Origin of the sequence: Streptantibioticus parmotrematis, assembly GCF_019890615.1 — a bacterium.
In the GTDB taxonomy this organism is placed as follows: domain Bacteria; phylum Actinomycetota; class Actinomycetes; order Streptomycetales; family Streptomycetaceae; genus Streptantibioticus_D; species Streptantibioticus_D parmotrematis.
The window spans coordinates 114011-229353 of record NZ_JAINVZ010000005.1; the positions used below are offsets into that span (position 1 = coordinate 114011).

Consider the following 115343-nt stretch of genomic DNA (forward strand, 5'->3'; position numbering starts at 1 on the left):
GAGGCCGCGCCGCTGGCCTGCGCGGGCGTGACCGTCTACAACGCCCTGCGCCGCAGCTCGGCCCGGCCGGGCGACACCGTGGCCGTGCTGGGGCTCGGCGGCCTCGGCCACCTCGGCGTGCAGTTCGCGGCGGCGATGGGCTTCGACACCGTCGCCATCGCCCGGGGCGCGGACAAGGCGCCGCTCGCCGAGAAGCTCGGCGCCCGGCACTACATCGACAGCACCGCCGAGGACCCGGCGCGGGCCCTGACCGCGCTGGGCGGCGCCTCGGTCGTCCTGGCCACGGTGACCAACGGCGACGCGATGGCCGCGACCGTGGACGGACTGCGCCCGCGCGGCGAGCTGCTCGTCCTCGGCGCGGCACCGGAGGAGCTGCGGGTCAGCCCGCTGCAACTGGTCAGCGCCGCCCGGCGCATCCACGGCCACGCCTCGGGCGTCGCCGTCGACACGCAGGACACGATGCGGTTCGCCGCCCAGAGCGGCGTGCGGCCGTGGATCGAGGAAGTGCCGCTGGAACGCGCCGCCGACGCCTTCGACCGCATGATGTCCGGCGCCGCCCGCTTCCGCATGGTGCTCACCACCGGCTGACCGCGGGCGCCGGCCGCGCTCACCACACCGGGCGCAGCGGCACCGGCTGGTCGCCGTAGACGTGACGGATGTACGCGCGCAGGTCGCGGCCGAGCGCGGTCACGCGGTCGGCGCCGACGACGTCGGCGAGGTCCCGTTCCACCTCGGACCACAGCCGGTCGGCCAGGCGCAGGTAGTCGTGGCCGCGCTCGGTGAGGGCGAGCACCTGGGCGCGCCGGTCCGTGGGATGCGGCTCGCGCCGCAGGTACCCCCAGTCGGCGAGTTCGGCGACCGTCTTGGACGCCGCCTGCTTCGTGACGCCGAGGTGGGCGGCCAGGTCCACGGTGGTGGCCCGGGGGTGGTCGGCGAGATAGCGGAAGGTGTACCCGTGCGCGGGCCGCAGCGGCTCGCGGCCGAGTTCCGCCAGGCGGGCGTGGAAGTGGTCGGTCATCGCCCGGTACGCGATGGCCAGCAGCAGGGGGACCTGCGGGGTCGGGTCGGTGTCGTGCCGGTCGGCGGCCATGGTGGTGTCCCGGACCTCTCCTGTCGAATGCCTGCGGTGCCTGCGGTGCCTGCGTGTCCGTGATGCCTGCGAATGCCTGTCGGATGGTCAACGTGGTTGACCGGTTCGCCGTGGCGGGCGTAGCGTGAAGTGGTCAACCGGTTTGACTATATCGTTCGTCCCGCTGCCCGGAGGAATCGCCATGCCTTTGTCCACCCTTGCCGACGCCCCTGTCTTCGACCGTGACGGCTTCACCTTCCGTCCGCTCGCCGTGCCCTCCCGGGGCAGTGCCGAACTGGCCATCTGGGCACTGGAGTTGTCCCCGGGCGCGTGCAGCGAGACCCATCACATGGACCGCGAGGAGGTCTTCGTCGTGGTGAGCGGCGGGATCTCGGCCACCGTCGCCGGGCAGGAGGTGACCGCCGGGCCCGGTGACGCCGTCGTCGTCCCGGCCAACGCCGTCCTGCGGATCCGCAACGCCTCCGACGATGCCCCGGCCTCCCTCACCGCGGTCACCTCGGTCGGCATGAAGGCCACCGTCGGCGGCGCGACCTTCCTGCCGCCGTGGGCGCAGTGACGACTCCATAGCTCCGCACCTCGCTTCACCGAAAGGTTCGCCATGAGCTCCACCACCGACGACGTCACCGAGCTGACCCAGCTGGTCCTGCGCGAGCGCCGGGCGCGTGATCGCGGCTGGTGGCGGGCGATGGGGGAGTGCCTGGCGCCGGACGCGGCCGTGCGGTTGAGCTGGTTCCGCGGCACGGGCGCCGAATTCGTCGCGGCGTCACGGGAGATGGCCGCGCGCGGCGACACCGCCCTGCACAGCCTGCACCCGCCGGTCGTGGACGTCCACGGTCCGCGCGCGGTCATCGAGATGCTCGCCGGGATCCACCTGCGCGCGGACCTGAACGGCGTCGAGGTGGACCTCACCTCCCGGGCCCGCCTGCTGTACCGCGCGGAACGGCGGGCGGGCCGCTGGGTGCTCGTCTCGCTCGACCCGGTCTACGAGTACGACGTCCTGCTGCCCGCGGTCCCGGGCGCCCGGCCGGCCGTCGACCCGCAGACGCTCGCCGCGGCCCGCCCCTCGTACCGCATGCTCACCTGCCTGCTGCATGCGCGGGGTTACGCGGTCGGCGCCGACCTGTACGGCGACGACCGTCCGGAGGAGGTCCGGGCGCTCTACGCCTCCCTCTTCGAGTGGCTGACCCCGGGAGGCGCCTCGGTGTACGCCGACTGAGCGGCGCCGAAAGACAGGCCAACGCCCGCGTCAGGAAAGCCCGTTGGCCTTGAGCCAGGCGCGTGCCCGGGTCGGCGAGGCGCGGGAGAGCCAGGCGTCCTGCACGACCTCGGACAGCTCGCCGTACGACAACTCACCGGTCCGTGAACCGCGCAGCAGGACCGACGGGTGGCCGTCGAAGTGCGGTGTGGTGAAGAACGGTGTGGACGCGTCGGCGATCAGGGACTTCTTGTCCTCCTCCGACGCCACCCACATCACGATGACGTCCGTGTACCGCTCGCCGGTCTCCGGATCGAAGGCGTCCGGCCGGGCGGTGCGGAAGAAGACGAAGGACTTGCCGCCCACCGCGTAGACGGCGTTGCCCTGCCGCCCGTGCTCCACGGTCACGTGCGGCATCGCCAGCGCCAGGTCGTGGACGTCCTCGACCCGGGCGCGGCGGCTCTTCCTCGGTGCGGGCACCCTCTCAAGCTACGCGCGGCGTGCCCGGCACTCCAGCGGAAGGAGCCTCAGCGCCCGCGCGGGCGAGGACGCGGGAAGGGTAGCAGCGCGGGCACCCGCGCCCGGTACGTCTCGTACTGCGCGCCGAACTCGCGGCGCATCAGCCCGTCCTCGACGCGCACCCGGTGCAGCAGCCAGGGCACGGCGAACGCGAACACCACGATCCAGCCGCCGAACCCGCACGCGAGCGTGGCCCCGCCGACCAGCCCCAGCAGCCCGGTGTAGATCGGGTGCCGCACGACGGCGTACGGGCCGCCGGTGCGCAGTTCCTGGTTCTCCCGCACCACCGGCACCGGTGCCCACATCGCGCCCAGCACCCAGCGCGCCCACACCAGCAACGCCGTGGACGACACCATCACCACGGCCCCCACCACCGCGATCACGGGCTGCCAGTAGAAGAAGTGGTGCCAGAACGCGCCGGGGGTGTGCCGCACCAGTTGGACGAACGCGATCACACCGACCGCCAGCGCCAGGCGGTAGACCAGCGTCTGCCGGGTGCCCGGGGCCCAGTCGGCGACGCGGGAGCCGCTGCGCACCCCGAAGTACACCGCGCCGATGATCCACGTCACCGCGAAGACGGCCACGCAGACCGCGGTGAGACCGACCATCACCGAGTGCAGTGCTCCCATGGGGAGATCGTCCTCCCGGCGCGCCCCGGCCGCCAGGCGCGGGAACACCTCTTGGAGATCACGGGTGGATAACGGGTCTAGTCCAACCGTCTCGGCCTGTTCACCATCCCGTCACCCCTCGGCCGTGAACGGTCAACGCCCCGCCCACAGGCTCCAGGCATGCCAGTCGTCAACCACGCGGCCGACCGGATCCCGGCGGCTCGCTCCCTCACCGCGACGAGGTGGTCGTGATGTCCGTCCGCTTCGACCGCGTCTCCGTGAGCTACGGAAGCCAGACCGTCCTGGACGCCTTCGACCTCGCCGTCGAACCCGGTGAGGTCATGGCCCTGCTCGGCCCGTCGGGGTCGGGCAAGACCACCGCGCTGCGCGCCGTCGCCGGATTCGTCACCCCGGCGAGCGGGCGGGTGCTCATCGGCGGCCGGGACGTCACCGCCCTGCCCCCGCACAAGCGCGGCATCGGCATGGTCGTGCAGAGCTACGCGCTCTTCCCGCACCTGCGGGTCGACGCCAACGTCGCCTTCGGCCTGAAGGCTCGCCGCACCCCGCGCCACGAGACCGTCGAACGCGTCGCGCGAGCCCTGGAGATGACGGGCATGGCGGCCTACGCCCGCCGCTATCCGCGCGAGCTGTCCGGCGGCCAACAGCAACGCGTCGCCATCGCACGGGCGTTGGCCATCCGCCCCGAGGTACTGCTCCTCGACGAGCCGCTCTCGGCGCTCGACGCGGCCCTGCGCTCCGCCATGCTCACCGAACTGGCCCGGCTGCACCGGGAGTTGCCGGACCTGACAATCCTCTACGTCACCCACGACCAGATCGAGGCGCTCACCCTCGCGGACCGGGTGGCGGTCATGGACTCCGCCCGGCTGAAGGAGTGCGGCACGCCGCTGGACCTCCACCGCAGCCCGGGCAGCGAGTTCACCGCCTCGTTCGTCGGCGGTGCCAACCTGCTGCCGGTCAGTGTGAGCGGCGGCACCGTCCGGTTCGCCGACGCCGAACTCCAGCTCGTGGCACCCGGGTTGACCGACGCGGACACCGCGACCCTGTGCGTACGGCCGCACCGCGTCGGCCTCGGCGACGGCCCGAACGCGCTGCGCGGAACCCTCGCCGAGGTGCAGTGGCGGGGTGCGACCCACCGCCTGGTCGTGGACGTCGCGGGCCACCGTGTCGCCGCCGACGTCACGGAACTGCGCGACCCGCCCGCTCCCGGGACCCCCGTGACGGTGCACTTCGCCCCGCAGGACGCCGTGCTGCTGACGTCCGGCCCGGTACGGGAGGTGGCCCGTGGCTAGCGCGACCGCCGGGGCCGTGCCCACCGGCCGACAGCTCTCGGTGCCGCGCTGGGCGTGGACCCTGCCGCCCCTCGCCGCGCTGGGACTGGCCTTCCTCTACCCGCTGGCCCTCGTCGTGTGGCAGTCGGTCTCCCCGGACTCCGGCGGCCACGACCTGTCCGCGTACGGGCAGGTGCTCGGCTCGACGGTGTTCCGCGAGGCGCTGCTCAACACGGTGGTGATCGCCGCCTCGGCCACCGCCGGGTGCCTGGTGCTGGGCTTCACGCTGGCGCTGGTCATCGCGTTCGTGCCGTTCCCCGGCGGCAGGGCGCTCAGCCGCGTGGTCGACGTCTTCCTCGCCTTCCCCTCGTTCCTGATCACCCTCGCCCTGCTCTTCCTCTACGGGACGACCGGCATCGTCAACGGCCTGTGGACGCAGGCGACCGGTGCCGCGAACGGGCCGCTGGACTTCCTCCAGACCCCGTGGGGTGTCGTCCTCGCCGAGATCACCTACTTCACGCCCTTCGTGATGCGCCCACTGCTGGCCGCGTTCGAACGGCTCGACACCGCGCAGATCGAGGCCGCCTCCTCACTGGGAGCCCGCGCGCCCCGCGTCGTCGGCCGCGTCATCCTCCCCGAGGCGCTGCCCGCGCTGGCCGCCGGCGGCTCGCTGGTACTGGTGATGTGCCTCAACGAGTTCGGCATCGTGCTGTTCACCGGGGCCAAGGGCGTCACGACGCTGCCCATGCTGGTGTACGGCAAGGCGATCCTCGACGGCGACTACCCGGGCGCCTGCGTGGTCGCGGTGGTCAGCGTCGTCGTCTCGGTGGCGCTGCACACCCTCTACCGCGCCGTCGTCTCCCGCACCCTTCCCGCGTCCGGAGGCACACGTGCTGCTGCACGGTAAGGCCGCCAGGCTCATCGCCCAGGCCGTCTTCCTCGTCCTGTTCCTGCCGCTGTTCGCGCTGCCGTTCCTGGTGATCGTCGTCGCCTCGTTCGCCACCGACTGGAACGGCGCGCTCCCCTCGGGTCTCACGGTCCAGCACTACCGCGAGGCGCTCGGCGGCGACGCGGCGCACGCGCTGACCGTCAGCCTGCTGACCGCCGTGGCCGCGAGCCTCGTCGCCCTGCTCGTCGGTGCCTGGGCCGCCCTCGCGGCGCACCGGCTGCGGCGGGCGGGCCGCGGGGTGATGGACACGTTGTTCACCCTGCCGGTCGCGGTGCCCTCCGTGGTCGTCGGCCTGTCCCTGCTGGTCGCCTTCTCCAAGCCGCCCCTGCTGCTCAACGGCACACCCGGCATCGTCATCACCGCGCACGCCGTGCTGGTCACCGCGTTCGCCTACCAGTCGGTCTCCGCCGCGCTGGCCCGGCTCGACCCCGCCTGCGAACAGATCGCGGCGAGCCTCGGCGCGAGCCCCGCCCGCGTGCTGTGGCGGATACGGATTCCGCTGCTGCTGCCGTCGCTCACCGGCGCCGCCGGGCTCGGATTCGCCCTGTCGATGGGCGAGTTGAGCGCCACGATGATGCTGTACCCGCCGAGCTGGACCCCGTTGCCGGTCAGCATCTTCGGCGCCACCGACCGCGGATCGCTGTTCACCGGCGCCGCCCTCGCCGTCGTGCTGATGGCCACCACGCTGCTCGTGCTGCTCGCGGTCTCCCGGGTACGCAACCGCGCCTCCTACCGCTGACCGACACCGCCCCTCAACGCCCGTCACCACGCCAGGAGTTCATCCCGTCATGCCCAGGCACACCGTCACCGCCGTCACCGCCGTCCTCACCGCCCTCGTCCTCGGCTCCTCGCTCACCGCCTGCGCCGGACAATCCTCCGCCGACGCCAAGGAGATCACCGTCTACAGCGCCGACGGTCTCAAGTCCGAGACCGGCGACGGCTTCTACAACCAGGTCTTCAAGGACTTCCAGGCCCGCACCGGCATCAAGGTCGACTACGTGGAGGGCGGCTCGGGCGAGATGGTGCAGCGCCTGGCGCGCGAGCGGTCCAACACCCAGGCCGACGTCGTCGTCACGCTGCCCCCGTTCATCCAGGAGGCCGACAGCAAGGGACTGCTCGCCGCCTACCGGCCGCAGGGCTCGGCGCAGGTCCCCACCGCGGACAAGGCGGCGGACGGCACCTGGACCTCGGTCGTCGACAACTACCTGTGCTTCGTCTACGACAAGAAGCAGCTCCCGCAGCCGCCGAAGACCTGGAACGACCTGCTCGACCCGAAGTTCAAGGGCAAGCTCCAGTACTCCACCCCCGGCGTCGCGGGCGACGGGACGGCCGTGCTGGTCAAGGCGATGCACGACTTCGGCGGCGAGTCCCAGGCGATGGCGTTCCTCAAGAAGCTCCAGGCCGTCAACGTCGGCCCGTCCAGCTCCACCGGCGCCCTCGCCGCCAAGGTCGACAAGGGCGAACTGCTGGTCGCCAACGGCGACGTGCAGATGAACTACGCCGACACCGCCTCCATGCCCGACCAGGGCATCTTCTTCCCCGCCCCCAACGGCGGCGGAGCACCGACCACGCTCTCCCTGCCGTACGCGGCCGGCCTGGTGAAGAACGCGCCGCACGCGGCCGAGGCCCGCGCGTTCCTCGACTACCTGCTCTCCCCGGCCGTCCAGCAGGAGGTCTCCCGGCTCGGCGGCGGCTTCGCGTCCCGCACCGACGTCAAGGCCACCGACGCCAACGCCCGGGCGCTGGCGAAGATCATGTCCGGCGTCCAGGTCTTCCGTCCGGACTGGAACGCCATCGACGACAAGCTCACGGACTACGTCGACGCCTGGCAGTCCGCTACGGGCAGCTGAGCATCGGTGCGGGCATCGGTGCGGGCGGCGGCCGGGGAGCGGCCGGGAAAGCGGCGCGGTGCGGGCCTCTCGAAAAAGTGATATCACTCTGCTAGTGTCGTGCCATGCGGGCAGCGCATGGCACGACAGCAGAGCGGAGAGCGCCATGACCCACCAACCCACCGCGTCCCCGGCCGCCGCCCCCGGCGTCGCGCCCGACATGCCCGGGCCCTCCGTCACCGAGCGGCTCCTCGCCGGCGTGCCCGGCCTGCTCATGCTGGCGGTCGGCCTGCTGCTTCTCGCCGGCGGGATCGCGGTCCCCATCGCCGCCCACGGACTCGTCTGGCTCGGCGTGGTGCTCATCGTGGCCGCCTTCCTCACCTTCCGCGGCCTGACCGCCGTCTCGCCCGGTGAGGCCCGCGTCGTACAGCTGCTCGGCCGGTACCGCGGCACGCTGCGCACGCCCGGCCTGATCTGGGTCAACCCGTTCACCACCCGCCGCACGGTCTCCACCCGGATCCGCAACCTGGAGACCGAGGCCGCCAAGGTCAACGACGCCGACGGCAACCCGATCGAGATCGCCGCGGTCGTCGTCTGGCAGGTCGAGGACACCGCCGAGGCCGTCTTCGAGGTCGACGACTTCCGCAAGTTCGTCGCCATCCAGTCGGAGACCGCGGTCCGGCACATCGCCAACAGCTTCCCCTACGACGCCCGCGACGAGGACCGCCCCTCACTGCGCGACAGCGGCGAGGAGATCACCCGCCTGCTGTCGCGGGAGATCTCCGCCCGGGTCGCCGCGGCGGGCGTGCGCATCGTCGAGTCCCGCATCACGCGGCTGTCGTACGCGCCCGAGATCGCCCAGGTCATGCTGCAACGCCAGCAGGCGGGCGCGGTCGTCGCGGCACGCCGCCGGATCGTCGAAGGGGCCGTCGGCATGGTCGAGTTGGCGCTCGCGCGGCTCGCCGAGCAGAACGTGGTCGAACTGGACGAGGAGCGCAAGGCGGCCATGGTCAGCAACCTGCTGGTGGTGCTGTGCGGGGACCGGGGGGCACAGCCCATCGTCAACTCCGGTTCCCTCTACCAGTGAGGGAGACCCTTGCCCGCCGAACGCAAGAAGATCCTGCTGCGTCTCGACCCGGCCGTTCACGACGCCCTGGCACGCTGGGCGGGTGACGAACTGCGCAGCACCAACGCCCAGATCGAGTTCCTGCTGCGCCGCGCCCTGGCCGGGGCCGGGCGGATGCCGTCCGCCGCGGCCGGCATCCCCCGGCGCGGCCGCCCCACGAAGACAGCCGCGCCGTCCGAGGAACGTGCGGCAGCGGAGGGTGACACGGCACCGGAGGACGACACGCCACCGGACGTGCTCCCGTGACGGCCGTGGGATTCCGGTGAAGCGCCGGGTGACGGCCCCGACGTCCCGGACGCCTGGACACCTACGCGGCGTGTGACGGCAAGGAGGCCAGACCATGCGATTCCCCGACACCCTGCCCGAACGGCTCTACCTCCTGGCCATGCGCCCCGGCCACGCCGTCCCCGCGCAGGCGGCGGACCTCGGCGTGATCCTGCGCGCGGCCGCGCTCACCGACCTGCACCTGCGCGGCCTGCTCGTGGACGAGGGCGGCCGCCCCGCCGCCACGGGATCGGTTCCCGCGTCCCTCAGCCCGCTGCTGGCCGACCCGCTGGACGCGATCGCCAAGGCGGCGCCGCGTCCCTGGCGCCGCTGGGTGGAGACCGGCCATCACGGCCTGGCCGGCACGGTACGCGCCCGGCTCGTCGAGGACGGCCGGCTCGACCTGGCCGAACGCCGCGTGCTGGGCCTCTTCCCGCTCCGCGTCCCGACGCCCACCGACCCCGACCTGCCGGACGCCCTGCGGGCGGGGTTGCTGGCCGCGCTGGAGGGCACGGGCGGCGCGGTCGAGCCGGAGCAGGCGGCTGTGGTCGCGCTGGCCGCCGTCAGCAGGCTCCGCACGGTCCTGCCCTACCGCCTCCGGCGCGAACACCGCGCGCGACTCGAGGAACTGACCGCCGCCGCCGGCCCGGTCCCGCAAGCCCTGCGACGGGTCCTGCGAACCCGCCGAGCAGCCCGCAGCAGCTGACAACGCCCTCTGCATGTGGGCGAGTTGACGGCCTTCGAGTGAGGGGTGGACACCGGATCATGGGCATCCTCGCCGACGAGTTCGCCCGGTGTCATCCGCCGCGCGCACGCTGACGCCCCGCGGGGTCGGGTGGCTTCGCGGGGCGCCTTCGGCCGCTACTGCTCTCGCAGGCCCCACGGTGTGCCGTACTCGGTGAGCAGGTCGAGGAACGGCCTGGCGTCGAACGCCTCCGGGCCCAGCACGCCTGCGCCTCGCCACACGCCGGTCGCCAGCAGTTCCAGTGCCGCGACCGGGTTCACGGCCGTCTGCCACACCACGGCCTGGCAGCCGTACTCGCGCATCGACCACTGGTTGTCGACGACGTGGTACAGGTACACCTCCCGGTCACGGCCGTCCTTCGTGCCGCGCACCCACGTACCGGCGCAGGTCTTGCCGTGCATCCGCTCGCCGAGCGTCGCCGGGTCGGGCAGGCAGGCGGCCACCAGGTCGCGCGGAGAGACCCGCACCGGACCCGCGTCACTGCGCACCGTGACCGGTTCGGTGCGGTCGAGCCCCAACTGCCGCAGCACGCGCAGGGTGTTGATGAACTCCTCGCCCAGCCCGTACTTGAACGTCACCCGCCCCGCCGTCACCCAGCGCGGGATCAGCAGGACCTCCTCGTGCTCGACGTTGACGCACTCGACCGGCCCGATCCCCTCGGGGAAGTCGAAGACCTCCGGTTCGCTGAACGGTTCCGTGGTGAACCAGCCGCGGTCGCTCTCGTAGACGACCGGCGGGTTGAGGCACTCCTCGATCGTCGTCCAGATGCTGAACGACGGCGCGAAGTCGTACCCTTCCACCGTCAGGTCGGCGCCGTCGCGCACGCCGATCTCCTCGATGGTGTCGAAGAGTTCGTCCGCCGCGTAACGTGCGAAGACGTCCGAGAGACCGGGCTCCACGCCCATCCCCACGAGCGCCAGTCGCCCCGCCTCCTCCCATGCGGTCGCGCGCTCGAACTGCGCGTCGCCCAGCTTCACCCCGCACTCCGCGTACGGCGTGCCCGGATGCGGCGCGGACAGCGACATCGCCATGTCCAGGTAGTGCGCGCCGGCCGCCAGCGCGGCGCCGAACAGCGGCATGACGAAGCGCGGGTCCGTCGCGTTGAGCAGCACGTCACACCGCTGCTCGCGCAGCAGCGTCGCGATCGCCGCCTCGTCGGACGCGTCCGCGAAGGCCGCGGAGAAGCGCTCCGGCGTCCTGCCGGCCGCGGCCACCGCCGCCTGGGCGCGCGAGAGGTCGTAGTCCGCGACGACCATGTGCTCGAAGAACGGACGGCGGGCCGCGATCCGGGTGACGGCGGTGCCGACCCCACCTGCCCCGACAAGCAGAACACGCATGGCAATGGTCTCCCGTACTGGTCAGAAGGGCTTTCCCACCACGATCACAACGCCAGGTCCGCACCGCCGTCAACGCTGTTGGCATAAGCCTCCACGACCGCCCGCGCACAAGCCTGAACAGGCATTCCCGAGCGTGCGGACGCGATGGCAACGGTGTTGGCGTAAGGCTTAGGGTGAGGGCCGGGGCGCGATCGAGGGGACGGCGATGGGCAAGCGTGTGGTGACGGAGGCGAAGCGGCAGCGGAGGCGGCCGACCAGGCAAGGGCAGGTGCTGTCGGAGCAGCTGTTCGTGGACACCGCGCTGCGTCTGCTGGCCCAGGAGGACGGCCAGGGGCTGAGCGTGCGCCGCCTCGCCGCGGCGCTGGGGACCGACCCCAGCACGTTGTACCGGTACTTCCGCGGCATGGACGACCTGACGCTCGCCATCGGCGACGAGCTGATGCGCAGGGCCGTCGCGGGCTGGCGGGCCACCGGTCGATGGCGGTCCGACCTGCGTGAGCTCGGCCTGCGCGTGCATGCCTCCTACCTGGCCCATCCGCAGGCCGCCGTCCTCACCGCGAGTCGTGTCTCCGGCCGCATCCACGAGGTGGCCGCCGACGAGGTGATCCTCGGCATCCTGCGCACCGCGGGGTTCGGCGACCGCGACGCGGTGCGCATCTACCACGCGTTCGTCGACCAGAGCCTCGCCTTCGCCGTCCTCGACGCGGCCTCCCTCGCCCTGCCGCGGACGGCACGCGAGGCGGACGAGGCCATGTGGCAGACCACGTACGCCCGACTGCCCGCCGCCACCCATCCCCACATCGCGGCGACCTCACGCCATCTGATCGCCCACATGAACACCAGCGCCTACCCGTCGGCGCTCGACATGCTCCTGGACAGCGCCCAGGCCCAACTGGCCGACGTCCAGGGCGCCGTGGGCGATCAGTGAGACCCCGGCCGACGCCTCGTCGCGCGAACCGGCCGGTAGCCTTGTGCCCCCTCGAAGCGGCCCACTAGGGTGATCACGTACCGCGCCCGTCGGCGCGTACCCGACACCGGCCGAGGAAGGGGAGTGGGCATGCGCACGCAGCACCGTGCCACCTCGCTTCCCGGAAGCCGCCCCCACGTGGGTGTGACCCGACGCCACGTGGATCTGCTGAGGGTGAGCAGCGCCCTGTGTCGCCGGGCCGTCTGAGCACCGGCGCCCGTATCCCCGTGTGACCCGCGTCCGATGACGCCGTGACACGTCCCGGCCGAGCCGGTCCGCGCCATCCCGTCGCATCCCATGCCTTTCCACCCTGGCGCCACTTCGCCGTGTCCACGGCCAAGTGCGCTGTCGACGTGCGCGGTTGACGCCGCACGTCGGTCCGCGGCGGGCGTCACACCTGACGGCCTGTTCCCACGAACGTCCACGAACTCCCCATAACTTCCCACGAATTCCTACGACTTCCCACGAAGGCGGATCATCCATGCGCTACGCGCTGACCAGAGCGGCCAAGATCCTGGCCCTGTCGGCCACTCTGGCCCTCACCCTCCCCTCGGCCGTGGCGGCGGCCGCCGAGCCCACCGAACCCCAGGTGCCGCCGCTGTCCGTCGTGAGCGGCACCGCCCCGCGCGGCGCGGGCGACCTGTTCGTGGCGCCGTACGAGAACACCCCGTCCGGCGGCTACGCCTCCGGTGTCGAGATCCTCAGCCCCGACGGCCGCCACGTGGTGTGGTCCCACGCCGTCCCCGCGGGCCAGGAGGCGTCCGACTTCCGCAAGCAGACCTACCACGGCAAGCCGGTGCTGACCTGGTGGCAGGGGACCGGCTTCGGCGGCGCCGCACAGGGCGTGGACTACGTCTACGACGACCACTACCGCAGGATCGCCACCGTCCACGCGGGCAACGGCTACACCGCCGACGGCCACGAGTTCCTGATCACCCCGTGGAACACCGCGCTCCTGCTCGCGTACAAGCAGCGCACCGCCGACCTCACCTCCATCGGCGGCTCCTCCCACCAGAAGGTGCTGGACGGCGTGGTGCAGGAGGTCGACATCCGCACCGGCAAGGTGCTGTTCCAGTGGGACGCCGCCGACCACGTGCCGTACGCCCAGAGCGAGCAGCCGCTGCCGTCCTCCCCGGACAGCGCCTGGGACTGGTTCCACATCAACGCCGTCAAACTCGACACCGGCGGCGACCTGCTCGTCGACGCCCGCAACACCTGGACCACCTACGAGGTCTCGCGGCGCACCGGCCGGGTCACGTGGCAACTCGGCGGCAAGGCAAGCTCGTTCAGCCTGAAGGCAGCACCGGGCCAGCGGCTCGACGACTCCGGCACGATCTTCGCCTGGCAGCACGACCCCCAGCCGCTCGGGAACGGTGTGTACACCCTCTTCGACAACGAGTCCGCCGGGGCGGGCAACACCGGTTCCGGTGCCGTCGCGTCGCTTCCCTACAGCCGGGTGGTGACCGTGCGGCTCGACACCCGCCACCACGTGGCGACCCTGGTGCGCAGCGTCGACCAGCCCGAAGGCCTCAGCGCGCCCTCGCAGGGCAACGCCCAGACCACGGCCGACGGCGACCTCGTGGTCGGCTGGGGCTCGCTGCCGTACGTCTCCGAGTTCGACCGCTCCGGAAAGCTGCTGTTCAACGCGGAGTTCCCGGCCGGTGTGAACACCTATCGCGCGTACCGGTTCGCCTGGGGCGGGTGACCCCGCACGCGCGGACGTCGTCGCCGACTGCGGGGCCGGCTCACGCCGTTGAGCCGACCCCGCAGTCCGGGCACAGGCCGCGGTAGACGATGTCGGCCGTGGCGACCGTGAAGCCGAGGCGCCGGTCGGCCGGGAGGCGGGTGAGGGGGTCGCCGGTGGGATGGACGTCGCGGATGGTTCCGCAGCGGGTGCAGACCAGGTGGTGGTGCGGGCGGCGGGTGTTGGGGTCGTAGCGCTTCGCGCGGCCGTCGACGGTGACCTCCGCGACCTCGCCCAGGACGACCAGTTCGCCCAGGGTGTTGTAGACGGTCGCGCGGGAGATCTCGGGGAGCAGGCGCGCGGCGCGGGTGTGGACCTCGTCGGCGGTCAGGTGCACGTGATCGCCGTCGAGGATCTGCGCGATGACCCGGCGTTGCGCGGTCATCCGCCATCCCCGGCGGCGCAGTCGCTCCAGCAGGTCGCTCATGCCGGTTCACCTCTTCGGGTAGGGCGAGCGGGCCCCGGTGGCCAAATGGAGCGGCCTCGGCCGGTCGCAGGTCTGATGCGCTTCTTGACTTGGACTGTGTCCATCGTAGGATCGGTTCCAGCACGGGCCAAGGGACGGGAGATCCTTCTTGTGACAGGAGGTGTTGACGTGACGAGATCATCACGCTCGGTGCGGCCGGACCGCCGCCCGCGGGAGACCTCGTGGTCACACCGCCTGGGTCCGGCGCCCGTCCGCGCTACTGAGCTCCTTCACCAGCACCCGCGATCAGCACCGGCGATCCGCGTCCCGGTCCGGAAGGAATCCCCATGACTGAAAACCACGACGCCATTGTCACCGACCCCAAGATGGAGACCGAGGGCGGCTGCCCGGTCGTCCACACCGCCCGAGCCCCGCACCCGGCACAGGGCGGCAGCAACCGGCAGTGGTGGCCGGAGCGGCTGAACCTGAAGATCCTCGCCAAGAACCCGCCCGCGGCGAACCCGCTCGGGGAGGAGTTCGACTACGCCGAGGCGTTCGCCGCGCTCGACCTCGCGGCCGTCAAGCGTGACATCGCCGAGACGCTCACCACCTCGCGGGACTGGTGGCCCGCCGACTTCGGCAACTACGGCCCGTTCCTCATCCGCATGGCCTGGCACAGCGCCGGCACGTACCGCATCAGCGACGGCCGCGGTGGCGCCGGTGCCGGCCAGCAGCGCTTCGCACCGCTCAACAGCTGGCCGGACAACGTCAACCTGGACAAGGCCCGCCGCCTGCTGTGGCCGGTGAAGAAGAAGTACGGCCAGAACCTCTCGTGGGCCGACCTGCTCGTCCTCGCGGGCAACGTCGCCCTGGAGACCATGGGTCTGAAGACCTTCGGCTTCGGCGGCGGCCGCGCGGACGTGTGGGAGCCGGAGGACGACGTCTACTGGGGCCCGGAGACCACCTGGCTCGGTGACGAGCGCTACACCGGTGACCGCGAGCTCGAAGAGCCGCTCGGCGCCGTGCAGATGGGCCTGATCTACGTCAACCCCGAAGGCCCCAACGGCAACCCGGACCCGCTCGCCGCCGCCCGCGACATCCGCGAGACCTTCCGCCGGATGGCGATGAACGACGAGGAGACCGTCGCCCTCATCGCCGGCGGCCACACCTTCGGCAAGACCCACGGCGCCGGTCCCGCCGACAACGTGGGCCCGGACCCGGAGGCGGCCGGCCTGGAGGAGCAGGGCCTCGGCTGGCGCAACAGCTTCGGCACCGGCAAGGGCGCCGACGCCATCACCTCCGGCCTGGAGGTGACCTGGACCTCCACCCCGACCCAGTGGAGCAACGGGTTCTTCGACAACCTCTTCGGCTACGAGTGGGAGCTGACCCAGAGCCCGGCCGGCGCCAACCAGTGGAAGCCGAAGGACGGCGCGGGCGAGGGCACCGTCCCGCACGCCCACGACGCCTCGAAGAAGATCGCCCCGTCGATGCTCACCACCGACCTGGCCCTGCGCTTCGACCCGGTCTACGAGCCGATCTCGCGCCGCTTCCACGAGCACCCCGAGGAGTTCGCGGACGCCTTCGCCCGTGCCTGGTACAAGCTGACCCACCGCGACCTGGGCCCCAAGTCGCTCTACCTGGGCCCGGAGGTCCCGGCGGAGACCCTGCTGTGGCAGGACCCGCTGCCGCAGGCCGAGGGCGAGCCGCTGACCGCCGAGGACGTCACGACGCTCAAGGCGAAGCTGCTCGACTCCGGTCTGTCCGTCTCCGACCTGGTCTTCACCGCCTGGGCGTCCGCCTCGACGTACCGTGGCAGCGACAAGCGCGGCGGTGCCAACGGCGCCCGTATCCGCCTGGCGCCGCAGTCCGCGTGGGAGGCCAACGACCCCGAGCGCCTCGCCTCGGTCCTGGGCGTGCTGGAGAGCGTGCAGCGGGAGTTCAACACCGGTGCCCGCAAGGTCTCGCTGGCCGACCTGATCGTGCTGGGCGGCACCGCCGCGGTCGAGAAGGCCGCCCGCGACGCCGGTCACGCCGTGGAGGTGCCGTTCACCCCGGGCCGCGTCGACGCGACCGAGGAGCACACCGACGCCGAGTCGTTCGCCGCGCTGGAGCCGACCGCCGACGGCTTCCGCAACTACCTGGGCAAGGGCAGCCGCCTGCCGGCCGAGTACCTGCTCATCGACCGGGCCAACCTGCTCACGCTGTCCGCTCCCGAGACGACCGTCCTCGTCGGCGGCCTGCGTGTCCTGGGCGCGAACGCCGGGCAGTCCAAGGCCGGTGTGCTCACCACCACGCCGGGGGTCCTGACGAACGACTTCTTCGTCAACCTCCTCGACCTGGACACCACGTGGCGTCCGGTCGCGGGCGACGCGAACGCCTTCGAGGCCGTCGACTCCTCGGGCGCGGTCGTGTGGACCGGTACCCGCGCCGACCTGGTCTTCGGCTCCAACTCCGAACTGCGGGCGCTCGCCGAGGTGTACGCGAGCGACGACGCCAAGGAGAAGTTCGTGCGCGACTTCGTCGCCGCGTGGACCAAGGTCATGGACCTCGACCGGTTCGACGTCGCCTGATCCCCGCGCCTCCCCGCGCCGACGACCACCGGCCCGCTCCTCCCGCCCACCGAGGCGGGGGAGCGGGCCGGTGGCGTCCGCGTCAGTCTTCGGTGCGGCGTCCCCAACAGGTGATCAGGGGCGCCGTGGTGACGTCGAGGTCCTCACCGGCCAGCGCGGCCAGATGCTCGTCGACCTCCGCGTCCGTGGCCGCCCCGGCACCGACCAACTGCCCGCGCACCTGCCGTACGGTGGCCGCCTCCAGCTCCCGGCAGGCCGCCGAGGTGAGCGGGAAGTAGCCCTCGGCCGCCACGTCCCGCAGCCCTGCCGCGCGCAGCAGGCGCGGCAGGGACCGGCCGAACGCCAGGTCCGCGCCCCGCTCGGCGAGCAACGCGCGAAAGCCCCGGCGGATGCGTTCGGCCCGCTCCTCGGCGAGGGAGCCGCCCGCCGGGCAGGCCAGCGGCTGAAGCGCCGGATCGGCGTCCTCCACGACCAGCCAGCCGCCCGGCCGCAGTGCCGAGGCGAGCCGCCGCAGGACCTCGGCCCGGTCCGGCAGGTGCACCAGCACGAGCCGCGCGTGCACCAGGTCGAGGCCGGTGGCCGGGGGATCGTCCCGGGTCACGTCGTGCCGCAGCACCTCAGTGGTGTCCGACGCGAGACCGGTCAGCCACGAGGTGTCGAGGTCCGTCGCCCAGACCCGCCCGGCCGGCCCGACACGCTCCGCCAGCCCGGCGGGCACCGACGAGCCACCCGCGCCCACCTCCCAGCAGCGCCAGCCGGATCCGAGCCCGAGACGGTCGAGGTGGACGAACGTCCACGGGTCGAACAGCTCGGCGAACGCGTCGAAACGCCGCCCCGCCTCCCGCTGCCGGTTGTCGAGCAGGTAGCCGTCCTGTGATCCCATGGGGCCATCCTCGCACCCGTGCCCCACCGTCCCTGGTCAGGGGCGTTCGGCCGTCCGCGGCCAGAGGCGGGCCGACCGGACTCGGCCGGGCGGCCCGCGATCCGTGCCGTCAGCGGACCTGCTCCGTCGGTCGCAGCAGGATCTCGTTGACGGCCGCGTGCCGGGGCTGGGTCACCATGAAGACGACGGCGGTGGCCACGTCCTCGGGCCGCAACAGCCCGTATCCGGTGGGGTTCCGGGCGTCCGGCGCGTACTCCTGGCCGCTGGTCGTCAGCTCGGTCACCACGACGCCGGGCTCCACCAGGCCCGCGCGCACGTGGCGTTCGGCGAGCTCCTGCCGAAGGGCCTCGGTGAACGCGCTCACGGCGTGCTTCGTGGCCGCGTAGACGTTGCTCTGCGGGGTGGGGATCCTGCGCCCGGCCACCGAACTGATGGTGACGAGGTCGGCCACACCTCGTTCACCGGAGGCGGCCCGCGTCAGGTGCGGCAGCGCGGCATGCGTGGTGTTGAGGACGCCGTTCACGTTGACCTCGACCGTGCTGTGCCAGTCGGTGAGGTCGGCTTCGAGGGCCGGTGACCAGGTGCCGCTGCCCGCGTTGTTGACCAGGATGTCGATGCCGCCGTGGTCCCCGGCGGCCGACTCGATCGCGGCGCGCACGGCGTCGGCGTCGGTGACGTCCACCGCGTACGGGTGCGCACGGCCGCCGTCCCGCGCGTTGATCGCCTCGGCCAGTTCGGTGAGCCGGTCGCGGCGGCGGGCGAAGAGGGCGACGGTGGCGCCCTGCGCGGCCAGCGCCTCGGCGACCGCGGTGCCGATGCCGCTGGAGGCTCCGGTGACGACGGCTGTGGTGTTCTTCAGCACGGGTGCGGGTGTCCAATCCTCGGGGTCCTCGGGGTTCACTCGGATGTTCTCGGGAGCGGTTGGTTCCGTTCCCGCGGGCACCCCGGGCCATGCGCTCGCCGCCGCGTTCGATCCATAGCTCGATCGAGTGAATCCGCGAGCGGTGGTCCGACCGTGGCAGGGCCTCGGGGGTGCGGTCGGATGGGTCCGATCCGGCTGAAGCGCCCTCCTGGAGCCGAGACGGTCTGCCGGAGTTTGACAACGTTTGCCTTACTCTCATAGGAAACGCACAGACCGGGACGGGGCCTGCCGCGGGGGTGACGGCACACCGGTCAGCGACCGAGGGGGAACGGGATGGGACTGCGCATCCGCCTGTCCGACGCCGACGTGCGGAGGGTCGGGCTGGCGGGGGAGCCGGACGTGCTCTGGGAAGCCCTGCTCGCCGCACACATGACGCAGTGCCAGGACGGCGTCCCGGTCTTCGGACGATGGCGCCGGCAGGCCCGCCGGAGGCTGCGGGCCCCCATGCGCCGATTACTGGACCTCGCGCCCCCGCGCGGCTACTCGCCCGACTTCCTGACCCCCTCCGGCACGGGAGCCGACCTGTCGGCCGGGCTCGAGGCGGTCCGCCGGGTCCCGCACGACCGGCTGCGCGACGAACTGGCAGTGCTCGCCGCGGCACGGCCCGCCTCGCCGTGGACCGTGGAACTCGCCACCGGGTCGAGCGCCGCCGTCACACGGCTCGCCGAGGGCATGGAGGCCCTGTACCGCGAACTCGTCGCACCCCACGAAGCGCACGTCCGCGCCCAGTTGGCGGCCGACCGGGCCGTACGGGTCGAAGCGGTGCTGCGCGGAGGCGTGGACCGCCTGCTGTCCACCCTGCACCCTTCCGTGGAGTGGCGGCCACCGGTCCTCGAGGTCCACGGCCTGCCGTCAGGGCCGGAACGCCGACTCGACGGGCGGGGGTTGCTCCTCGTCCCGGCCTTCTTCTGCTGGCAACGGGCCACGCTGCTCCAGGACGCGCGGCTGCCACCGGTGCTCGTCTACCCGATCCGGCACGATCCGCGGTGGCAACTCGCCTGTGGGGAGGAGGACACGGCGACGCACTCCAGGTTGTCGGCGCTCATGGGCCGCACCCGGGCGGCGGTCCTCGAGGCAACGGCGGACGGGATGGTGACGACCGGTCAGGTGGCGCGGCGGGTCGGATCCTCGGAACCGAACGTCAGCGAGCACCTGCGCACCCTGCGCGAGGCCGAACTCGTGGTCAGCTTCCGGGACGGCGGCACGGTCCGCCACTCGTTGAGCAGGCTGGGATGCGCATTGCTGGACGGCAGGCCCGCCGGGCTGTGATCGGGCGCGCTCGGGTCAGCCGTCAACCACCGTGCTCAGCTGGCGACTTCGGTCACCGCCGAATTCCTTGTGGGGCCGGTGCGGCGCGCGAGAGCCTGTTTCCGACCACACCGGCCGGGACCGGCCGGGACCGATGCGGACCGGGCTGGACCGGTCGGCGTGGTCCGCGGTCGCGTACCGCGTCGTACGGCGGTCGCACGTCGCGGCCGCCACCACCACACGGGGGATTCATGCGACACCACACCTTGCGACGACACGTGAGCCCGGATCGGCTCGTGAGGCCGGATCGGGTCGTGAGCGCGCGTCGGCTCGCGACCGGAACGGCGGCCGCGCTGTCCGCGTTCACCTTGGCCCTGGCGGTGCCGTCCGCCGCGCACGCCGTATCGCGCGGTACGGTGCCCGAACGCGCCGCGGACAGCGGCTGCGGAGTGCTGGCGCCCGGCGCGTCGGCCGCCGCGCAGGCCGCCGTGCGGGCCGTCTGCTCGCAGATCGGCGTCTGGTACACCTGGGGTGGCGGCCACGGCGCGACGCCCGGACCGACCTACGGCTACTACGACGGCAGCGACCCGGCGAGCAAGGACGACGGCAGCCGCTACGGGTTCGACTGCTCCGGGCTCACCCGGTACGCGTACTACCAGGCGACCGGCCGCGACATCCTGGACGGCACCGCGAGCGACCAGTACCACAGTTCGCTGGCGGCGCAGCGGTTCAGCGCCGCGCAGGGCGACGGGCCGCTGCTCCCCGGCGACCTGATGTTCTGGGGCAGCGGCTACATCCACCACGTCGCGATGTACATCGGCGCCGGGCAGATGGTCGAGGCCTACGAGTCCGGTACGCACATCCGCCGAACGGCGGTCCGCACCGGCGGCGACTACGCGGGAGCGATCCGGCTGGCCGCCACCCCGGGCAACCCCACCCCGCCCCCGGCGGGCGGCGGCAGCGTCTTCCAGACCTGGGGCACGGACGTGCGCACCCACAGCTCCCCGTCGACGACCTCCGGCGTGGTGAACACCTTCAGCGGTCCCACCCAGGTCGGTGTGGTCTGCCAGGAACACGCCCAGTCGGTCACGGCCGAGGGCTACACGAACGACGCGTGGTCCAAGCTCACCAACGGCTCGTGGATGACGAACATCTACATCAAGGGCCCGGCCTGGCTGCCCGGTGTGGCCGACTGCGGCGGCTCCCCGGCACCTGGAGGCGGCATCTCCGAGTCCACCTGGGGCACCGACGTGCGCACCCACACCGCGCCGAGCCTCGACGCCTCGGTCGCCGACCTGTTCCCGCAGCCCACCCGGATCGGCGTGGTGTGCCAGAAGCACGCGCAGTCCGTGTCGGCGGAGGGCTACACGAACGACGCGTGGTCCAAGCTCACGGACGGTTCCTGGATGACCAACATCTACATCAAGGGCGCTGCGTGGCTGGCGGGCGTTCCCACCTGCTGAGCGGCTCGGGACGGCCGGGTTCCTCCGGGGTGACCGAGGCTGTCCTCTCCGCTCTTGGCACCAACTCGCTTACGGAGAAGGAGAAGTGTCATGTCCCTCCCCTTTCGGGGGCGCCGGGCGGGCCGCCGGGCGTCCGCCGCTCTGGCCGCCTGTATGACAGCCGGTCTCGTCGTGGCGGCGGCCCCGGCGCCGTCGAGCGCCGCGGCTGCTTTGGCCCCGTCCAACGCGGTGGCCGCTTCGGGCGCGGCGGGCGCGGCCCGGCCGGTCGCCGCGGCGTACCGGTCGCCGTCCGCCGCACGCCCGGCGGACGGCCACGGCCCCGGAACGTACGAGGTGTGGGCGACCGACGTCAACGTCCGCGACCCCGTAGACGAAGCACATGAACTGGCCTGCGACTCCTCGCCTTCGACCACCAACTGCGGTGCCGTGGTCGCCACGCTGAGCAGCCCCGAGACCGTCTACGTCGCCTGCCAGCAGCCCGGCGAGACGATCGGCGGCAACCCGTACTGGCTCAGCGTCAGGGTCGGCGCCGAACTGTGGGGCTGGATGGCCGGTTACTACGTCAAGAACCACACCGACTCGATCGACGGCCTGCCGCGGTGCTCCTGATCCGGGCCGACCGGACCGCTTCCGCCCGCCGTGCGTTCGACCATGACTCATCTCTGCCGACACTCGAAGAAAGGCCAGCTCCATGACGATCCGCAAGAGCAGGAAGTCCCTCGGCGCCGCTTTCGCCGCGACCGTCCTCGCGGCCTCCCTCGGTGTGGCCGCGGCCCCCTCCGCGCAGGCCGCCGTCGCGGCCCGGCCGCAGGCGCTGAGCGGTGACTTCACGGCCACCGGAGTGCGCATTCACACCGACTCGTACAGCGGAGCCCCGGCCCTCGGCGAGGGCAACCCGGGCGACGGACTCACCTTCTGGCAGGCGACCGAGGGCGAGTACAACCCGGCGTGCGGCAACGACCAGTGGGCCCAGATCACCGACCACCGCACGCACGTGAAGGGGTGGGTCTCCGTCTGCTACATCCACGTCAACGGCTGACCCGCCTTCTCCGCGCCACCCTCGACCCGCTGGCGTGGCCGTCGCCGGATGCCGCACCCCCACGCGGCATCCGGCGACACGACTCGTCAGCGGTGAGCGGTCAGCGGTCAGCTTGCGCCGTCGGCCGTCGGCCGTCGGCCGTCAGCGGTCAGTGCCGTGCGGGTCGCGCCTTCTTGGCCGACTGGACGGTCCACACCATCAGCAGTCCGTAGACGACGAGCATGAGCGTCTGGGAGGCGTTGGCCGCAGCCCCGATCGGCAGCAGATAGATGGCCGCGATGCGCGCAGCCGCGTCGACCAGCAGGCCGACACCCCACACCAGCGAGGTGCGGTACCAGCGAGCACGCATCGTGCCGGTGTTCGCGGCGGCCTGGAACTGCTCGTAGCGAGCCCCACCCGCGGAACGGGCCACGCGTTGCGCGGCGTAGTAGGCGAGCGGGCGGCCGATGACGCAACTGCCCACCAGCACGAGGCCCGCCGCGCACGACATCGCGGAGTCCTTGGCGAGGACGAACCGGGGGTCCCCGGTAATGAAGCTCAGCGCCAGCCCGGCCCCGAAGACGGCGAGCAGGAAGACCGCGAACGGATCGAGCCTCCGCTGCCGCACCGCCACCCACACCACACGCAGGCCGGAGACGACGGTGCCCGTGAGCAGGGCGGCGTAGCTGCTCGCCCCGAGCAGTTCGGCGACGAAGTAGGCGATCACCGGGAGACCGATGTCGTAGAGGAACATGGTGATCAGGGCGCGCGGGACCGGGCCGCCGCGTTCTTCGTCCAACGGCTTTCCGGGCACGGGCCCCGAACCGGCCGAATTCCTGGGACCGAAAGAGTGCGATGGCATGGCGGGAACTCCCCATCAGTGAATGGCAGGTACGCGGCAGGTGATCCAAGTGCGGGCCCGGAAAGGTGAATTTGGCCTCCCCCAGGCGGCGGTCCGGAATGCCGGAGTGGATTCCCCGTCGCGATTCGCCTTTCACGCTAGGGCGGTAGTCGAACGCGGTCATGCGGCGGCTGCCGTAGATCCGGGTGGAGAAGCGTCTCCACCCTGACGCGGCGACGGTCGATGAGCTGAGCACCGGTCCGGACTTCCCGCGGAGCCTCCGCCTGGGCCAACTCGGCTCTCCACCCCGTCCGTAGACGCTCAACTCGGGCCGCCGACCGAGTGTCTCCGCAGGTCACAGCTGTCCTCACACGGTCGGGCTACACCCACGGGTGGAGAGCGATCTCCACCCGGAATACGTTCCTGGGTGCACGACTCCGGCGCCAATTCCCCGTAATTTCCATGGTGTCGAGACGACGCATCGAGTGGAGGCGACGGAGATGAGCGGGCCGGTGGAAATCGTACTGGTCGTGGCGGGGATCGGCTATGTGCTGGCGCGGCGACTGATGGGGGAGCCCGCGCAGGCCAAGCGCATGCTGATCCTGCCCGCGGTGCTGACCGTGATAGGGCTGTCCGACCTGAGCGGGCAGGTGAAGACGCCGCTTTCCCTGCTCTTCCTCGTGGCCACCGCGGGAGTGAGCCTCGCGCTCGGAGCGCTGCGGGGATGGAGCGTGCGCATATCCCAGCAGGACGGGCTCGCCTTCATCCGTTACACGGGGACGACGGTGGCGCTGTGGGTCCTCAATCTGGTGGTCAAGTTCGGCGCGAACCTCGTCCTCGGCGCGGTCGACTCCAAGGACGCCGGCGCGGTCGGCAACAGCCTGCTCTTCACTCTCGGGCTGGGCATACTCGCCGAGGGCGCGGTCGCGCTCTACCGGGCCCTGAGCGCCGATCACCGGGTCATGTGGACCCAGGGCCAGGACGGGGCGCCGCACCGGATGTCCCCGTTCCTCGACACCCTCCAGCACAGTCTGAACGGCCGCGCCGACGTCCCGGAAGGAGAGAGCTGGTCCGGCGAGTGGAACACTCGGTCCCGCACGCTCCGCCGCCAGCGTCGTCGATGAGGATCGGAAACCTAGCGCCATGGCCACGACGGAACAGCGGCCGGATGCCGGCCCGCGCCACTTCCACGACGAGTTGATCCGGCCGTTCCTGGTGGCCGTCGCGGTCGCCGTCACCGCCGTGCAGTGGCCGCACGGGCACATCCTGTACCCGGCGGTGGCGCTGCCGCTCTTCGTCCTCACCACGGTCGCGGCGATCGGAGCGCTGCTGCCGACGGGTTGGATGACGGAGCGTCAGCGAGTGGCCGTGATGGCCGCGTACATGCTGTTCGGTTCGTTGCTGCTGCCGCTCGCCCACCAGACCGCGATGGCCGCGATGTTCCCGTACGTCGCCGCGGCGTCGGCGGGCGGGGTGCTCGCCTCGCGAAAGGCGGCGATCGGCGTGGCGGTCGCGGGCGCCCTCGCCGCCACCGGTGCCACCCAGCTCGTTCTGAGGCTGGCACCCGACGCCCCGCAGTGGTCGTGGTGGGTGACGCTGACCGTGGCACTGCCCGTCTACATCGGGATGTCCAACAGGGACCGCCGGGACGCCCTGCGCAACGCCCAACTCGCCGCGGAGGAGGCGAGGCGCGCCACCGCCTCCGAGGCGCGGGAGGCGGCACTGATCGAACGGGGTCGTATCGCCCGGGAGATCCACGACGTGCTCGGCCACTCGCTGTCCGGTATCGCGCTGCAACTGGACATGGCCGACGCACTGCGCGACAGCGGGCGCGGACAGGACGCCGTCGCGGCCGTCCGCAGGGCCAGGGCGCTGGCCGTCGACAGCATCAACGAGACCCGTCGCGCGGTGCACGCCCTGCGGGAGGACACCCTGCCGCTGCCCGACACCCTGCGTCTGCTCGCCGAGCACGGCGCCGTCGAGTTCACCGTGACCGGTGACCCCGTCGCCGTCGCCGCCGACCAGGCGCACACGATGGTCCGCACGGCGCAGGAGGCGCTCACCAACGCGGCCAAGTACGCCCCGGGCGCACGGCGGGAGATGCGTCTGGCCTTCACCGCCGATCACGTTACGCTGACCGTGCGCAACGGCCCGCCGCCCGAGGAACCGCGCGCCGACCTGGCAGGCGGCACCGGGGTGGGGCTTGTCGGCCTGCGTGAGCGCGCCGCCCTGCTGGGCGGCACCCTCCGGGCGGAGCCGACCCGGGAGGGTGGCTGGACCGTGGAACTGGAGCTGCCCCGATGACCGAGGACCGCACGATCACGCTCGCCGTCGCCGACGACCAAGCCACTGTCCGCGAGGCGCTCGCGGTCATGCTCGGACTGGCCGACGACGTCACCGTGGTGGCCACCGCGAGCGATGGCGCCGAAGCGGTGGAGGCCGTGGAACGTCACCGTCCCGACGTGATCCTGATGGACCTCAACATGCCGGTCATGGGCGGGGTGGAGGCGACCGAACGCATTCACCGCGCGGCCCCCGGCACCACCGTCCTCGTGCTGACCACCTTCGACGACGACGAGTCGATCCTGGCCGCGCTGCGCGCGGGCGCCAGCGGCTACCTGACCAAGGACGCCGACCGGGGCACGATCCTCCAGGCGGTGCGCACCGCCGCCGAAGGGCAGACCGTGCTGGCCCCCGAGGTCCAGCGGCGGCTCCTCGCCCTGGCGACCCGGCCCGCCCCGGCGGCGCCCCGCGAGGAGGAGCGCGTCGCCCTGACCGCGAGGGAACGCGAGATCCTCGGCCTGATCGGTGAGGGGCTGCGCAATCCGGAGATCGCGCGGAGGCTGGTGATCAGCGAGGCGACGGTGAAGACCCACATCAACAACCTGTTCGCCAAGGCCGACCTGCACTCCCGCGCCGACGCGGTCCGGTACGCCCTGCGCCGCCAGGGTTCCTGAGCGCCGTCCTCACCGGGCCACGTCGGCCGGGCACGCCACCGCGACCCGCCGCGGCTGATTGCCGCCACCCGGCCGGCGTCTGAGACGGTGGAGCGATGCACGAGATCGATCAGGCCGCTGCCCGCGAAGCCGAGCACGGCGCCGACCCCGAGCCCGCGCGTGTCCTCGTGGTGGACGACGACCCGGACGTGCGCGCGGCGGTGGAGGACGGGCTGACCATCGAGGGGTACGAGGTCCGGGGCGCCGCCGACGGGCACGCCGCGCTCGCCGAACTGGCCGCGTGGCCGCCGGACGCCATCGTTTTGGACGTGCTCATGCCGGTCCTGGACGGGCTGGCGGTCTGCCGGCGTCTGCGCGCGCTGGGCGACCGGACGCCGGTGCTGGTGCTCACCGCGCTCGACTCGGTGCGGGAGCGGGTGGACGGCCTGGACGCCGGAGCGGACGACTACCTGGTCAAGCCCTTCGCGCTGGACGAACTGCTGGCCCGGGTGCGGGCGCTGCTGCGCAGGTCGTCGGACCGGCCGGACGGGGCCCGGGAGGAACTGGTCTTCGCGGACCTGCGGATGGACCCCCTGACCCGCACCGGCGACCGGGGCGGGCGTGCGCTGGAGTTCACCCGTACCGAGGCCGCCCTGCTGGAGTTGCTGATGCGGCACCCGGGGCGGGTGCTGACCCGTGAGGTGATGGTGGACCGGGTGTGGGGCGGTGACGTCGGGGCGTCGTCCAACTCCCTCGCGGTGTACGTCGGTTACCTGCGCAGGAAGCTGGAGGCCGAGGGCGAACCGCGATTGCTGCACACCGTGCACGGCGTCGGCTACCGTCTGGACCTGCCCCGATGATTCGTACGCGCGGAGCGGGAGCGGACCGGGCCGGGCGCGCCCGGTTCCGCATGCCCCTGCGCACCCGGCTGGCGTGGATCACGTCGGCGACCGTGGCCCTCGTGCTGGTCGGCGCGTGCGCGGCCGCGTTCCTCGTCGTGCGCTACGAACTCACCCGGCAGCTCGACCTGCAACTCACCCGTCAGGCGCACCAGATCATCCGGCAGGGCGGTGACCTGGCTCCGCAGGTGGTGGAGGGCGAGTGCGACTGGCTCGCGGCTCCGGCCTGCGCCCAGGTGGTGCCGGCCGATCCGTCGCGCGACCCGTCGAAGCCGTATCTGCTGCCGGTGACCGGCGAGACCCGCGCCGTGGCGGCGGGCCGTTCACCGGCGGGCTGGACGAACATCACGTTGAGCGGCAGACCCGCCCGCATGCTCACCACCCCCGCCGGACACCGCACCGCCCTCCAGGTCGCCGTGCGGTCCGACGGCGTGCGGGACGCGACACGGCAGGCCGGGGAGCTGATGGTGGCGATCGGCGGCGTGGGCGTGGTGCTCGCGGGCGTGCTCGGATACGGCGCCGCGCGCGCCGGACTGTCGCCGGTGGCGGCCCTGACCGCCGTCGTGGAGCGCATCGCCGCCACCCGGGACGCCCGCCATCGCGTCGAACTGCCGCCGGGGAACGCGGGACGGCGGGACGAGGTGACCCGGCTGGGTGCCGCCTTCACCACCATGCTGGCCGAGTTGGACGCGTCGGTCACGGCCCAGCGCCGCCTGGTCGCCGACGCCTCGCACGAACTGCGCACCCCTCTGACCGCGTTGCGCACCAACGCCGAACTGCTCGCCAGGGCCGACCGCCTCACCTCGGCCCAACGGGACCGCGCGTCGGCCGCGTTGGACCGGCAGGTGCGTGAGGTGGGTCAACTGGTCTCCGACCTGGTCGAGTTGGCCCGGGACGAGGAGCCTCGGCCGTTGGTGGAACGAGTCGTCCCGGCCGCGTTGGCAGGCGAGTGCGTGGCCGTCGCACGCGATCACTGGCCCGGTGTCGAATTCCGGCTCGCCGTCGCCGCCGACGCGGCGGACACGACCGTGCTCGGTGTACCGGCGCGCCTGGTCAGGCTGCTGGGCAATCTGCTCGACAACGCGGCCAAGTTCAGCCCGCCCGGTGGTCGTGTGGAGGTGGCGGTGCGGGTGCCGTCGGAGGCGCCCGACAGCCTCGACGTGGTGGTGCGCGACCACGGGCCGGGGATCGCGCCCGCCGACCTGCCGTACGTCTTCGACCGCTTCTACCGGGCGAGCGCCGCGCGCGCCCTGCCGGGTTCGGGCCTGGGCCTGGCGATGGCCCGCCAGATCGCCCGTGCGCACGGCGCGGACCTCACCGCCGAGACGCCCCCGACCGGCGGCGGGACGCCGGCCGGGGGCCCGGCCGAGGCGGCGGGTGCGGGCGCGTTGTTCCGGCTGCGGTTGCCCACGACCGGCTCCCCGTTCGCGGCCCAGGGGGACGCGGACGACTCCGGCTTCCCGGAAGGGACCGCGTAAGGTGCGGGCGGCGCGAAGCGGTCCGGCGGACCTCTCACATCTCTCTTAGAACGCGTCGGCAGGCTCGTCCGGCATGACATCCATGAACACGACGCGTTCCCATCGCGCGGTCCGTTCGCGCCGTCGGCGCGCGGCGGCGGCACTGGTCGGTGTGGGCGCGGTGACGCTGTCCGGAGTGCTGTGGTCCACCGCTTCCGGCTCACCCGTGTCCTCGGTACGGGTGCACGGCGGCACCGTGGACGTACCGGTGAACGGCGGCACGGCGCAGGTGCGGGTGGACTCGCTGGCCGTCAGCGCGCGGACCTCCGGCACGGCAGGACTGACGCTCTCCGCCCCCGCGGCGGGATCGCTCGGCACGCCAGGGCCGGTGTCGGTGCGCGACGGCTCGGCGCACTGGACGTACCCCGCCAGCGGCCTGAGCGTCACCGCCGGCGCCGAGCAGGGCAGGCTGAAGGTCGACGTGCGCGGCACCAAGGACGGCTCCACGCTGTCCTGGCCGGTCACCGGCACCGACACGGCCGCCTCGCAGGTGCAGATGCCGATCGGTGACGGCCTCGGTGTGCCGGTCGCCGACCACTGGTGGAACACGGCGTCCGACGGGCTGGCGGGCCACACCTACGACATGACCGCGGACCTGAGCATGCCGCTGTGGGGGTACACCCTCGGCCATCGCGGCGTCAGCTACCTGGTGCCCCAACCGGCGGGAACGAAGCTGGGGTTCACCTCGGTGGGCAAGCGGCTGCGGGCGACGGGCGTGCACACCTTCTCCACGCGTGCCGACACCACCGACTACACCGTCACCTTCGCCCTCACCTCCCCGTCACCCGTGGCTCCCGCGCAGGACTACCGCTCCTGGCTGGCCTCGCACGGCGGCCTGGTCACCCTCAAGCAGAAGATCGCGGCCAATCCGAACGTCGCGCGGCTGCTCGGCGCGTTCCACGCCTACACCTGGGGCACCGCGCGCACCGCGCAGGGCGTCCAGCAGATGCGGTCGCTCGGGTTCACCCGCATGTGGCTGGGGTACGACGCGGACGGCGACCCGATGACCGCCGACGCGGTGGCCGCGGCGAAGAAGGCGGGCTACCTGGTCGGGCCCTACGACTCCTGGGCCAACGGGCAGGACCCGAAGACGGCGGACGCGAGCACGTCCGCGTGGCCCTCGCCGGTCTACCCCGACTACTGCGTGCACCAGGCCGACGGTTCGGTGCTCGCCGGATTCCACGACCGGGGCTGCTATCTCAGTTCCCAGGCGTTCGCCCAGAGCGAGTCCAAGGACCACTTCCTCGCGCAGCGCACGCGGCAGATGACGGCCAACGGCGCCGACAGCTACTTCCTCGACGTGGACGCGGCCGGTGAGCTGTACGACGACTACAGCCCCGCGCATCCCATGAACCAGCGGCAGGACGAGGCGAACCGGCTGGCCCGGATGGGCACTCTGTCCGGCAAGGACAAGCTCGTCCTGGGCTCGGAGAGCGCGGGCAGCTGGGCGAGCCCGGTCATCGACTTCAGCCACGGTTCCGAGACGCCGGTCGCGGACGGCCTGTGGCCGCTGGAGAAGGACAAGGCCACTTTCGGCGGGTACGCGCCGCAGGGGGCGCCGGCGGTCTACTTCAAGCCCGTCACCCTCTCCGCGGACCTGACCAAGGCCATGTTCGACCCGGCCTACCGGATTCCGCTCTACGAGACCGCGTTGCACGACTCCCAGGTCAACCTGGACCGCTGGGAGCTGTCGTACACCAAGTTCCCGGCACTGGAGAAGACCCGCGCGCTGCTCGCGGTGCTCTACGACACGCCGCTCAACCTGGTGCTCGACGGGCCGACGCTCACCTCGCAGGGCAAGCAACTCGCCGCGCTCCAGCGGTACTTCGCGCCTCTGCACGAGGCCGCGGCCACGGAGCCGATGACCGCCTTCCGGCGCGTCACCTCCGACGGCTCGGTGCAGCAGTCCGTCTTCGGCAACGGAACGCTCCGCGTCACCGCCAACTTCGGCAGCAAGCCCTACGGTTCCCTCCCCGCAGGCTGCGTCGACGCCACCCTGCGCACCGACCACCACACCCGCAGGCTCTGCCCCGGAACGCTCTGACGCCCCCACCGGCCAACTCGATCGGCGACCCGCCTCTTCTACGGGGCGGGCCGCCGAAGCGCGCCGAGGACGCCGCCGTCGCTTCGCAACGGCATCTGTAAAGCAGGCTTGACATGTCGAGGGGGTGACAAGCATGCTTTACATGTGAGAAACAGGGTCAGAGAACTGCGTTCGGCGCGCGGACTGTCGCAGGGGCAGCTGGGAGTCGCCCTCGGAGTCTCCCGGCAGACGGTCAACGCCATAGAGACCGAGCGGTACACGCCCTCACTGCCGCTCGCTTTCGCCCTGGGCAGGTTCTTCGAGGTCAGGATTGAGGAGATGTTCCATGTCGATGACGACTCGCGGGATGGCTGACAAGGCGGTGGCCCCGCGCGCGATACCACTGTTCTTCCTGGGCGTCGGTGTCGTCTGCCTGGTGGCCGCCACGGTCGGCGGCCGTCCCGTGCTGGGGCTGGTGATGCTCGGAGCCATGGCGGTCTGCGGTCTGGCCCTGGCCCTGCTGGGTCGCCGTAGCGAAACCTACCGAGGAGTGACCGGGGAGACCGACGAACGCTTCGCCCTGATGGGCCGCTCCGCGTGGGCGACGACAGGGGTCGTGCTGACCGTGGCGAACCTCGGCGGCCTCACCGGTGAGCTCGTCGCCGGGCGGAGCGGCTCGCCCTTCTCCTGGCTGATGGGACTCGCGGCCGTCAGCTACGTCTCCTGCGTGGGGGTGCTGCGTCAGCGGATGTGAGACAGGGATCGGCTTCCGGGGGGGGCGAGCTTGGGTCGTGGTCGAGGGTGCTGCTGCGCCCTCCCCCCTGGCACGACCTTTTCGTGGGGAATGTTGTCGTGGCTATGGCGTTGCGTCATGGGGCTGTAACAGGCGCTGACGTGGGGGAGCGGGGTGTGTCACTGTCTGGGTGCGGCTCCGGTGATCTTGAGCGTGCCGGGGTGACGCCGTTCCACCGCCTCTCCGGAAGCGGAAGTCTCGACAGTGGGAGAAGTGCATCATGCGTTCCAGGACCGCCCGTTGGAGCCTGTCGGCCGCCGTGCTCGTCGTCGCGGGGATGACGCTGAGCGCGTGCGGGCCCGACTCCTCGGACGCCGGCTCCTCCGCTTCGTCCTCCAGCGCGTCCACCGGCAGCCAGTCCACCGGCGGTGGCCAGGCCGCCACCACCGGTGGGAGCGGTTCGGGCGGGTCGTCGTCGGGTACGGGGGGTTCGACGGGAAGCGGGGCGAGTGCGGGGGGCGGCTCGGGGACGGGCGGGGGCTCGGCGGCGGGGGCCGCCTGTCGGACCTCGAACCTCTCCTTCAGCAGCTCCGGCGGCATGGCCGAGGGCGAGGTGCTGGTCAACCTCAAGAACGTCGGCTCCACCACCTGCTCCCTGCACGGCTTCCCCGGCGTCGACCTCAAGGGCCACGACGGCACGGACAGCGTGACCCGCAGCACCATGAAGGCGCCCACGATCACGCTGGCGCCCGGCCGGACGACCGACTTCACCCTGCACTACCCGCCGAACAACACCGGCGGCTCCGGGGTGACCTTCACCACCGCCGTCGTGACCCCGCCCAACGAGACGCACTCGCACACCATGCCTCTCGGCATCAACGTCCCCGTGACCGACGGTTCCGGCCCCGGCATCACCGTGGACCCGGTGGGCGCGGGCAAGTAGCCCGCCCCCGCGGCGGCCCGCAGGATTACGCAAGCAGCTTGCAGCGCATGCGTTATTCTTGCGGGCATGACGCGACGACTTGCCGAGGTGGCGCGGAAGGTCGGGGTCAGCGAGGCGACCGTCAGCCGGGTCCTCAACGGCAAGCCCGGTGTCTCCGACTCCACCCGCGCCGCCGTGCTCACCGCCCTGGACGTGCTGGGGTACGAGCGCCCCAGCCAACTGCGCGGTGAGCGCGCCCGGTTGGTCGGCCTGGTGCTGCCCGAGCTACAGAACCCGATCTTCCCCGCTTTCGCCGAAGTGGTCGGCGGCGCCCTCGCGTTGCGCGGGCTGACACCGGTCCTGTGCACGCAGACCACCGGTGGCGTCTCCGAGGCGGACTACGTCTCGCTCCTGCTCCAGCAGCACGTCTCCGGTGTGGTCTTCGCCGGCGGCTTCTACGCCCAGGCCGACGCCCCGCACGACCACTACCGGCTGCTGGCCGAACGCAACCTCCCCGTGGTGCTGATCAACGCGGCCATAGAGCACCTGGGATTCCCGCAGGTCTCCTGCGACGACGCGGTCGCCGTCGAGCAGGCGTGGCGTCACCTCGTCTCGCTCGGCCACGAACGCATCGGCCTGGTGCTCGGCCCGCTCGACCACGTCCCGTCGAGCCGCAAGCTGGCCGCCGCCCACGAGGTGGCGAAGGCGTCCGGGCTCGAACTGCCGGACGAGCGGGTGGAGCACGCGATGTTCTCCCAGGCGGGCGGGCAGGCCGCCGCGGGACGGCTGCTGGAGCGCGGGGTGACCGGCGTCATCTGCGCGAGCGACGTGCTGGCCCTCGGTGTGGTGCGCGGTGTACGCAGGCGCGGCCTGCGGGTGCCGCAGGACGTCTCGGTGGTCGGTTACGACGACTCCGCCTTCATGAACTGCGCCGATCCGCCGCTCACCACGGTGCGCCAGCCGATCGAGGCGATGGGCCGGGCGGCCGTGCAACTGCTGACCGCCCGGATCGACGGCAAGCACGTCCCCGCCGACGAACTGCTCTTCGAACCGGAGCTGGTGGTCCGGGGCTCCACCGCTCCGGTGCGCTGAACGCATGCGCCTGTGGCGTCGAGGGCTGCGCGAACAAGTCCTCGACGCCACGACGTTGACGTCGCGTCAGCCCCGTCAGGTGGATGACGTGCCGTCAATTCCCCTACGGCTCACTGCGCGTACGCCTCGAACTCCGACAGCTGGCCCGCGGGCCACCCGGTGTTCCCGGTGAACGTCAGCCGCAGGTAGCGGGTGCTGGTGCCCGCCGGCAGGGTCACCGTCGCGGTGTTCCCGCTCGCCGGGTCGAACGTGTACCCCTTCGAGCCCACCAGCGTGGAGTAGGCGGAGCCGTCGGTGCTGCCGAGCACGGAGAGGGTCTGTGTCCGCGTGCCCCACGCGTTGCTGGGCGGAAGCTTGAGCACCAGCCGCCCCACCGCCTGCGTCGAGCCCAGGTCCACGGTGAAGGACTGCGGGAAGGCGTTGTCGGTGCTCTCCCAGTAGGTGTTGGCGTCGCCGTCCACCGCGTTCGACGCCACGTAGACGTCCTGGTGGCCGGTGTCGGAGACGGGACGGTGCAGGGCGAGGTTGCCGGTGCCGGGCGTGCCACCGCCGCCGGGGTTGCCGCCGTTCGGGGTGGGCCAGGTCGAGCAGTCGTTCCAGACGCTGCTCCAGCCGGAGTTGCCGCCGCCGTCGGTCACGGCGAACGTGCCGCTGCCCGACGGGTACGGGCAGTTGTAGACGCCTGCCGCGCCGACGCCGGTCGCGGTGACGTTCGAGAAGGTCGCCGAACCTTGCGTCTCGTTCTGCACGACCACCGTGCCGGTGTTCGTCACCGACGCGCCGTTCACCGTGACGTTGGTGATCGGGTAGCCGTGGCCGCCGCCGGAGACGAACTCGAAGGCGCTGTACGGGCTGTCCTTGATCACGGTGTCGGTGATGTTGACGGGGTTGGAGATCGCGTAGTCGTAGGAGTCGACGCGCAGCGCGCCCATCGGGTGGTTCCAGTTGGGATTCATCGCGCCGCCGCGTTCGATGGTGTTGTCGGCGACGGTGATGGTGCCCGACAGCGGGTTGAACGGTTGCAGGAACGCCTGGTTGGAGATGGCGATGCCGCTGCCGAGCGCGTTGGTGTCGGCCACGTAGTTGCCCTGGACGGTGAGGTCCTTGCCGCCGTACAGGGCGATGCCGTTGGCCAGGTTGGGCTGGACGACGGTGTTGTCGACGAACGAGTCGTCGGTGTCAGGCGCGTACAGCGACCACATCGCCAGGCCGTCGTCGCCCGTGTTGCGGATGTAGTTGTCCTTGATCACCGCACCGGTCGCGGTGCCGTTGATGTTGATGCCGTCGGCCGTGGTGTCCAGGATGCGGTTGCCGGTGACCTGGAGGTCGGTGTTGGTGCCCTCCAGCCACAGGCCGACCTTCTCGTGCTGGATCCACAGGCCGGAGACGACCGAGCCCGAACCGAGGCTGCCGTTGACGAAGTTGTCCGGCGAGCTGTCGTTCCGGGTGGTCACCTCGCCGATGGCGGCGAAGTTCTCCAGCTTCACGTCGCCCTGCGCGCCGGACATGTCGATCAGGTGGGTGCCGTGCAGTTCGGAGTACCAGTCGCCCGCGCCGATCAGGGTGATGCCGTCGACCGGCAAGGGGGAGGTGATGGTGAAGACGCCCTGGGGGATCCACACCTCCTTGCCCTGCGAACGCGCCGCCGAGATGGCCTGGTCGAAGGCGTTGGTGGAGTCGCCCTGGCCGCTGGGGTCGGCGCCGTAGTCGGTCACCGACAGGGCGTTCGACGGCTGCGCGGCGGGCGCGGCCACCTGCTCGAAGTCGGCGAGGTCGATGGTGAACGGGCCGCCGGTGCTGTCGGAGTCGACCTGCAACCTCACCTTCGCACCGGCTTGGAGGTTCTGCCCGAGCAGCATCCGCGCGTCGTCGAAGAAATGGTGGGTCTTGGAGCCGCCGATGTTGGGCGTGCTGATGTAGGAGTACTTCGAGGTGACCGGCAACGTCTTGGAGATGCGCGTGCCGTTGACGTACACGGCGAGCGAACCGCTGCTGCCCTGCGGCAGGTTGTACGAGACGTCGACCGCGTTCGCCGGTGCGGTGAGGGTGAACTCCACGTACTGGCCCTGGCCGCTGAGCTGCACCGCCTTGCGGCCGGACGCCTCCGAGGCGACGGTGCCCTGCGTGTAGTCCGGGCCGATGACCGTGCCGTTGGTGGCCGCGTTCTCCGCCTCGTACTCGGTGAACGGGACGCTCGCGCCCTGGCCGCCGGTGACCGCCGCGGGGCGGGCTGCGGCAGGCTTCGCGTGGTGTCCGGATCCGGCGGCGTGGGCGGGGGAGGCGAGCGCGACCGCCGTCGCGCAGACGGCCGCCGCCGCGACCAGCCGGGCGATGACCGGTCGGCGTGGGGGGTGATGGGTCTTCCTGCGGTGTGTGTCCATGCCCTGTGCTGCACCTTCTTCACGTCTCGGCGGGGGCGTCGTGCGGGGCGCCCGCGCGTCGGCCGCACGGCGTGCGGTGGGGGAGGAGCGTGCACACCATAGGAGCGCCCTTCGCAAGCAAGCAAGATGCTGTACGCAAATTGCGCGGTGGATCAACGCAACTTCTTGCGTAAGCCTTTTGGTTTCTGTACGTTCAACGCCACTCAGTGGAAGGGGCGACCCATGACAAGACCTCGTACGACGAGACGGCGCAGCCGTGCGCTGGTGGCCGCGGTGGTGGTCGCCGGTCTCGGACTGACCGGCGTCGCGTGCTCCGGCGGATCCGGTGGTTCGAGCGGGGCGGGCGCCGCACCGGCCGACGCGTCGTCGCCGCTCGACCCGAAGGCCAAGGTCACGATCACCATCGACTGCATGCCACCGGCCACCAAGAAGCCGGAGCTGAAGGAGTGGAACGAGGACGTCGCCGCGTTCCACAAGCTCTACCCGAACGTCACCGTGGAAGGTAAGTCCACGACCGGGCAGTGCGAGGACCCCGCCACGTTCGCCGCCCAGCTCAAGGGCGGCACCGAACCGGACGTCTTCTACAGCTACTTCACCGACCTCCCGCAGGTGCTCGACGCCGGACAGGCCGCCGACATCACCCCGTACGTCACCCAGCGCACGGTGCCCACCCTCGGCGACATCGCCCCCGACGTGCTCGACGTGGAGAAGGACAGCGGCAGGCTCTACGGGCTGCCCGCCAGCGACTACACCATGGGCATCCTGATCAACCGCAAGCTGTTCAAGGAAGCCGGCCTCGACCCGGACCGGCCCCCCGCCACCTGGGGCCAGGTGCGCGCCGACGCCAAGGCCATCGCCGCCCTCGGCCACGGCATCGCCGGATACGGCGACTACAGCGCGGGCAACAACGGCGGATGGCACTTCACGGCCGAGATGGACGGCCTCGGCGCAAGCGTCGTCAACGCGGCAGGCACCAAGGCGACCTTCGACGACGCCCAGGGCCAGCAGATCCTCGACACACTGCACGCCATGCGCTGGGACGACGACAGCATGGGCCAGACGCAACTGCTCAAGTGGGGCGACCTGCAAAAGCAGATGGTGGCGGGCAAACTCGGCATGTTCGTCGCGGCACCCGACGACATCACGTACATGGTGGAGACCCTCGGCGGCCACTACGAGGACTACGGCATGGGCCCGATGCCCGGTGGCAAGGGCACACTGCTCGGCGGCGACGCCTACCTGTTCAAGAAGTCCGACACCCCGGACCAGATCAAGGCGGGCATCGCCTGGCTGGACTTCAAGTTCCTCAAGGAGGGACAGGGCCAGTTCGACTACGCCCGCACCAAGGCCGACGGACTGCCCGTCGGACTGCCCCAGCCGGAGTTCTACACCGGTGCCACCAAGGCCACCGACGACCGGCTCAAGGCCGCCAGCGCCACCATGCCCGTCGCCAACTTCGCCGCCTTCACCGCACACCCGCTGCCCGGCCACGCGGAACCGCCCAACGCCCAGGAGATCTACAAGGTGCTGGACAACGCCATGTCGGGCGTGCTGACCGACCGTTCGGCGAACGTGGACAAGCTGCTGTCCACCGCCGCGTCCCAGGTCGACGAGGTCCTGGCCAACAGCCAGTAGGGGAACGGAGGATCACCATGCCGGCACTCGTCGTCCCCGGCGGCCAGGACAGCCGCACCGGGACCCGGACCACCGGGCCACCACCGCGCCCTGACGGCCCGTCACGCAAGGCGGCTCTCGAGCGGTCGGTGCGCCGTAACCTGACCGCGCACGGCTTCCTCGTCGGCGCCGTGCTGTGCTTCGGGTTCTTCTCCTGGTACCCGATGGTCCGCGAGGTGATCCTCGCCTTCCAGCGCACCCACCGCGGGCGCACCACCTGGGCCGGTTGGCACAACCTCCAGCAGATCGTGCACGATCCCGCGTTCTGGCAGGCGTGGCGCAACACGGTCGAGTACACGGGCCTCGCGCTGCTGCTCGGCTTCGTCGTGCCGTTCCTCGTCGCCGTGCTGCTCAACGAGTTCCGGCACGGCCGGAGTTACCTGCGAGTGCTGGTCTACCTGCCGGTGATGCTGCCGCCGGTCGCCTCCGTGCTGCTGTTCAAGTACTTCTACGACCCGGGCTACGGCCTGTTCGACCACATCCTGCGCACCCTGCACCTGCCCACCTCGCAGTGGCTCCAGTCGACCGGCACCGCGCTGCTGTCCGTGGTCATCGCCTCCACGTGGATGAACATGGGCAGCGCCACCCTGATCTACCTGGCCGCGCTCCAGGGCATCCCCGGCGAGCTGTACGAGGCGGCCGAGCTGGACGGCGCCGGACTGCTGCGCCGGATCTGGCACGTCACCGTCCCGCAGACCCGGCTGATCCTGTCGCTGATGCTGCTCATGCAGATCATCGCCACGATGCAGGTGTTCACCGAACCCTTCCTGCTCACCGGCGGCGCCGGACCGCAGGGCTCCACCACCACCGTCGTCTACCTCATGTACCAGTACGCCTTCAACTTCGACAACTACGGGGCCGCCGCGGCCCTCGGCCTCGTGCTGCTCGTCGTGCTCGCCCTCTTCTCCGCGGTGTACGTACGACTCAGCCGCGACGGCCGGGACCAGGACTAGGACACCATGGCCACGACCTCCGACAGCCGGACCCGCACCCTGATCTCCCCGGTCCAGCTCGCCCGCCCGCGCGGCAAGGCGCTGTACTGGACCCTCTTCGTCCTGGTGACCGCCGTCTTCACGCTGGTCTTCCTCGGCCCCCTCTACTGGATGGTCACCGGCGGCCTGAAGACCACCCACGAGATCATCCAGGACCCGCCCACCCTCTACCCGCACCAGCCGCACCCCGCCACCTACGCCAAGGCGTGGAGCGACCTCGACCTGGCCCGACTGCTGGTCAACACCCTCTGGTACGCGTTCGGCGCGCTCGCCTTCCAGCTCGTGCTGGACGTCGCCGCCGCCTACTCGCTCTCGAAACTGCGCCCGGTGCTGGGCAACGTGGTGCTCGGGCTGATGCTGGCGACGCTGATGATCCCGGCCACCGTGCTCGTCGTACCGCAGTACCTGACCGTGCTCGACCTGCCGCTGCTCCACCTCAACCTGCTCGACACACCCTGGGCGATCTGGCTGCCCTCGGTCACCAACGCCTTCACCATCTTCCTGCTCAAGCGGTTCTTCGACTCCATCCCCACCGAACTGCTGGACGCCGCCGCGATCGACGGCGCCTCGCCGCTGCGTACCCTGCGCTCGGTCGTGCTGCCGATCTCCCGCCCGGTACTCGGCGTCGTGTCCATCTTCGCCGTGGTCAACGTGTGGAAGGACTTCTTGTGGCCGATGCTCACCGAGCCCGACCCGGCCCGCCGCACTCTCAACGTCGGCATCTACGCGCTGTCGACCGGCGTCACCGAGAACGAGCTGATCGCGGCCCTCGCCATCGCCTCGCTGCCGACTCTGGTGGTCTTCCTGCTCTTCCAGCGCAACATCATGTCCGGCCTCACCGCCGGCGGCCTGAAGGGCTGACGCCCCACGGCCCGGCCTGCCGCACACGAAAGGACTCCCCGTGGCAGACATCCCCGCGACCGCCGACGCCTGGTGGCGCGGCGCGGTCATCTACCAGGTGTACCCGCGCAGTTTCGCCGACGCGGACGGCGACGGCACCGGGGACCTCGCCGGCGTCCGCTCCCGCCTGGGATACCTGCGCGAACTGGGCGTCGACGCGCTGTGGTTCAACCCCTGGTACCCCTCGCCGATGGCCGACGGCGGCTATGACGTGGCCGACTACCGCGATGTCGACCCGATGTTCGGCACTCTTGCCGACGCCGAGAAGCTGATCGCGGAGGCGCTGGACCTCGGCATGCGCACCATCGTCGACATCGTCCCCAACCACGTCTCCGCCGACCACCCCTGGTTCTGCGAGGCGCTCGCCGCCGGGCCCGGCAGCCGCGCCCGCGAGCTGTTCTGGTTCCGTCCGGGACGCGGCGACCAGGGTGAACTGCCGCCCACCAACTGGCCCTCGCAGTTCGGCGGCCCCGCCTGGACCCGGACCACGGAACCGGACGGCAGCCCCGGCGAGTGGTACCTCAACCTCTTCGACTCCCGCCAGCCCGACCTCAACTGGGGCCATCCGGCGGTGCGACGCGAGCACGAGGAGGTGCTGCGCTTCTGGTTCGACCGGGGCGCGGCGGGCGTACGGGTCGACTCGGCCGCCCTGCTGACCAAGGACCCGGCGCTGCCCGACCTGCCGGAACGGGGTGAGCCCGACGCGCACCCTTACGTCGACCGGGACGACCTGCACGAGATCTACCGCTCCTGGCGGGCCGTCGCCGACGGCTACCCCGGGGAACGGATCCTGGTCGGCGAGGTGTGGACGCCCGACCCCGAGCGGTTCGCCCGCTACCTGCGGCCCGACGAGATGCACACCGCGTTCAACTTCGGCTTCCTGTGCTGCCCCTGGGAACCGGAACGGCTCAGGGCCTGCGTGGACACCACCCTCGCGGCGCACCGCCCGGTCGGCGCCCCGGCCACCTGGGTGCTGTGCAACCACGACGTCACACGGACGGCCACCCGCTACGGCCGCACGGAGACCGGTTTCGACTTCGCCACCAAGGCCCACGGCATCCCCACCGACCTGGAACTCGGCACCCGCAGGGCCCGCGCCGCCGCACTGCTGACGCTCGCCCTGCCCGGATCGGTCTACCTCTACCAGGGCGAGGAACTCGGACTGCCCGAGGCGGAGGACATCCCGGCCGACCGCCGCCAGGACCCGATGTACCTGCGCACCAACGGCGCCAACCCCGGCCGGGACGGCTGCCGCGTACCGATGCCCTGGTCCGGCACGCGTCCCCCTTACGGCTTCGGGCCCGAAGGCGGCGCGGAACCGTGGCTGCCGCAGCCCGGCGACTGGGCCGGGCGGACCGCCGAGGCGCAGAGCGGCGACCCGGACTCCATGCTGGAGCTGTACCGCGCCGCCCTGCGACTGCGTCGCCGCGAACCCGCCCTGGGTGACGGCCCGTTGACCTGGCTGGACGCGGAGCCCGGGGTGCTGGCGTTCCACCGGGACGCGTCGTTCGCCTGCGTGGTCAACCTCGCCCCGCTCCCCGTGCGGCTCCCGGCGTACCGCGAACGGCTGCTGGCGAGTGGCCCGTTGGACGGTGAGCGGCTGCCGCCGGACACCGCGGTGTGGCTGCGTACGTGACGCCGCGCTAGGGGTGCGTACATGACGCCGCGCTACGGGTGCGTACGTGATGCCGCGGTGCGGCGGGGACGTGCGTGGCCCCCGGCCGGGGTTCCCCCGTCGCCCCGGCCGGGGAGACTCGACCCCGGCCGTGCGCGGCCCGGGCGGGCGCCCGAGCGGACCGGGCGGTGCGAGCGCGCGGGAGGCCGTCGGGCCGACGGTCCGCGGCGGTGTGTGCCGCCCGGCCGTACCACCGTGACGCTACCGGCGCTCGTCCGGCCCGCCCTTGGCAAAATGCGAACGCCCTCGATCCGGCCGGTGAGGGTGCAGGCCGAGCAGCTGGGTGGGGGTGCAGCCGGCGAGGATGCGGAAGTCCTTCGCCAGATGGGCCTGGTCGGTGTACCCGCAGGTGTGGGCCACCTCCCGCCACGTCGGCGCGCCGGGGCCCATGAGCAGGTGCGTCGCCCGCTGGAAGCGCCACACCCGCGCGACGGTCTTGGGCGTGAGGCCGACCTGCTCGCCGAACCGCTTCTCCAGGTACCTGCGGCTGCACCCCAGCTCCTCAGCGAGACGCCCGATCCGCACCTGGCCCTGGCAACGCCCCAGCTCTTCCCAGGCCCGTAACAACAGGCCGTCGGGCTCCCGGCCCCGGGACACGCGTGCGGTCAGGACGCGGTCGAGCACCGCGAAGCGGTGGTGCCAGGTGGGCGCGCTCACCAGCTCGTCGACGAGCCGGTCCGCGGGGCGCCGGCCCAGCAGGTCGACCAACGCCACGTGATCGTTGGCCACTTCGCGCATCGCGACGCCGAACAGGGCGTAGGCGCCGGGCGGGGTGAACGCCACCAGCAGCACGCCGCCGCGCCGCGCGGTGTACTCGATGAGGTAGAAGCGCTCGTGCAGCCCGGTGAGTCCCGCCCCCGGCAGCTCGCGGGTGCCGTCCGCCCCCGTGACGCTCCCGCGCCGGGAATCCGAGAGGGAGATGGTCAGCATCACCGCGCACTCCGGCGGGACGCGCTGCACCGAGGGCAGGCCCGCCGCGTCGCCCACGGTGGCGATGCCGGTGTACTGGAAGACGTAGGGGAGCAGCGCGGGATGCGGTCTGCCGAAGGCCAGTGACGGGTTCGCGGTGACGCTCGTGAACGTCGCACGCTTGCGCGGATCGGCCAGACTCGGCCACCAGTGTTCCCGCTCGGCGCTCGGGTCGGCGGCGCCGGGGATCGCGAGATGCCGTCGGGGTGGGTCTTCGAGGTACACGGGCACTCGACCTCCGCTGTGCATGGGCGACGCTGTCGATGGTGGCGGAGCGCGATGAATACCGGATATACGGCTTCCGCTTCCCGGCGACGCCCTTGAGCTGAGGCCGGAGGACAGGGCCCGCGGTCCTATCGGGCAGGGGGCTTTGCCCGTTCGGACGTGCGACCCGGTTCCGCGCGGCATCGACGTCCGGTCAACGATCGATGAACCCCTCCGGATGCGTGACGGGCCTTCTGGCGCGGGCGCCTTCGGTCATGCGTCGAATCGAGGGAATGAACTGATGTGGCGTCAAATCGAGGAATGCATAGGCGAATCAGGTGAGTTGAGGGCGACAGGGGCGGTTTCCCGGTTCTCCTGTGCATCAACTATGACGAATGCGCCTGCAGTTGGCGTAAGGACCCTCTCGCCATCGGTCATACTACCGATTCCGCTTCTCCTGGCCGTGCCGTCGCGGTCACCTGTGCGAGTGGGGCAACATGCCTGCCCTGCCCGGCAGTTGCCGCTGGTCGGTGCCTCGCGGCCGTCCGGCACGGAGGTGTCGCAGGCCGTGACGCGCCGGAAGGGGACCTCGTTCCGCGGGCAGCCGCCGGATAGGGTCAGTGGTGGATACATTTGCCAGGGTCGACCGTGTGTACGACACCCCTCACAGGAGAGTCAGATGACCTGGTGCCGGAGACCGGTGCAATGCCGGTCCGGTTCGCGTTCCCTGCCGTTTCCCGCGATTCCCGTCCCGCCCGTCCGCCGCGTCGTCGACGGCGCAGTGCCGTGGCGCGAAGCGCCGGAAGGGGTGGCCGCGGGATGACGGACGGGAGCACTTCGACGGAGTTCGAGGCCACTGGCCTCGCGGCCGCCGCGGCGAGCCGTCTCGACGCGACCAGGATCGCCGTGTACCGGTGGGTCGCCCTGCACGGCAGCCTGGCCCCCGCCCAGGTGGCCCGGGACGAGGGGATGTCGGAGCAGGAGGTGCGCGACGCGGCCGAGGCCCTCGTGGAACTCGGACTGGTGCAGCGGGACCCGGAGGAGGACGGCCGGATGTGGGCCGTGGACCCGCATCTCGTCGCGGCCGTGATCACGGGCCCCCTGGAGAACTCCATCCGCGACCAGCAGACCCGGCTGCGCACCGTGCGGGACCAGTTCGCCCGGCTCGCGGAGTTCTACGACGAGGGCGTGCGCGCGGCCCCGGCCGACCTGTACCTGATCCCCGGCCTGATGGAGGTCCGCGCCGCCCTGAACCGGGCCGCCGACGAGTGCCGCGAGGAGATGCTCACGGTCCAGCCCGGCGGCACCCGCAGCGCGGAAGTGCTGCACGAGGCGCTCGCCCGCGACAGCAGGCTGCTGGGACGGGGCATCGCGATCCGCACGCTCTACCACCACACCGCCCGCTTCAACAGCCCCAGTCAGGCGTACGTGGCCTCGGCGAGCGCCATGGGAGCGCAGTACCGCACGGCACACCAGCTGTTCGGCCGTGTCATCATCTTCGACCGGGAGCTGGCGTTCCTCCCCGACCACCGAGGCACCTGGGGTGCCGTGGTGATACGGCAGCCCTCCATCGTCCATTTCCTCTGCGATCTCTTCGAACAGACGTGGGCGCAGGCCCGGCCCTTCTCGGACGCGGCGACGGACGGCCTGGAGACCGTGGCGAAGGAACTCGACCGCACCATCGTCGGCTTACTGGCGGCCGGTCTCAAGGACGAGACCATAGCGCGCCGCATCGGGGTGTCACCGCGTACGGTACGCAAACACATCGCCGACATCATGCAGGTGCTCAACGCGGAGAGCCGCTTCCAGGCGGGCGTGCTGGCGGCGGCCCGGGGACTGCTGCCGGGCGATCCTTCGGCCGGGGCGGACGGATCGGGTGGCGGCGGGGCCGTCGGGGAAGTCGCGGACTCCACCGTGTGATCCGGCGCGGGAGCGCCTCACCAGGTCTGCTCGCCGAGTGCCAGGATCAACAGCACCGTGGGGATGCGGGCGCCGGACGTCGCGTACACATGCCGCGCGGGTACCAGGAGCGACTGCCCGGCGCGCAGCCTCAGGCTCAGCGCGGCGGCCGTGGTGTCCGCGGTGGGCCACACGCGTACGTCGCAGGCGCCGTCCACGACGATCACGCAGGCCTCCGCGTCGCCCGGGGCGTCCGGCCCGGTCGGCGCGTCCGGCGTGCACATCCGGTACGAGGCCCGCACCTCACGGCCGAGCGCGTCGCCGAGCGCGGCGGCGAGGGGCGCGGCCTCCGCTCCCGCCGGGACCGGCTCGGGTCCCGGCACCGCCGGGGCGCCGCTCCCGCCCGCCGCCGTGCGGGTCCGCGACCACGAGCGGTAGAGCGCGAGGAAGTGGTGGTCGGCCTCGGTCCACAGCAGGGCCGGGCTCCGGTCGCCGTACGTGGCCACGCATCGCGCCATGTCCTCGACGAACGACCGCAGTTGCGGGTGTAACCGCCCCATCGCCTCCGGCACCGTCCCCTCCGTTCTCACCGGGCGGCCCTGGACCGGGAGGCCGGGACCACCGTCAACCCCCGGCCGTCGGGGAGGTGCGCGGACCGGCGGAGCGGCAGTATCGCTGTGTACTGACGCCCCGTCACCGCCGTGCGATTGTCCACGCCCCACGGCTCCCATCGCAGTCACGAGAACCCGGGACACGGCGAGCCCTTCGCGGTGGCGTGGGCGGGCGCAGCCTCCCGGAGCCGTTCGGCCGGGTGATGTGGGGGCCTTACGCGGACGGCAGGGCCATGGCGGACACGCGCGGCGCCCAGGAGGCACGGTCGCCGTCGTCGGCACCGGCCCGGTCGCGCCGGCGCTCACGGCCGCGGGGGTGCGCGTCCACCTGCGCGACGACGACCGCGCGCGGGCCGAGGCCGCCCGCGCGCTCGGGGCCGGCACACTCGACGCGCCGGACGCCCCCGCGACCTCCTGGACGGCGGCGGCGCCCCGCTCGCCGCGCGTCGGCCGGACGCCCGCGCCGCGCCTGGCGCCGGTCAGGCGGGGATGTCGTCGGCCGGATGAGCCCCGGCCGCGGGGAACCAGCGCACGGCCCCGGCCGGCCCCCGGGCCGCCGGGAGTTCGAAGCCCGCCGCGGACAGCGCCAGTACGAGCAGGTCCGTCCGGTTGTGCGCGCCGGTCTTGGCGCGGATGCGGCGGACGTAGGTGTCGACCGTGTGCGGGCTCAGCCTCATGCGCCGCGCGATCGCCGCGTAGGTGTGCCCGTCGGCGAGATGTCCGAGCACTTCGCGCTCCCGGACGCTGAGCCGGCGCACCAGCTCCTGGAAATCACTGCTCACGACGTCGCACTCCCACTTTCCCGCGTTCTTCGTGAATACTCCGCGCGTGCGGTGACCCCGTATGGCGGGTCGGCGGCCCGCCACCACCCCCGTCGCGTCAGCGCACCGCGCCCCAGCCGCTGTCCGCCGGGGTCGCGGTGCCGGAGTCCCCGGCGCTCGTCATCGCGGTGCCCGTCACGGCGCCGGGGCCCCGGCCCTCCGCGAAAGCCGTTCCCGTTCCGGACCCGCACAGCACGAGCAGCATTGTTCCGGCAAGCGCGTAGGCGGACACCTGAACGAAATTCATCATGACTCCTGGAATGGGCGGTGTGATGGTTCCGGTGAAGAAGTCCGAGGAATTCCCCCGGCGTTTTCCCCTGCCATTCCAGGATGATCGGCGGGCTGCGGCGGCACCATGCCGTGCCCTGCTCATCAAGTGGCCCGTCCCCAAAGCGAAGGGGGAACCAATGCCGCCGAACGGGACGAACGGCGCGCCGGACGCCGTTCGTCCCGTTCGGCGGCCGGGTGGGCGTCGGCCCGTACGGGAAGAGGCGCCGTCCGCTCCAAGTCCCGGTGCATACGGGCCAGTTCGACGCGTGAGGTGATGGACAGCTTGCGGAAGATCTGGCGCAGGTGGAAGTTGACCGTGTACGGCGACAGGAACATGCGTTCCGCCGTCTCCCGGTTGGTCAGCCCCTGGGCCACCAGATCGGCGACCGCGCGCTCGGTGTCCGTCAGGCTCGCCCAGCCCGCGGCGGGACGGTTCGCGTAGCGCCAGTGGCGGCGGCGGACCCCCAGGGTCCTGAGCAGTCCGCGCACCCGCGCCGCGTCCGGCGCCGCGCCGACCACGTCGTACCCCTTCAACGCGGCCTGAAGGCACTGCACGGCGCGCTCGCGTCCCGCCGAGTCGGTGCCGCGCGGGCGGCTCGCCGCCTCGGCCGCCGCGTGTCCGCCCTTGCGGGCCGCGACGAGCTGAGCGGGCCGCCCGCCCGGGCCGTCCGCGGGAGTGAGCGCCGCCAGGAGCACGGTGCCCAGGTCCTCCTGGGCCCGCGCCCGCGCCCACGGGCCCTGCTGCGCGTCGGCCACCCGGCTCAACAGGGCGGCGGACTGGCGCAGTACGCCCTCGGCGTGTTCCGCGGCGGTCGTCAACGAGCCGGGCTCCCCGGCATCGGCGCCGTCGCGGGCGCAGTCGCGGGCCCGTGCGGCGATGTCCGAGGCGAGGTCCCGGCGCCCGGCGGTCCGCGCGATGCCGACCAGCCAGGCCGGTGTCGCGGCCCCCGCCAGCAGCAGCGCCGCCGGCAGCCGTCCCTCGCCGCCGGGGGCACTCGCGCACAGGTCGGCGAGGAGGGCGGCGGCCGCCTCCGCACCGCGCTCCGCCTCGGCGCAGCGGACCAGCGCCCGCGACGCGCGTCCGGCCGCGGCGTCGAACGCGTCGTCGCGGAGCATGGCCGACAGGGCCGCCGCGTCGGTCCTGGCCTCGTGGTACCTGCCCCGGTGCACCGCGCACTCGGCCCGTACGCCCAGCGCCAGGAGCACGGCGGGGCGGGCGCGGCCCCGCGCGCCGTCCGCCAGCACGCCGTTCGCGAGGAGCTCGGCCCAGTCGGTGTCGCCGCGTTCGAGTGCGAGCGCGGCGCGCGGGGCGTCCACCGAGGGCAGCCAGTCCGGCAGCCCGGCCTCCCGCAGCCCGGTCTCGACCGCGCCCAGGACCTCGTCGGCCCGGTCGAGGTCGCCGAGGTCGACCAGGAGGGCGCCGAGCAGCACCCGTTCGTCCCAGTAGGCACCGGTGGGGTGGGACGGCGCGCCGGGGCGTTCGGCGCCACCGCTCAGCTGCGCCAGGGCGTCGAGCGGTCGTGCCTGGTGCCAGAGGGCGGTGGCCCGCAGCACCCGGTCGGCCGCGACCACGTGCCGTACAGCGCCACCCCCCGGCACGGCGACCGGCCGCGGCGCGGCCAGGACCGAGCGCACCGCCTCGGCGTCGGCCGGCCGGCACCGGGCGCGCCGGAGCACGACCTCGGCGCGGGCCGCGACGTCGTCCGGAACCTGAGCGGCCGCCGACAGCGACGCGGCGCGGGAGGCGGCGGACTCGTACGCCCCCGCCATCAGTTCCGACTCGGCCAGGCACAGGGCGAGTTCGACGGCACCCGAGGGATCGCACGCCTCGGCGAGCGCGGCGTCGGCCAGTTCGGCGGCGTCGGTGAGCCTGCCCGACGCCTGGAGCGCCATGGCCACCGGCAGGCGCAGCGCCGAACGCCGGGTCCCGGGCGGCTGTTCCTCGGCCAGCGGCCCGAGCAGGGAGACGGCGGAGGCCGGAGCGCGCAGGGCGAGGCTGCGCCCGGCGCGTTCCAGACCGGGCAGCGCCCTGGCCTCCCCGTCGCGCAGGGCCGCGGCGAAGTGGCGGGCGGAGGAGGCCGGAGTGTCCTGCGCGAGCTGGCGTTCGCCGAGTTCGTAGCGCAACGCGGCACGCACCGGGTGCGGCACCCCGTACTGCACCGCGCGCCGGACCAGCGGATACCGGAACACCAGATGCCCTCCGGTGTCGGTCAGCACGCCGGACGCGGCGCACTCCTGGATCGCGGGCATGAGATCCATCGCGCTGCGGCGGAGGGTCGCGCCGAGATCGTGGAGCGAGGCCGAACCGCCGAGCACCGCCACCACGTCGAGCAGCGCGGCGGCCGACGACGACAGGGACCGCACGGGCCGCAACACCTCCTCGCGCAGTCGCTCGGGCAGCGGACCGCAGGACAGCGCCGCCAGCCGTGCCCCCGCGTCGCCCGGATCGCCGTCCCGCAGGGCCTCCGCCAGATCCAGCAACCGCGCGGGAACACCCTGCGCGACCTCGCACAGCGGTACGAGGGCCCTGCTCGGATGAACGCCCAGCGCTTCGGCCGCCAGCGCGATCGCGTCGTCCGACGGCAACGGGCCGAGCCTCAGCCGGGACGCGCCGTCCGCGCTCAGCGCCGCGAGGAAGCGTTCCGTCGCGGCGCTGTCGTGGTCGGGGGTGCGGGACAGGACGAGGCACACGCGCAGGTCGCGGACGGTCAGGACACCCGACAGGGTGCGCAGGGCGTCCAGCGCCGACGGCTGCGCCCACCGCAGGTCGTCGATGGCCAGTAGCACCGGCGGCTCCTGCGGCGACCGGCGCAGCAGCCGCTCGGTCAGTCCGCGCAGCGCGCCGCCGCCCTCCGTCGGCCCGTCGTCGCCGGAGACTCCCAACGGGGCCAGCAGTCCCGGGTGTTCGAGGTGGTCGGCCATCGCCCGGCAGACCACGAAGCCGCGCGCGCGTCCGACGGTCTCGGCCTCGGCGAGCATGCGGCTGCGGCCGCTGCCGGCCGGGCCTTCGACCACGACGACGTGCCCGCGTCCGCAGGCCGCGCCGGTGAGGGCGTCGACGAGCCGATCACGAACCGATGCGCGGCCCCGCAGTGTGTAGGTCACGACGTTCACTCCCTGAGCCCTGGTGCTCCGCGTTCCGTCCGGCGGGGCCGGCGCCGTGGTGCGGTGTCGGCCCCGCCGCACCTCACTGTCCACCGGCACTCCGGCACACGGCAGCCACGGAATCCAGGCCCCCGGCGCCCGGGACACGCGGTCGCGGGAACGGGACGCCGGGAACGGGACGGCGGGAGCGCGACGTCGGGAACGGGGCCACGGGGACGGCGGCCCGGTACCGCGACCTCGGGACGTCCAGCGGTCAACCCCCCTGCCGCGCAGAGGCGTTCAGGACCTCAGGTCGATCTCCACGGGGTGGTGGTCGGAGGCGACCGGGCCGCCGGACGGGTCCAGCCTGCGGTCCTCGACGACGCGGTAGGCGACCGTCGAGGGCAGGAGGCCGCCGGACAGCAGAAAGAGGTCGATGCGGCGCGGCGGCTCCTTCGAACCGTGCTCGGCGAACGTGGGCCGCCGGTCGCCGAAGTGCGCGGCCACGTCGTTCAGCAGCACCGTGTCGCCCGCGCTCAGCAGTCGTTCCACCGGGGTGCGGTCGGCGGTGGTACGGCCGGGCGGCATGTGGTTGCCCAGCCGGTGCGCGGGCACCTTCGACCAGTCGGGTTCCGGATCACCCGGCGGCACCGTGTTGGCGTCCATGGCCAGCACCGTCGGGGTGACCGTGTCCCGGCCCAGGACGCCGCGCAGCCGGTCCGACTCGATCAGGCGGCTCGTCGGGCTGTACGGATCGAGGTGCGCGACGGTGAACCGCACCGGCCCCCGACGGCCCGGCAGCCGCAGCACCACACTCCCGAAGCCGTGCCACTGCACGAGCTCGTGCGGCTGCGCCTCGGAGTCCAGCAGGACGGCGTCCCGCCGCCAGAAGATCGCCTGATGGCATCCCGTCTTCGCCTCGAACAGCACACCGTCCATGCCCAGTTCGCGCCGCGCGTCCTCGAACAGCGCGCGGTCGTCCAGGTCCCAGCACCAGCACTCGGCCGCCATCAGCACACTGGGCGCCCGCTCACGCACCAGGTCGCGCTGCAACCGCCACCGGGTGTCGTCGCCGTCGGCCCGCTCGAACCCCACGACGTGCAGATTCCAGAACATCACCGTGTGAATCGCTTGCGCCCCGTCGCCGTCGCGCCGCCCCCGTGGCCTGCCGTCGCCCTCGCGCCGCTCCCGCGCCCCGCCGTCCTCGCCGTCGCGCGGCTCGCGCGCCGTGTCGTGCGGTGACGCCCCACCGGCCATGCCGTCCCCCTCCCTCGCGCCCATTACGCGCCCCACCGTTACGCGCCCCACACCGTAGTGGCGGCTCGGCGCCGATCTCCCCCGCGCGACGGGCGGATTTCCCACGTCCCGCCGAGCTCCGACGAGTGCTCGCGAACCGCCCGGACGGGTGATGTGACGCGACGGCCGGAGGCCGAGGATCTGCGCGTCGGACCCCGCACCGACGCGGGTGAACCGCACCCGACCGCGAAAGGGGGTTGTCCGTGGAGCACCGGAGACTCGGCGAGTCCGGACCCGAGGTCTCGCGCCTGGGTCTGGGCACGACGTCCTTCATGGGAATTTTCGGCCGACGCGATCCCGAGGACTGCCTGAACACGCTGCTGTACGGCCTCGACCAGGGAGTGAACTTCGTCGACACCGCGCCCAGTTACGGCGACGGCCTGGCCGAGGAGATGGTCGGTCGCGCCCTGCGCGGCCGGCGCGACGCGTTCGTGGTGAGCACCAAGGCCGGCTGCTACACACCGGAACGCTTCGACTTCTCGCCCGCGCGCATCCGGGACGGCCTGGAGACCAGCTTGCGCAGACTGGGCACCGACCACGTCGACGTACTGCTGGCGCACGACATCGAGTTCGGCGACCCGGACCGCGTCATCGGTGAAGTGCTGCCTCTGCTGGAGCAGTTGAGGGCCGAGGGCAAGGCCCGCGCGGTCGGCGTCTCCGGCCTGAAGCTGTCCGCGCTGACCACGGCCGTGCGGGCGGCCCGCCTCGACGTGGTCCTGTCGTACTGCCGCTACGGTCCGCACGACCGCTCCCTGGCGCCGGCGGCGCGCGACTGGGCGGCCCGCGGCACCGGGACCGTCCTGGGCAGCCCCGCGGCGATGGGACTGCTCACGCCCAAGGGGCCGCCGTCATGGCATCCCGCCTCCGCCGCCCTGAAGGACGCCGCGCGCAGAGCCGCGCGGCTGTGCGCCGAAGCCGGTACCGATCTGGCGTTCCTCGCCATGCAGTTCGCGTTCGCCCAGGACGACCTGGCCTGCGTCCTGACCGGCACCGGCACCGAGGCCCATCTGGACGAGAACCTGCGGGCGATGACCACGCCACCCGATCCGGAGCTGCTGGCCCGCATCACCGCGCTCTTCGACGAGGTCGCGGAGAACACCTGGACGAACGAAGGAGAGAACGCGTCATGGGATCAACGGACGGCGGCGGCACGGTGACGGACGGGGCCGCCCCGGTGCGGTTCGGGGTCGTGGGACTGGGCTTCGGCCGGTGCCACGCGAAGGTGCTGGCGTCCCTTGAGGGCGCCGAACTGGTCGCGGTGGCCGACATCGACCCGGAGGCTCAGGGCATCGACCTGCCGGCCTACGCGGCCAAGATGGGCGTCCGCGGCTACCGCGACGGCGTCCGGATGCTCCAGGAGGAGTCCCTCGACGCGGTGGTGGTCGCCGTGCCGCCCAGGGCCCGCGAGAAGCTGGTGACGGTGGCGGCGGAACACGGCGTCGCGGTCTTCCTGGAGAAGCCGTTCGCGTCGGACGAGGACCACGCCCGCGAGACGAGCGCGCTGTGGCGGGACCTGCCGGACGTGCCGGTCATGGTGGACTTCTGCCTGCGCCACCTGCCCGCCGTGGTGCGGTTGCGCGAGCTGCTCGACGGGCCGCTCGGGCGGGCCCTGGTCGTCAACGCCGATCTCGTGCTGCCCCGCGACGACTCGCCCGCGTGGATCTGGGACACCGCCGTCGGCAACGGCGTGGTCAACGAGAACACCTGCCACATGCTCGACACCCTGTGCTACCTGATGGGCGATCCCGTCGAGGTGGCCGCCGCGGGCGGCTCGTACCTGGGCAACCCGCTGGAGGACGGCGTCGGGGCCGTCATCAGGTTCGCCTCCGGGGCGACCGCCGTGCTCACCGGCGGGGCACTGGGCGCCCAGGCCCTGTCCACCCCGGCGACGCTGTCGGTCTACTCGGAGAACGGGCAGGCCCGGCTGACCGGTGAGGACCACATGTTCGGCGAGCTGACCTGGGCCACCGCGGACAGTGAGGAGGCGGCCCGCGAGAGCTGGACGCTCCCCGGCCGCGCCGGCATCAGCACGTACGCGCTGCGCCACTTCGTCGACGCGCTGCGCTCCCGCACCGCGCCCTCGCCCGGCCGGGACGCGGGTGTGCTCGCGGTGCGGCTGGCGATGGCGGTGCGTCGTTCCCTGGAGACCGGTGCGAGCGTCCCGCTGGCCTGAGGCCCGATGGGTGAGGGCCCCCGGAGCACGCTCCGGGGGCCCTCACCCATCGGACGACGATCACCCGGGCGGTGGCCCGCCGTGTGCCCTGACCTCCAACGCGGCGCGGTGGAAGGCCAGATGCTTCAGACGCGCCAGCAGCCGCTGGTCCGGGGGCACCCGCACCAACGTGTGTCCCGCCCCCCGGGCCGCGCCGTGGTAATCGGTCGCGAAGGTCTTCACCGTCTCCACGCCGAGCGCGAACAGCGCACTGGCCTTGGCGGGCCGGAAGCGGCTTCCGGGCCTGCCCCAGCGGTCGGGATGCGAGGTGAACAGGCGGATCGACACGTCCGCCGCCGGCCGCAGGACGTGCGCCGCGCCCATCAGCAGGGCGGGCTGGGTGCCGTTCGCGCCGATGTCGACGAGCGTCAGCGGGCGCCCGTCCGCCGCCCCGTCCAGCAGCCGACGGCCCGCATCGAGACAGCGGGCGGCGAACAGGCCCTCCTCGATGCCCCGGCGCACCACGGCGTCCGTCTCCGCCCGCGCGGTGCCGAACAGCGTCAACGGCCCCTCGGCCAGCCGCCTGCGCTGATCCGTACCGCGCCTCACCTCCTCGGCGAAACGCGCCAGGAACAGCGCGTCGAACGGATCGCTGTCCTCTTCCCGATCCGCGGCCGATTGCCGATCCGCGGCCGAGCGCACGGCGTCCTCGCGGGCGGCGGTCAGCATCCTGGCCATCGTGGAGGCGACGAGGCCGTTGTCCATCCAGGCCCGGTGACGGCCCGCGTGGCCGCGTGCGGTGACCTCCTCGGCGCCGAAGACGGCCCGGCTGGTCCGCGACAGCACGGCCCGTTCCGCACCGCTGAGCAGCTGGAGCCTGCTGAGGTAGAACACCGAGGAGGTGTCGGTCCGGTCCGCCAGCAGGTCGTGGACGGTCTTGAGGAACTCCGCGTCGGTGCCGAGGAACACCGTGGTCCGCCCCGGGTCCCGAGGCAGCGCCGCGGCCAGCGTGGACGCCACCTCGCGCCCCAACCGGTGGAAGACGGCGAAGAGTTCGACGGGGGTGGGGCGGCGGGGGTCGGCGACGCCGGTCGCGTCGAGCAGTGTGCGCAGGTTGCGCCGGTACTCGGCGGTCTCGTCCGGCCCCAGGGTGCCGTTCTGCTCCAGCCCCCGCCACAGGTGACCGCTCAAGTCGGCTGGTTCCAGGCCCAGTTGGACGGCGTGGTCGCGGACCTCGGCCACCGCGGTGTCCGCGTCCAAAGGCTCGGCCCTGCGCATCAGCTCCGCCGAGGTGCGCGTGACGTGGCCGACGAGATCGTGCGCCGTGGCGGGCACGGAACCGGTCGGCGCGGCGGGGTCAACGACGGTCACGGAGCGGCTCCGGCAGCAGGCGCACGGTGTGGAAGACGGCGGTGCACGCCTCGGAGAACGGTGCCTGGGCGAACAACGACACCCGGACCGGGCCCTCGGCGACCCGCAGCGTACGGACGAACCGGAGGTCGCCGTCCGCGTCCTCGCGGTGCAGGAACGCCAGACGGCGGCCCTCGCGCACCACGACGAGTTCGGTGGCGGGGCCGCGCAGCGCCGGGCCCGCCGCCTCGTCGGAGACCGGATGGGACACCACCGTCACCACCGACCACCCGCCGTCCGGCGCCCGTTCGACGCACGCCTTCGCCCAGCCGTCCGCGGTGTGCACCAGCACCCCGCCCGCGTCGGCGAACCGGGTGCCGTCCACCGCGACCCGCACGGAGAGGGTGAAGTCGCCCTCCAGGGTGCGGGACACCTCGGGCACCGCGTCGATCTCCCGGACGCCGGGCACCCGGTAGAGGTCGGACCCGGCCGGGGCGGTCAGCGCCAGCCGCGCGTCCGCCCCACCGGTGCCCGCTTCGGGCCACTCCAACGCCTCACCGTACGTGGGGAGTCGGCCGGTCACGGCGCGGACATCCCGCCGTCGACGCTCACCGCCTGGCCGGTCACCCGGCGGGCGGACGCGAGGTAGAGGACGAGTTCGGCGATGTCCTCGGGCCGCTGGAACTCGCGCTGCGGGATCATCATCCGCATGCGCTCCCAACACTCGTCCTCGGTCTCGCCGGGGCGGGTGAACTCCTCCAGCAGGTAGTTCCACATGTTGGTGCGCACGATGCCGGGGCAGACCGCGTTGACCCGCACCCCGTTGCGCGCCTCCTCCAGGGCCAGCGCCGCGGTGAAGCCGATCACCCCGAACTTCGCGGCGCAGTAGTGCGCGACCTTCGCGAACCCGCTGCGCCCCGACACGGAGGAGAAGTTGACGATGGAGCCGCCGCCGTCCGCCCGCAGCAGTCCGAGCGCGTGCTTGGACATCAGGAAGACGCCGTTGAGGTTGCCCTCGACGACCCGGGTGAACTCGTCCAGCTCCATCCGCTCCACCGGGCAGACGTGCGTGACGCCGAAGGCGTTGACCACCGTGTCCAGGCGTCCGTAACGCTCGCCCACCGTGGCGAACAGCGCCCGCACCGACTCCTCCCGCGCGGCGTCCGCCTCGGCCGCCGTGACGTCGAACCCCTTGTCGCGCAGCCGCGCGGCGAGTTCCTCGGCGGCGTCGAACCCACCGACGTCCGTGGAGCGGTAGTGGTTGTACGAGGACGAGAGCCGGTTGGCGTCCGCGACGACGACGCGCGCGCCGCGCAGCGCGAATGCCTCCACCACGGCGCTTCCCATGCCACGGCCCCCGCCGGCCACGAGGACGACCTTGCCGTCGTGGTCGCCGGTGCCGCCCGGCGGGTTCTCGAGTGGGGTGTTCATACGGGTACGACCTCCGATTCGGGGCGGACGGCGCCGCAGCCGGGCCGGACGCCAACCGCCCCTCCCCGTACAGCGGGAGGAGCGGGCCGGATCGCCACGGGCGCGTCGGTACGCCCGCAAGCCTCACGGTGCCGCGGGGGCGACCACATCACCCGGTCGGGTAAGGACGATGCCGCTCGCGCCGACCCGGGATCCCACCGGGGGCCGCGAGCCCCGCTCAGGCGGGTGATACGCGCGGCGGCCTTCGCACGTCACCATCGGCGCGACATCCCGGGTGACGACAATGACGACAGCAAGGAGGCCCGCCGTGGGTCCCGACAGCACACCTACCGTCCGCGCCGACCCGCCCGCCGGCACGCACACCGGCGGCGGCCGGACCGGCGCCCCGCGGCAGGCGGAGCCGTGGTGGCGCGACGCGGTCTGCTACGAGCTGTACCCGAGGGCGTTCGCCGACGGCGACGGCGACGGGACCGGGGACCTGCCCGGCGCCACCGGCCGCCTCGGCCACGTCGCCCGCCTCGGCGCGGACGCCGTGTGGATCACACCGTTCCATCCCTCACCCCTCGCGGACGCCGGATACGACATCGCCGACCACACCGCGGTCGCCGACGCCATGGGCACCCTCGACGACTGGCACGCCTTCGTGGACCGGGCACACGACCTGGGGCTGCGGGTACTGGTCGACCTGGTGCCCAATCACACCTCGTCCGCGCACCCGTGGTTCCGCGCCGCACTGGCGGCGGACGAGGAAGGACCGGAACGCGAGCGCTACGTCTTCCGCACCGGCCGGGGACCCGGCGGCCTGCTCCCGCCGAACGACTGGCGCTCCGCCTTCGGCGGCCCCGCCTGGACCCGCGTGCCGCGACGGGACGGCCGGGACGCGGGTCCCGCGCGCTGGTACCTGCACCTGCACACCCCCGACCAGCCCGACCTGGACTGGAATCGGCCCGAGGTCGTCGCCGAGTACGAGCGGATCATCCGGTTCTGGCTCGATCACGGCGCCGACGGCTTCCGGATCGACGTGGCCCACACGCTGTTCAAGGAACCCGGCCTGCCCGACGCCGGGCCCCGGCAGCACGAGGACCCGCACCGCTGGCACCTGCTGCCGTACTACGACCGCGAGCCGCTGCACCCGCTCTACCGGCGGTGGCGCGCCCTGGTGGAGGAACATCCCGGCCCCCGCGGCCTCGCCACTGCGGCGGAACGGCTGCTCGTGGGCGAGGTGATCCTCACCGACCAGCGGCGCCTGGCCCGCTACGCACGCCCCGGCGAACTGCATCACGTCTTCAACTCGCCCTACGCGGAATGCCCTTGGGAGGGCCGGGCGCTGCGCCGGGTGATCGGTGAGGCGCTCGCCGCGACGGCGGCGGTGGGCGCGCCGGTGGCCTGGGTGCTGGGCAGCCACGACGCGGTCCGCGCGGTCACCCGGTTCGGCGGCGGCGAGATGGGGGTGCGCAGGGCGAGGGCGGCGGCGCTGCTGACGCTGGCGCTGCCCGGCGCTGTCTACCTCTACCAGGGCGAGGAGCTGGGTCTCCCTCAGGCGGACGTGCCCGAGGAGCGGCGGCGCGATCCGCTGTGGCGGATGTCGGGCCACACCGATCCGGGGCGCGACGGCTGCCGTGTGCCGCTGCCCTGGTCGGGGACGGAGCCGCCGTACGGTTTCGGTGACTGCGCGCCGCACCGGTGCTGGCTGCCGCAGCCTGACGACTGGGCGGCGCTGACCGTGCGGGCGCAGGAGGAGGATCCCGGCTCCACGCTGGAGCTGTACCGGGCCGCCACGCGTGTCCGGCGAGCCCATCCCACCGGTCCCGCCGCCCGGTTGCGGATGGCGGGACCGGCCTCGGGGGAGTGGCTGACGTTCCGGCGCGGAGCCGGGCTGCGCTGCCTGGTCAACTTCGGCCCCGGTGACCTGCGGATCGCGCCCGCCCACGAGGTGCTGCTCGCCAGTGCCCCGGTCGCCGACGGCGTCGTGCCTGCCGACACGACGGTGTGGCTGCGGGTGCGCGAGCGGTGAACCCGGTGGGCGGGCGCGATCGTCACTCGGCGGGGGCGGCCGCCAGGCGGTACGTCAGCGGCGGGACGGCCAGCGCGTCCACCAGCGCGGGAAGGGCGCGGTAGTCGGCGAGGTTGCGTTCCGGCCGGGTGACCAGCGCGCGTAGCGCGGGCCGCTCCCGGCCGGTGGCGTTCTCGTACGCGGTGAGCCGCTCCAGCAGCGCCGCGTCCCGGCCGTGGAAGTACTCCAGGAAGACGTCCTCGGCCGACTCCAGCAGCCGCCGCGGGTCCGCGTCCGCGTCCTCGCGTTCCCCGATCCGGACCCGTTCGACGGTGGCGGCGTCGTGGCGGATCTCGTGGGCCGGCACGTCCCCGGCCATCACCCGCCACAGCGCCTCGTCCTCGAACGGCGCGGTCACGGGCGGGAGGTGAGCGGCCTCGAAGTCGCGTTCCACGAGCCGGGCGACGAGCGCGTCCTCGTCCACCCGCCCCAAGGGACCGACCCGGCCCATCGAGAACTCCGTACCGCTGTCCAGTGCCGTGGGCACCAGGTTGCGCGGCGGCAGCAGTTCGACGGCCGGTCCCATGTCGGCGGCCAGCACCGGGATCCCGTACGCCAGGGCCTCGATCACCACCCGGCCCAGGCTCTCGCGCGACGCGGTGCTCGGGAAGAGCAGGACGTCGATCCGGGAGAAGAACTCCGGCAGCCGCTGCGGGCTCAGCAGGCCGAGCGCGGTGACGGCGTCGGCCGGGACGCCCTGTTCGGCGAGGCGCGCGAGCACCGCCTCGGTCGACCAGCGCGGGTCGTTGGGCTTGCCCGCGAAGACCAGTTCGGCACGGCCCCCGGTCTCCCGGTGGCAGCGCTCGAAGACCCGCAGCACCTGGTCGAAGTTCTTCGCCTCCGACAGCGCTCCCAGATAGCCGATCCGCAGCACGCCGTCACGCGGCGGCACCGGTGCCTGCGGGGCGCGTGGCGTGCGCTCCAGCATCGGGTACACCACCGCGGAGGCACCCGGCGCGGCGTCGGGGAACGAGCGCAGGAACACCTGCCGGGTGAACTCGCTGGGAAACAGCACGACATCGCCCGGCCGCACCAGGGGCGCGCACAGCTCCTCCTGGGTCCAGTACCCCGACCAGAACGTGGTGTGCACCTCCCGCACGATCCTGAAGTCCGCCCCCTGCCGCTCACGCCACAGGTGGTACAGGTGTGCGTACGGCCCGTTGCCCGCGTAGAGCACGTCGCCGTCGTCCACCTTCGCCAGGCAGTCGGGGCCCACCCGCTGGTCGTGCGGGACGACGTCGCCGCGGGCCGACAGCAGTTCCGCCATCTGCTGGTGCATCAGGACGGCACCGTCCAGGATGCCGGCGAGGCTCACGTCCGTGTAGTCATGTACGTGCAATCGCATAGCGCGCCTCCGGGCTGGTGTGGAACGACGTCAGCAACTCGCGCAGTTGCTCGGGACCCATGCCGTGGCGGCGCAGCTGGATGTCGTGGACGCAGTTGTCGATGTCGCCCTCGACGCCGTGGACGGTGACCGGCAGCAGGTAGCGGTTGCGCAGCCACTCGCCGAATCCGCCGTGCGCGCCGTTGTACTCGACCGACAGCACGTTGCGGAACCGCGCCAGCCGCCGCGCGGTCCCGCCGGGCAGCATCGGGTTGAGCGCCGCGCAGTGCAGGTGCGGCAGGCCCAGGTCCGCGTTGGCCTGCGCCACGAGGGTCGTCGCGTAGCCGAACGTGACCACGGCCGCGCCCTCGTCCGCCTCGTCGGGCGGGGTGATCCACACACCGCCGTCGATGTCGTCCCGGCAGTCGACGGGCGGCTCGTCGAACCGGGCGTCGACCATGCTGAGCACGTGCACCGTCTCCGGCTCGCGCTCCAGCCGGTCGGCGCATGCCTCGAACTCGCCCGGCGTGACAGGCTCGTAGACCCGGGTGTTGGCGACCAGGCCGAGCAGGTTGAAGGCGTTGGCGGCGCCTCCCCACGCGCCCCAGTTGCGTCCCGCCAGCACCATCAGGTTGCGCACGCTGGTCGACGCCTCGGTGAGCATGCTGAGCGAGTCCATGTAGTACATCGCGTCGGTGGCGACTACCTTCAGGTGCTCCGGATCCAGTGCCAGGGTCAGGCCGACCCCGAGGGTCTCGGCCAGGCCGACGTTCTGGTACTCCACCTGCCCGGGCAGCCCGAACCTGGCCGCCAGGTCCGCGGTGAACACGGCCGTCGGCCGCCCCGACCGCTCGGCCAGCCGCGCCAGTTGACGACCTCCTGTGGAGGCGAACGTCGGCTTGGCCGCGGTGGCACCGCCCGGACGGCGGAAGCTGTGGCCCTCCTTGCGGGTCCCGCACACCAGGGCCGCGGGCCCGGGCAGCTCCAGCAACTCGTCCAGGGCGGCTCGCACCACCTCCGTGTCGCCGCCGTCCACCTCCACCACGGTGCGGAAGTAGCTGCGCAGGTAGTCGCGATTGAGGGGCTTCAGCAGCGGTTCGATGCCCTTGTCGTTGGCGTCGATCACCACGACCAGGTTGTCTAGCCCGGCCTCGTCGCTGAAGCGCACGCACTCGAACGTGACACCTTCGTGCATCTCGCCGTCACCGGCCAGGCACACCACCTTGCGCCGCTCGCCCCGCCGCTTGAGCTCCCACGCCCTGCTCACCGCCTGCGCCATTCCCACGCCCAGGCTGTAGCGCATGGTGTTGGCGAATCCCCACTCCTTGTTCACCACCCCGGTCATCGCGCCCTGGTGCAGTGTCGCCAGCGGTAGGAAGGGCAGGTGACCGCGCACGTACCACTCGGCGTAGAAGCTGGGCGCGATGTGGCCGCGCCCGACGACCAGGTCGGCGCGCGCGGGCCCGTCGGCACGCGGCACCAGGTCCAGATCGAAGCAGGCCCGCACGATCGGCAGTGACGACAGGCAGCTCTGGTGGTTGCCGGACCCGGCGATCTCGTGCATGCGCAGCAGCACTTCGGCACTGCCCCGGTAGAGCCGCCCGGGCACCTCGTCGGCGATCCGGCGCATCGCGGGCAGCAGACCGTCGCGCAGCCCGTGTTCTCTCAGCAGCGCCAACTCGGCTTGGACGGCTTGGTGTTCGGCGGGCGTCAGATGCGGAGCGGCGGTATCCAGCGCGCGTTCGAAGTCGGCCGGTTGCGGGGGCGCCATCAGCGGGCCCCGTGGGTCTCGTCCAGCGCCTCGGCGAGGGTGTCGCAGACGATACGGGTGTCCTGCTCGCCGGTGACGAACGCCGGGGCGAGCACCAGCCAGTCGTCCTGGCCCCGGACGATGACTCCGCGCCGCAGGCAGGCGCGGGCCACCCGCTCACCGACGCTGCCGTGCGCCCCGTCCGCGGGGTCGGCGAGCTTGACGCCGTACAGCAGCCCGAGGGCGCGCACGGTGCCCCGGGTGCCGACCGCCTCCCGCAGCGCGGGCTCGAAACGCCGCGCCAGCGCAGCGATCCGCTCCGGGTAGCCGTCCCGGCTGAACAGCCGCACCGCGGCCAGGCCCGCCGCGGAGGCGATCGGGTTGGCGGCGTAGGTGTGCGAGGGCGCGAAGGAGACCGCGCCGGAGCCGTCACCGAGCACCGACGCCACCCGTTCGCCGACGAGTACGGCGGCCAGCGGCGCGTACCCGCCGGAGACGCCCTTGCCGACGCACATCAGGTCCGGGGTGACCCCGAAGGTCTGGGCCGCGAACGCCTGACCGGTGCGGCCGAAGCCGGTGACGATCTCGTCGAACACCAGCAGCACGCCGTGCCGGTCGCAGATCTCCCGCAGCCGGTCGAGGTACCCCTGCGGCGCGATGGCCATGCCACGCAGGTGGATCACCGGCTCGACGATGATCGCGGCGACCGAGTCCGGGCCCTCCGCCTCGATGGTGCGCTCCACCAGGTCCGCCGCGAGCCGCCCGGCCTCCTCGTCGGGTACACCGAGGAACTCCGTGACGGCGTCGGGGGACCACACGTGCACCGCGCCGGGCAGGCCCGGGCCGAAGCGGCTGACGTCGGGCCGGCCGGTGACCGACAGAGAGCCGAAGGTCGAGCCGTGATAGCCGTGGTAGTAGCTGAGCACCTTGTAGCGCCCGGCGTCCCCGGTCTCGCGGTGGTAGAGCCGCGCCAGCCGCAGCGCCGCTTCCACCGCCTCGGAGCCGCCGTTGACGAGCTTGGCGGTGACGATGCCCTCGGGCGCGAGGCGGGTCAACTCCTCGGCCAGCGCCAGGGCGTTGGGGTTGGTGCCGTGCAGCGGCGGGTTGAAGGCCATCCGGTCCAGCTGCTGCGCGACGGCCGAGCGGATCGGCTCGCAGCCGTAGCCGAAGCAGGTGACGAACACACCGGACATGGCGTCGAGGTACGCCCGGCCCGCGGTGTCGAACAGCCGGATGCCCTCGCCGCGTTCGAAGAGGATCGAGTCCTGCGAGTGGGGCACCTCGAAGCAGTACGAGGACAGGTCGGCGGGCCAGGTGGGCGCGCTGGGCGCTTCAACGGTCATCTTCAGTCCTAGGTAGGTCGGTTCCCTGGGAGGCGGGAGCGGTGGGATCGAGGAGCCGGTGCAGTGCGAGCCGGCGACGGGTGTCGAGCAGGTCGAGGTAGCCGGTCCAGGCGGGGGAGAGCAGGTCGCGTTCGAGGATGTCCTTGGCGATGTCCACGATCACCGGGACCGCGTGGACGACGAGCAGGGGCATCAGCAGCCCCAGTTCTTCGGGGGCGAGCAGGCCCTCGCGCAGGGCGGCGCGCTCGAAGCGCCCCGCCGCCCGCGCCCGCGCGGCGTCGCCACCGCGCACCCGCGCCGCGGTGTCCGCGATCCAGGCGAGGTCCAGCAGCCGGTCGCCCACCGTCATGTTGTCGAAGTCGAGGACCGCGACCACGTGGGGTTCCTCCGCGCCGTCGAGGAGGAAGTGGTGGTGGTGCAGGTCGGCGTGGACCACCCGGCGGCGACCCGGCGGGGGCGTGGCCACGTCGGGGGAGGAGCCGGTCAGCAGCGGCCGGGCCCGCTCCAGACCCTCCAGCGCGGTCCGCGCGATGCCACCCCACGCGTCGTCCCGCGCCCCCGCCAGCGGCAGCAGCCGGTCCACGCCGTCGTCCAGCGCGGCCCGCCAGTCCTCCTCCGCGACGAGCGGGGGCACCGGCAGCGGGACCAGATCGTCGACCACCCGCCGCGGCAGGCCGTCGAGGACCCGGCGCAGCCGCAGTCCGGTGGCGATCACCGCGTCCGCCTGGTCCGGCGCGGGCCGGCCCGACGCGCCGCCGGGCGCGAGCGGGACGAGTTCGCACACGTGGCCGTCGTGCTCGGCGACGGCCGCGCCGGTCGTGGTCGGCACCGGCACCGGCACCGGGACGCCGGCGTCCCGGCAGGCCCGCAGTACCCGCCCCTTGACGTGGTGGAAGGCGGGCGGGCGAGCCGCTTCGCGGTCGAGCTGGACCTTGAAGACGTGATCGCGTCCGCGGTGGGCGACCCGCCACAGCGCCGCCGTGTGACTGAGCGGCGCCGTGCCGTCCGAACGCAGTGGCCGCGGGCGGGAGTTCGGGGGAACGTCCCAGTGCTCGGCCAGGGCGTCGGCGACCCACGGGCGCGAACCCACCGGGGCACCGGACCGCGGACGCTGATGTGACGTCATTCCTTCAGCCCTCACCCGTTCCTCGCGTGACGTCGCAGCCGGGGACGTACGCCGCCGGTTGCCTGAAGGCGATGGTGAACGCGGGGCCCGGCCGCTCACATCACCTGGTCGGGTAGCCGGGTGCCGGGCCGCGCGCACCCCGGCGCACCCCCGCTCACCTGGGGGATGTGGGCCGTTCACCCGCGACCCAGCATGGGGTTCGCCAGAAGGAGGACCACCGCCACGAAGCGGCCGGGTCCCCGGGACCCCGAGCCGAAAGGACGCCGACGTGCCGGCCGACAACACTCCACCGGAGCGCGTGGAGGCGGTGGTGTTCGACCACGACGGAACGCTGGTGGACTCCATCACCCCGGACTACGAAGCCTGTTCACAGGTGTTCCGCGAGTACGGCGCCGAACTGCCGGCCGCCGTGTGGGCGGCGGACGTCTGCGGCAACACCGACGGCTATCCGGCGCTCTTCGCGCGACTGGCCGAGAGCATCGGCCGGCACGACGCCGCGGCACGGATGCGCGAGCGGCTGTCCGAACTGTGGGCCGCCTCCCTGCTGCCCGGCTCCGTTCCCCTGATGCCCGCCGTCCGCGATGTCCTCGACGGACTGCGGGAATCGGGGGTGCGGCTGGCCGTCGCCTCGGCGGCGCCGCGCACCTGGGTGACGGGCTGTCTGGAGCACCACAGACTGCTCGACCGCTTCCAGGCCGTCGTCGCCGCCGAGGACGTCGAACGGCGCAAGCCCGCGCCCGACGCCTACCTGGCGGCAGCCGCCCGGCTGGGCGTGCCGCCCGAGCGGTGCGTCGCGGTGGAGGACTCCCTCACCGGGGTCGACGCCGCCCTGGCCGCCGGGATGCGGGTGATCGCGGTGCCCACGCCCGTCACCCGGTCCCTCGACTACTCCCGCGCGGACCACGTGCTGCCCGGCCTCGGCGGACTGACCGCCGCGCTACGGGCCCCGTCCGACAGAAAGGCAGCCCATGTCCGACACTGACGAAGCACGCACGGCCGTCTCCCTCGGGGCGGCGGGCACGTCCCCGGCGGCCGGGGCGCGGGCCCGGCTGATCGACCACCTCTGCGAGGCCGCGGAACTCGAACACTCGCTGTGCCTCCAGTACCTGTACGCCGCGTTCTCCCTCAAGACCCGCGCCGACGAGGGCGGGGTCGACGAGGTGCAGGTCGAGCGCGTCCGCGAGTGGAAGGGCCAACTGCTGCTGCTGAGCCGCGAGGAGATGCTCCACCTCGGCCTGGTGCTCAACCTGCTCGCGGCGGTCGGCGGCGCCCCGTACCTGCAACGCCCCAGCTTCCCGCAGCCGGAGCGCTACTACCCCATCGGCGTCGTCTCCGCCCTGGAACCGTTCGGCGCGAAGGCGATCGAGCGCTTCCTGCGGTACGAGATGCCGACCGCGCTGCTCGGCGAGGTCACCCCCGGGCACGTGGGCGCCGACGGCGAACGCATGACCGTCGGCATGCTCTACGAGCGCGTCCGCGAAGCCGTGACGACCATCGACGAGAAGGAGCTGTTCATCGGCTCCGAGTACCGCCAGATCGACACCGCCGCGGTGATCGACCCGGAGGGCGTCTTCGAGGACGCGGTCGCCACGGGGTACGGCGTCGAGCCGTTCCCGGTGACCGACCGGGCCTCCGCGCTGCGCGCCATCGACCTGATCATCGAACAGGGCGAGGGGGCCGAGGCCGACTCGCCGCAGTCGCACTACGGGCGACTCCTGCGGGTGCGCGCCGAGTTCGAGGCGGAGAGGCGGGCCGCGGCGGACGCCGGCACCGTCTTCGAACCCGCCAGGCCCACCCTGTCCAACCCGGTGCTGCGCGGCCCCGTCGACGGGGACGGCGCCGTGGTCATCACCGAGCCGCTGACCCGCGCCGTCGCCGAGGTCTTCAACGACGGCTACGCCCTGATGGTCTTGATGCTGCTGCGCTTCTACGGGCGCACGGACGACACACCGGCGCAGATGCGCATGCTCCAGGAAGTCGTCTTCTTCCCGCTGATGACGATGTTCGTACGCCCGCTGGGCGAGGTGCTCACCGAACTGCCCGCGATCAGCGGCCAGGACGCGGCCACGGCGACCGCCGGTGCGCCCTTCGAGTTCAGCCGCGGCCTCCAGCTCATTCCCGAACGCGCCGTCGCCTACCAGGTGTTCGCCGAACGCCTCGCCGGCCTCGCGTCCGCCGCCGCCCGGCTCACCGGCCGCTGCGACCAGACGGACGCCGTCAGTCCCGCGCTGCGCAAGCGCGTCGCGTTCATCGCGGAGAACGTCGGCCTGGTGGCACGGCGCTTCGCCGACCGACTCAACGAAGGAGCAGACCGTGCCGACGCGTGAACTGACGTGTGAGTTCGGGGGATGGTTCATGTGCCGCCTGGCGACCGACCCCGACCCGACCGACGAACCGAGGGGGGTGAGCGGCTCCACCTTCGCACTCGCCGGTGAGCCCGACCTCGACCGGATCATCGTGCTGGGCGACCCCCGCCCCGAGGTGCGCCGCAGCCACATGCCGCCGGTGGGCGTCACCGTCACCCGGGCCGCCGTCGGCGCGGTGGACGTGCCGGAGCTGACCGGGGCACGCGTGGACCTGCTCGGCGACCCGGTGTTCGAGAACCGCAACACCGTGCTGACCTTCGCGGGCCGCGAGCCGATCGTCCCGTTCCACCTGCGCATCAGCGCCCCCGGCGCCCGGATCGAACGGCGCATGCTGATGTGGTCCGACGGCCCCGAGGACCCGCCGGTCCACCTCATCCCCCGCGCCCAGCTGGAGAAGTTCGGCGGCCGGGTCTTCCGCACCGACCCCGACCTGATCCGCTCCGCCACCGGCATCGCCGACCCCCTGCTCGACCGCGAGGAACGCCACCGCAGGCTCGTGGAGGACCTGGAGCGCGAGACCGACCCGGTGCGCCGCGCCGGAACCGAGAAGCGCGTGCGGGAGCTGGAGATCGGACTGGCCCAGCCGGCCGACGAGCGGGTGGTCAACATGACGGCCATCGAGGAGTTCCGCTTCCCGCTGACCGGCGAAGCCGATGTCGAGGGCGAGGCGCTCACGGACCTCGCGCCGGACACCCGGGCGCCGTGGACCGTGGACTTCTGGATGGGCGGCTGGGACCCCGACGTGATGTGCGGATACTTCAAGGGCAGCCTGACCGTGCCGCTGCGCGAGGACGCCGACGGGCGGGAGGAACGGTGAGCGCCCCGACGCGCACCGGCGTGTGGCTGGTCGGGGCGTGCGGCTCCGTCGCCACGACGACCGTGGTGGGAGCCGCCGCGATCCGCGCCGGGCTGGCCGCGCCCACCGGATGCGTCAGCGAACTGCCCGCGTTCCGCACCGCCGGACTCCCGCCGCTGGAGGACCTGGTCCTCGGCGGCCACGACCTCACCGTCACCCCCCTCGCCAAGCGCGCCGAACTGCTCGCCCAGGCAGGGGTGTTGCCGGCCGCACTGCTGCCCGCGCTCGCCCCCGACCTCGCCGCCGCCGACGCGTGGACGCGCCCGGTCCCGCAAGGGATGAGCCAGCGGCGGCTGATCGAGGCGCTGGCGGACGACATCACCGCCTTCCGTACCGAGTGCGGACTCGACCGCGTGGTCGTGGTCAACGTCGCCACGACCGAGCCGCACACCCCACCGCACCCCGCCTGGGCGTCCGCCGAAGCGCTGCGGGACGCCCTCGCCGCAGACGAGGAACCGCTGCCCTACAGCTCGGTGCACGCCTGCGCAGCGCTGCGGGCCGGATGCGGATACGTCGACTTCACCCCGTCCACCGGCTGCCGCGTGCCCGCGCTGCACGAGCTCGCCACGGCCTCGGCACTGCCGTACGCGGGCAGCGACGGCAAGACCGGTGAGACGCTGGTGAAGTCCGTCCTGGCCCCGATGTTCGACCGGCGGGCGCTGCGGGTGCGCGCGTGGTCCGGCACCAACCTGCTGGGCGGGGGCGACGGCGCCGCGCTCGCCGAGCCCGAACGGGCGCGCAGCAAGACCGAGTCCAAGAGCCGGGTGCTGCGCGAGGGCCTCGGCTACGGCGTCGACGGCGACGTGCACATCCACCACGTGCCGGCCCTCGGCGACTGGAAGACCGCGTGGGACCACATCGCGTTCGACGGATTCCTGGGCGTGCGGATGTCCATGCAGTTCGTGTGGCAGGGCTGCGACTCGGCGCTGGCCGCCCCGCTCGTGCTCGACCTGGCCCGGTTCACCGCGCTCGCCCACCGCGCGGGGGTGGCGGGACCGGTCGCGGAACTGGGCTTCTTCTTCAAGGACCCGGTCGGCAGCGACGTGCACGGCCTGGAGGAGCAGTTCGAGCGACTGCGGACCTGGGCGACGAGCGTGGGCGGTGCGGCATGAGGACGCGACGGGCCCGCGCCCTGGTACGGCTGGTCCGGGCCCCCGCCGCGCTGACCGTGCCCGGCGACGTGCTCACCGGCGCCGCCGCCTCCGGTGCCCCCCTGACCCCGCGCACCGCGGGGCTCGCCGGGGCGTCGGTGTGCCTGTACTGGGCGGGCATGGCACTCAACGACTACGCCGACCGCCACGTCGACGCGGTCGAACGACCGGAACGCCCCATCCCGTCCGGCCAGATCGCCCCCGCCACCGCGCTGGGCGTCGCCGCCGGACTGACCGGCCTCGGCCTCGGCCTGGCGGCGGTGGGCGGCGGCCGCGCCGGACTCGCGGTCGGCACGGCCCTGGCGAGCGACGTGTGGGCGTACGACCTGGGCCTGAAGCACACGGCGGCCGGACCGGCGGCCATGGCCGGGGCCCGCGCCCTCGACGTGCTGCTGGGCGCGTGCGCGGGCGGCCGCACCCGTGCCGCGCTGCCCGCCGCCGCGGCGGTGGCCGCGCACACCGCGGGCGTGACGGTGCTCAGCCGGGGCGAGGTCGACGGCACCGGCCGCGCCACCCCCGCCGCGACGCTCGCCGCGTCCTGCGCGGTCGCCACGGCCGCGGCGCTCCTCGCGGGACGGACACCGCGACGGCGTGCCCTCACCGGCGTACTGGCCGGCGCGTACCTCGCGGGGTGCGGCGCGGCCCAACTGGCGGCCGTGCGCACGCCGTCGGCGGGCCGGGTGCGCGGCGCGGTGACCGCGGGCATCAACGCCTTCCTGCCGTTGCAGGCCGCGTTGTGCGCGGGCGCGGGAGCGTCGGCCCCCGCGCTCCCACTCGCCCTCGGCTGGCCGCTGGCACGCGGGCTCTCCCGGAAGGTGTCGCCGACGTGACCGGCCGCCACCGGTTCGGCTTCGGCACCAACGGCCTGCGCGACCACCGGCTCCCCGACGCGCTGCGCCTGCTGGCCGACCTGGGATACGACGGTGTGGCCCTCACCCTGGACCACGGCCACCTCGACCCCTACGCGCCCGGCCTCGTCCAGGAGGTGGACCGCACGGCGTCGCTGCTGGCGGAACTGGGTCTGGCGGTGGTCGTGGAGACCGGAGCCCGCTATCTGCTCGACCCCGCGCGCAAGCACCAGCCGACCCTGCTGAGCGACGAAGGCCGCGAGCGCCGGGTCGACCTGCTGACCCGGGCCGTGCGGATCGCCGCCGGGCTCGGTGCCGAGGCGCTGTCGTTCTGGAGCGGCACCGCCCCCTCCGGCGTGCCGGAAGCCGTCCTGTGGGACCGGCTGGCGCAAGGCTGTGACACCGTGACCCGGGAGGCGGACCGCCACGGTGTCCCGCTCGGGTTCGAACCGGAGCCGGGCATGTTCGTCGACACCCTCGACCGCTACGACGCGCTGCTGGGCCGCCTCGGCCGGCCCGACGCGCTCGGCCTCACGCTGGACATCGGCCACTGCCGCTGCCTGGAACCCCTGGACGTCCCCGCCTGCGTGGCGCGGGCGGCCGGACGGCTGGTCAACGTCCAGATCGAGGACATGGCGCGCGGACGGCACGAACACCTGGAGTTCGGCGACGGCGAGATCGACTTCCCGCCGGTCATGACGGCGCTGGCCGACAGCGGCTACACGGGCCTGGTCAGTGTGGAACTGCCCCGGCACAGCCACGACGGCCCGGGCGTCGCCGACCGCTCGCTGCGCTTCCTCGAATCCGCAGCGCACGCAGCACGCGCAGCACGCGCCGGGCGGCAGGTAGCGCACGCTGCGCAGGCCGCCCGAGCACCGCGAACAGAGCCCGCCGCACGAGAGGGCACACCGTGATCGACGCACTTCACGACACCCTCGCCGCCCGCCTCCCCGCCCCGCAGTGGGAGCGGCTCGGCCAGTGGCGGCGCCGGGTCTCCGAAAGCCCGCACGACGTAAGGGAGTTCTTCCCCCGGGCCGGACGCGAGATCGGCCGCGGCGACCTCGTCGGCCCCGCCGAGACCGGCCATCCGTGCCGGGGCTGGCGGACGGACGACGCGGCACGCACCCTGCTGCTCGCCGCCCTGCCGCAGCGCGGCGACGACCTGGTGGCCGAGCTGCGGTGGCTGTACGAGACGGGGGACGCCGCCGAACGGCACGCCGTGCTGCGCTCGCTGGACCCGCTGGACCTGCGGGCGGACACGGACACGCTCGACGGCGCGCTGCCGCTGGTCCACGACGCCCTGCGCGCCAACGACCTGCGGATGGTGACCGCCGCGGTCGGCGACTACACCGCCCGCCACCTGCCCGCCCCCGCGTGGCGGCACGCCGTGCTCAAGTGCGTCTTCACCGGCATCCCCCTGTCGGCCGTCAGCGGACTCGACGAGCGGGCCGACCCCGAACTGCTGCGCATGCTCAACGACTTCGCCGCCGAACGCACGGCCGCGGGCCGCGCCGTGCCACCGGACGTCGCCACGTTCCTGCGCGCGCACCCGGCCCCGTGACCACCGACACCGAGGAGCACCCGATGCGGCTTTTCGATCCGCACATCCACATGACATCGAGGACCACCGACGACTACGCGGCGATGCGCGCGGCAGGGGTGCGGGCGCTGGTCGAGCCGTCCTTCTGGCTCGGCCAGCCGAGGACGTCGGTCGGCAGCTTCGTCGACTACTTCGACGCCCTGATCGGCTGGGAACCCTTCCGCGCGGCCCAGTTCGGCATCAGCCACCACTGCGCGGTCGCCCTCAACCCCAAGGAGGCCAACGACCCGCGCTGCCGTGAGGTGCTGGACCTGCTGCCCCGCTACCTCGTCAAGGACCGGGTGGTGGCGGTGGGCGAGATCGGCTACGACTCGATGACGCCCGAGGAGGACACCGCGTTCGCCGCGCAACTCGCCCTCGCCGTCCGCCACGACCTGCCCGTCCTCGTGCACACCCCGCACCGCGACAAGGCGTCCGGCACCCGGCGCACCCTCGACGTGGTGCGCGAGTCGGGCATCGCCCCGGAACGGGTGGTCGTCGACCACCTCAACGAACTCACCGTCGCGGCGGTCCTGGACGCGGGCTGCTGGGCGGGGTTCTCCGTCTACCCGCAGACCAAGATGGACGAGCACCGCATGGTCACGCTGCTGCGCGAATACGGGCTGGAGCGGATACTCGTCAACTCCGCCGCGGACTGGGGCCGCAGCGATCCCCTCAAGACCCGCGCCACCGCGGACACCATGCTCGCCTCGGGCTTCACCACGGCGGACGTCGAGCGGGTGATGTGGCACAACCCGGTCGCGTTCTACGGGCAGAGCGGCCGGCTCGACCTGACCGGACCCGCCCCGGACATCGGCGAGTCGCACGAGGGCAACTCCATCGAGCGCGGGCCCCGGCCGGCCGCGCGGACGGCGGCGGGCTGACCGATGCGTTTCCTGCACCCCGACGGCACCACCGTCCACCTCGCGTACTGCGCCAACGTGCACCCCGCGCCCGACCTGCGCGCGGTCCTCGCCCAACTCGCCACCCACGCCGAGCCGGTGCGCGAGCGGCTGGGCACCGACCGGCTCGGCGTCGGCCTCTGGCTGGCCCGCGAGGTGGCCGCCGAACTGGTCGCCGAGCCCGCGTCGGTGCGTGCCCTGCGGGCCGAACTCGACCGCAGGGGACTGGAAGTGGTGACCCTCAACGGGTTCCCCTATCGCGGGTTCGGTGACGCGGTGGTCAAGCACCGGGTCTACACACCCGACTGGTCCGACCCGGCGCGGCTGCGCCACACCCTCGATCTGGCCCGGCTGCTGGCCGAGTTGATGCCCGACGACGCCGACCACGCGAGCGTCTCGACCCTGCCGCTCGGCTGGGCCGGCTCGTGGCCCGCGGAACGGGCCGCACTCGCCCGCCGCCACCTCGACACGCTCAGCGCCGAACTGGCGGACCTGGCCGAACGCACCGGACGCGACGTGCGGATCGCCTTCGAGCCCGAACCGGGCTGCGTGCTGGAGACCACGGGTGATGCCGTGCACCACCTGGCCCCGGCGGCCGGGCCCCGCCTCGGCGTCTGCCTGGACACCTGCCACCTCGCCGTCGCCCACGAACAGCCCGCCGACGCGCTGGCCGCGCTGGCGGACGCGGGCCTGGAGGTGGTGAAGCTCCAGGCGTCGGCCGCGCTGGTCGCCCCGCGGCCGCACACGTCCGGCGTACGCGAGGCACTGTCCCCGTACGCGGAACCACGCTTCCTGCACCAGACCCGCGAGCCCTCGCCGGACGGCCTGCTGGGCGTCGACGACCTCGGTACGGCGCTGGCGTGCGGACCCGGTGGGGCCGGTGGCCTGCCCGGCCGGGAACCGTGGCGCATCCACTTCCACATGCCCCTCAGCGCCGCACCCCCGCCACCGCTCACCACCACCCGGCCGGTGCTGGAGGAGACCGTCGCCCTGCTGCTGGGCGGGCCGGTGGCCAGGACCGCGCACGTCGAGGTGGAGACCTACACCTGGCCCGTGCTCCCGGACGCCCCGGGACGCGACGCCCTCGTCGACGGCATCGCTGCCGAGCTCGCCTGGGCCCGCGAACTGCTGCTCCACAACGGCCTGAAGGAGCTGAACCGGTGAGCCGCGTCCTCGTGCTCGACGTCGTGGGACTCACCCCGCGGCTGCTGGCCCACATGCCGAACCTCAGGGCGGTCGCCGAGCGGGGCTTCAGCGCGCCGCTGACGACCGTGCTGCCCGCCGTGACCTGCTCGGCGCAGTCCACCTTCCTCACCGGCGAACCGCCGTCCGCGCACGGCGTCGTGGGCAACGGCTGGTACTTCCGCGAGCTGGGCGACGTGCTCTTCTGGCGCCAGCACAACGCGCTGGTCGGCGGTGAGAAGGTGTGGGACGCGGCCCGCCGCCACCGGCCCGGCTTCACCGTGGCCAACGTGTGCTGGTGGTACGCGATGGGCGCCGACGTGGACTGGACGGTCACGCCCCGCCCGGTCTACTACGCCGACGGCCGCAAGGAGGCGGACTGCTACACCTTCCCGGCCGGGCTCCACGACGAACTGACCTCCCGCTTCGGGCGCTTCCCGCTGTTCACCTACTGGGGGCCGACCGCGGGGCTGCCCTCCTCGCGGTGGATCGTCTCCGCCGCGCGGCACCTGCTGCGCGAGCACCGCCCCGACCTGTCGCTCGTCTACGTCCCCCACCTCGACTACGACCTCCAGCGCTTCGGTCCCGCGTCGCGCCGAGCCGCCGCGGCGGCCCGGGACGTCGACGCGGTCCTCGCGCCGCTGCTGCGGGACGCCGCCGCCGAGGGCGTGACGGTGGTGGCCCTGAGCGAGTACGGCATCACCCCGGTCGACCGGCCGGTGGACGTCAACCGCGTGCTGCGCCGGGAAGGGCTGCTGCGGGTCCACACCCAGGACGGCATGGAGTACCTGGACCCGTGGACCTCGCGCGCGTTCGCGGTCGCCGACCACCAGGTCGCGCACGTCTACGTCCGCTCCCCGGACGACGTGCCCCGCGTGCGGTCGCTGCTGGCCGGACTCCCGGGCGTGGAACGGGTCCTGGACGGCGAGGGCAAGCGCGCGCACGGACTGGACCACGAGCGGTCCGGCGAGCTCGTCGCGGTCGCCGACGCGCGCTCGTGGTTCACGTACTACTACTGGCTCGACGACGACCGGGCGCCGGACTTCGCCAGGACGGTGGAGATCCACCGCAAGCCCGGCTACGACCCCGCGGAGCTGTTCTTCGACCCGGCCGATCCGCTCGCCCGGGCGCGGGCCGCGGGCGCGCTGCTGCGCAAGCGGCTGGGCCTGCGCTACCGCATGGACGTCGTGCCGCTCGACCCGTCCGTGGTACGCGGCAGCCACGGCCGGCTGACGGAGGATCCGCAGGACGGCCCGGTGCTGCTGTGCTCCGACCCGGGCGCGGCCACCGACCGGATGGCGGCCACACAGGTCAAGGCGCTGCTGCTGCGGCTGGCGGGTGCCGACGGCCTCGGCTGAGTCCGGTCCGCACCCGCTTGAACGAGAAGGGCCTGTGCGGGAACCGGTGAGGTTCCCGCACAGGCCCACGGGCGTTCCCGCAGGGAAGCGTCAACAGCGGCCATCAAGCGGCTACTTGAAGCCGACCACCATCGACTCGGCGCCGCTGAGATGCTGCACGTAGGTGTCGCGGAACCCGTGCTGCTCCAGCCATCCGCGGCAGTCGCCGGACGTGTAGTCGAAGCCGCCGGGCAGCGCCAGGTGCATCATCAGGCTGAGGACCAGGCCGACCGCGTTGTCCTGCCGCTCGTCGTCGATCATCGTCTCGTAGACGACGACCGCCCCGCCCGGTGCGAGCGCTTCGTGGGCCTTCTTCAGCAGCGTGTGCTTGTCCTCCAGGTCCCAGTTGTGCAGGACGTGGCCGAGCACGATCACGTCGGCGGACGGCATCGGGTCCTGGAAGAAGTCACCGGGCTGGAAACGCAGGCGGTCCGCCAGGCCGTGAGCCGCCACGTACTCCTCGAAGCCCTCGCGCGCCGGCGGCAGGTCCATGCCCACGGCGCTCAGATGCGGATGGCGTTCGAGCACCCGCACCGGCAGGGCGCCCTCCGCGCACCCGATGTCGGCGAGCGTGCGATAGCGGTCCCACGGGAAGCCGGTCGCGATGGCGTCCGCGGAAGCCAGGCTCATCGCGGTCATGGCCCGGTGGAAGCGGCGCGTGGAGTCGTCGGTCGCGTACGTCTTCTCGTAGAACTCGCCGGGGCCGCGCCGCCCGGACGGCGACTGCCCGGTGCGCAGCATCTCCACCATCTCGTCGGCGAACCCGCCCATGGCGACGCGGAAGTGGTCGCCCAGGTAGGAGTGGCGCTTGTCCTCGTCCAGGAACTCCCCGGTCTCCTCCGTCGTGGCATAGCGGTCGCCGTCCCGGCGCAGCAGGTCCAGGGCGACCAGCGCGTCGTAGAAGTCGGCCGCGGGACGGCTGTGCACCCCGGTGCGGTCGCACAACTCCTCCGCGGTGAGCGGGCGTTCGGCCAAAGCGGTGAAGACGCGCAGCTCGACGGCGCTGAGGAACGTCTTCATCTTCCACCAGGACCACATGAAGTCGGTGGTCGTGCGCGGTACGGTCATGGCTCCCTCATCGGTGTGTGCCGGGCCCCCGGGTCCTGCCGGCCGGACGGCCGACGGGTGCTTCGCACGATGCCGAGCCGGACCGCGCCCCACATCACTCGTTCGTGCGGCTCCCTCACGCCTCATGACCACGGGCGCCTGCCGTCCGAGGCGCAGGACACCTCACGGACCAGGCGTCCCCGCCCGTCGCGCGGCCCTCCCATCTGCCACTCCGCGACCGCTCGTCCTCGCACACTCATCCGTGTGATGTGCGGCTGCCGGGCCCGGTGTGAGGCTGCCCGTGCACAGGACGCGAGAAGTCGACTCGTCGTCGAACCGGAGGTAAGAGGATGTCCGGCATCACTGGCTGGGTGGACAGCGTCCGTGATCTGCGCGACGCGGACGCGGTCACCGCCCGGCTCACCGCCGACCTGGTGGTCCGCGGTCAGCACGGCACGGGAACCTGGCGGGAACGGCACGCCGTGCTGGCCCAGCGCGCCGACGCCACCTGGCGCGGCACCGTGGAGCCCGCACGCGCCCGGGGGCAGGACGGCCGCACGATCGCCGTGGCGGTCTGCGACGGCTATCTGCACCACGCCGACACCCTGTGGTCGGCCGTGGCCGACGGCCCGCCCGCCTCGCCCGACGGGCCGTCCGTCGCCGAGATCGTGCTCCACGCCTACCTGCGGTGGGGCGAACGCGTCGCCGAACACCTCGACGGGGCCTTCGCGTTCGCGATCCGCGACGAGCGCGACCACACCCTGCTGCTCGGCCGGGACCGGTTCGGCATCAGGCCGCTGAGCTACACGACCACCGAGCACGGCGCGGTCTTCTCCTCGGACCTCGGCGCCCTCGCCCGCCACCCCGCCGTCACCCCCGAGATCGACGCGGACGGACTGTGCGCCCTGCTGACACAGCTGCGCGCCCCGGGAACGGCCGCGCTGCGCGGCGTGCGCGAGGTGCCGCCCGCCCACACCGTGCGGCTGGGCGCCCACGGCGAGACCGTACGCCGCTACTGGGCCCTGGAGGCCCGGCCGCACGAACTCGACCTCGACGGCACGATCCGCCGGGTGCGCGAACTGCTCGAAGAGGTGGTGTCCGACGACCTGGCCGGCACCGACCCCTCCGTCCTGCTGTCGGGCGGGCTGGACTCCAGCGCGCTGACCGGGCTCGCCGCCACCGTCTCGGGAGCGGCGCCGCGCACCTTCACCGTGGCCTTCGGCGACACCGCCGCACCCGTGCCGGACCGGCCGTACGCGCTGGACGTCGTGCGGTTCTGGGAGTGCAGGCACCAGGAGGTCACCGTACGGCCCGAGGACCTGTCGGACCCGGAGACGCTGAGCGCCGTGCTGTCCGCCAAGGACTACCCCTCGCCCTTCGGCGACAAGAACATCACGCCCTACCTCTTCAGCGGCAAGGTGGCCGCCGAGGTTCCGGTGGCGCTCAGCGGCGAGGCGTCGGACACCGTGTTCGGCAGCCTGGGCGGCAAGATCGACGAGAACCACGAGTTCACCACCTTCCCCTGGATCGAACGGTCCCGCAGCTGGGGCCTCGAACACGGCATGGGCAGCGGGATGTTCGACCGGGCGCTGCTGCGGACCGTGGACGTCGACGGATACGGCGACCGGCTGTTCCGGGAGGCGAGCGCCGAGGTGCCGGTGCTGCCCGGCGACTCGCGGCTGGACCGGCTGGGCCGGCAGGCCGACCACCTCACCATCAACCGGTTCCTCGAACAGGCCGTCCACCACTCGGAGCGGCTGTCGGCGGCGGCGGGGCTCCAGGTGCGCTTCCCGTTCCTCGACCACCGGCTGGTGTCGTTCCTCTACAACGTGCCGGTGCGCATGAAGTGGTTCGACGGGCGCGGCAAGAGCCTGCTGCGGACCAACGCCAAGGACCTGGTGCCCGAATCCGTCCTCACCCGCCCCAAGGTGCCCTACCCGATCACCTACGCCGACAGCTACAAGGCGGCGCTCACCACACGCCTGCGCACGCTGCTCGACGACTCGGACGCGCCGGTGCGCCCGCTGGCCGACCTGACGGCCCTGCGGGAGGTCGCCGCCGACCCGGCCCTGCTCGACCAGGGCGGCTGGTACGGGCGGGCCAACGTGGAGATGGTCCTGCAACTCGACGCCTGGCTGCGCCGCCTGGGCGTGCGCATCGCCATCTGACGCTACGAAGGAACGGGAACGAACGATGTTTCACCTCTTCAGCAGGCAGGCCGTCGCGGCGGCGGACCGGGTCGCCGTGACCGACGGGAACCAGTCCCTCACCTACGCCGCGCTCGCCCGCCGGGTCGGCGTCCTCGTGGCCGCCATCCGCGAGACGTGCCCCACCGGGCCCGTGCGGATCGGACTGCACCTGGGCCGCACCGTGGACCTGGTGGCGGCCGTGCTGGCGGTGACGGCCGCGGGACACGCCTACGTGCCGCTCGACCCCGCCTACCCGCTGCCACGGCTGCGGTTCGTCGCCGAGGACAGCGGAGTGTCGCTGGTGGTCTCCGACCGCGACCTGCCCGAGGGCCTCACCTCCGCGCCGACCGTGCGGGTGGACCGGCTCGACCTGTCCGCGACCCCGGCGCCGTGGGAGCCCGCGCCGGCCGACGACGAGGCGCCCGCCTACGTCATCCACACCTCCGGCTCGACCGGCCGCCCCAAGGGCGTCGAGGTGCGGCGGCGCAGTGTGGCGGCGATGGTCGAGGCGGTCCGCGCACGCCACGACTTCCGCGGCGACGACGTGTGGACGCTCTTCCACTCGTACTCCTTCGACTTCTCCGTGTGGGAGATGTGGGGCGCGCTGGCGACCGGCGCGACCCTGGTCGTCGTGCCCTCCGAGGTGGCCGTCTCGCCGCGCGCCACGGTCGAGTTGCTGGTACGCGAGGGCGTCACGGTGATGAGCGTGGTGCCCTCGGTCTTCCGCTACCTGACCGCCGCCGTCCGGCGCGCTCCGGGCCCGCCCGCGCTGCGCCGGGTGATCTTCGGCGGGGAGTCCATCGACGTGGACTCCATCCGGGCGTGGCGGAAGGCGGTGCCCGGCCCGTGCGAGTTCGTCAACACCTACGGCATCACCGAGACCACGGTGTTCGTCACCACCCGGGTGCTCACCGACGCCGAACTGGACGCCGGGGGACCGGCAGGGGAGTTCGCCACCGACCTCGGAGTGCCGCTGGACGGTTGGGAGTTGAGGGTGCTCGACGAGCGGGGCACCGACGTGGCCCGCGGCGGGACCGGCGAGATCTGGGTGGCGGGCGACGGCGTGGCGAAGGGCTACGTCAACATGCCCGACACGACCGCGGAACGGTTCCGCGAACTGCCGCTGCCCGGCGGCCCGGCCCGGCTGTTCTACCGCAGCGGCGACCTGGCCACGCGCACCGCGTCGGACACCTACTGCTACGCGGGACGCGCCGACGACCAGGTCAAGATCAACGGCTTCCGCATCGAACTGGGCGAGGTGGAGGCCCACCTGCGACGGCTACCGGACGTCGCCGACGCCGCCGTCGTCAAGGGCCGCAACCGGATCGGCGACCCGGTGCTGACCGCCTACTACACCTCGGAGGCGGAGCTGTCCGCCGACGACCTCGGCCGCCGGGCCCGTACGTCGCTCCCGGCGCACATGGTGCCGACGCGGTTCGTCCGGCTTCCCCGGCTGCCGCTCAACCCCTCGGGCAAGACCGACCGCCGCGCGCTGGCCGAACGGGACACGGCGGACGCCACGACCGCGCCGGACGCCACGGCCGCACCGGGCGCGCCGGGCGCCACGACCGAGCCGGGTCCACACCTGGCGGCCCGGCCGTGACCACGCCCCGGCCGCCGCGCCCCCGAACGACCGCCGACCACCGCGAAGGAGACCACAGCATGGGCACACCCCAGCACGCCGTACCGCTGTCCGTGGGGCAGGAGGCGATGTGGATCGCCTGGGAGCTGGAACCCAACCAGCTCACCCACATCATCCCGCTGCCGTTCCTGCTGCGCGGCGACCTCGACCCCGAGCGCCTGCGGCAGGCGGTCAGGACCGTCGGGGAGGCCTACCCGCAGCTGCGCGCCCGGGTGGAACGCACCGCCGACGGGCCCGCCCTGACCTGGCGGGACGCCCCCGGCATCCCGGTGACCGAGCGCACCGTCGACACCGACGTCACCTCGGCGGTGCGCGAGGCCTGGCAGGTCCCGTTCGACCTGCGCACCGGGCCGCTCGCCCGGGTGTACGTGCTGCGCGGGCCGGACTGGACGGTGCTGCTGTTCGCCGTCCACCACCTGGTGTTCGACGGCGCCTCGGTGCTGCTCACGCTCGACGCCTTCCGCCGCGCCTACGAAGGGGCCGCCCTGGCCCCCGACGCGCGCGCCGACGCGCTGACGGCGTTCGCCCGGCGGACGCGGGAACTGTCCGACACGGCGGCCGGCGACGCCCTGCGCGACTACTGGGCGGACGCCCTGCGCGGCGGCCCGCCCGCACCGGTCCTGCCCGCCAAGCGGGACGAGGGCGACACGTACACCATGGTCGTCGCCGACGTGCCCTCCGACCTCGCCGCCGACCTGCGCTCGCGCGCCGCCGAACTGGAATGCTCCTACTTCACGGTGCTGCTGGCCGCCTACTTCGTGCTGCTGCGGCGCCACAGCGCGACCGACGACGTCACGCTGTCGATCCCGTCGCACGGCCGCACCGACCCCGCCCTGCGGGACGCGGTCGGCTACTTCGTCAACCCGCTGCCGCTGCGGTACCGGCTGAGCGACACCGACCGCTACGCCGACGTGGTGCGCGGCCTGCGCTCGGCCGTACGGGAACGGCTGCGGCACGCCGAGTTGCCGCTCGCGTCCATCATGCGCGCCGCCGGGCTCACCGGCCCCGAGGCCCGCGTCCACACCCACCAGTCGCTCTTCCAGTACTGGGACGCGGGACGGCACGAGACCGTGGACGTCCAGAACCTCACGCTGCGCTCGGACACCGCCGAATGCGTGGGCAGCCTGCTCGACATGGAGAGCACGGCCGGCTACACGCTGGCGGTGATGGTCCGTGAGGACAGCGGCGGCACCCACGTGCTGTGGAAGGACCCGACCGGCTCCGTGGGCCCGGCCGCCGTCACGGACCTCGCCGACGACTACCTCGCCGTGCTCAAGACGCTGGCCGCCGACCCCGACGGCGTCATCGCGCCGGTGCTCCCGCGCGCCGACGCGGAACCGGTCCGCGCGGCCGCCCCCACGACGCGTACGGTCCCCGCCGTGGACGGACCGGCGTCGCCCGGCGAGGCCGCCGGGTCGCCCGGGGCGGACGAGCTGGCCGCGATGGCGGGGGTGTGGGAGGAGGTCCTGATGATCAGTGGCGTCAAACCCCGCGACTCCTTCTTCGAACTCGGCGGACACTCCCTGCTCGCCGAGACCCTGACCCTCCTGGCCGGGGAGCGCTTCGGCCGCGACATCCCCGTACGGGACCTGTTCTCCCACCCCCGTCTCGACGACTTCACCCGCCACGTGCTGTCCACGGCCGCGGCGACCGCGCCGGAACCGCAGGCGCCGACCGCCGCGCCGGTGGACGCCTCGGCCCGCGAACTGCCCGCGAGCAGCTTCCAGCGCCGCATCTGGCTGATCGAACGCGACGACGACGCCGCCCGCGGCAACGTCTGCCTCGCCTGGCGGGCCGACGGAGGGCTGGACGCGGGGGTGCTGGGCGCCGCGCTCGAGCAGCTCGTCGGGGCCCACGAGATCCTGCGCACCCGATTCCTGTGGCACGACGGCGAGTTGACGCAGGACGTCACGGACACCTGGCGTCCGGCGGTCGAGGAGGTGGACTTCAGCGGGGCCGCCGACGCGGACGCCGCGATCGGGGCATGGCTCGCGGAGGCCGCCACCCGCCGCTTCGACCTGGAGTCGGGACGGCTGCTGCGCGTCGCGCTCGCCGACCTCGGCTCCGGCGAGCAGGCCCTGCTGCTGTGCGTGCACCACCTCGTCGTCGACGGCGAGTCCGTGCCGATCCTGCTGGCCGAACTGGAACGGTGCCACGCGGCGGTCCTGGCGGGCCGCGAGGTGACACCGCCCGCCGTGCAGTACCGCGACTTCGTCGCCGCGCAGTCGGCCGAACGGCGGGACGGGACGTGGGAGCGGGACCTGCGCCACTGGAGCACGGCGCTGGCGGGCGCGCCCGCCCACCTCGACGTCCCGGCCCGCGCCGACGCCACCGAGGAGGGCAGCACACCGCTGCGCACCGGGGACGACGTGATGGAGCGACTCGCCCCGGTGCAGGCCGAGCACGGCGTCTCGTGGTTCATCGTGGCGGCGACCGCGCTGGCCGTGGCGCTGCACCGGTGGAGCGGTCAGGACGACCTCACGTTCGAGGTGCCGCTGGCCAACCGGGGCCACGGCCGCGGCCCGCTCGCGGACGTGCTGGGCCCCTGCCTCAACACGGTCGTCCTGCGCTCCGCGCTCGCACCCGGCGCCGTGGTGGGGGACGTGCTGCGCCGGATGCGGGACACCGCGCTGGACGGGTTCGAACACGGGCGGGTGCCGTTCGACGAGATGGTCTCCCACCTCGACCCCGAACGCCGCCCCGGCCGCACTCCGTTCGCGGACGTCATCCTCAACATGAACTCCCGCACCAAGCGCCGCACCCGCCTGCGCGCGGCCGAGCTGACACCGGTGTCCGCGAGTGAACTCCAGGCGCACGACAAGCAGTTCGGCATGACGCTGACCCTCACCGAGCAGGACGGCACCGTGACCGGCACCCTCGCCCACCGCGGCGAGCTGATCACCACCGCGGGCGCGGCCGAACTGGCCGACGACATCGCCCGGTTGCTGACCCGCTTCGGCGACAGCCTCGACCACCCGGTCCTGCCCGGGCGGCCGGCGCACCCGTGACGAAGCGGGCGGGGGCGGCGCGGGGAAGCCCCTCGCCGCCCCCGCCCCCCTTCTCAGGCTCCGGGCTTCGCCAGCAGCAGTTCGGTGTTGTGGTCGCCGGAGGCCCCGAGCTTCTGCGCGGGCGTGGCGTACGGGTCGTTGTACGCCAACTCCCGGTAGAGCGCGGCCAGTCCGGTGTCGGAGGTGTCGGAGAAGTCGGTGGCGTACGGGGCCGCCGACTCGATCAGCGTGGTGAACAGCGACAGCGTGCCGTCGCCGTTGTCCGCGATCTCGATCACCCGCGCGTGGTGCGGGTAGTCGATGTGCGACGCGGTGTTGACCTCCCAGAAGGCGCGCTCCGCGACCGCGTGCGGGTGCGGCGAGATCTGGTTGGCGTGAGTGTGGCCGTTCACCCAGGCGACGACGTTCGGGTAGCGCTGGAGCAACGTGACCACCTCGGAGCCGCTGTGCCTGGCCTCCAGCAGGTTGTACGGGTCGGGCAGCAGGTTGCCCATGGTGGAGCTGGTGTGATGGCTGAAGACGACCACCAGCTGGTCGGTCGAGCCGCCGCGCACCACGTTGCCGTCCGTGTCGTACCAGTGGGTGCTGTTGGCCTGAAGGACCGACTCCAGCCAGTCGAGCTGCGCGGTGCCGACCGAACCGTCCGCCCAGCCCGCCCGGTTGGTGGTGTCCAGGCTGACGCCCACCACACCCGGCGCGACCGGGAAGGTGTAGTAGAGCTTCCCGCTGGAGGCCGCCGAGGCGGTGAAGCCGTGCCCGACCGGGCCCGCGCCGGTGTACGAGGGGTCGAGGTGGGCCTGCGCGAACTGCTCCGGGGTGAAGGGCACGCGGCGCGCGTCGGGCGTCACGCGGCGCACCGGCCCGTTGTCCAGCAGCTTGACGAAGAGGGCGAGCGCCTGGGCCGGGTCGTTCTGCAGCGCGGCCGCGAGCTTCGCGGCGTCGGCGTCGTCACAGCCCTCCAGCTTGCGGTCGCCGGTGTAGAGGGAGTTGAGCAGACCGAGGTCCGGCAGGGTCCCTTCGATGCTGTCATCGTGGTTGCCGACGGTGGTGTACCAAGGGACGTGCAGGCCCGGAGCGTCGAACGGGCGGCCCGCCGCGGTCAGGAAGCCCGGGATCTGCGGGTAGCCCGCCTTGGTCTTGTAGTCGTCCTGAAGGCTGGACTCCGGGTTCCAGTACGCCGTGGAGCCGGAGTTCTGCACGCCCTCGTACCGGGTGAGGTCACCGCTGTTGGGGGTGATCGAGCCACCGCTCATCACCGTGAGGTACCAGTCGAGTTCGAGCTGCTCGTGGTTGTCGGCGTTGTCACCGGTGGCGATGACGAAGGAGAAGGGACTGCCCGTGTAGGGGCCGCCGGACAGGGAGTTGACGCGCTCGACGAGCGAGGAGGCGCCGCGCACGGTCAGCGTCTCCTGCGGCCGGTACGCGCCGTCCGCGTACTGCGCCAGGTACTCGAAACGCGCCGGCGACTCGGTGTCCGCCAGATGCAGGTCGGTGAACTGGACGAAGCAGGCGAGGCCGGTACGGCGGTCGTCGCGGCCGGACTGCCCCGCGACCAGGTCGGTGCGTACGACCAGCGGCCAGCCGGGTCCCGCCGCCAGCCGGTGGTACGGGCCGGACGCGGACGGGGTGGCGACCTGCTCCAGCGTGGTGCCCGCGGACTGCACGGCGCGCGCGGCGGACAGCGCCAGGGCGCGGTCCCGCGTGGCAGCCGACGCGTAACGGGCGTCGCCCAGCGTCAGCGCCGCCGCGGCGAACGCGGCCGACGCGCCGGTGACGAACTGTCGTCTGCTGTATGCGGCCATCCGAGATCTCCTGAGTGTCGAGGCGCAGGGGCGGGCACCGGCGCTACCGGTGGGTAGCAGGCGCCGCACAGCATTAGGACACTCTTCGTCTGTGACGTGAACACGTCGGACTGAGGAAATGTCGTGCGGATGAAGGTCGTTGCGCGGGCCGCCGACGGCAGTGGCTCCGGGACGGCCGGGGCGGGAGGACCGGACGACCGGCGGACCGGTAGCGTGGGCCGCGTCCGTGGCCCCGACCGCCGCCGCGGTGTCGCCGCAGGTCGGCGCGCGTCAGAGCGGGGTGGGCGGTCGTCGGCGGGAGGGGAGACGGGATGGCGACGAGGGCGTCGGCGAGCGGGGGCCGACCCACGGTCACGGTGTGCCGGGGCTGCTGCTGCGGCACCGAGAAGATCCCTGGAGTCGACCACGCCGGGCAACTCGCCGCGCTGCGCGCCGCGCTCGACGGTGTCGCCGCCGTCCGTGCCGTGGACTGCCTGGACGCCTGCGACCAGGCCAACGTCGTCGTCGTGCAGCCGTCACCCGCGGGACGCCGCGCCGGAGGACGGCCGGTCTGGCTCGGCCTGGTCAACGACCGCGACGCCACGGACGACATCGCCACCTGGGCGGGGGCGGGAGGTCCCGGCCTGGTCGACCCGCCGGCCATCCTGGACCTGTACGCCTTCCGGCCCCCTCGCCAGGTCCGCGAGGGGCTCGCCGACTGACGACATGTCCGTTCCCCGCCGTAGGCTTGCGACGTGACCGACGTCGGAGGGCCGGGTGGTGCCCCGGCGGGCGGATTCCCCGTGGCGACCGGACACGAACCGGCCGGACCGCCCGACGCCCGCCGCCGACCCCAGGTCGAGGCCGCCTACGCCGCCCTGCTCGACATCCGCCGCCTGGTCAACGCCGACGTGCCCGAACCACTGCGGCTCCCCGCGCCCTGGGAGGTGCGGCAGGCGGTGCGGGCGGTCGCGCTGACGCTGGAGGCACACGGTGTCGAGCCCTCCGCGCTCGGCCCGGACGGCGACCCGGTCGTCACCGGATACCTCGTCTCGGCCGCGCGTGAGGGCGTCGTGCGCGTCGAGTGGGTCGGCCCCAGGGGGAGCGGCGCCCCGCACGAGGCCGCCACCGCTCTGAAGCGCTGCGCCGCCGTGCTGGAGGAGACCGGATGGACGGCGCTGGAGTACCGCGACGCCCGCGGTCGCCGCCACGTCGAGGCCGAACCGCCCGCGTGAACCCTGCGCCTCCCGATGCGCGCCGAAACCCTGCGCGCCCCCGGTGCTCGTCATGGCCAGAAGTCGTCAACGCCAAGACCACGCATGGCCGTTGACCTGGTCGTTGTCGACGCGACGCGGCTACGATCGGATCACGGCATCGCGTGCCGGTCACCGACCGGGTGAGGCATGGAGGTGCTCGTGAGCTGCCCAGCGGAGGCACTTCACCCATGTCAGTCGAGTTGAACCACACCATCGTCCATGCCCGCGACAAACGCGAGTCCGCCACGTTCCTGGCCCGCGTCCTGGGACTCGAAGTCGGTGCCGAATGGGGTCCGTTCCTCCCCGTGGTCACCGCCAACGGCGTCACCCTGGACTTCGCCACCGCCGACTCCGCGTCGATCACCGCCCAGCACTACGCGTTCCTCGTGTCCGACGAGGAGTTCGACGCCGCGTTCGCACGGATCACCGACGCCGGGATCACCTACTACGCCGATCCGCACCTGAAACAGCCGGGCGAGATCAACCACCACCACGGTGGCCGGGGCCTGTACTTCCTGGATCCGGCCGGGCACGGTATGGAGATCCTCACCCGCCCCTACGGCAGCGAACCGCCGCGGGACTGACCGGCCGCGTCCCGGAACGGCGAGGGAGGCCGGTCCGGGGGACAATGCCGGTGTGGACGTGAACGAAGAGGTCCGGGCCTACGTCGACGCCATCCCCGCCGAGCACCGGCCGCTGTTCGACCGGGTGGACCGGCTGGTCCGCCAGGCCTGCCCCGAGGCGAGCGTGGGCATCTCGTACGGGATGCCCACGTACCGGGTCGGCAGGCGCAGGCTGCACCTCGGCGTGTGGAGCCACGGAGTGTCGCTCTACGGCTGGCAGCCCGCCCGCAACGCGGACTTCACGGCCCGCCACCCCGAACTGCTCTCCGGAAAAGCCACGTTGCGCATCCGCCCCGAGGACGCGGCGGCGATTCCCGACGACGAACTGACCGAGTTGGTGGCACAGGCGCTCAGCCCCTGACCGGCGCCCCGACGCGCGGTGTCAGCGCTCCTCGCGCTCCTCCCGCTTCTCCTCGCGCACCTCGTCCCGGTCCTCGCGGGTGCGCTCGTCCAGCTCCTCCTCGTCGGGCCGCCGTGGCATGCCGCGGCTGTGGCCGGTGTCCGGGTTCTGCTCGACCTGCTTGTTGGACTTGTGGTGATGAGCCATCGTCGTTCCCCTTGTCGGGCCGGCTCGGACCGGCTTTCGGGTGATCCGCACAGGGTCGCGTGCACGCGACTGCGGCGAACAGGGCGTTTTCCACTCAAACAACCCCTCGGACGGCCCGCAACCGGAGCTTCCGGGGCGCTCGGCATCCCACGGATTCCGTGCGGTCCGGCGTGTCCCGCCGGCCGTTTCCCGTCCCTCGGCCGTGCCGAACCCGGTCGTGCGCCCCGGAGTCCACGACCGCATCCTGGACTTCTCCCGCGCGGTGACCGGAAACCTCTTCCACGTTCCCACGAAGGACTTCCTGGACGACCTGCCGCCGAGCCCCTGACCTGCGAGGGCGTGGGCGGCTGCCCTTCAGGACGCCGCCCCTCAGGACGCTGCCCCTCAGGACGTGCGGGCGCCCAGCGCGACGATCCGTGCCGTCGTGTCGCCGTCCGGGGCGCTGTACTCGACACGATCGCCGACCCGGCGCCCCAGCAGGGCCTTGCCGAGCGGGCTGTCACTGGTGACCAACGGCGCGTCGGACGGTACGACGACCTCCACGATGTCGACCGTCTCCCGCGAGCCGTCGGGGAACTCCACCGTCACCGAGCTGCCGACGCCCGCCCGGTCCGGGTCGGGCGGCCCGGCCGTCTCCGCCCCGCGCAACCGCGCGGTGAGGTCGTCGATGCGGGCGTCCAGCCGCTCCGACTCCGTGGCGCGGCGCAGCTCGTCCGCCCGGTCCGCGTAGTCGCCGACGTCCGTGGCGGAGTCCCGGACCGTGGCGGCGATCGCGTCGCGCTCCTCCCGCAGCACGGCGAGTTCCTGCTCCAGCGCCTGGCGGGCGTCGTCGCAGATCGGTACGGCTTCGGAGGTCATGGCTGCTCCCGATTCGTGGCCCGTGAGGGGGTGCGGGACGTCCAGGGCTTCGGACCAGCCTAAGGCCCGGCGACGGATCGCGGCGGTCGGGCGCCCGGGTGCGGCGGGTTCAGCGAGCGGTGACGGACGGCTCCGGTGGTACGGGACGGTCGCCGGCCGCGAGGACCTGCCGTACCGCTGACGCGCCGCCCGCGAGCGCCTCCCGTACCGCCGACCCGAGCGCCGCGAGGGTGTCCGGGACGGCTCCGGGGCTGCGCCAGGCCACCACGTGGTCGGGGCGCACCAGCAGCGCGCCGTGGTCCCCGATCCCGCACGCCTCGGTGGGCCGGGTCGGAGTTCCCGGGCCGGCCGGGCGGGGGAGCGGCGCCGTGTCGAGGAAGGCGCCGCGCGGGTCCAGCCGGTGGGCGGCCCGCGTCCAGTCCGCGGCGTCAGGGCCCACGAGCAGTAGGTGGCGGCCGTCGCGCACCAGGTCGAGAGTCGACGCTGAGGCGTGTCGGCCGGGGAGCGGAACGTGAGGCAGCCGGGTGCCGGGCTCGCCGTGCCAACGCTCCGGCTCGTCGGCGAGCGGCAGGCCCGCGGTGGCCGGGTCGTCGTCGCCCATGGGGTAGCGGTAGCCGAGCGCCACGGCCGCCTCGCTCAGCAGCGGGCGGTCCTCGATCGGCACCTGGGCGCGGTCGCGTGCGCGCAGCAGCGCCTGCTCGACGGTGATCCGCCCGACCGCGTGCCGTTCCCTCTGGTAGGCGTCGAGGAGCCGTGGCGCGGCGTGACCGCGCAGGACGGTCACCAGTTTCGCGGTGAGGTTCCACGCGTCCTGGATGCCGGTGTTCGCGCCGAAACCGCCGGTCGGCGGCGTGACGTGGACCGCGTCGCCCAGCAGGAACACCCGGCCGCGCCGGTAGGAGTCGGCCACCCAGCCGCCCATCCGCCAGCTCCGGGCGTCGGTGAGCGCGATGTCCGACGGCGGCAGGCCGAGCGCGCGCGAGACGATCTCCAGCCGGCGCCGGTCGTCGAACGCGGCCGGATCGGTGGTCGCGGGATCGTAGGTCACCGACACCGCGCCGCGGCGGCGCGCGGTGTCCCAGGACAGGAACGCGTGGTCGGGTTCGCCGGTGAACGCCAGCGCGAGGCGGCGGCCGTCGAGCGCCGGGCGCAGATCGGCCTCGAAGCCGAGCTCCATGACGTGCGCGATGGTCTCGGGGCCGGTGCGGGTGATGCCGAGGCCCTCGCGTACGGCGCTCGCGTTGCCGTCGGCGGCGAGCAGGTAGTCGGCCGTGATCGTGCGGACCGCGCCGTCGGGGTCCTGGACGCGGGCGATCACGTGGTCGTCGTACGGGCGCAGGCCGACCAGGCGGTGGCCGAAGCGCAGGTCCGCCCCGGCGGTGCGGGCGTGGGCGCGAACGACCTCCTCCAGGTCGGCCTGCTTGACGAAGGCGGACCGGCACGGTGAGAGCGCGCTGAAGTCGCGGGCGGCGGGCAGCGGCCAGTGGCGCAGTTCCGGTCCGGCGAGCGAGGTGACGAGCGCGGCGTGGTCGGCGGGCGGCTGCCTGCGCTGGACCGCGTAGACGTCGTCCGCCGCGCCGACCGCGCGGTACGCCTCCATGGTGCGCGGGGAGAAGAGCTTGGCCCGCAGCCGGGTCGAGATCCCGGGGTGTTTCTCGACCAGGACGGGGGTGACGCCGTGGGCGGCGAGGAAGAGGGCGGCGGAGGCGCCGACGACGCTGCCGCCGACGATCAGCACGGGAACGTGCTCGGACATGGGGATATCGTCCCTTCAAAGGAAACAGAACAGCTCTGTTCCATTATTGGCACGCGTCGACAGCGAAACGCAACAGCCCTGTATCGTTGGAGCGTGATCCAGGAACCCGTCGTCCAGGAACCCGCGGCCCGGCAGGGCGGTCGTCAGCGCGATCCCGCCACCGACTCGGCGATCATCGAAGCCGTCCTCGACATGGTGGCCGCCGGCGCGACCCTCACCGGCCTGTCGCTGGTGGCCATCGCCAAGCAGGCGGGGGTCTCGCGCAACAGCGTCTACCGGCGGTGGAAGACCAAGGACGAGCTCTACCTCGACGTGCTCGCCACCATCAACGAGCCGCGGCCCGCCCCGGACGGCGCCGGCACCCGCGAGGACCTGGCGGCCGTGCTGCGCACCCTCGCCGACCGCGTGGTCGACGTGCGGGCCAGCAGCGTGCTGCGCGCCCTCAACGCCGAGGCCGCCACCTTCCCGCGACTGCACCGCCGCTATTTCGAGGAGATCGTCGCCCCCCGACGGGAGGCCATGACGGCCGTTCTGCGGCGCGGTGTGGAACGCGGCGAACTCCGCGACGACGTCGATCTCGACCTCGTCGCGGAGCTGCTGGTCTCCCCGCTCCTCGCCCGCATGGCGTCCGGCAGCACCGACCATCTCGATCCGGTACGCGACACCCGCCGGATCGTCGACCTGGTCCTGCGGGGCGCGGGAGCACCGGACGACGACGCGTGAGCCTGTCAACGGCCTTCCGACCGCGACCGGCCGCGGATGTGGCTATTGCAGGGTGATCTGGTTCAGGGCGACGTGGCCCCAGGTCAGGTTCGCGGAGTTGACGACGATGCGGAACTGGGTCGCGGTGACCGGGGTCGTGAGGGTGAGGCTGCGGGTCTCTACGGTGCTGCTGCTGGTGTTCCAGGTGACGGTGGTGGGTGCGAGGACCTGCTGCCAGACGCCGCCCGGGTTGGCTTCGATGCTTACCGAGGTGGGGCCTTGGCCCTGGCCGAAGGCGGCTGCGAGGGTGACGCTGGAGACGGTCTGCTCGGCTCCGGGGTCGATCTGGACGGCTCCGGGTAGCTTGGGGCTGTTCTGCGAGGCCCAGGAGCCGGTGCCGGTGTCGTTGACGAGGTCGCCGGTGACCGTTCCGGACAGGACTCCCAGGCCGCTGGAGGCCGCTGCTCCGAAGGTCGGCCGCAGCTCGTAGACCGCGAGGTGTCCCCAGGTCAGGTTGGCCGAGTGGATCACGAGCCGGACGCCGGTGGTGGTCACCGGAGCGGGCAGCGGGATGCGGAGCCACTCGGCGGCGGCGGTGTTCTGGCGCCAGGTCAGGGAGTGGGACGAGACCTGTGTGGTCCAGCCCGAGCCGTTCCAGGTCTGGACGTCGACGCTGGTGGCCCCCTGGCCCTGGCCGAAGGCGGTGACCAGGGTGACGGCGTCCATGGTGCGGGCTTCGCCGTAGTTCACGGTGACGGTGCCGGGAAAGGCGGGACTGTCCGCGGAGGCCCAGGAGGTGGTGGGGTCGCCGTCGGTGATGTCGGCGATGCTTCCGCTGCCGGTTCCCAGAGTGGTGGAGGCGGTGGCGGTGACCGGGTGCTGCCAGGCGCCGAGGTCGGGGGCCCCGGCGGGGACGGGCGTGCCGAACAGATCGCTCGGCGGTGCGGTGGAGGCGGACACCCCGGCGTTGCGTGCCGCGGATCCGGAAGCGGAGGCGTAGCCGGCCAGGGTCTGCTGGAGCTGGGCCGTGGTCAGCGCACCGGTGGGCATGGCGGCGTCGCCCGGGCTGGACAGCTGCGGGTCGGCGACGACGGGGGCGGGGTCGTTCGCCGGGACGACGGTTGAGGCCGCGCTGCCGTCCCAGTACAGGTTGTGGCTGTAGTCCATGCTGGAGTCGGGTCCGTTGAAGCAGGAACTCCCGCATTGGTAGGGGGCGTTGCTGGGGTTGTAGAAGATGTTGTCGAAAAGGACGTTGTTGTAGGGTGCGGCGTCGCGCACCATGGCTTCGATGCCCTGCTGGGTGGTGCCGCCGCTGCCGTTGTTGCGGGGGACAGTGGTGGTGGTGCTCCACACGGTGTTGTTGTATCCGCGGAAGCCGGAGCAGCCGCTCCAGATGCTGAACGGCCGGAAGTGGTCGCTCTGGCTGATGTTGTAGCGCAGCGTGATGTCAGTGGCGGAGATCAGGCACATGAAGAATCCGCCGGAGTTGGAGTCGCTGTAGTTGTACTGGACGGTGCTGCCGGTGCTGCCCATGTCGGCGTCGAAGGCCATGTCGTCGGTGGCGTCGGGGTTGAGGTCGTTCACCGCCGTGCGGAGCACGGTGTTGTACTGCACGAGGATGTTGTCGGTGCCCTGCCACCAGATGCCGACGTTTCCTCCGCCGGTGGTGACCAGGCGGTTCGAGGCGGCCATGTCGACGGTGTTGTTCTCGACCACGGCGTTGTCGGCGTACTCGGGGGTGATGCCGCCGCCGGTCACGCTGTGGACGTAGTTGTTCGCGATGAGCGGGTTGGTGTACGGCTGGCGGGTGGCGCTGACCTCGCTGGTGGGGATGCCGGTCTCGGTGCTGTAGATGTCGCAGTCGGCGCACCAGGTGGTGAAGGTGGAGATGCCGTAGGCGTTGACGTGGGCGACCTCGTTGCCGGTGATCTGGAGGTCGGAGAACCAGGTGGGGGTGGTGTTGCCGCGGACGCCGACGACGATGCCGCCCTGGCCGATGTCCGAGCCGCCGGCGCCGTCGATGTCGTGGACGTAGTTGTTGCTGACGACGATGCCGGGCATGTTCCCGGTGTCCTGGGCGACGACGTAGATGCCGCGGTAGTTGACGCTGGTGGGCGCGGCCTGGTTGAGGCCGTTGGTGACTTCGAGGCCGGTGAGGTGGACGTCGTGGACGTCGGCGAGTGTCACCGCGGCCTGGACGGTGTCCTGCCCGGCGATGATCGCGCGTCCGGTGCCGTAGGAGGTGACGGTGATCGGGGCTGCGGCGGTACCGGAGGAGGTGATGGTCAGCCCGCCGGTCCAGGTCTCGCCGCCCTGGAAGGCGATGGTGTCGCCAGGGCGGAGGGAGGCGGCGTCGACCTTGGCCAGGGTCTTCCAGGCGTCGCCCGGGTTGGTGCCGTCGTTGCTGTCGCTACCGGTCCGGCTGTCGACGTAGTAGGTGGTGCCGGTGGCTGCGTGTGCTTCGGTGGCGGTGACGGCGCTCGCGGTGAAGGCGAGCAGGGTGGCGAACGCGGTGAGCACGGGGAGGATCGCGCGTCTGCACGACTCTCGCCGTCGGCTGGATCTGGTGGGGTGTGGGGACGGCATGGCTCTGTTTCCCTTCTGGGCTCCTGCGAGGTCGGGGGTGCGTTTCTGCCTGGCAGGCGGTGGCCGCCGTCGCGCCAGGGGTTCAAGGGGGCGGAGTGTCAGGCGCGGAGGGTCTGGACGGTGGCGGTGTGCCGGGACCGTTCGGCGGCCCAGGCCACCTGGTGCGCTTCCAGGCTGGTGACCGGGTCCGACAGGATCCACCGGGGATCCCCGGTGGAGACGGCTTGCAGGAAGGCGTCGATGAGGCGTTCGTCGCCGCCGCCGTGGCCGCTGCCGGCGTCGGGGCCGTCCAGACCGAGTGTGTGCGGGGTCGTGCTGCCGGTGCGGAAGTCGGTGACCGTCGCGGTGACGCCGTCGCCGTCGAGGGAGCCGTGGGTGCCGAAGACGCGGGTCCTGCGGTGCTCGAACGGGGTGAACGCGGTCATGGTGAAGGAGGCGGTGGCACCGCCCTCGTACTCCAGGTTGACGACCTGGTGGTCGACCACGTCGTTGTCGCAGGCGTACACGCACCGCCCGTAGGGTCCCTCCTCCAAGGCGTCCAGGACGCCCTGCGTGGTGCGCTCCCGGGTGACGACGTTCAGGGGCCAGCGTTCGCGGTTCGGGTCGCCCAGGCAACCCAGGTAGATCCGTGGCGCCGAATAGGGGCAGGCCGGCTCGACCGGGCAGGTCAGACAGGTGTCGGTCGCGCCTTCGGGCTGGTTCTCCCGGCGGAAGTGCTTGAGGCCCCCGAAGGAGGAGACCCGGCGTACCGGCTTGTCGACGATGAACGACAGCCAGTCCAGGTCGTGGCTGGACTTGGCGAGCAGCATCGGCGCGGCGTCGGCCGTGCTGCGCCAGTTGCCGCGAACGTAGGAGTGGGCCTGGTGCCACCAGCCGACTGGTTCCAGGTGTTCGACGCTGATGATCTCGCCGAGTACGCCGGAGGCCACGATCTGCTTCACGCCGGTGGTGTAGGGGGTGTAGCGCAGGACGTGGCAGACCGCGAGCATCACCCCGGCTCTGCCCACGGCCTCGACGATGCGTTCGGCGTCGGCCTCGGTGGTCGCCATGGGCTTCTCCAGCAGGATGTGGTGGCCGAGTCCGGCGAACGCCACCGCTGGTTCGACGTGCTGGGAGTCCTGGGTGGCGATGATGACCGCGTCGGCGTCGATGCCTTGGGCGGCCAGGGCGCGCCAGTCGGCGCAGCCGGTGGCGCCGGGGTGGTCCCGGGCGGTGTCGGCGGCCCGCTGCGGGTCCGGTTCGGCGAAGGCGACCACTTCGGCCCGCCCGGTGGAGGCCGCGTAGCGGGCGTAGGTCCCGCCACGGGCACCGGCCCCGACGAGCAGCAGGCGTACGCGGGAAGTCGCGGAACCGGAGGCGTGGGTCATGGGAGAGGTCTCCTCTGGAAGTGTGTCCGGGCTGTTCCGTGCGTGCGGGCAGGGCCCGGTGGCCGGAACGGCGACCGGGTTGTCGCTGGAGGTGTGGCGGCGCGGTGGCCGGGGTCAGCCTTTGACCGCGCCGGCGAGCATGCCGCTGATGAAGTGGCGCTGAAAAACGAGGTAGACGGCGACCACCGGGGTGATCACGATCAAGGTGGCGGCGGCCAGCAGCGGAACGTTCAGGCTGTACGCGCCGACGAAGAAGCCCAGGCCGGCCGGGGCGGTGCGTTTCGCCGGGTCCTGGATGAGCACCAGCGCCAGCAGGAACTGGTTCCAGCCCCACAGGAAGTACAGCAGTCCGAGCGTGGTCAGGGCCGGGCGGGTGCAGGGCACCAGGACCCGCCACAAGACGGTCCAGCTGTTGGCGCCGTCCATGGCAGCGGCCTCGACGAGTTCCGGCGGCAGCGCAAGGAACTGCTGCCGCATCCAGAAGGCCCCGAACGGCATGAACAACCCGGTCAGTGCCAGGATCAGGGCCAGCGGGGTATCGGTGAGGCCGATCGAGCGCAGGTCGTAGTACAGCGGCACGACCGCGGCCTCGTAGGGCAGGGTGAGCCCGAGCAGCAGGAATCCGAAGAGGGCGGTGCGGCCCCGGAACTCCATGGTCGCGAAGGCGTAGCCGGCCAGGATCGCGCACAGCAGCGACAGCGGCACCAGGCCCAGGATGACCACCACGCTGTTGCGCAGCAGTCCGCCGAAACCGGCGGCGGACCAGGCTGCCCCGAAATTCGCCAGCGTGGGGTGCTGGGGCCAGGCGAAGCCGGACACCAGGGCGCCCGAGGGGTTGAGCGCGGCCAGCAGCAGGCTGATGAACGGGATCACCACCGCCAGCGCGAAGCCGGCCATGACGGCGGGACCGGCCAGGACGGAGATCCGCTGAGGGATCCGGGGGCGGTGCGGTTCGGTCGCGGTCGCGCTCATGGCTTCTCCCGTACCAGGCGGCCGATGGCCAGCACGATCAGCGCGATCAGCGCGCTCAGGACAACGGCGAGGGCACACGCCGCACCGACCTTGCCGTCGGTGAAGGCGAGTTGGTAGATCAGCACGCCTGGGACGATGGTCGAGGTGCCCGGGCCTCCGCCGGTGGTCACGTAGACGACGTCGAAGCTGGCCAGGGCGGCGATGACGGTGACCGTGAGCGCCACGCCGATGTCGGCCCGTAGACCGGGCAGGGTCACCGCGAAGAACTCGCGCACTGGCCCGGCACCATCGATGCGCGCCGCCTCGTAGAGACTGGTGTCGATCTTCTGGATGCCCGCCTGGAAGACGACCAGGGTCAGGCCGGTCATCACCCAGGTGCCGACCAGGCCGACCGCGACGTAGGCCCAGGTGAAGTCCCCGAGCCAGGCCCGGGTGACCGAGCGGAGGCCCACAGCGTCCAGGATCCGGTTGACCAGGCCGTTCTGCGCGTACATCCAGCGCCACATCACGCCGACCGCGATCAGGGGCACGACCTGCGGCAGGAACAGGACGGCGCGGGAGACGGGATACCGCCGCTTGCCGCCCGCCGCGCCGACCACCGCTGCCAGCGGCAGCCCGATGGCGATCGGCAGCAGGGAGAAGAAGACGATGAAGCCCAGGGCGTGTTCGAGAGCGGCGAGCATCGTGGGATCGGTGAGGACGTCCCGGTAATTGCCGAAACCGTCCCAGGTACCGAGGGTGACGCCGTCCCAGGTGTAGAACGAGAGCCAGATGGTATGGACCCACGGCAGGGCGACGAAGAGCGTGTAGACGCCCAATGCCGGCGCGAGGTACAGGTAGGCGATGCGGCGGCGGCCGCGCCTGCCCGGCCTGCCCCGACCCCGCGCCCCGCGCGGAAGGGTGGACGCCCGGTCGTGGGCGGTCGGCGCGGCGGCATCGTCCGCTGCCGCAGACCGCGTCCGGACGCCGTCGGGAAGGGCCGCCCTGACACTCACTGGTGGCCCTTCTGCCAGTCGGCCTGAAGCTGGGCCAGGTACTGGGCGGGCGTGACCTTCCCGCCGACCAGTTCCTGACCGGCGGAGGTCAGAGTGGTGTTCATGGTGGCGGTGCTGTTGTTGAAGAACGGAACCAGCCCGTTGTCCTGGCCGATCTTGGCCCAGGCGGTGGCCACGTCGCCGAGCACGCTGCCCCGGGGGGTCTTGACCGTGTCAGCGTGGGTGACCGGCATGAAGCCGGTGCCGAACTCGATCTGCGCGGCCTGGGTGCTGCCCATGAAGTTGAGGAACGCCGCGGCCAGATCCGGATGCTTGGCTTTGGCCGGGATCGCGTAGGCCACTGAGGTGCCGATACCGGTGGCCGGTGAGTTGACGGTGGCGCCCGGCAGCGGGAAGAACCCCACGTTGCCTGGCATGGCCTTGTTGATCGCGGCGGCGTCCCAGCTGCCGTCGAAAAGGAACAGCCCTTGGCCCTTGGTGAAGTTCGCGACCGAGCCCGGCAGGTCGGTGCCGTTCGCGCCGGCGGGTGTGTAGCCCTTCTTCGCCCACGTGGCCAGGTCCTGTGCCCCCTCGGTGCCGCCGCGCGTGTTGATCGACGAGCCGGGCACGCCGTAGGCCCAGGCGGTGCTCTTCGCCGCGCCGTCGGCCGTGTCCACGATGGACTGGAAGACGAAGGAGGAGTGGCCCGCCAGGTTGCCCAGCTGGATGGGGAGCCGGCCCGCTGCTTTGGCCTTGACCAGATCGGCCTGGAACTCGGCGAACGTGGTGGGCTTGGCGATGCCCAGCTCGGCCGCCAGCTTCTTGTCGTAGTAGACGCCCACCACCGAGAACCCGGCCGGGGCCGCCCACAGGTGCCCGCTGCCCAGTCGCTTCCCGTCTGTGTCGGCTCGCCACTGGTCCAGTTCGGTACTGGGCACGGAGGCGTTCCAGCGGTAGGCCGCCGCGTACGGGTCCAGGTCGCGGACCAGGTTGGCCTTGACCGTGGTCCCGATCATGTTCAGCAGCGCCAGGTCGGGTGCGTCGTCCGAGGACAGCGTCAGGTTGAGGCTGGTGTTGTAGTCGTTGACGTCGGTGTACTTGTAGTCCACCGTGACGTTGGGGTGCAGCTTCTCGAACGCCGCGGCCAGGGCCTTGGTCGTACCCGAGTTCTCCGAGCCGGCCACTGTCAGGGTGACCTTGCCGGTGGGGATCGCCGTCGACACCGACCCCGTCGGTGTCGCAGCGGTCTGGCCACCCGCTCCCGGAGTGATCCCGCCGCAGGCACTGAGCCCGGTCACTGCCGCGACCAGCGCGGCGGCCGTCATGGTGGACCTGCCGGCCGACCGTCTCGGCCGAGGGGTGCTACAGGAAAGTCTGTCGGGCGTGCGCATGTGGGGGCTCCTCGCCGAGGCGGACAAGCTGGGGGGATGTGGTCGGGGCGACAGATGGCCAAGCCGACGACTTATTACGCGCTGTCTCTTAAGTGGCGCTCAGCATAAATACTTGCGCGAGTAGCGGTCAATAGGCTTCTGCCGAGGTTTTACGTAAGAGCATCGCGTACAATGTGAGCTGTATCAGCCACCACTGGATCCGACAGCGAGGCCACGTGAACCTCTCGCGTCCCAACGGCGGGGACCCGGCCCTACTGCGCCGCCTCAACACCCAGGTGGTGTTGCGCGCCCTTCGCGGTGGGCCACCCGTCACCGTCACCCAACTCAGCGGCGCGGCCTCACTGTCACGGCAGACAGTCGAAGCCGTGCTGGCCGACCTGGGCGAGCGGGGATGGGTGGAGGAGACCGAACCCGAACGCGGCATGGGCCGCCCGGCTCGCCGCTACCGCTTCCGCAACGAGGCGGGCTACATCCTCGGCGTGGACGTGGGAGTCCACAAACTGCTCGCGGTCCTCTCGGACCTGGACGGCAACGAGGTCGCCGTCCGCCGCAGCGACCTCGCCGAGGAGATCAACGGCGCCGACCGGCTCGCGCACATTCGCCGAGAAGTGCTGGACCTGCTGGCCGAGCACCCAGGCCCCCGCGCGGCGCTGCGTTCGCTGTGCCTCGGTGTACCCGGGATCGTCGGGCCCGGCGGGCGGATCACCCTGTCCACCCCCATCCCCGACTGGAACGGACTCGACCTGGCCAACCAGGCGTCACGCTGGGTCGGTTGCCCCGCCCACGTCGAGAACGACGCCAACCTCGCCGCGCTCGCCGAACGCTGGCAGGGCAGCGCCCGATTCGCCGACGACTGCCTCTACATCCTGACCGGCCACCGCACCGGTGCCGGGCTCATCATCGGTGGCCGCCTGCATCGGGGACGCGGCGGCGCGGCCGGTGAGATCGGCGCCCTGGCCGTCCTTCGCTGGGAGGACGAGGGTACCGCTGAGCTGCGCAGCGCCACCGACGTGGGGAACGTCTTCACCCGGGCCGCCGAGGGCGACTCGCGATCCCTCGCCCTCGTCGGTCAATTCGCCCGGAGCCTGGCCCAGGGCGCCGCCGCGATGGTGCTGACCGTCAACCCGGACTTGCTCATCATCGGGGGCGGCTACTCTCGCGCCGGCGAGGTGCTCGCGGCCCCGCTCCGTGCCCACCTCCAGGACCTCTGCCTCGACCCCCCGCAGATAACCCTGTCCACGCTGGGCGAGGAATGCGTCGCACTCGGCGCGGTCCGGCTCGCCCTGGACGGCGCGGAGCAGGACCTCTTCGGCTTCCACGACCGCACGGAACACTTGAGTACCGAATGATTCGGCCCGGTTGGGGGAGGCGGTGACGGCATTTCAGCCACGCGACCGGCCGAAGGACTCGTGCCAGGGCCGGGGAGCCCATGGACGTGATGGCCCATCGGTCACCGACCGCTCACTGCTGCGGGCTGATCCGGATCTCGGCCAGCGTGCCGGTGCCGGTGACGGACAAGGGGCCGGGCCGGTCGCGCACCACGGAGTCCAGAAGGCCGAGACCGCTATCGGGTGTGACGGCCAGGCCCGTGGTGAGGGCGACGAGCACGGTCACGTCACCCTCCTCGTCCACGCCGGTCTCGTACCGCCCGGTGACGTCGACGGCGCGCAGGGATCCCCGCGTGCGGCCCCGCCGGGTCATCAGGTTGAGGTCGCGGGTGGGCCCGGCCGGCAGACGGCACGTCGTCGTGGCGTCGCCGTCGAACGCGAGCGTGTCGAACCGGCCGAGCCGGTGCGTCGCGCCGTCCACGTCGAGGTCCATCCCACCGCCGTCGACGAGCATGATCACGCGGTCGATCCCGGGGAACGCGGAGAACGGGCCGTCCGCCTCGACCTCGGCGAGGCTCACCCGCCAGTCGAAGTCCGCCAGCGTCGACCCCGTGGGGAAGGACGCGATGCCGCGGGTGCTGCCGCCGCCGTTCCTCCAGGGCGTGGCCTCCAGATCGTCCCAGCTCAGCACCGTCGTCCCGGCCATGCCCACTCCTTGTGTCGCCTTCCGTCCCCGGCCCCGCCGCCCCGGTACCCGCCCGGCCCGGCCGCGGGCGACCCGAACGTATCAGGGCCGCCCGCGCGGGCGGCGAACCGCAGGCCGCGCGACGTTCACCCTGCTGGAGCAGGGCGACGTGCCGTCCCGCGGCAGGCCGTCCGGGCCCGGTGTGCCACGGGTCCCGCGGTGTCCGATGCCACCCGACGCACCGCGAATCGGCGTCCCGCGAGGTCGCCCGCGCCGTCGCCGCCTCATAGCGTGCACCGAAAGTCACCCACTGGGTACGCGGCAATGGGTGCGTGCCCGACACCCATGGAGCATGCATGTCCGCCATATCGGCAGTCCCCGAAGAGCCCTCGACCGAGTCCATATCCGACGGCTCCCGTCCTCCCGACCCGGCGACGCGCACGTCCGGCGGAGCACCGGCACCGGACGCACAAGGGCCCCCGGCACGGGGCGACACGGACGAGTCAGGACCCGGCGAGGGCAGCGCGTGCGACGCGCTGCTGAACGCGGCGGTGGTCGAACGTCCGCTGGAGGAGGTCCTCGACCTCGTCACGGAGCTGCGCAAGTCGCACACCGACGCCGCGTGGGGCGAGGAAGCGCTGCGCACGGCCGTCGTGAACCGCCCGGTGCCCGAGGCGGCCGAGCTCGCCGCCCTCGCCAGCCGTCCGCCCGCCGACCCCCGCAGCTCGGACGACGCGGTCCGCACGGCGGCGTCCGCCCGGCCGGTGCCCGAGGTGATCGAGTTCGTGGAGTGCCTGAGCCGGCCGCCGCACGACGCCGAGACCATGCACACCGCGATCGAGGCCGCCGCCACCCGCCGCCCGGTCCACGAGGTCGCGGAACTCGTACGACGCCTGGCGCACCTGCGCGCACCGCAGCCGCAGGCCGACGGCGACGGCTCGTCCCGTGCCGCCCACACCGCCCCGCGGCGGTCCTCGCGTCAACGCGCCCGGGCCGACGGCGAGTCGGGGGCCCGGCGGTCCGTCCTGCGGTGGCCCGCCGCGTTCGCGATCGCGCTGTGCGGCCTCGTCCACCTGCGCGCGGTGCTGACGCACACCGGTGCGTTCACCGTGGCGGAAGGCGTGGGCGGTGCCATCGCCCTGGTGTGCGCGGTGCTCGTGGTGTGCCTGATGGTGCGCGACACGACCGCCGTGTGGTGCGCGGTGGCCGGATCGGCCGCGGCCGTCGTCTCGGTGCACGCGGTGGCCCGCGCGCTGCACCTGTCGCCGCTCGGAGCGGCCTTCCGGCACGGCGCCGGCGTCGCCGCCGTGATCGCCATGGCCGCGGGCGCGGTGGCGGTGCTGCTGGCGCTGCCCGTGCTGGTCCGGCGGGTCGGCGGCCTGTCGCGGTCCGTGGACGCCGCCTCGTAGCGGTCCCCGGCCGACCGGCGCAGCGCTCGGCCGGACGCCGGGAGGACCGGCGTCCGGCCGAGCACTCACGCACCGGGGCGCCGGTCAGGCGGAACACCCCGGTGGCCGGACCCGGTTCACGGGCCCGACGTCAGATAGGCCACCGTGGAGCCGTTCGAGACCTGGCCGCCGGAGTTGTTGATCACATGCCGGATGGTGCCGGTGCCGCCGAGTGACACGGTGACCATGTCGTGGAACGACGAGCCGCTGCCCGGCACCTCGATGGCACGGTCCGCGGCGACCGACGAGTTGGTGCTGAAGTAGCAGTACACGCCGAGCCCCCACGCCTGGTGCGAGGTCACCGAATCGGCGACCTTGTACGAGGGGTAGCCGCTCTCGCCGCCGCCGGGCGTCCAACTGCCGTTGTCCGGAACGTCGTAGGGCATCTCGGACTGGTAGAAGTACGTGCGTCCGCCGTTGCCGTTCCACAGCGTCTGGTACTTCTGGTAGTGCTCGACCGCGAGCCCGTACATCGTCACGTCGGACCCGTTGACCACCAAGCCGTTGGCGGCGGTGTTGGTGTTCCAGCCGACGGTGCCGTCGTTGCCGTGGTCGGCGCGCCAGATCCACAGGTCGCTGCCGATGGTGTCGGCGCTGTTGACGACCAGGGACTGGGTGGCCTTGCCCGCCACGTCCCCGCCGACGCGGAAGAACACGTCCTGCAAGGTGGTGGGATCGCTCGCGTGGGTCGCCGAGGAACCGGACGGACCGATCCGCACCAGCGCGGCGCTGTTGGCGGTGCCCGCGCTGACGATCAGCCCGGCGATGTCGATGCCGTTCACGTCGGCCGTGGTGATCGCGGTGACGCCGTTGTCGGGGACCAGGGTGGCCATGCCGAGGCCGAGCACCACGGTGTCGGGGCGGGTGATGTCGAGGCTTTGATCGAGGTGGTAGACGCCGGGCGTGAAGAGCAGGTTCTTTCCGGCGGCCAGTGCCGCGTTGACGGTGGCCGCCGTGTCGCCGGACTTGACCACGTAGAACTGGGTGATCGGGATCGACGTCCCGGCCGTGGAGCCCCCGGTCCAGTCCGGCCCGCTCGCGTCGGTGCGCAGCCCCGGCACCATCACGTTGTACAGCCCGGTCGAGTCCACGTACAGGTACGGCTTCTCGCGCACCGTCGGCGACTGGCCGACCGTGGTGTACGTCGGGAACGACTGGGCGGGCGCGCCCTTGTCGCCGACGAAGACCATGTTCCAGTTCGACCCGGTCCAGCTGCCCATGGAGGTGTCCTGGGTCAGGAACTGCTGCTGGGTACCGGAGTCGATCTGCCCGGAGATCCGTGAGTCGCCGATGAAGCCTCCGGAGGACCAGTTGCTGCTGGAGTTACCCGAGGTGTCGTCGTCCAGGATCATGTTGCCGTGCACGTCGACCCGCCGGAACGGGTCCGCCTGCGAGACGGCGTACTCCAGCGTCCCGGAGCTGGGGGTGTCGGAGAGGTTCTCCACGTCGCGCCAGAAGTTCTGGGTGGCGTTGCCGCCCGACCAGCCCGCGTCCACGTGCACACCGCCGCCGGTCAGCGACACGTCGTCGGGCGACGCGCCGAGTCCGGCCACCTCGGTGTAGAAGCCCACCGGCACGTCCACGTTGTAGCTGCCCGGGGTGAACAGCAGGGCGTAGCGGTCGGTGCCGAACTGGTCGGACTCCTGTGAGGCGTAGACCGAGTCGACGGTCGACTGGATGGAGGAGGGCGACATCGACGGGGTGAAGACCTTGACGTTCGGCCCGAGGTCGGGGTTGTCCGGGTTGGTCGGCAGGGGAGTGCCGCCGGTGCCGCCCGCCGCGTCGAGCGCGAAGGACTGCGCGCCGGTCCCGTTGCAGGTGTACTGCTGCAACTGCACCGAGTCCGCGGTCGAGGCGCCGGGCACGTCGAGGCACAGGCCGCTGTAGTGGTTGACGAAGTGGTACCGGCCGCTGCTCTCCTGCACCGGCTGCCACTCCTGGCTGCTCCAGCCGCCGTCGGACCACAGGTGGATCAGCGCGCCGCTCGCGGTGGAGGGGCCGTCCACGTCGATGGCCGGCTGGGAGCCGTTCGCGTTGACGATCGTGTAAGTGCCGGAGTCCGCAGCGGGTTCGAGCTGCCACTGCTGGGCGGTGGTTCCGTTGCACGCGTACTGCTGCACGACGGTGCCGTTCGCGGTGCCGGCCGCCGCAGCGTCGACACACTTGCCGCTGTTGTTCGCCACCAGGTCGTACCAGGCGGAGGAGGAGATGTCGGCGTGCGCGCTGGAGGCGCCCGCCACCGAGAGCGCGGCGGCGGTCAGCACCGCGGCCGTCGCGGCTCCGGCCACCCGGCGTGCGGACCGGGCACGGGGGCCGGAGCGGGTTCGGGTACGTCGTGGGAAACGGTTCATGCTGCCCCTTCGCAACGGGTGGGATGGCATGGCACGGGTGGGGACGGGGTGAGTCCGTCGCACCGGGGACGGCGCAGGGCTGTGCGCGGCGGGGCGGGGGCGGTGCCCCGTACAACATGAGTTTCACAAACAGAAGCAGCATGGTCTGAACCTGTCAAGCATGGTGACGGCTCGCGTGGGGCCTGCTTCGGGGTGGCGTGTGAAGTGGTCCGGGGTGGAGTCCGGTTGGCATCATGTGGAGCCTCGGCAGGTCACGGCGGTGGGGTGGCAGTGGGGCGTCGACCGGGGTGGTGTCAGGGCGATCGGGCGCGATGCGCCGGGACGGCAACAGGGGCGTGATCACCGCCGATTCAACTCCTGAAGAGTTCGCTGCGGTCAAGACGCCGCAAAGAGGAGCCGTGTGTGCAGGTTGTGAACTTCCCAGGTCAACCGGTGAGTTGCCGTGAACCGGGGGCATCGGACGGCGCCGCGCGATCGTATTCGCCAGTAAGGTTTCCTGTCAGAAGTCTTGACGGGACGTCACGCCGAGGGCTTCACTCCGGTTCTGCTCGGCCGAACACACCCCCACCACCGGCCTGGACGGAGCCACGCATGCGTCTGAGACATGCCATCGCCTCCGTCGCCACCATGAGCATCGCCACCGCGGGCGCCTTTCTGGGCACCGCGGGCGAGGCCCACGCGGCGACGCCACTCCCCGCCCACTTCGCCGCCCCCTATCTGGAGATCGACAGCGGCACCGCCAACGACATGGCGTCCGACCTGAACGCCACCGGGCTGAAGTACTACACACTCGCCTTCCTCATCCCCAAGTCCGGCTGCACCGCGCAGTGGGAGGACAGCGGCGACCCGGTCGGCGCGTACACCTCCCAGATCAACGCGCTCACCGCGGCCGGCGGCACGGCCATCGTCTCCTTCGGCGGCGCCGAGGGCGGCGAGCTGGCGCAGACCTGCACCTCCGTCTCGTCCCTGACGGCCGCCTACCTCAACGTCGTCAAGACCTACGGCATCACCCGCCTCGACTTCGACATCGAGGGCGGCACCCTCGGCGACACCGCGTCCAACCAGCGCCGCGACCAGGCACTCGCGGCCCTCCAGGCGCAGGACCCCTCGGTCCAGGTGTCCTACACCCTCGCCGTCGCCCCGGACGGCCTCCCCTCGCAGGAGTACGGCGTTCTCAGCGACGCCAAGAGCAAGGGCGTCGACGTCAGCGCGGTCAACCTCATGACCATGGACTTCGGCGACGGGGAGAACGCGCTGAACGACGCGGAGTCCGCCGCGACCAGCGCCGCCGGTCAACTGGCCGGGCTCTACGGCATCTCCACCTCGGCGGCCTACAACCGCATCGGGCTCACACCGATCGCCGGCCAGAACGACGACAACGAGTACTTCTCGCAGGCGAACGCCCAGACCCTGGAGAGCTTCGCCGCCTCCCACGGCGTCCAGGAACTGTCGTTCTGGGAGGTCGACGCCTACGACAAGGCCACCGGTTACGCCTACTCCCGCATCTTCAACCAGATCACCGGCGGCGGCAGCACGCCGCCTCCGTCCGGCACGGGCCGGATCACCGGCTACGGCGGCAAGTGCGTGGACGTCGCGGGCGCCAGTAGTGCCAATGGCACGGCGGTGCAGCTGTACGACTGCAACGGGACGAACGCGCAGCAGTGGACGGTGGCGTCCGACGGGACGCTGCGGGCGCTGGGCAAGTGCATGGACGTGACGTCGGCGGGGACGTCGGACGGCACGCAGGTGCAGCTGTACGACTGCAACGGCACGGCGGCGCAGGTGTGGCAGCACCAGTCCGACGGCGAGCTGGTCAACCCGAACTCCGGCAAGTGCCTGGACGCGACGGGGCCGAGTTCCGCCAACGGCACCCGGTTGCAGATCTGGACGTGCTACGACAGCGCCAACCAGCAGTGGACGCTGCCCGGTTGATCCGGACCGAGTCGTGGTGAACGGTCCCCGGCGGGCGCGACGCGTCGGCCGGGGATCACGGCTTGACGGCGACGCCCGCCCACACGGGCACGTCGTCGTCGGCCGGACCGCGGCCGATGCCGGCCGGATCGTCGTCGGGCCGCCAGCCGTGCGGGGTGACCAGGCCGGGTGCGAGGAGGCGCAGGCCGGTGAAGAAGCGGGCGACCTGGTCGCGGTCGCGGCCGTGGACCTCGGAGCCGGAGCCCTGGAAGGTGTCCTCGACGGAGGTGACGGTGGCCGGGGTGATGTCGCTCGCGAGGTGCGTGACGACGAGATGGCTGCCCGGCGCGAGCGCGTCGACGAGCCGCCCGACGACCTCGTAGGGGTCGGTGGTGGCCGGAAGCCAGTGCAGGAACAGGCACATGAACAGCGCGACTGGCTCGTCGAGCCGCAACGTCGCGGCGACCTCGCGGGATCCGAGGACGGTCTCGGGACGGGAGGCGTCCGCGTCGATGTACGCGGTGCGGCCACGGGGGTCGGAGGTGTGCAGGGCGCGGGAGTGGGCCAGCACGATCGGGTCGTTGTCGACGTAGACCACCCGGCAGGTGGGGTCGACCCGCTGCACGGTGTCGTGCAGGTTGGGCTCCATGGGTATGCCGGTGCCGATGTCCAGGAACTGCCGCGTCCCGGCCCGCGCCAGCTCCCGCGCGCAACGCATCACGAACGCCCGGTTGACGCGGGCCGCGATCCGCACCGAGGGCATCCGCTCGGCGACGGCCGCGGCCTGAGCGCGATCGGCCGGGTAGTTGGTCTTGACGCCCAGCAGCACGTCGTAGACGCGGGCGGCGTGCGGCCGGTCGGTGTGCAAGTCGATCGCGGCCCGCGGCCGCGCCCTCATCCACTCCGGTGTGTCCACGCGGGCCCATCCCCTCACCACTCAAGGTCGACTCACCCTCACCCTACGGTGACCGACCGGGGCGCGGGGGCCGACGACCGACGGGTTCGAGCCACTGACGTGCGGTCCGGCGGCCGTCGAGCGCGGCCACGACGCGCGGGGCCCCGGTCGTGTGTCCGGCCCGGGGAATCCGGCCGACGGCTCCAGCCACGCTCCACCGGCGCGTGCGAGAAACCCTGGCGAAATCCCACGACGTGACCGACCCTCGTCAGAAAGGTGCTGCCGATGCGCCGCATCATCCGCATGCTCGTCCTCTTCACCGCTGCCTCCGCCCCCGTCTTCGGCCTTGCCGTCGCCCCCGGCGAAGCGTCCGCCGCCGCGCGGCCGTCCGTGTCGGCTCCCAGCGGGTGCGCGTACACCGCGACCGCGGACTCCTCGGGCGTGTACGGCGTGACCGCGACCTGCGACGCGGCGGCGGGCCAGCGGTGGTACGTGGACGTTCGGTGTCAGTACGACTACCGCGGCCAGGAGATCGACTCCTGGGTCCCCGGCACCACGGTCTCCGGCTCCGGCACCTCGACCGGCAGTTGCGTGCTCATCGGCGCACCGGTGCTGGCGCACCAGATCGTGGTCACCTCGTAACGCCGTTGGCCAGGGCCCGCCCGGCTCGTCGCGTGAACGCGCGTCACTCGGGAGAGGGAAGCGGCGGGAGCCTCGTCTCGTACAGCCACGGGTGCAACAAGGGCCCGAGGTCGCGTCCGGTGATCTGTCCGGCCAGGGCCACGAACTGGGGTGTCGTCGCGGTGCCGTGGCGGTGCCGGGTCGCCCAGGCCCGTAGGACGGCGAAGAACGGCGCGTCGCCCACCGTCGTCCGCAACGCCTGGAGCGTGCACGCCCCCCGGGCGTAGACGCTGCTGTCGAACAGGTCGCCGGGCCCGGGGTCGGCGATGCGGACGCCGTCCGGCGCCGAGGCCAGTGTGGCGTGGGCGGCGGCGGCCGTGCGGGTGGCCGGTGTGCCGGAGGCGTGTTCGGCCCACAGCCACTCGCTGTACGTGGCGAAGCCCTCGTTGAGCCAGATGTGCCGCCAGTCGGCGATCCCGACGCTGTTGCCGAACCAGTGGTGGGCGAGTTCGTGCGCGACGAGTGTCTCGTTGCCGCGTCTGCCGTCCAGGTGGTTGGTGCCGAAGAGCGAGTACGTCTGGTTCTCCACCGGGTCGTCGAGTTCGGCGTCCACCACCACGGACCCGTACACCTCGAACGGGTAGGGGCCGAAGTGGTCGGCGAACACCCGCATCATCTCCGGCTGCCGCCCGAAGTCGTGCGCGAACGCCGCCGTGTGCTCCGGCGGGCAGGCGTTGCGGATCGGGACCGGGCCGCCGGGCTGGGTGGAGAACGTGAAGCGGCCGATGGCGACGGTCGCCAGGTAGGTCGCCATCGGGCCCGGATGCGTGTACGTCCACAGCCGCCGGCCGCGCGGTCCGGGTTCGTGGCCGGTCAGCGTGCCGTTGGCGACGACCTGGAGGCCTTCGGGCACCCCCACCGTGACGCGGTACGCCGCCTTGCGGTCCGGCCGGTCGTCGCAGGGGAACCACGACGGTGCCCCCAACGGCTCGCTCGCCACGAGCACGTGGGACGACGCCGCGTCCGTGTAGTCCCATCCCACGTCACCGTACGCGGTGCGCACCGGGCGCGGCCGGCCCTCGTACGCGACCTGCGCACGGAAGGGCCTGCCCGCCGCGTACCGCTCCGGCAGCGTGACACTCAGCCGGTCGCGCCGGTGGGTGAACCGCGCGCGGGCGCCGTCCACGCTCACCGACCGCACGGTGAGCGTGGACGCGAGGTCCAACTCCAGCCCTCGCGTGGGCTCTTCGACGACACCACTCACGAGGGCCACCGCACGCAGCCGGGAGCGCGACGGCAGCCAGTCCAGCCGCAGGTCGTACTCCGCGACGCCGAAACGCGGATCGCCGTGCGTCGGGAAGTACGGCGCGGCCGTCCCGGACGGCACCGCGGCTCGCGCCGGGGCCTGCGGAGCGGCCGAGGCGGGCAGCGCCAGGGCTCCCGCGACGAACCCGCGGCGGGTCCAGAGCGTCACTGCGATCGTCTCCCAGAGGTGGCGGTGCGTACGGTCCGGTTCAGGGTGCCATGGCAGGCGAGGCGGGACCGTGCTCCGGCGAGCCGGACGCGTGCGGCGCGTCGTCGGTCGCGGGCCAGGAAGCGATGGGGTTCCCCAGCCACCTGGTGTCGGCCGGTACGCGCTCGCCGCGCATCACCAGCGACGCCGCCCCGACCACCGTGCCGCGTCCCACGGCGGCGCCCGGCAGCACGATCGAGTGCGGCCCCACGGTGGCGCCCGCCTCCATCCGCACCGCGTCCACCCGCATCAGGCGGTCGTGGAACAGATGGGTCTGCAACACGCAGCCGCGATTGACGGTCACCCCGTCACCGAGGCTGACCAGGTCGGTCTCCGGCAGCCAGTGGCTCTCGCACCACACCCCGCGCCCGATCCTCGCGCCGAGGGTGCGCAGCCAGACGTTCAGCCACGGCGTCCCCGTGATGGCGCCGCCCAGCCACGGCATGGCCAGCTCCTCGACGAACGTGTCGTACAACTCGTTGCGCCACACGAACGAACTCCACAACGGGTGCTGCGCCTGCCGGAAGCGGCCCACCAGGAGCCACTTGGCCGCGGTCGTCAGCAGGCACGCCACGACGCCCGCCGCCAGCAGCAGCGCACCGGTGAGCGCCCCCGCCGCCGTCCAGCCGTCGACGTCCACGATCCGCTGCACCGCCACGAACAGCAGGTCGCCCAGCACGGCCGTGCACAACAGCGGCAGGAATCGGCACAGTTCGACAGCGGCACGCGCGACGACCAGGCGCCGTGCCGGGCGGTACGTGCGCTCGGGGTCCCCGGCGTCCGGCGCGCGCGTCACGGACACGCCGGGGCGGCCCAGCCACGAACTGCCGGGCTCGGCCTGCGCCGGAGCGTCCGACAACACACCCACCAGGGAACCGTCCGGCAGATCGCGACCGGGGCCCACGATGCCCGAGTTGCCGACGAACGACCTCCGTCCGACCCGGGAGGCGCCGAGCCGGATCCAGCCGCCACGGATCTCGTACGGCGCGACGAGCGTGTCGTCCGCGAGGAACGCCCCGTCCTCCACCGTCATCAGCGACGGCAGCCCCAGCGCCGTCGACACCTCGGCGCGCCTGCCGACCCGGGCACCGAGGAGCCGCAGCCACACGGGCGTGAACAGGCTCGCGTACAGCGGGAAGAGCGCCCCGCGCGCGGCCCCGGTCAGACGCAGCGTCAGCCACGCGCACCACGCCTCGGTGCCGTCCGCGCGATGCACACCCGGACGCAGCCCTCCCCCCGCCAGACGTATCGCACCGGCGAGCAGACCCGCGTAGCACACCATGGTGAGCAGCGTCAGTGGCGCCGCTGCCCACAGCAGGGTCACCAGAAGCGGGCGCAGCGAGCCGTCGTCGCGCGAGACCAGGTACAGCACCACCAGCGCCGGAACCACCGACAGCAGCGGGGTCACGTTGAGCGCGAGGAGCGAAAGGCCGTAGCGGACACGGGACTTGGCGAGCTTCACCGGACGCGTGGCGGGCCACGTGTCCGGCTCGCCCGGTCCGGCGGGACGCGCCGGGCTGCCCGTCCAGCGCTGCCCCGTCGGCACCACCGAGCCGACACACGCACCCGGCAGCACCTCGGCGCCCGCCATCACCGCGGCCCCCGGCATCAGGGTGGAGCGCGCGGCGACCCGCGCCCCCTCACCCACGTGCACACCGCCCAGACGCAGCAGGTCGCCGTCGATCCACCACCCCGACAGGTCGGCCTCGCTCTCCACGACGCAGCCGTCGCCGAGTTCGGCCATACCGGTCACCGGAGGCATGGTGTGCAGGTCGACCGAGTCGCCGACCGCGCAGCCCAGGGCACGTGCGTAGACCGGGGCCCACGGCGTGCCCAGCACCTCGGAGACCCCGAACGTCGCGACGATCCGCTCCGCCGCCCACAGCCGCAGGTGCTCGGAGCCGCCGCGCGCGTACGTGCCCGGGCGCAGGCCGCGGGTGAGCAGGCGGGCCCAGCCCACGCCGATGCCCAGCCGGGCCGGGAGGCTGTAGAGCGCCAGCCAGCCGGCGCCGACTGCCCACCACGACACGTGCGGTGCCCACGGCAGCCCCACGAGGTCGTCCACGGCGGCCAGCGCCACCAGCCAGCGCAACCCCGTCACGGTGAACAGCACGAGCAGCACCAGGCTCTGGACGACTCCGGCCCGGCGCGGCACAGGGCGGATCTCCCGTCTTACCTGCGCACGTTCGCCGAACGAGTCGAGCCGGGCGGCCAGCGCGTCCAGCCGGGGATGCCGGTAGACGTCCGCCACCGACACCTCCGGATGCCGCTCACGCAGGGTGGCGACCAGCTTCGCGGCGGCCACGCTGTTGCCGCCGAGCGCGAAGAAGTCGCTGTCCGCCTCGACGGGCAGCCCCAGCAGGTCGTGCCAGTGCCCGGCGAGCCAGGCCGCGGTGCCCTCCAGCGCGGCCGACGTGCCGCCGTCGTGCTCCAGCGGCCACGGCAGGGCGGCGCGGTCGACCTTGCCCGAGGTACGGGTCGGCAGATCGTCGACCACCGCCAGCATCGGGACGAGCGGCTGCGGCAGGCGGCCGAGCAACTCCTCGCGCGCCGCCGAGGCGTCGAAGTCCACCGGGCCACCGTCAGGACCGCGGTCGAGAACGACGTAGCCGACCAGGAGTTGACCACCCGCCGGAGTGCGGCGCACCGCCGCGGCGGCGGCCCTGACCCCGGTGAGCGACGCCAACGCCGCGTCGATCTCGCCCAGTTCGACGCGACGACCCGCGATCTTCACCTGCTCGTCCGCCCGGCCCGCGAACACCAGGCCCTCGCGCTCCGCCCGCACGAGGTCACCGCTGCGGTAGGCACGGTCGTACGGCAGCGCGCTGTGCGCGGCGAACTTCTCGGCGTCCTTGGCGGAATCGAGGTAACGCGCCGTCCCCGCACCGGCGATGACCAGCTCTCCGGTGCCGCCCCACGGCACCGGACGCCCCTCGCCGTCCACCACGGCCAGCGCCCAGCCGTCCAACGGCGCCCCGATGCGCACCGGTTCGCCGGGCGCCAGCAGCGCGGCGCAGGCCACCACGGTCGTCTCGGTGGGCCCGTAGGTGTTCCACATCTCGCGGCCCCCGGCGAGCCGGTCCACCAGCTCCGGCGGACACGCCTCGCCGCCGACGATCAGCAGACGCACGGCGTCCAGCGCCCCGGCCGGCCACAGGGCGACCAGGGTCGGCACGGTGGAGATCACGGTGATCCGCCGCTCGACCAGCCACGGACCCAGGTCCGTCCCCGCGCGCACGAGCGACCGCGGTGCCGGGACCAGGCAGCCGCCGTGCCGCCACGCGAGCCACATCTCCTCGCACGAGGCGTCGAAGCCGACGGAGAGCCCGGCGAGCACCCGGTCACCGGGACCGAGCGGGCGGTCCCGCAGGAACAGCCGGGCCTCGGCGTCGACGAACGCCGCAGCGGACCGGTGGCTGACCGCCACGCCCTTCGGGCGTCCGGTCGTCCCGGAGGTGAAGATGATCCAGGCGTCGTCGTCGGGCCCGGGGCGCGGCGCGGTGCCGTCGGCCCGACCGCGCGGCGGGGACCCGGGCCGGAGCCGGACCGCCTGCTCGGCGCCGATGACGGCGCACACGGCGGCCTCCGACCAGATCGTCGCGGCCCGCTCGTCCGGGTCGTCGGCGTCCACCGGTACGTAGGCCGCTCCGGCCCACAGCACGGCGAGGACGGCCACGTACAGGTCGGACGTGCCGGACGGCACCCGGATCCCGACCCGGTCGCCCGTGCCGACGCCCAGGCCGCGCAGGTGGTCCGCGAGGTCGGCGACCTGCTGGAGCAGGGTGCGGTAGTCGAGGACCACCCCGTCGACATCGAGCGCCGCCGCGGTCGGGTGGCGCCGGGCGGTCTCCTCCAGGACGTCCACGAGCGTGCGCACGGGGGCTGCCTGGCGCGCGGGCCACAGGGCGTGGCCCGCGGTGTGCGGCGCGTGGACCGGCGGCGTGGTCTGCGGTGCGGGGGCCTGTGGCGCGGGGGCCTGCGGTGCGAGTGGTTGTGGTGCCGGAGCCGGTGCCGACGCCGGTGTCTGCGGCGCCGGGGCCGGTGGTGTGGATGCCGAGGAGCCGGCTGCCGCCGCGGTGGATGAGGGCGCGGTATCGGTGATCCGCCGGGGACGCTCCGCTCCGGGGGTGCCCGGGTAACGCGGTGAGGTGGTCAACGACATTTCCTTGTGAGTAGTCTGTGCGTGGTGGCGCGGCTCGTCGTCCCTGTCCTGTGCGACGAAACCGGCCGTGCGGCTGTCGACGGGCCGCTCGGCATGATGACTTCATGTCCGTGATTAAGGATGACCGGACGGCCTTGCCTCGTTCCTTCGGTTGCGCAAACAACTGACCAAGGGTTAGCCGTGATTCCGCCATGACGTGCACACCGCATCCCCGGGAGCGACCCTTTTCGGCCATGACAGGACTGGACGCACTGCCTCGATTTGACAAACACGAGATTTATCCGAAGGTGACAACAGGTGTGACGCATTCGACACTCGTGATGCGGTGATTGATCGGACCGGGCCGGTTGCTGAATGCCGAATGAACGGTGGGGGTGTCGGCGGCCGGGTCGCGTGAGGCGTGTGGGCAGGGGTGGGCGCGCAGGGTGGCATGGGGCGCGCGGATCGTCGGGGGCGCCCCCGGCTCAGTGAAATGGGCGGCCGGGCGGCTCGGTGAATGGGGCGGCCGGGATTTCGCGCTGAATGCGGCGGGTCCTGGAGCGAGGGGATGTCCACCGGAATTCGTGAGTCCCCGGGAGGATGGCGCGCACGGAATTCCGGCGTTATCGGTGATGGTCCGATGTTCTCCTGCGCGGACCAAGCGTCGAATGTCGTTGACGTCCCCTGTGATCCATTCCGGAGGGGGCGGCGAGAACTGGCATCCAAGTGGCCTCCGCGCCAGGTGTGGCGGGGCAGAAAGCGTCTTCTCGGAGCCCGGCGACCGGGTTCGTGCAGGAAACGGGGAGCGGGAAATCTGTTGCCGCCTGCCCGCCCGGAGGCCGGGTCTGCGTGTCACGAAAGTCCGACTGCCTGCCTCTGCTCGGCGGAGGCACCGGGCGGGCGCCGCGTTCCGCTCTCCTCAATGGTCGTGCTCTTCCCCGTAAATGCTCTACAGCCTTCAGACGCGGGGGAGTTGACGGAGGGCGTTGCGGCGCCACCGGGCCCGTCATCCCCACTTGTCAGTCCCAGGCGTTACTGTCACTCGTGGACTGACCGGGGTGCGGGTCCCCCGTGGGGGGACGCGTGCCGACGAGGCGGGGGAAGGCGGGACGGGAAACGGCCGGGGATCTGCAAGGACGCGCGCGGGAGACGGCACTCCTCTCGGCGCTGGCCGGGGAGGCCCTGCGCGGGGAGGTGCGGGTCGTCGTCCTGTCCGGGCCGGTCGGCATGGGGAAGACCGCGCTGGTCGAGCGTGCGGCACGCACCTGCGGCCGGGAGTTCACCGTCCTGCGCTCGACGGGCCTGCCCGCGTGGTCCGCGACGCCGTACTCCGGGCTCGTCCGCTCGACGCTGAGCGGTACGGACAGCGGGGGCGGCGAGGAGACCGGGGACGGAGGCTCTCCGGAGGCGTTCGCCGGCACGCTCACGGAGCGCACGACCGCCATCGAGGCGGCCCGCGCCCTGCTCGGCCGCCTCCGCCCGGGCGCCCCGCTCCTGCTCCTCCTCGACGACGCCCACCTGATCGACGCGGCGTCCCTGCGCGCTCTCAGCCTCCTGATGGCCGACGAGTCGCCGCCCGGCGGCCTCCTTACGGTGGTGGCCACCGAACGGCCCGACGCGGCCTGCGAGTTGCTGGGCCTGAGCGCCACGACGCACGGTCCGCGACGCATCACGCTTCAAGGGCTCTCCACCGGCGAGGCCGCGGCTCTGGTCGAGGCCGAGGGGGTGCGGGTCCCGCCGGAGCCCCGGATCGCGTCGCTCGTGCGATGGTGCGACGGCAACCCGCTCTACCTGAAGGCGGTGCTCGACCACCTCGCGCTCGGGTCGGCGGAGGCGTTCGGCGAGCCCGACGTGCCGCCGTCCCTCACGGCCGCGGTGGCGCGATGGTCTCAGACCCTGCCGGAACCGGCACGCCACGCACTGCGCGTTCTCGCGGTCCTGCGCGCGCCCTCGACGGTGCCGCAGCTCAACCAGATCGCCGAACTCCCCGTCGCCACCCGTGACCTGGAACTCCTCGCGCGATCCGGAGCCGTGCGCTGGAGTGAGCGAGGCGGTGTGCCGCACGTCGAACTCGTCCACCGCGGCCAGCGCGAGGCCCTCTACCGCGGCATCCCGCTCCACGTCCGGCAGGACGTCCACCGCAGGGCGGCCCGCGCGCTGGCTCCTCCCGAGCGATGGCGTCACCAGGTCGCGGCGAGCGACGCCTACGACGCCCCGCTCGCCGAGCGGCTGCTGCGGGCGGCCGAACAGGAGTCGCGCGAAGGCCACTTCTCCCTCGCCGCGCGACACACGCTGGACGCGGCCCGCGTCGCTCCCGACGGCGCGGACCGGCAGGCGGCACTCCTGGACGGCGTACGCCTGCTGATCTTCGGCGGCGAGACGCATGCCGCGCTCCGGCACCGCGAGGCCGTCCTGCGCACCCCTGCGGGGCCGCTGCGCAGCGAGGCCCTGGGACTCATGAGCATGGTGGCGGGGCGGGGTGCGGCGGCCAGTCGCTATCTGACCGCGGCCAGGCAGGACTTCGAGCGGTCGGGGCGGATGGCGTGCGCCGCGGCGGCGGCCGCCGAACTGGCCGTGGTGCAGAACTTCCTCGCACGTGGCGAGGACGCCTGCGCCTCGGCCCGCTTCGCCCTCGCGCACAGCGCGTCGGAGTCGGTGTCCGCGACGGCCGGGTACGCGCTCGCGCTCGGCACGGCGCTCACCGGCGGAGCCGCGGCCGGGCTGGCGGCGCTCGGCCACCTGCCGCAGGACCCGGCCCAGGTGGCGACGCACGACATGGAGACGCTGACCTGCCGTGGCATGTTCCGCGGTCTCACCGGCGACCTCCAGGGCGCCGTCGCCGACCTCGACGCCACCCTCTACCACCGTGTCGTCGGCCGCGTACCGGAGAGCAACGTCACCGCTCTGGTCCACTGCGTGTGGACGCACTACCTGCTCGGCGAGTGGCACCAGGCACGCCGCAGGCTCGCGATCGCGTTCGACCTGGCCGACGAGCACGGGCGCGGCGCCGACTTCGGCATCCTGCACGGCCTCAGCGCCATCCTCCACACGAGCACCGGGCGGCTGAAGGAGGCCGAGGCCGACCTGGAGGAGAGCGCCGCGCTCTCCAGGAACGCCGACTACGGGGCGCCGGCCTTCCACACGACCGTCGCCCAGGCCGCCGTGCGCTTCCTGCTGGGCGATCACCGGGAGGTCGTCGCCCTGGTGACGGCGTTGCGGCGCACGACGTCCAACCTGCCGCGGGCCCTGCTGTACGGCTCCTGGTTCCTGCCGATCGTCGGCGTCTCGTACGCCCGCCTCGGCCGGGTCGGCGAGGCGCGCCAGGCGCTGGACGCGTTGCGGGGCATCGCCGGAGACGGGCCGATGCTCGCCATGACCCGTCTGTGGCTGGAAGCAGCCGTGCACGAGGCGGAAGGCGACCAGGCGGCGGCGGTCGCGGCGTACCGCGCGGCGCTCGCGGTCCGCGGTCCCGGGGGCGACCCCCGCCCGTACCGCGCGCTGATCCGGCGGGACCTGGGCTCCTGCCTGCTGCGCACCGGCGACAACGATGGCGGGTGCGCCGAACTGCGGGGCGCGGCAGGGGAGTTCACGGCGCTGGGCGCTCATCCGCTGCGTCAGGGCTGCGAGGAACTGCTGCGCGAGGCGACGGCCGCCGCCCGCGTGGAGTGCGGTCCACGGTGTGACGCGATCTGGGCGGCGCTGACGTCCCGCGAGAGGGAGATCGCGGAGCTGGTCGGCCGGGGCTGGACCAACAACGAGATAGCGGGCGACCTCTTCATCAGCAGCAAGACCGTCGAATACCACCTGCGGAACATCTTCGTGAAGAGCGGTTTCCCCGACCGCAAGCGGCTGCGCGACTGGTACCAGGACACCGATCGCGCCTCCTGAGCGAGGCGGTGACCTCACACCGTCCGCGCGGGCACGCCCGTCACATCGCCGCGTACGGTCCCATGACGTGACGCACGGCGGCGCGGACATCCCGTTCCGTCACCTCCACGCGTTCCCGAAGTCCCGGAGCGCCGGGGCGTGGTGTGTGCTCACGGGTGACGCGCCGGGGCGGCGCCTTGAGCAGGGGGAGCGCGACGCCCGCGACCGACGCCACGATCTCGCCGGACACCGAGCAGAACCCCGGCGCGTCCTCGCACACCACCAGACGTCTCGTCCTCGCCACCGACTCCAGGACCGTGTCCACGTCGAGCGGTGCCAGGGTGCGGATCTCCACGACCTCCGCGGAGATGCCGTCCTCGCTTAGGTCGCCCGCCACCGCCAGGGCCGTGGCCGTCACGGCACCGATCGCGACCAGCGTCACATCCGTGCCGGTGCGTCTGATCGCGGCCGGGCCGAGCGCCGCGGGCCGTTCCGTCGTGGCGTCGTCGGCAGGAGCGGCGAGCGCGACGCTCGCCAGGCCCCCGATGCGTTCGGTGTCCTCGACCACCAGCACGACGGGGTTCGGGTCGCGGATCGCCGACAGCACCAGGGCGCGGATGTCCGCGTCACCCGACAGGAGGGCCGCCTTCAACCCCGGTGCGTTGACCAGACGTGCGAACGGGGATTCCCACGCGCTCGCCTCCACACAGCACACGAGGGGGCAACTCGCCTGCCCGCCGGTGCGGTAGTACATCCCCGCGGCGACGGACTCGACCTGGGACAACGCCGCCCGCGGGTCGGCCGCCGCGGTCAGGTCCAGGACCGGCCGCAGCCCGCCGGCCGCCGCGCCCGCGCACAACGCCCCGAGCGCGACCGCGTCGGAGGGCGGAACGAGGACACGGCCCGGGTCGACGGCGTCACCGGACTCGTCCGCCGGGTCCGCCGCACGCTCCGGCGCCCGGTCTCCCCGCCCGGGAGCGACGAGAACGACCGACCCGTCGTCGGCCATGGCCTCGGCGATCGCGTCGAGCATGGCCTGCCGGACGGACGCGGTCGTGATCGGTGAGGCCACGGTCACGAGGCGACCCGCTCCGGGCCGTGCGCGTAGAGTCCGACGGCGGCGACCTCGGGGTCGGGCAGCACCAGACGGTCCCGTACGGCGG

General features: G+C 72.7%; 99 protein-coding genes (2 of these 99 running past the window's edge). 60 read left to right on the forward strand and 39 right to left on the reverse strand.

The window, feature by feature from the left end:
* A protein-coding gene (locus tag K7472_RS10055) for an alcohol dehydrogenase catalytic domain-containing protein (RefSeq protein WP_222976333.1) crosses the window boundary here: on the forward strand, positions 1 to 588 show its 3' portion. The gene continues 438 nt to the left of window position 1, outside the view; 588 of the gene's 1026 nt are visible here — the last part of the coding sequence; its start codon lies beyond the left edge, outside the window; the stop codon is at positions 586 to 588.
* Between the two features lie 19 nt (positions 589 to 607).
* Here K7472_RS10055 and K7472_RS10060 read toward each other — a convergent pair whose 3' ends face one another.
* Positions 608 to 1090, reverse strand: coding sequence for a MarR family winged helix-turn-helix transcriptional regulator (locus tag K7472_RS10060; RefSeq protein ID WP_222976335.1), 483 nt, complete (start codon positions 1088 to 1090; stop codon positions 608 to 610).
* A 181-nt stretch (positions 1091 to 1271) separates the two neighbouring features.
* Between K7472_RS10060 and K7472_RS10065 the strand changes: the two genes are divergently transcribed.
* Both K7472_RS10065 and K7472_RS10070 read left to right on the forward strand, forming a co-directional pair.
* On the forward strand, positions 1272 to 1646 hold the full coding sequence (locus K7472_RS10065) for a cupin domain-containing protein (protein ID WP_222976337.1): 375 nt from the start codon (positions 1272 to 1274) through the stop codon (positions 1644 to 1646).
* A gap of 42 nt (positions 1647 to 1688) precedes the next feature.
* Positions 1689 to 2306 carry a nuclear transport factor 2 family protein gene (locus K7472_RS10070; protein WP_222976339.1) on the forward strand — a complete coding sequence of 206 codons (618 nt, stop codon included), beginning with the start codon at positions 1689 to 1691 and terminating at the stop codon, positions 2304 to 2306.
* A 30-nt stretch (positions 2307 to 2336) separates the two neighbouring features.
* Here the strand turns inward: K7472_RS10070 and K7472_RS10075 are convergent, their stop codons facing one another.
* On the reverse strand, positions 2337 to 2765 hold the full coding sequence (locus tag K7472_RS10075) for an MmcQ/YjbR family DNA-binding protein (protein WP_222976341.1): 429 nt from the start codon (positions 2763 to 2765) through the stop codon (positions 2337 to 2339).
* Positions 2766 to 2812: 47 nt separating this feature from the next.
* Entirely contained in the window at positions 2813 to 3433 is a 621-nt protein-coding gene (locus K7472_RS10080; RefSeq protein ID WP_222976343.1) for a methyltransferase family protein, read from the reverse strand.
* A gap of 230 nt (positions 3434 to 3663) precedes the next feature.
* On the opposite strand from K7472_RS10080, the gene K7472_RS10085 reads away from it, so the two are divergent.
* From K7472_RS10085 to K7472_RS10115, 7 genes are all read left to right on the forward strand, one after another.
* Entirely contained in the window at positions 3664 to 4722 is a 1059-nt protein-coding gene (locus tag K7472_RS10085; RefSeq protein ID WP_222976345.1) for an ABC transporter ATP-binding protein, read from the forward strand.
* Positions 4715 to 5608: a 2-aminoethylphosphonate ABC transporter permease subunit gene (locus K7472_RS10090; protein WP_222976346.1), complete on the forward strand. Its 894-nt coding sequence runs from the start codon at positions 4715 to 4717 to the stop codon at positions 5606 to 5608. Before K7472_RS10085 ends, K7472_RS10090 begins: the two co-directional genes overlap by 8 nt.
* The gene (locus K7472_RS10095) at positions 5592 to 6389 is read left to right on the forward strand and encodes an ABC transporter permease (RefSeq protein ID WP_222976349.1); all 798 of its coding nucleotides are present in this window, start codon (positions 5592 to 5594) and stop codon (positions 6387 to 6389) included. The genes K7472_RS10090 and K7472_RS10095 overlap by 17 nt, the downstream gene beginning before the upstream one ends.
* Before the next feature lie 49 nt (positions 6390 to 6438).
* A complete protein-coding gene (locus tag K7472_RS10100) occupies positions 6439 to 7500 on the forward strand; it encodes a 2-aminoethylphosphonate ABC transporter substrate-binding protein (RefSeq protein WP_222976351.1) in 1062 nt (353 codons plus the stop codon).
* 145 nt (positions 7501 to 7645) lie between these two features.
* Positions 7646 to 8566, forward strand: coding sequence for an SPFH domain-containing protein (locus tag K7472_RS10105; RefSeq protein ID WP_222976353.1), 921 nt, complete (start codon positions 7646 to 7648; stop codon positions 8564 to 8566).
* 9 nt (positions 8567 to 8575) lie between these two features.
* Positions 8576 to 8851, forward strand: a complete 276-nt coding sequence (locus tag K7472_RS10110; RefSeq protein ID WP_222976355.1) for a type II toxin-antitoxin system antitoxin — start codon at positions 8576 to 8578, stop codon at positions 8849 to 8851.
* A 94-nt stretch (positions 8852 to 8945) separates the two neighbouring features.
* Complete coding sequence (locus K7472_RS10115) at positions 8946 to 9575, forward strand: GOLPH3/VPS74 family protein (RefSeq protein WP_222976357.1); 630 nt, start codon at positions 8946 to 8948, stop codon at positions 9573 to 9575.
* 155 nt (positions 9576 to 9730) lie between these two features.
* Here K7472_RS10115 and K7472_RS10120 read toward each other — a convergent pair whose 3' ends face one another.
* Positions 9731 to 10951: a saccharopine dehydrogenase family protein gene (locus K7472_RS10120; protein WP_222976359.1), complete on the reverse strand. Its 1221-nt coding sequence runs from the start codon at positions 10949 to 10951 to the stop codon at positions 9731 to 9733.
* Positions 10952 to 11156: 205 nt separating this feature from the next.
* Here K7472_RS10120 and K7472_RS10125 point away from each other — a divergent pair, with 205 nt between their 5' ends.
* The 3 genes from K7472_RS10125 (at position 11157) to K7472_RS10130 (ending at position 13623) form a co-directional block, all read left to right on the forward strand.
* Positions 11157 to 11879: a TetR/AcrR family transcriptional regulator gene (locus tag K7472_RS10125; RefSeq protein WP_222976361.1), complete on the forward strand. Its 723-nt coding sequence runs from the start codon at positions 11157 to 11159 to the stop codon at positions 11877 to 11879.
* A gap of 129 nt (positions 11880 to 12008) precedes the next feature.
* Positions 12009 to 12125: a putative leader peptide gene (locus tag K7472_RS33680; protein WP_372457949.1), complete on the forward strand. Its 117-nt coding sequence runs from the start codon at positions 12009 to 12011 to the stop codon at positions 12123 to 12125.
* A gap of 274 nt (positions 12126 to 12399) precedes the next feature.
* Complete coding sequence (locus K7472_RS10130) at positions 12400 to 13623, forward strand: arylsulfotransferase family protein (RefSeq protein WP_222976363.1); 1224 nt, start codon at positions 12400 to 12402, stop codon at positions 13621 to 13623.
* A gap of 40 nt (positions 13624 to 13663) precedes the next feature.
* Here K7472_RS10130 and K7472_RS10135 read toward each other — a convergent pair whose 3' ends face one another.
* Positions 13664 to 14089 carry a Fur family transcriptional regulator gene (locus K7472_RS10135; RefSeq protein ID WP_222976365.1) on the reverse strand — a complete coding sequence of 142 codons (426 nt, stop codon included), beginning with the start codon at positions 14087 to 14089 and terminating at the stop codon, positions 13664 to 13666.
* 326 nt (positions 14090 to 14415) lie between these two features.
* Between K7472_RS10135 and katG the strand changes: the two genes are divergently transcribed.
* Positions 14416 to 16638: a catalase/peroxidase HPI gene (gene katG / locus K7472_RS10140; RefSeq protein ID WP_222976367.1), complete on the forward strand. Its 2223-nt coding sequence runs from the start codon at positions 14416 to 14418 to the stop codon at positions 16636 to 16638.
* A gap of 82 nt (positions 16639 to 16720) precedes the next feature.
* Here katG and K7472_RS10145 read toward each other — a convergent pair whose 3' ends face one another.
* Together K7472_RS10145 and K7472_RS10150 are read right to left on the reverse strand one after the other, a co-directional pair.
* On the reverse strand, positions 16721 to 17521 hold the full coding sequence (locus K7472_RS10145) for a class I SAM-dependent methyltransferase (RefSeq protein WP_222976369.1): 801 nt from the start codon (positions 17519 to 17521) through the stop codon (positions 16721 to 16723).
* A 109-nt stretch (positions 17522 to 17630) separates the two neighbouring features.
* Entirely contained in the window at positions 17631 to 18383 is a 753-nt protein-coding gene (locus K7472_RS10150) for an SDR family oxidoreductase (protein WP_222976371.1), read from the reverse strand.
* 333 nt (positions 18384 to 18716) lie between these two features.
* On the opposite strand from K7472_RS10150, the gene K7472_RS10155 reads away from it, so the two are divergent.
* From K7472_RS10155 to K7472_RS10170, 4 genes are all read left to right on the forward strand, one after another.
* Positions 18717 to 19712 (forward strand): ArsR/SmtB family transcription factor, encoded by a 996-nt coding sequence (locus K7472_RS10155; protein WP_222976373.1) that lies wholly within the window; start codon positions 18717 to 18719, stop codon positions 19710 to 19712.
* A 293-nt stretch (positions 19713 to 20005) separates the two neighbouring features.
* Complete coding sequence (locus tag K7472_RS10160; protein WP_443729193.1) at positions 20006 to 21154, forward strand: C40 family peptidase; 1149 nt, start codon at positions 20006 to 20008, stop codon at positions 21152 to 21154.
* Positions 21155 to 21244: 90 nt separating this feature from the next.
* Entirely contained in the window at positions 21245 to 21763 is a 519-nt protein-coding gene (locus K7472_RS10165) for a hypothetical protein (protein ID WP_222976377.1), read from the forward strand.
* 82 nt (positions 21764 to 21845) lie between these two features.
* Positions 21846 to 22193 carry a hypothetical protein gene (locus tag K7472_RS10170; protein WP_222976379.1) on the forward strand — a complete coding sequence of 116 codons (348 nt, stop codon included), beginning with the start codon at positions 21846 to 21848 and terminating at the stop codon, positions 22191 to 22193.
* 148 nt (positions 22194 to 22341) lie between these two features.
* On the opposite strand, the gene K7472_RS10175 is transcribed toward K7472_RS10170, so the two are convergent.
* The gene (locus tag K7472_RS10175; RefSeq protein WP_222976380.1) at positions 22342 to 22971 is read right to left on the reverse strand and encodes a VC0807 family protein; all 630 of its coding nucleotides are present in this window, start codon (positions 22969 to 22971) and stop codon (positions 22342 to 22344) included.
* Positions 22972 to 23525: 554 nt separating this feature from the next.
* Between K7472_RS10175 and K7472_RS10180 the strand changes: the two genes are divergently transcribed.
* From K7472_RS10180 to K7472_RS10225, 10 genes are all read left to right on the forward strand, one after another.
* Positions 23526 to 24137 carry a hypothetical protein gene (locus K7472_RS10180; RefSeq protein WP_222976382.1) on the forward strand — a complete coding sequence of 204 codons (612 nt, stop codon included), beginning with the start codon at positions 23526 to 23528 and terminating at the stop codon, positions 24135 to 24137.
* A gap of 19 nt (positions 24138 to 24156) precedes the next feature.
* On the forward strand, positions 24157 to 25317 hold the full coding sequence (locus tag K7472_RS10185) for a sensor histidine kinase (protein WP_222976384.1): 1161 nt from the start codon (positions 24157 to 24159) through the stop codon (positions 25315 to 25317).
* Complete coding sequence (locus K7472_RS10190; RefSeq protein ID WP_222976386.1) at positions 25314 to 25970, forward strand: response regulator; 657 nt, start codon at positions 25314 to 25316, stop codon at positions 25968 to 25970. Before K7472_RS10185 ends, K7472_RS10190 begins: the two co-directional genes overlap by 4 nt.
* Before the next feature lie 95 nt (positions 25971 to 26065).
* Positions 26066 to 26809, forward strand: a complete 744-nt coding sequence (locus K7472_RS10195; protein WP_222976388.1) for a response regulator transcription factor — start codon at positions 26066 to 26068, stop codon at positions 26807 to 26809.
* Positions 26806 to 28326, forward strand: a complete 1521-nt coding sequence (locus K7472_RS10200) for a sensor histidine kinase (protein WP_222976390.1) — start codon at positions 26806 to 26808, stop codon at positions 28324 to 28326. Before K7472_RS10195 ends, K7472_RS10200 begins: the two co-directional genes overlap by 4 nt.
* A 73-nt stretch (positions 28327 to 28399) precedes the next feature.
* Entirely contained in the window at positions 28400 to 30409 is a 2010-nt protein-coding gene (locus K7472_RS10205) for a glycoside hydrolase (protein ID WP_372457950.1), read from the forward strand.
* 144 nt (positions 30410 to 30553) lie between these two features.
* Positions 30554 to 30763, forward strand: a complete 210-nt coding sequence (locus tag K7472_RS10210; RefSeq protein ID WP_222976392.1) for a helix-turn-helix transcriptional regulator — start codon at positions 30554 to 30556, stop codon at positions 30761 to 30763.
* The gene (locus tag K7472_RS10215; RefSeq protein WP_252395377.1) at positions 30735 to 31142 is read left to right on the forward strand and encodes a hypothetical protein; all 408 of its coding nucleotides are present in this window, start codon (positions 30735 to 30737) and stop codon (positions 31140 to 31142) included. Before K7472_RS10210 ends, K7472_RS10215 begins: the two co-directional genes overlap by 29 nt.
* 259 nt (positions 31143 to 31401) lie before the next feature.
* Complete coding sequence (locus tag K7472_RS10220) at positions 31402 to 32064, forward strand: DUF4232 domain-containing protein (RefSeq protein ID WP_222976394.1); 663 nt, start codon at positions 31402 to 31404, stop codon at positions 32062 to 32064.
* A gap of 66 nt (positions 32065 to 32130) precedes the next feature.
* Positions 32131 to 33135 carry a LacI family DNA-binding transcriptional regulator gene (locus K7472_RS10225; RefSeq protein ID WP_222976396.1) on the forward strand — a complete coding sequence of 335 codons (1005 nt, stop codon included), beginning with the start codon at positions 32131 to 32133 and terminating at the stop codon, positions 33133 to 33135.
* A 110-nt stretch (positions 33136 to 33245) separates the two neighbouring features.
* On the opposite strand, the gene K7472_RS10230 is transcribed toward K7472_RS10225, so the two are convergent.
* Positions 33246 to 35516, reverse strand: a complete 2271-nt coding sequence (locus K7472_RS10230) for a discoidin domain-containing protein (RefSeq protein WP_222976398.1) — start codon at positions 35514 to 35516, stop codon at positions 33246 to 33248.
* A gap of 222 nt (positions 35517 to 35738) precedes the next feature.
* On the opposite strand from K7472_RS10230, the gene K7472_RS10235 reads away from it, so the two are divergent.
* Genes K7472_RS10235 through K7472_RS10250 form a run of 4 tightly spaced genes read left to right on the forward strand, consistent with a single transcriptional unit; the run spans position 35739 to position 40718 of the window.
* Positions 35739 to 37151, forward strand: a complete 1413-nt coding sequence (locus K7472_RS10235) for an extracellular solute-binding protein (protein WP_222976400.1) — start codon at positions 35739 to 35741, stop codon at positions 37149 to 37151.
* A 17-nt stretch (positions 37152 to 37168) separates the two neighbouring features.
* Entirely contained in the window at positions 37169 to 38143 is a 975-nt protein-coding gene (locus K7472_RS10240) for a carbohydrate ABC transporter permease (RefSeq protein WP_222976402.1), read from the forward strand.
* A gap of 6 nt (positions 38144 to 38149) precedes the next feature.
* Positions 38150 to 39043 (forward strand): carbohydrate ABC transporter permease, encoded by an 894-nt coding sequence (locus K7472_RS10245; protein ID WP_222976404.1) that lies wholly within the window; start codon positions 38150 to 38152, stop codon positions 39041 to 39043.
* Between the two features lie 40 nt (positions 39044 to 39083).
* Entirely contained in the window at positions 39084 to 40718 is a 1635-nt protein-coding gene (locus K7472_RS10250; RefSeq protein WP_222976405.1) for a glycoside hydrolase family 13 protein, read from the forward strand.
* A 240-nt stretch (positions 40719 to 40958) separates the two neighbouring features.
* Here K7472_RS10250 and K7472_RS33380 read toward each other — a convergent pair whose 3' ends face one another.
* The gene (locus K7472_RS33380; RefSeq protein WP_222976407.1) at positions 40959 to 41951 is read right to left on the reverse strand and encodes a helix-turn-helix domain-containing protein; all 993 of its coding nucleotides are present in this window, start codon (positions 41949 to 41951) and stop codon (positions 40959 to 40961) included.
* Positions 41952 to 42749: 798 nt separating this feature from the next.
* Between K7472_RS33380 and K7472_RS10260 the strand changes: the two genes are divergently transcribed.
* Positions 42750 to 43850 carry a helix-turn-helix transcriptional regulator gene (locus K7472_RS10260; protein WP_222976409.1) on the forward strand — a complete coding sequence of 367 codons (1101 nt, stop codon included), beginning with the start codon at positions 42750 to 42752 and terminating at the stop codon, positions 43848 to 43850.
* A gap of 17 nt (positions 43851 to 43867) precedes the next feature.
* Here K7472_RS10260 and K7472_RS10265 read toward each other — a convergent pair whose 3' ends face one another.
* The 5 genes from K7472_RS10265 to K7472_RS10285 form a co-directional block, all read right to left on the reverse strand.
* Entirely contained in the window at positions 43868 to 44389 is a 522-nt protein-coding gene (locus tag K7472_RS10265) for a hypothetical protein (RefSeq protein WP_222976411.1), read from the reverse strand.
* Between the two features lie 530 nt (positions 44390 to 44919).
* Positions 44920 to 45222 (reverse strand): response regulator transcription factor, encoded by a 303-nt coding sequence (locus K7472_RS10270; RefSeq protein WP_222976412.1) that lies wholly within the window; start codon positions 45220 to 45222, stop codon positions 44920 to 44922.
* 97 nt (positions 45223 to 45319) lie between these two features.
* Positions 45320 to 45508, reverse strand: a complete 189-nt coding sequence (locus K7472_RS10275; RefSeq protein WP_222976413.1) for a hypothetical protein — start codon at positions 45506 to 45508, stop codon at positions 45320 to 45322.
* A gap of 125 nt (positions 45509 to 45633) precedes the next feature.
* Positions 45634 to 48636: a helix-turn-helix transcriptional regulator gene (locus tag K7472_RS33385; protein ID WP_222976414.1), complete on the reverse strand. Its 3003-nt coding sequence runs from the start codon at positions 48634 to 48636 to the stop codon at positions 45634 to 45636.
* Positions 48637 to 48915: 279 nt separating this feature from the next.
* The gene (locus tag K7472_RS10285; RefSeq protein WP_252395378.1) at positions 48916 to 49872 is read right to left on the reverse strand and encodes an exonuclease/endonuclease/phosphatase family protein; all 957 of its coding nucleotides are present in this window, start codon (positions 49870 to 49872) and stop codon (positions 48916 to 48918) included.
* Between the two features lie 242 nt (positions 49873 to 50114).
* On the opposite strand from K7472_RS10285, the gene K7472_RS10290 reads away from it, so the two are divergent.
* Together K7472_RS10290 and K7472_RS10295 are read left to right on the forward strand one after the other, a co-directional pair.
* A complete protein-coding gene (locus K7472_RS10290; protein ID WP_222976416.1) occupies positions 50115 to 51068 on the forward strand; it encodes an aldo/keto reductase in 954 nt (317 codons plus the stop codon).
* Positions 51038 to 52084 carry a Gfo/Idh/MocA family protein gene (locus tag K7472_RS10295; RefSeq protein WP_222976418.1) on the forward strand — a complete coding sequence of 349 codons (1047 nt, stop codon included), beginning with the start codon at positions 51038 to 51040 and terminating at the stop codon, positions 52082 to 52084. Before K7472_RS10290 ends, K7472_RS10295 begins: the two co-directional genes overlap by 31 nt.
* Positions 52085 to 52144: 60 nt before the next feature.
* Here the strand turns inward: K7472_RS10295 and K7472_RS10300 are convergent, their stop codons facing one another.
* Genes K7472_RS10300 through K7472_RS10310 form a run of 3 tightly spaced genes read right to left on the reverse strand, consistent with a single transcriptional unit; the run spans position 52145 to position 54844 of the window.
* The gene (locus K7472_RS10300; RefSeq protein WP_222976420.1) at positions 52145 to 53434 is read right to left on the reverse strand and encodes a hypothetical protein; all 1290 of its coding nucleotides are present in this window, start codon (positions 53432 to 53434) and stop codon (positions 52145 to 52147) included.
* Entirely contained in the window at positions 53421 to 53996 is a 576-nt protein-coding gene (locus K7472_RS10305; protein ID WP_222976422.1) for a DUF1349 domain-containing protein, read from the reverse strand. Before K7472_RS10305 ends, K7472_RS10300 begins: the two co-directional genes overlap by 14 nt.
* Positions 53993 to 54844 (reverse strand): SDR family NAD(P)-dependent oxidoreductase, encoded by an 852-nt coding sequence (locus K7472_RS10310; protein WP_222976423.1) that lies wholly within the window; start codon positions 54842 to 54844, stop codon positions 53993 to 53995. The genes K7472_RS10305 and K7472_RS10310 overlap by 4 nt, the downstream gene beginning before the upstream one ends.
* A gap of 283 nt (positions 54845 to 55127) precedes the next feature.
* On the opposite strand from K7472_RS10310, the gene K7472_RS10315 reads away from it, so the two are divergent.
* Positions 55128 to 56858, forward strand: a complete 1731-nt coding sequence (locus tag K7472_RS10315; RefSeq protein ID WP_222976425.1) for an alpha-amylase family glycosyl hydrolase — start codon at positions 55128 to 55130, stop codon at positions 56856 to 56858.
* 22 nt (positions 56859 to 56880) lie between these two features.
* Here the strand turns inward: K7472_RS10315 and K7472_RS10320 are convergent, their stop codons facing one another.
* The 4 genes from K7472_RS10320 to K7472_RS10335 are packed head-to-tail and all read right to left on the reverse strand — an operon-like array spanning position 56881 to position 62404.
* Positions 56881 to 58242, reverse strand: a complete 1362-nt coding sequence (locus K7472_RS10320) for a glycosyltransferase (protein ID WP_222976427.1) — start codon at positions 58240 to 58242, stop codon at positions 56881 to 56883.
* On the reverse strand, positions 58223 to 59992 hold the full coding sequence (locus tag K7472_RS10325) for a thiamine pyrophosphate-binding protein (protein WP_222976429.1): 1770 nt from the start codon (positions 59990 to 59992) through the stop codon (positions 58223 to 58225). The genes K7472_RS10320 and K7472_RS10325 overlap by 20 nt, the downstream gene beginning before the upstream one ends.
* Complete coding sequence (locus K7472_RS10330) at positions 59992 to 61314, reverse strand: aminotransferase family protein (RefSeq protein ID WP_222976431.1); 1323 nt, start codon at positions 61312 to 61314, stop codon at positions 59992 to 59994. Before K7472_RS10330 ends, K7472_RS10325 begins: the two co-directional genes overlap by 1 nt.
* Positions 61304 to 62404, reverse strand: coding sequence for a phosphotransferase (locus K7472_RS10335; protein WP_308013839.1), 1101 nt, complete (start codon positions 62402 to 62404; stop codon positions 61304 to 61306). The genes K7472_RS10330 and K7472_RS10335 overlap by 11 nt, the downstream gene beginning before the upstream one ends.
* Positions 62405 to 62708: 304 nt before the next feature.
* On the opposite strand from K7472_RS10335, the gene K7472_RS10340 reads away from it, so the two are divergent.
* From K7472_RS10340 to K7472_RS10385, 10 genes are read left to right on the forward strand one after another with little or no spacing between them, the layout of a single operon-like run.
* Complete coding sequence (locus K7472_RS10340) at positions 62709 to 63422, forward strand: HAD family hydrolase (RefSeq protein WP_308013840.1); 714 nt, start codon at positions 62709 to 62711, stop codon at positions 63420 to 63422.
* On the forward strand, positions 63409 to 64767 hold the full coding sequence (locus K7472_RS10345; protein ID WP_222976434.1) for a ferritin-like domain-containing protein: 1359 nt from the start codon (positions 63409 to 63411) through the stop codon (positions 64765 to 64767). The genes K7472_RS10340 and K7472_RS10345 overlap by 14 nt, the downstream gene beginning before the upstream one ends.
* Positions 64754 to 65623 carry a hypothetical protein gene (locus tag K7472_RS10350; protein WP_222976436.1) on the forward strand — a complete coding sequence of 290 codons (870 nt, stop codon included), beginning with the start codon at positions 64754 to 64756 and terminating at the stop codon, positions 65621 to 65623. Before K7472_RS10345 ends, K7472_RS10350 begins: the two co-directional genes overlap by 14 nt.
* Positions 65620 to 66774, forward strand: coding sequence for an inositol-3-phosphate synthase (locus tag K7472_RS10355; RefSeq protein ID WP_308013841.1), 1155 nt, complete (start codon positions 65620 to 65622; stop codon positions 66772 to 66774). The genes K7472_RS10350 and K7472_RS10355 overlap by 4 nt, the downstream gene beginning before the upstream one ends.
* A complete protein-coding gene (locus tag K7472_RS10360) occupies positions 66771 to 67643 on the forward strand; it encodes an SCO3242 family prenyltransferase (RefSeq protein WP_222976438.1) in 873 nt (290 codons plus the stop codon). Before K7472_RS10355 ends, K7472_RS10360 begins: the two co-directional genes overlap by 4 nt.
* Complete coding sequence (locus tag K7472_RS10365) at positions 67640 to 68575, forward strand: sugar phosphate isomerase/epimerase family protein (RefSeq protein WP_222976440.1); 936 nt, start codon at positions 67640 to 67642, stop codon at positions 68573 to 68575. The genes K7472_RS10360 and K7472_RS10365 overlap by 4 nt, the downstream gene beginning before the upstream one ends.
* Complete coding sequence (locus K7472_RS33390; protein WP_222976442.1) at positions 68572 to 69222, forward strand: EboA domain-containing protein; 651 nt, start codon at positions 68572 to 68574, stop codon at positions 69220 to 69222. Before K7472_RS10365 ends, K7472_RS33390 begins: the two co-directional genes overlap by 4 nt.
* Before the next feature lie 23 nt (positions 69223 to 69245).
* Positions 69246 to 70124: a TatD family hydrolase gene (locus K7472_RS10375; RefSeq protein WP_222976445.1), complete on the forward strand. Its 879-nt coding sequence runs from the start codon at positions 69246 to 69248 to the stop codon at positions 70122 to 70124.
* A 3-nt stretch (positions 70125 to 70127) separates the two neighbouring features.
* Positions 70128 to 71306: a metabolite traffic protein EboE gene (eboE, locus tag K7472_RS10380; protein ID WP_222976447.1), complete on the forward strand. Its 1179-nt coding sequence runs from the start codon at positions 70128 to 70130 to the stop codon at positions 71304 to 71306.
* Positions 71303 to 72682, forward strand: coding sequence for an alkaline phosphatase family protein (locus K7472_RS10385; protein ID WP_222976449.1), 1380 nt, complete (start codon positions 71303 to 71305; stop codon positions 72680 to 72682). Before eboE ends, K7472_RS10385 begins: the two co-directional genes overlap by 4 nt.
* A gap of 111 nt (positions 72683 to 72793) precedes the next feature.
* Here the strand turns inward: K7472_RS10385 and K7472_RS10390 are convergent, their stop codons facing one another.
* On the reverse strand, positions 72794 to 73789 hold the full coding sequence (locus K7472_RS10390; RefSeq protein WP_222976451.1) for a methyltransferase: 996 nt from the start codon (positions 73787 to 73789) through the stop codon (positions 72794 to 72796).
* Positions 73790 to 74118: 329 nt separating this feature from the next.
* Between K7472_RS10390 and K7472_RS10395 the strand changes: the two genes are divergently transcribed.
* Genes K7472_RS10395 through K7472_RS10405 form a run of 3 tightly spaced genes read left to right on the forward strand, consistent with a single transcriptional unit; the run spans position 74119 to position 80607 of the window.
* Positions 74119 to 75936 (forward strand): asparagine synthetase B family protein, encoded by a 1818-nt coding sequence (locus K7472_RS10395; RefSeq protein WP_222976453.1) that lies wholly within the window; start codon positions 74119 to 74121, stop codon positions 75934 to 75936.
* A gap of 25 nt (positions 75937 to 75961) precedes the next feature.
* A complete protein-coding gene (locus K7472_RS10400; RefSeq protein ID WP_222976455.1) occupies positions 75962 to 77560 on the forward strand; it encodes an amino acid adenylation domain-containing protein in 1599 nt (532 codons plus the stop codon).
* Between the two features lie 59 nt (positions 77561 to 77619).
* Positions 77620 to 80607 carry a condensation domain-containing protein gene (locus tag K7472_RS10405; RefSeq protein ID WP_222976457.1) on the forward strand — a complete coding sequence of 996 codons (2988 nt, stop codon included), beginning with the start codon at positions 77620 to 77622 and terminating at the stop codon, positions 80605 to 80607.
* 53 nt (positions 80608 to 80660) lie between these two features.
* Here the strand turns inward: K7472_RS10405 and K7472_RS10410 are convergent, their stop codons facing one another.
* Positions 80661 to 82409 carry a TIGR03767 family metallophosphoesterase gene (locus tag K7472_RS10410; RefSeq protein WP_222976459.1) on the reverse strand — a complete coding sequence of 583 codons (1749 nt, stop codon included), beginning with the start codon at positions 82407 to 82409 and terminating at the stop codon, positions 80661 to 80663.
* Between the two features lie 311 nt (positions 82410 to 82720).
* On the opposite strand from K7472_RS10410, the gene K7472_RS10415 reads away from it, so the two are divergent.
* The 4 genes from K7472_RS10415 (at position 82721) to K7472_RS10430 (ending at position 84628) form a co-directional block, all read left to right on the forward strand.
* Positions 82721 to 83110, forward strand: a complete 390-nt coding sequence (locus K7472_RS10415; RefSeq protein WP_222976461.1) for a (2Fe-2S) ferredoxin domain-containing protein — start codon at positions 82721 to 82723, stop codon at positions 83108 to 83110.
* A 33-nt stretch (positions 83111 to 83143) separates the two neighbouring features.
* Entirely contained in the window at positions 83144 to 83623 is a 480-nt protein-coding gene (locus K7472_RS10420) for a hypothetical protein (RefSeq protein ID WP_222976463.1), read from the forward strand.
* A gap of 209 nt (positions 83624 to 83832) precedes the next feature.
* Positions 83833 to 84228 (forward strand): VOC family protein, encoded by a 396-nt coding sequence (locus tag K7472_RS10425; protein ID WP_222976465.1) that lies wholly within the window; start codon positions 83833 to 83835, stop codon positions 84226 to 84228.
* Positions 84229 to 84280: 52 nt separating this feature from the next.
* A complete protein-coding gene (locus K7472_RS10430) occupies positions 84281 to 84628 on the forward strand; it encodes an iron chaperone (protein ID WP_308013842.1) in 348 nt (115 codons plus the stop codon).
* Between the two features lie 21 nt (positions 84629 to 84649).
* Here the strand turns inward: K7472_RS10430 and K7472_RS10435 are convergent, their stop codons facing one another.
* Entirely contained in the window at positions 84650 to 84814 is a 165-nt protein-coding gene (locus K7472_RS10435) for a hypothetical protein (protein ID WP_222976466.1), read from the reverse strand.
* Positions 84815 to 85016: 202 nt separating this feature from the next.
* Here K7472_RS10435 and K7472_RS10440 point away from each other — a divergent pair, with 202 nt between their 5' ends.
* On the forward strand, positions 85017 to 85142 hold the full coding sequence (locus K7472_RS10440; RefSeq protein WP_443729194.1) for a hypothetical protein: 126 nt from the start codon (positions 85017 to 85019) through the stop codon (positions 85140 to 85142).
* A 56-nt stretch (positions 85143 to 85198) separates the two neighbouring features.
* Here K7472_RS10440 and K7472_RS10445 read toward each other — a convergent pair whose 3' ends face one another.
* Entirely contained in the window at positions 85199 to 85672 is a 474-nt protein-coding gene (locus K7472_RS10445; protein ID WP_222976469.1) for a GreA/GreB family elongation factor, read from the reverse strand.
* Positions 85673 to 85781: 109 nt separating this feature from the next.
* Positions 85782 to 87428, reverse strand: coding sequence for an FAD-dependent monooxygenase (locus K7472_RS10450; RefSeq protein ID WP_222976471.1), 1647 nt, complete (start codon positions 87426 to 87428; stop codon positions 85782 to 85784).
* Between the two features lie 93 nt (positions 87429 to 87521).
* Here K7472_RS10450 and K7472_RS10455 point away from each other — a divergent pair, with 93 nt between their 5' ends.
* Positions 87522 to 88151, forward strand: coding sequence for a TetR/AcrR family transcriptional regulator (locus K7472_RS10455; protein ID WP_222976473.1), 630 nt, complete (start codon positions 87522 to 87524; stop codon positions 88149 to 88151).
* 42 nt (positions 88152 to 88193) lie between these two features.
* On the opposite strand, the gene K7472_RS10460 is transcribed toward K7472_RS10455, so the two are convergent.
* From K7472_RS10460 to K7472_RS10480, 5 genes are all read right to left on the reverse strand, one after another.
* Positions 88194 to 90650, reverse strand: coding sequence for a discoidin domain-containing protein (locus tag K7472_RS10460; RefSeq protein WP_222976475.1), 2457 nt, complete (start codon positions 90648 to 90650; stop codon positions 88194 to 88196).
* A gap of 164 nt (positions 90651 to 90814) precedes the next feature.
* A complete protein-coding gene (locus tag K7472_RS10465) occupies positions 90815 to 92083 on the reverse strand; it encodes a Gfo/Idh/MocA family protein (protein WP_222976477.1) in 1269 nt (422 codons plus the stop codon).
* A gap of 114 nt (positions 92084 to 92197) precedes the next feature.
* Positions 92198 to 93055: a carbohydrate ABC transporter permease gene (locus tag K7472_RS10470; RefSeq protein ID WP_222976479.1), complete on the reverse strand. Its 858-nt coding sequence runs from the start codon at positions 93053 to 93055 to the stop codon at positions 92198 to 92200.
* Positions 93052 to 94050 (reverse strand): carbohydrate ABC transporter permease, encoded by a 999-nt coding sequence (locus tag K7472_RS10475; protein WP_222976481.1) that lies wholly within the window; start codon positions 94048 to 94050, stop codon positions 93052 to 93054. The genes K7472_RS10470 and K7472_RS10475 overlap by 4 nt, the downstream gene beginning before the upstream one ends.
* Positions 94047 to 95252, reverse strand: a complete 1206-nt coding sequence (locus K7472_RS10480; protein WP_222976483.1) for an ABC transporter substrate-binding protein — start codon at positions 95250 to 95252, stop codon at positions 94047 to 94049. The genes K7472_RS10475 and K7472_RS10480 overlap by 4 nt, the downstream gene beginning before the upstream one ends.
* Before the next feature lie 383 nt (positions 95253 to 95635).
* Between K7472_RS10480 and K7472_RS10485 the strand changes: the two genes are divergently transcribed.
* Positions 95636 to 96769 (forward strand): ROK family transcriptional regulator, encoded by a 1134-nt coding sequence (locus K7472_RS10485; RefSeq protein ID WP_222976485.1) that lies wholly within the window; start codon positions 95636 to 95638, stop codon positions 96767 to 96769.
* A 112-nt stretch (positions 96770 to 96881) separates the two neighbouring features.
* Here the strand turns inward: K7472_RS10485 and K7472_RS10490 are convergent, their stop codons facing one another.
* On the reverse strand, positions 96882 to 97454 hold the full coding sequence (locus K7472_RS10490) for a HutD/Ves family protein (RefSeq protein ID WP_222976487.1): 573 nt from the start codon (positions 97452 to 97454) through the stop codon (positions 96882 to 96884).
* 335 nt (positions 97455 to 97789) lie between these two features.
* On the opposite strand from K7472_RS10490, the gene K7472_RS10495 reads away from it, so the two are divergent.
* Positions 97790 to 98842, forward strand: coding sequence for a hypothetical protein (locus K7472_RS10495; protein WP_222976489.1), 1053 nt, complete (start codon positions 97790 to 97792; stop codon positions 98840 to 98842).
* A 116-nt stretch (positions 98843 to 98958) separates the two neighbouring features.
* On the opposite strand, the gene K7472_RS10500 is transcribed toward K7472_RS10495, so the two are convergent.
* A complete protein-coding gene (locus K7472_RS10500) occupies positions 98959 to 101232 on the reverse strand; it encodes an RICIN domain-containing protein (RefSeq protein ID WP_222976491.1) in 2274 nt (757 codons plus the stop codon).
* Positions 101233 to 101823: 591 nt separating this feature from the next.
* Here K7472_RS10500 and K7472_RS10505 point away from each other — a divergent pair.
* The gene (locus tag K7472_RS10505) at positions 101824 to 103164 is read left to right on the forward strand and encodes a ricin-type beta-trefoil lectin domain protein (protein ID WP_222976493.1); all 1341 of its coding nucleotides are present in this window, start codon (positions 101824 to 101826) and stop codon (positions 103162 to 103164) included.
* Positions 103165 to 103219: 55 nt separating this feature from the next.
* Here K7472_RS10505 and K7472_RS10510 read toward each other — a convergent pair whose 3' ends face one another.
* On the reverse strand, positions 103220 to 104059 hold the full coding sequence (locus K7472_RS10510) for an SAM-dependent methyltransferase (RefSeq protein WP_308013843.1): 840 nt from the start codon (positions 104057 to 104059) through the stop codon (positions 103220 to 103222).
* A 264-nt stretch (positions 104060 to 104323) separates the two neighbouring features.
* Between K7472_RS10510 and K7472_RS10515 the strand changes: the two genes are divergently transcribed.
* Positions 104324 to 104680: a hypothetical protein gene (locus K7472_RS10515; protein ID WP_222976495.1), complete on the forward strand. Its 357-nt coding sequence runs from the start codon at positions 104324 to 104326 to the stop codon at positions 104678 to 104680.
* A 43-nt stretch (positions 104681 to 104723) separates the two neighbouring features.
* Here K7472_RS10515 and K7472_RS10520 read toward each other — a convergent pair whose 3' ends face one another.
* Entirely contained in the window at positions 104724 to 106133 is a 1410-nt protein-coding gene (locus K7472_RS10520) for a M1 family metallopeptidase (RefSeq protein ID WP_308013844.1), read from the reverse strand.
* A gap of 40 nt (positions 106134 to 106173) precedes the next feature.
* The gene (locus K7472_RS10525) at positions 106174 to 110049 is read right to left on the reverse strand and encodes a Pls/PosA family non-ribosomal peptide synthetase (protein WP_308013845.1); all 3876 of its coding nucleotides are present in this window, start codon (positions 110047 to 110049) and stop codon (positions 106174 to 106176) included.
* 1347 nt (positions 110050 to 111396) lie between these two features.
* Here K7472_RS10525 and K7472_RS10530 point away from each other — a divergent pair.
* Positions 111397 to 114201: a helix-turn-helix transcriptional regulator gene (locus K7472_RS10530; RefSeq protein ID WP_222976499.1), complete on the forward strand. Its 2805-nt coding sequence runs from the start codon at positions 111397 to 111399 to the stop codon at positions 114199 to 114201.
* 40 nt (positions 114202 to 114241) lie between these two features.
* Here the strand turns inward: K7472_RS10530 and K7472_RS10535 are convergent, their stop codons facing one another.
* Entirely contained in the window at positions 114242 to 115252 is a 1011-nt protein-coding gene (locus tag K7472_RS10535; RefSeq protein WP_222976501.1) for a transketolase C-terminal domain-containing protein, read from the reverse strand.
* Positions 115253 to 115254: 2 nt separating this feature from the next.
* Positions 115255 to 115343: the 3' portion of a thiamine pyrophosphate-dependent enzyme gene (locus K7472_RS10540; protein WP_222976503.1), read on the reverse strand. 817 nt of this gene lie beyond the right edge of the window; 89 of the gene's 906 nt are visible here — the last part of the coding sequence; its start codon lies off the right edge, out of view; its stop codon occupies positions 115255 to 115257.

Bases quoted from the DNA above. Each gene is read 5' to 3' on its own strand.
- K7472_RS10060 (WP_222976335.1), bottom strand. From the start codon at position 1,090: ATGGCCGCCGACCGGCACGACACCGACCCGACCCCGCAGGTCCCCCTG.
- eboE (WP_222976447.1), top strand. From the start codon at position 70,128: ATGCGTTTCCTGCACCCCGACGGCACCACCGTCCACCTCGCGTACTGC.
- K7472_RS10130 (WP_222976363.1), top strand. From the start codon at position 12,400: ATGCGCTACGCGCTGACCAGAGCGGCCAAGATCCTGGCCCTGTCGGCC.
- K7472_RS10465 (WP_222976477.1), bottom strand. From the start codon at position 92,083: ATGACCCACGCCTCCGGTTCCGCGACTTCCCGCGTACGCCTGCTGCTC.
- K7472_RS10220 (WP_222976394.1), top strand. From the start codon at position 31,402: ATGCGTTCCAGGACCGCCCGTTGGAGCCTGTCGGCCGCCGTGCTCGTC.
- katG (WP_222976367.1), top strand. From the start codon at position 14,416: ATGACTGAAAACCACGACGCCATTGTCACCGACCCCAAGATGGAGACC.
- K7472_RS10490 (WP_222976487.1), bottom strand. From the start codon at position 97,454: ATGGCCGGGACGACGGTGCTGAGCTGGGACGATCTGGAGGCCACGCCC.
- K7472_RS33680 (WP_372457949.1), top strand. From the start codon at position 12,009: ATGCGCACGCAGCACCGTGCCACCTCGCTTCCCGGAAGCCGCCCCCAC.
- K7472_RS10285 (WP_252395378.1), bottom strand. From the start codon at position 49,872: ATGGCCGGTGGGGCGTCACCGCACGACACGGCGCGCGAGCCGCGCGAC.
- K7472_RS10330 (WP_222976431.1), bottom strand. From the start codon at position 61,314: ATGACCGTTGAAGCGCCCAGCGCGCCCACCTGGCCCGCCGACCTGTCC.
- K7472_RS10115 (WP_222976357.1), top strand. From the start codon at position 8,946: ATGCGATTCCCCGACACCCTGCCCGAACGGCTCTACCTCCTGGCCATG.
- K7472_RS10320 (WP_222976427.1), bottom strand. From the start codon at position 58,242: ATGCGATTGCACGTACATGACTACACGGACGTGAGCCTCGCCGGCATC.
- K7472_RS10235 (WP_222976400.1), top strand. From the start codon at position 35,739: ATGACAAGACCTCGTACGACGAGACGGCGCAGCCGTGCGCTGGTGGCC.
- K7472_RS10310 (WP_222976423.1), bottom strand. From the start codon at position 54,844: ATGAACACCCCACTCGAGAACCCGCCGGGCGGCACCGGCGACCACGAC.
- K7472_RS10315 (WP_222976425.1), top strand. From the start codon at position 55,128: ATGACGACAGCAAGGAGGCCCGCCGTGGGTCCCGACAGCACACCTACC.
- K7472_RS10065 (WP_222976337.1), top strand. From the start codon at position 1,272: ATGCCTTTGTCCACCCTTGCCGACGCCCCTGTCTTCGACCGTGACGGC.
- K7472_RS10275 (WP_222976413.1), bottom strand. From the start codon at position 45,508: ATGAATTTCGTTCAGGTGTCCGCCTACGCGCTTGCCGGAACAATGCTG.
- K7472_RS10170 (WP_222976379.1), top strand. From the start codon at position 21,846: ATGACGATCCGCAAGAGCAGGAAGTCCCTCGGCGCCGCTTTCGCCGCG.
- K7472_RS10200 (WP_222976390.1), top strand. From the start codon at position 26,806: ATGATTCGTACGCGCGGAGCGGGAGCGGACCGGGCCGGGCGCGCCCGG.
- K7472_RS10245 (WP_222976404.1), top strand. From the start codon at position 38,150: ATGGCCACGACCTCCGACAGCCGGACCCGCACCCTGATCTCCCCGGTC.
- K7472_RS10080 (WP_222976343.1), bottom strand. From the start codon at position 3,433: ATGGGAGCACTGCACTCGGTGATGGTCGGTCTCACCGCGGTCTGCGTG.
- K7472_RS10295 (WP_222976418.1), top strand. From the start codon at position 51,038: ATGGGATCAACGGACGGCGGCGGCACGGTGACGGACGGGGCCGCCCCG.
- K7472_RS10405 (WP_222976457.1), top strand. From the start codon at position 77,620: ATGGGCACACCCCAGCACGCCGTACCGCTGTCCGTGGGGCAGGAGGCG.
- K7472_RS10435 (WP_222976466.1), bottom strand. From the start codon at position 84,814: ATGGCTCATCACCACAAGTCCAACAAGCAGGTCGAGCAGAACCCGGAC.
- K7472_RS10395 (WP_222976453.1), top strand. From the start codon at position 74,119: ATGTCCGGCATCACTGGCTGGGTGGACAGCGTCCGTGATCTGCGCGAC.
- K7472_RS10135 (WP_222976365.1), bottom strand. From the start codon at position 14,089: ATGAGCGACCTGCTGGAGCGACTGCGCCGCCGGGGATGGCGGATGACC.
- K7472_RS10345 (WP_222976434.1), top strand. From the start codon at position 63,409: ATGTCCGACACTGACGAAGCACGCACGGCCGTCTCCCTCGGGGCGGCG.
- K7472_RS10360 (WP_222976438.1), top strand. From the start codon at position 66,771: ATGAGGACGCGACGGGCCCGCGCCCTGGTACGGCTGGTCCGGGCCCCC.
- K7472_RS10165 (WP_222976377.1), top strand. From the start codon at position 21,245: ATGTCCCTCCCCTTTCGGGGGCGCCGGGCGGGCCGCCGGGCGTCCGCC.
- K7472_RS10410 (WP_222976459.1), bottom strand. From the start codon at position 82,409: ATGGCCGCATACAGCAGACGACAGTTCGTCACCGGCGCGTCGGCCGCG.
- K7472_RS10400 (WP_222976455.1), top strand. From the start codon at position 75,962: ATGTTTCACCTCTTCAGCAGGCAGGCCGTCGCGGCGGCGGACCGGGTC.
- K7472_RS10155 (WP_222976373.1), top strand. From the start codon at position 18,717: ATGGGACTGCGCATCCGCCTGTCCGACGCCGACGTGCGGAGGGTCGGG.
- K7472_RS10415 (WP_222976461.1), top strand. From the start codon at position 82,721: ATGGCGACGAGGGCGTCGGCGAGCGGGGGCCGACCCACGGTCACGGTG.
- K7472_RS10185 (WP_222976384.1), top strand. From the start codon at position 24,157: ATGGCCACGACGGAACAGCGGCCGGATGCCGGCCCGCGCCACTTCCAC.
- K7472_RS10505 (WP_222976493.1), top strand. From the start codon at position 101,824: ATGCGTCTGAGACATGCCATCGCCTCCGTCGCCACCATGAGCATCGCC.
- K7472_RS10195 (WP_222976388.1), top strand. From the start codon at position 26,066: ATGCACGAGATCGATCAGGCCGCTGCCCGCGAAGCCGAGCACGGCGCC.
- K7472_RS10240 (WP_222976402.1), top strand. From the start codon at position 37,169: ATGCCGGCACTCGTCGTCCCCGGCGGCCAGGACAGCCGCACCGGGACC.
- K7472_RS10515 (WP_222976495.1), top strand. From the start codon at position 104,324: ATGCGCCGCATCATCCGCATGCTCGTCCTCTTCACCGCTGCCTCCGCC.
- K7472_RS10500 (WP_222976491.1), bottom strand. From the start codon at position 101,232: ATGAACCGTTTCCCACGACGTACCCGAACCCGCTCCGGCCCCCGTGCC.
- K7472_RS10145 (WP_222976369.1), bottom strand. From the start codon at position 17,521: ATGGGATCACAGGACGGCTACCTGCTCGACAACCGGCAGCGGGAGGCG.
- K7472_RS10085 (WP_222976345.1), top strand. From the start codon at position 3,664: ATGTCCGTCCGCTTCGACCGCGTCTCCGTGAGCTACGGAAGCCAGACC.
- K7472_RS10070 (WP_222976339.1), top strand. From the start codon at position 1,689: ATGAGCTCCACCACCGACGACGTCACCGAGCTGACCCAGCTGGTCCTG.
- K7472_RS10495 (WP_222976489.1), top strand. From the start codon at position 97,790: ATGTCCGCCATATCGGCAGTCCCCGAAGAGCCCTCGACCGAGTCCATA.
- K7472_RS10105 (WP_222976353.1), top strand. From the start codon at position 7,646: ATGACCCACCAACCCACCGCGTCCCCGGCCGCCGCCCCCGGCGTCGCG.
- K7472_RS10450 (WP_222976471.1), bottom strand. From the start codon at position 87,428: ATGTCCGAGCACGTTCCCGTGCTGATCGTCGGCGGCAGCGTCGTCGGC.
- K7472_RS10470 (WP_222976479.1), bottom strand. From the start codon at position 93,055: ATGAGCGCGACCGCGACCGAACCGCACCGCCCCCGGATCCCTCAGCGG.
- K7472_RS10125 (WP_222976361.1), top strand. From the start codon at position 11,157: ATGGGCAAGCGTGTGGTGACGGAGGCGAAGCGGCAGCGGAGGCGGCCG.
- K7472_RS10205 (WP_372457950.1), top strand. From the start codon at position 28,400: ATGACATCCATGAACACGACGCGTTCCCATCGCGCGGTCCGTTCGCGC.
- K7472_RS10190 (WP_222976386.1), top strand. From the start codon at position 25,314: ATGACCGAGGACCGCACGATCACGCTCGCCGTCGCCGACGACCAAGCC.
- K7472_RS10390 (WP_222976451.1), bottom strand. From the start codon at position 73,789: ATGACCGTACCGCGCACGACCACCGACTTCATGTGGTCCTGGTGGAAG.
- K7472_RS10445 (WP_222976469.1), bottom strand. From the start codon at position 85,672: ATGACCTCCGAAGCCGTACCGATCTGCGACGACGCCCGCCAGGCGCTG.
- K7472_RS10325 (WP_222976429.1), bottom strand. From the start codon at position 59,992: ATGGCGCCCCCGCAACCGGCCGACTTCGAACGCGCGCTGGATACCGCC.
- K7472_RS10265 (WP_222976411.1), bottom strand. From the start codon at position 44,389: ATGGGGCGGTTACACCCGCAACTGCGGTCGTTCGTCGAGGACATGGCG.
- K7472_RS10120 (WP_222976359.1), bottom strand. From the start codon at position 10,951: ATGCGTGTTCTGCTTGTCGGGGCAGGTGGGGTCGGCACCGCCGTCACC.
- K7472_RS10375 (WP_222976445.1), top strand. From the start codon at position 69,246: ATGCGGCTTTTCGATCCGCACATCCACATGACATCGAGGACCACCGAC.
- K7472_RS10230 (WP_222976398.1), bottom strand. From the start codon at position 35,516: ATGGACACACACCGCAGGAAGACCCATCACCCCCCACGCCGACCGGTC.
- K7472_RS10225 (WP_222976396.1), top strand. From the start codon at position 32,131: ATGACGCGACGACTTGCCGAGGTGGCGCGGAAGGTCGGGGTCAGCGAG.
- K7472_RS10425 (WP_222976465.1), top strand. From the start codon at position 83,833: ATGTCAGTCGAGTTGAACCACACCATCGTCCATGCCCGCGACAAACGC.
- K7472_RS10260 (WP_222976409.1), top strand. From the start codon at position 42,750: ATGACGGACGGGAGCACTTCGACGGAGTTCGAGGCCACTGGCCTCGCG.
- K7472_RS10215 (WP_252395377.1), top strand. From the start codon at position 30,735: ATGTCGATGACGACTCGCGGGATGGCTGACAAGGCGGTGGCCCCGCGC.
- K7472_RS10100 (WP_222976351.1), top strand. From the start codon at position 6,439: ATGCCCAGGCACACCGTCACCGCCGTCACCGCCGTCCTCACCGCCCTC.